The sequence below is a fragment of the Archangium violaceum genome, from assembly GCF_016859125.1.
In the GTDB taxonomy this organism is placed as follows: domain Bacteria; phylum Myxococcota; class Myxococcia; order Myxococcales; family Myxococcaceae; genus Archangium; species Archangium violaceum_A.
Genome location: NZ_CP069338.1, coordinates 9,389,180 through 9,504,522, shown reverse-complemented (window position 1 = coordinate 9,504,522; position 115,343 = coordinate 9,389,180). Strand labels below are relative to the sequence as shown.

The 115,343-nt window shown below is 67.5% G+C and carries 87 protein-coding genes, 3 pseudogenes and 1 riboswitch (2 of these 91 running past the window's edge); of the genes and pseudogenes, 46 read left to right on the top strand and 44 right to left on the bottom strand.

Features of this window, described 5'->3' with window-relative positions; all coding sequences use genetic code 11:
* On the bottom strand, positions 1-1,469 hold the 5' portion of the coding sequence (locus JQX13_RS40145; protein WP_203404693.1) for a thiol-activated cytolysin family protein. Its footprint begins 103 nt before the window's first position; the window shows 1,469 of its 1,572 coding nt (coding positions 1-1,469); the start codon lies at positions 1,467-1,469; its stop codon lies off the left edge, out of view.
* Between the two features lie 170 nt (positions 1,470-1,639).
* On the opposite strand from JQX13_RS40145, the gene JQX13_RS40140 reads away from it, so the two are divergent.
* A complete protein-coding gene (locus tag JQX13_RS40140) occupies positions 1,640-3,451 on the top strand; it encodes a vWA domain-containing protein (protein ID WP_203404692.1) in 1,812 nt (603 codons plus the stop codon).
* Between the two features lie 60 nt (positions 3,452-3,511).
* Here the strand turns inward: JQX13_RS40140 and JQX13_RS54785 are convergent.
* Positions 3,512-3,610 (bottom strand): annotated as a pseudogene (locus tag JQX13_RS54785) (DUF5953 family protein); the annotation flags it as partial.
* Between the two features lie 270 nt (positions 3,611-3,880).
* Between JQX13_RS54785 and JQX13_RS40135 the strand changes: the two are divergent.
* Complete coding sequence (locus JQX13_RS40135; RefSeq protein WP_203404691.1) at positions 3,881-6,247, top strand: DUF7594 domain-containing protein; 2,367 nt, start codon at positions 3,881-3,883, stop codon at positions 6,245-6,247.
* A 492-nt stretch (positions 6,248-6,739) separates the two neighbouring features.
* On the opposite strand, the gene JQX13_RS40130 is transcribed toward JQX13_RS40135, so the two are convergent.
* Both JQX13_RS40130 and JQX13_RS56605 read right to left on the bottom strand, forming a co-directional pair.
* Positions 6,740-7,321, bottom strand: coding sequence for an IS110 family transposase (locus tag JQX13_RS40130; RefSeq protein WP_203404690.1), 582 nt, complete (start codon positions 7,319-7,321; stop codon positions 6,740-6,742).
* A gap of 77 nt (positions 7,322-7,398) precedes the next feature.
* Positions 7,399-7,770 (bottom strand): annotated as a pseudogene (locus tag JQX13_RS56605) (IS110 family transposase); the annotation flags it as partial.
* 560 nt (positions 7,771-8,330) lie between these two features.
* On the opposite strand from JQX13_RS56605, the gene JQX13_RS40125 reads away from it, so the two are divergent.
* Entirely contained in the window at positions 8,331-10,064 is a 1,734-nt protein-coding gene (locus JQX13_RS40125; protein ID WP_239014139.1) for a carbohydrate-binding module family 20 domain-containing protein, read from the top strand.
* Between the two features lie 465 nt (positions 10,065-10,529).
* A complete protein-coding gene (locus JQX13_RS40120; RefSeq protein ID WP_203404689.1) occupies positions 10,530-11,954 on the top strand; it encodes a hypothetical protein in 1,425 nt (474 codons plus the stop codon).
* Here JQX13_RS40120 and JQX13_RS40115 read toward each other — a convergent pair.
* Positions 11,951-13,312: a hypothetical protein gene (locus JQX13_RS40115; protein ID WP_203404688.1), complete on the bottom strand. Its 1,362-nt coding sequence runs from the start codon at positions 13,310-13,312 to the stop codon at positions 11,951-11,953. The two genes, JQX13_RS40120 and JQX13_RS40115, sit on opposite strands and share 4 nt — an antisense overlap.
* Before the next feature lie 879 nt (positions 13,313-14,191).
* On the opposite strand from JQX13_RS40115, the gene JQX13_RS40110 reads away from it, so the two are divergent.
* Entirely contained in the window at positions 14,192-15,907 is a 1,716-nt protein-coding gene (locus JQX13_RS40110) for a sel1 repeat family protein (RefSeq protein ID WP_203404687.1), read from the top strand.
* 9 nt (positions 15,908-15,916) lie between these two features.
* On the opposite strand, the gene JQX13_RS40105 is transcribed toward JQX13_RS40110, so the two are convergent.
* Complete coding sequence (locus JQX13_RS40105; protein ID WP_203404686.1) at positions 15,917-17,254, bottom strand: dicarboxylate/amino acid:cation symporter; 1,338 nt, start codon at positions 17,252-17,254, stop codon at positions 15,917-15,919.
* A 64-nt stretch (positions 17,255-17,318) separates the two neighbouring features.
* Positions 17,319-17,786 (bottom strand): redox-sensitive transcriptional activator SoxR, encoded by a 468-nt coding sequence (gene soxR / locus JQX13_RS40100; RefSeq protein ID WP_203404685.1) that lies wholly within the window; start codon positions 17,784-17,786, stop codon positions 17,319-17,321.
* 171 nt (positions 17,787-17,957) lie between these two features.
* Here soxR and JQX13_RS54780 point away from each other — a divergent pair, with 171 nt between their 5' ends.
* Complete coding sequence (locus tag JQX13_RS54780; RefSeq protein ID WP_239014138.1) at positions 17,958-18,110, top strand: hypothetical protein; 153 nt, start codon at positions 17,958-17,960, stop codon at positions 18,108-18,110.
* 37 nt (positions 18,111-18,147) lie between these two features.
* Here the strand turns inward: JQX13_RS54780 and JQX13_RS40090 are convergent, their stop codons facing one another.
* A complete protein-coding gene (locus tag JQX13_RS40090) occupies positions 18,148-18,876 on the bottom strand; it encodes an SDR family oxidoreductase (protein WP_203404684.1) in 729 nt (242 codons plus the stop codon).
* Between the two features lie 145 nt (positions 18,877-19,021).
* On the opposite strand from JQX13_RS40090, the gene JQX13_RS40085 reads away from it, so the two are divergent.
* Together JQX13_RS40085 and JQX13_RS40080 are read left to right on the top strand one after the other, a co-directional pair.
* A complete protein-coding gene (locus JQX13_RS40085) occupies positions 19,022-19,978 on the top strand; it encodes a LysR family transcriptional regulator (protein ID WP_203404683.1) in 957 nt (318 codons plus the stop codon).
* A gap of 22 nt (positions 19,979-20,000) precedes the next feature.
* A complete protein-coding gene (locus JQX13_RS40080; protein ID WP_203404682.1) occupies positions 20,001-20,654 on the top strand; it encodes an HAD family hydrolase in 654 nt (217 codons plus the stop codon).
* Positions 20,655-20,688: 34 nt separating this feature from the next.
* Here the strand turns inward: JQX13_RS40080 and JQX13_RS40075 are convergent, their stop codons facing one another.
* The 4 genes from JQX13_RS40075 to JQX13_RS40060 all read right to left on the bottom strand — a co-directional run bounded on the left by JQX13_RS40075 (position 20,689) and on the right by JQX13_RS40060 (position 25,839).
* The gene (locus JQX13_RS40075; protein ID WP_203404681.1) at positions 20,689-22,029 is read right to left on the bottom strand and encodes a CHASE3 domain-containing protein; all 1,341 of its coding nucleotides are present in this window, start codon (positions 22,027-22,029) and stop codon (positions 20,689-20,691) included.
* Between the two features lie 191 nt (positions 22,030-22,220).
* Positions 22,221-23,033: an SDR family NAD(P)-dependent oxidoreductase gene (locus tag JQX13_RS40070; RefSeq protein ID WP_203404680.1), complete on the bottom strand. Its 813-nt coding sequence runs from the start codon at positions 23,031-23,033 to the stop codon at positions 22,221-22,223.
* Between the two features lie 60 nt (positions 23,034-23,093).
* A complete protein-coding gene (locus JQX13_RS40065) occupies positions 23,094-24,737 on the bottom strand; it encodes an SMP-30/gluconolactonase/LRE family protein (protein WP_203404679.1) in 1,644 nt (547 codons plus the stop codon).
* A 142-nt stretch (positions 24,738-24,879) separates the two neighbouring features.
* Positions 24,880-25,839, bottom strand: a complete 960-nt coding sequence (locus JQX13_RS40060) for a helix-turn-helix transcriptional regulator (RefSeq protein WP_203404678.1) — start codon at positions 25,837-25,839, stop codon at positions 24,880-24,882.
* 114 nt (positions 25,840-25,953) lie between these two features.
* Here JQX13_RS40060 and JQX13_RS40055 point away from each other — a divergent pair, with 114 nt between their 5' ends.
* Positions 25,954-26,394, top strand: a complete 441-nt coding sequence (locus JQX13_RS40055) for a GFA family protein (RefSeq protein WP_203404677.1) — start codon at positions 25,954-25,956, stop codon at positions 26,392-26,394.
* A 153-nt stretch (positions 26,395-26,547) separates the two neighbouring features.
* Here the strand turns inward: JQX13_RS40055 and ilvC are convergent, their stop codons facing one another.
* From ilvC to JQX13_RS40005, 10 genes are all read right to left on the bottom strand, one after another.
* Complete coding sequence (gene ilvC / locus JQX13_RS40050) at positions 26,548-27,573, bottom strand: ketol-acid reductoisomerase (protein ID WP_203404676.1); 1,026 nt, start codon at positions 27,571-27,573, stop codon at positions 26,548-26,550.
* Between the two features lie 30 nt (positions 27,574-27,603).
* The gene (gene ilvD / locus JQX13_RS40045) at positions 27,604-29,343 is read right to left on the bottom strand and encodes a dihydroxy-acid dehydratase (RefSeq protein ID WP_203404675.1); all 1,740 of its coding nucleotides are present in this window, start codon (positions 29,341-29,343) and stop codon (positions 27,604-27,606) included.
* A gap of 37 nt (positions 29,344-29,380) precedes the next feature.
* Positions 29,381-30,451, bottom strand: a complete 1,071-nt coding sequence (gene leuB / locus JQX13_RS40040) for a 3-isopropylmalate dehydrogenase (protein ID WP_203404674.1) — start codon at positions 30,449-30,451, stop codon at positions 29,381-29,383.
* The gene (gene leuD / locus JQX13_RS40035) at positions 30,448-31,023 is read right to left on the bottom strand and encodes a 3-isopropylmalate dehydratase small subunit (protein WP_203404673.1); all 576 of its coding nucleotides are present in this window, start codon (positions 31,021-31,023) and stop codon (positions 30,448-30,450) included. The genes leuB and leuD overlap by 4 nt, the downstream gene beginning before the upstream one ends.
* A 5-nt stretch (positions 31,024-31,028) precedes the next feature.
* Positions 31,029-32,459: a 3-isopropylmalate dehydratase large subunit gene (gene leuC, locus JQX13_RS40030; RefSeq protein ID WP_203404672.1), complete on the bottom strand. Its 1,431-nt coding sequence runs from the start codon at positions 32,457-32,459 to the stop codon at positions 31,029-31,031.
* Between the two features lies 1 nt (position 32,460).
* The gene (locus JQX13_RS40025) at positions 32,461-34,041 is read right to left on the bottom strand and encodes a 2-isopropylmalate synthase (protein WP_203404671.1); all 1,581 of its coding nucleotides are present in this window, start codon (positions 34,039-34,041) and stop codon (positions 32,461-32,463) included.
* Positions 34,042-34,072: 31 nt separating this feature from the next.
* Positions 34,073-34,993, bottom strand: coding sequence for a branched-chain amino acid transaminase (locus JQX13_RS40020; protein ID WP_203404670.1), 921 nt, complete (start codon positions 34,991-34,993; stop codon positions 34,073-34,075).
* Between the two features lie 88 nt (positions 34,994-35,081).
* Entirely contained in the window at positions 35,082-35,621 is a 540-nt protein-coding gene (gene ilvN, locus JQX13_RS40015; RefSeq protein ID WP_203404669.1) for an acetolactate synthase small subunit, read from the bottom strand.
* A 12-nt stretch (positions 35,622-35,633) separates the two neighbouring features.
* Positions 35,634-37,460, bottom strand: coding sequence for a biosynthetic-type acetolactate synthase large subunit (gene ilvB / locus JQX13_RS40010; protein WP_203404668.1), 1,827 nt, complete (start codon positions 37,458-37,460; stop codon positions 35,634-35,636).
* 413 nt (positions 37,461-37,873) lie between these two features.
* Positions 37,874-38,791 carry a LysR family transcriptional regulator gene (locus JQX13_RS40005; protein ID WP_203404667.1) on the bottom strand — a complete coding sequence of 306 codons (918 nt, stop codon included), beginning with the start codon at positions 38,789-38,791 and terminating at the stop codon, positions 37,874-37,876.
* A gap of 108 nt (positions 38,792-38,899) precedes the next feature.
* On the opposite strand from JQX13_RS40005, the gene JQX13_RS40000 reads away from it, so the two are divergent.
* From JQX13_RS40000 to JQX13_RS39985, 4 genes are all read left to right on the top strand, one after another.
* Positions 38,900-39,592 (top strand): type 1 glutamine amidotransferase domain-containing protein, encoded by a 693-nt coding sequence (locus JQX13_RS40000; protein ID WP_203404666.1) that lies wholly within the window; start codon positions 38,900-38,902, stop codon positions 39,590-39,592.
* 200 nt (positions 39,593-39,792) lie between these two features.
* Positions 39,793-41,115: a right-handed parallel beta-helix repeat-containing protein gene (locus tag JQX13_RS39995; protein WP_203404665.1), complete on the top strand. Its 1,323-nt coding sequence runs from the start codon at positions 39,793-39,795 to the stop codon at positions 41,113-41,115.
* 109 nt (positions 41,116-41,224) lie between these two features.
* Entirely contained in the window at positions 41,225-42,592 is a 1,368-nt protein-coding gene (locus JQX13_RS39990) for a class II 3-deoxy-7-phosphoheptulonate synthase (protein WP_203404664.1), read from the top strand.
* A gap of 468 nt (positions 42,593-43,060) precedes the next feature.
* Positions 43,061-45,445, top strand: a complete 2,385-nt coding sequence (locus tag JQX13_RS39985; protein ID WP_203404663.1) for a glycosyl hydrolase family 18 protein — start codon at positions 43,061-43,063, stop codon at positions 45,443-45,445.
* A gap of 115 nt (positions 45,446-45,560) precedes the next feature.
* On the opposite strand, the gene JQX13_RS39980 is transcribed toward JQX13_RS39985, so the two are convergent.
* The 3 genes from JQX13_RS39980 to JQX13_RS39970 all read right to left on the bottom strand — a co-directional run bounded on the left by JQX13_RS39980 (position 45,561) and on the right by JQX13_RS39970 (position 54,845).
* Entirely contained in the window at positions 45,561-51,908 is a 6,348-nt protein-coding gene (locus JQX13_RS39980; RefSeq protein ID WP_203404662.1) for an FG-GAP-like repeat-containing protein, read from the bottom strand.
* A gap of 104 nt (positions 51,909-52,012) precedes the next feature.
* On the bottom strand, positions 52,013-52,618 hold the full coding sequence (locus JQX13_RS39975; protein ID WP_203404661.1) for a Vps62-related protein: 606 nt from the start codon (positions 52,616-52,618) through the stop codon (positions 52,013-52,015).
* A 190-nt stretch (positions 52,619-52,808) separates the two neighbouring features.
* Entirely contained in the window at positions 52,809-54,845 is a 2,037-nt protein-coding gene (locus JQX13_RS39970; protein WP_203404660.1) for a hypothetical protein, read from the bottom strand.
* An 88-nt stretch (positions 54,846-54,933) separates the two neighbouring features.
* Between JQX13_RS39970 and JQX13_RS54775 the strand changes: the two are divergent.
* Positions 54,934-55,044, top strand: a pseudogene (locus JQX13_RS54775) (LysR family transcriptional regulator); the annotation flags it as partial.
* Here JQX13_RS54775 and JQX13_RS39965 read toward each other — a convergent pair.
* Entirely contained in the window at positions 54,995-55,867 is an 873-nt protein-coding gene (locus tag JQX13_RS39965) for a helix-turn-helix domain-containing protein (RefSeq protein WP_203404659.1), read from the bottom strand. The pseudogene JQX13_RS54775 and the gene JQX13_RS39965 sit on opposite strands and share 50 nt — an antisense overlap.
* Positions 55,868-56,029: 162 nt before the next feature.
* Between JQX13_RS39965 and JQX13_RS39960 the strand changes: the two genes are divergently transcribed.
* Positions 56,030-56,986, top strand: coding sequence for an alpha/beta hydrolase family protein (locus JQX13_RS39960; RefSeq protein WP_203404658.1), 957 nt, complete (start codon positions 56,030-56,032; stop codon positions 56,984-56,986).
* A gap of 196 nt (positions 56,987-57,182) precedes the next feature.
* Here JQX13_RS39960 and JQX13_RS39955 read toward each other — a convergent pair whose 3' ends face one another.
* Positions 57,183-57,812: a TetR/AcrR family transcriptional regulator gene (locus JQX13_RS39955; RefSeq protein ID WP_203404657.1), complete on the bottom strand. Its 630-nt coding sequence runs from the start codon at positions 57,810-57,812 to the stop codon at positions 57,183-57,185.
* 159 nt (positions 57,813-57,971) lie between these two features.
* On the opposite strand from JQX13_RS39955, the gene JQX13_RS39950 reads away from it, so the two are divergent.
* Positions 57,972-58,457, top strand: coding sequence for a VOC family protein (locus JQX13_RS39950; protein ID WP_203404656.1), 486 nt, complete (start codon positions 57,972-57,974; stop codon positions 58,455-58,457).
* 35 nt (positions 58,458-58,492) lie between these two features.
* Here JQX13_RS39950 and JQX13_RS39945 read toward each other — a convergent pair whose 3' ends face one another.
* On the bottom strand, positions 58,493-61,768 hold the full coding sequence (locus tag JQX13_RS39945) for a GH92 family glycosyl hydrolase (RefSeq protein WP_239014137.1): 3,276 nt from the start codon (positions 61,766-61,768) through the stop codon (positions 58,493-58,495).
* Between the two features lie 363 nt (positions 61,769-62,131).
* Between JQX13_RS39945 and JQX13_RS39940 the strand changes: the two genes are divergently transcribed.
* The gene (locus JQX13_RS39940) at positions 62,132-62,389 is read left to right on the top strand and encodes a peptide-methionine (S)-S-oxide reductase MsrA (RefSeq protein ID WP_239014136.1); all 258 of its coding nucleotides are present in this window, start codon (positions 62,132-62,134) and stop codon (positions 62,387-62,389) included.
* Positions 62,390-62,556: 167 nt separating this feature from the next.
* Here JQX13_RS39940 and JQX13_RS39935 read toward each other — a convergent pair whose 3' ends face one another.
* Together JQX13_RS39935 and map are read right to left on the bottom strand one after the other, a co-directional pair.
* Positions 62,557-63,510, bottom strand: a complete 954-nt coding sequence (locus tag JQX13_RS39935; protein WP_203404654.1) for a hypothetical protein — start codon at positions 63,508-63,510, stop codon at positions 62,557-62,559.
* Between the two features lie 402 nt (positions 63,511-63,912).
* Complete coding sequence (gene map, locus JQX13_RS39930) at positions 63,913-64,668, bottom strand: type I methionyl aminopeptidase (RefSeq protein ID WP_203404653.1); 756 nt, start codon at positions 64,666-64,668, stop codon at positions 63,913-63,915.
* Positions 64,669-64,797: 129 nt separating this feature from the next.
* Here map and JQX13_RS39925 point away from each other — a divergent pair, with 129 nt between their 5' ends.
* The gene (locus JQX13_RS39925; RefSeq protein WP_203404652.1) at positions 64,798-65,076 is read left to right on the top strand and encodes a LysR family transcriptional regulator; all 279 of its coding nucleotides are present in this window, start codon (positions 64,798-64,800) and stop codon (positions 65,074-65,076) included.
* 290 nt (positions 65,077-65,366) lie between these two features.
* Here the strand turns inward: JQX13_RS39925 and JQX13_RS39920 are convergent, their stop codons facing one another.
* Positions 65,367-66,479 carry a LysM peptidoglycan-binding domain-containing protein gene (locus JQX13_RS39920; RefSeq protein WP_239014135.1) on the bottom strand — a complete coding sequence of 371 codons (1,113 nt, stop codon included), beginning with the start codon at positions 66,477-66,479 and terminating at the stop codon, positions 65,367-65,369.
* Between the two features lie 178 nt (positions 66,480-66,657).
* Here JQX13_RS39920 and JQX13_RS39915 point away from each other — a divergent pair, with 178 nt between their 5' ends.
* From JQX13_RS39915 to JQX13_RS39900, 4 genes are read left to right on the top strand one after another with little or no spacing between them, the layout of a single operon-like run.
* A complete protein-coding gene (locus tag JQX13_RS39915; RefSeq protein ID WP_239014134.1) occupies positions 66,658-67,278 on the top strand; it encodes an RNA polymerase sigma factor in 621 nt (206 codons plus the stop codon).
* Entirely contained in the window at positions 67,278-68,051 is a 774-nt protein-coding gene (locus tag JQX13_RS39910; RefSeq protein ID WP_203404650.1) for a hypothetical protein, read from the top strand. Before JQX13_RS39915 ends, JQX13_RS39910 begins: the two co-directional genes overlap by 1 nt.
* On the top strand, positions 68,048-69,595 hold the full coding sequence (locus tag JQX13_RS39905; protein ID WP_203404649.1) for a caspase family protein: 1,548 nt from the start codon (positions 68,048-68,050) through the stop codon (positions 69,593-69,595). The genes JQX13_RS39910 and JQX13_RS39905 overlap by 4 nt, the downstream gene beginning before the upstream one ends.
* A 36-nt stretch (positions 69,596-69,631) precedes the next feature.
* Positions 69,632-70,978, top strand: coding sequence for a hypothetical protein (locus JQX13_RS39900; RefSeq protein WP_203404648.1), 1,347 nt, complete (start codon positions 69,632-69,634; stop codon positions 70,976-70,978).
* Here JQX13_RS39900 and JQX13_RS39895 read toward each other — a convergent pair.
* Positions 70,932-71,717 (bottom strand): hypothetical protein, encoded by a 786-nt coding sequence (locus JQX13_RS39895; protein WP_203404647.1) that lies wholly within the window; start codon positions 71,715-71,717, stop codon positions 70,932-70,934. The genes JQX13_RS39900 and JQX13_RS39895 overlap by 47 nt on opposite strands.
* Before the next feature lie 372 nt (positions 71,718-72,089).
* Between JQX13_RS39895 and JQX13_RS39890 the strand changes: the two genes are divergently transcribed.
* The 3 genes from JQX13_RS39890 to JQX13_RS39880 all read left to right on the top strand — a co-directional run bounded on the left by JQX13_RS39890 (position 72,090) and on the right by JQX13_RS39880 (position 76,757).
* Positions 72,090-73,481 carry a hypothetical protein gene (locus tag JQX13_RS39890; protein ID WP_203404646.1) on the top strand — a complete coding sequence of 464 codons (1,392 nt, stop codon included), beginning with the start codon at positions 72,090-72,092 and terminating at the stop codon, positions 73,479-73,481.
* A 234-nt stretch (positions 73,482-73,715) separates the two neighbouring features.
* Positions 73,716-75,170: an NAD(P)/FAD-dependent oxidoreductase gene (locus JQX13_RS39885; protein WP_239014133.1), complete on the top strand. Its 1,455-nt coding sequence runs from the start codon at positions 73,716-73,718 to the stop codon at positions 75,168-75,170.
* Positions 75,171-75,182: 12 nt separating this feature from the next.
* Positions 75,183-76,757 carry an FAD-dependent oxidoreductase gene (locus tag JQX13_RS39880; RefSeq protein WP_203404645.1) on the top strand — a complete coding sequence of 525 codons (1,575 nt, stop codon included), beginning with the start codon at positions 75,183-75,185 and terminating at the stop codon, positions 76,755-76,757.
* Here JQX13_RS39880 and JQX13_RS39875 read toward each other — a convergent pair.
* From JQX13_RS39875 to JQX13_RS39860, 4 genes are read right to left on the bottom strand one after another with little or no spacing between them, the layout of a single operon-like run.
* Positions 76,714-77,385, bottom strand: coding sequence for a hypothetical protein (locus JQX13_RS39875; protein ID WP_203404644.1), 672 nt, complete (start codon positions 77,383-77,385; stop codon positions 76,714-76,716). The two genes, JQX13_RS39880 and JQX13_RS39875, sit on opposite strands and share 44 nt — an antisense overlap.
* A complete protein-coding gene (locus JQX13_RS39870; protein WP_203404643.1) occupies positions 77,379-78,443 on the bottom strand; it encodes a pilus assembly protein in 1,065 nt (354 codons plus the stop codon). The genes JQX13_RS39875 and JQX13_RS39870 overlap by 7 nt, the downstream gene beginning before the upstream one ends.
* Positions 78,443-79,924: a pilus assembly protein TadG-related protein gene (locus JQX13_RS39865; RefSeq protein ID WP_239014132.1), complete on the bottom strand. Its 1,482-nt coding sequence runs from the start codon at positions 79,922-79,924 to the stop codon at positions 78,443-78,445. Before JQX13_RS39865 ends, JQX13_RS39870 begins: the two co-directional genes overlap by 1 nt.
* Positions 79,925-79,929: 5 nt before the next feature.
* On the bottom strand, positions 79,930-80,685 hold the full coding sequence (locus JQX13_RS39860) for a TadE/TadG family type IV pilus assembly protein (RefSeq protein WP_203404641.1): 756 nt from the start codon (positions 80,683-80,685) through the stop codon (positions 79,930-79,932).
* A gap of 454 nt (positions 80,686-81,139) precedes the next feature.
* On the opposite strand from JQX13_RS39860, the gene JQX13_RS39855 reads away from it, so the two are divergent.
* From JQX13_RS39855 to JQX13_RS39835, 6 genes are all read left to right on the top strand, one after another.
* Positions 81,140-82,510: a DnaA N-terminal domain-containing protein gene (locus JQX13_RS39855; protein WP_203404640.1), complete on the top strand. Its 1,371-nt coding sequence runs from the start codon at positions 81,140-81,142 to the stop codon at positions 82,508-82,510.
* Between the two features lie 164 nt (positions 82,511-82,674).
* Positions 82,675-82,745, top strand: a riboswitch (S-adenosyl-L-homocysteine riboswitch).
* 72 nt (positions 82,746-82,817) lie between these two features.
* Positions 82,818-84,236: an adenosylhomocysteinase gene (ahcY, locus tag JQX13_RS39850; RefSeq protein WP_203404639.1), complete on the top strand. Its 1,419-nt coding sequence runs from the start codon at positions 82,818-82,820 to the stop codon at positions 84,234-84,236.
* A gap of 197 nt (positions 84,237-84,433) precedes the next feature.
* Positions 84,434-85,807, top strand: coding sequence for a cytochrome P450 (locus tag JQX13_RS39845; RefSeq protein WP_203404638.1), 1,374 nt, complete (start codon positions 84,434-84,436; stop codon positions 85,805-85,807).
* A 25-nt stretch (positions 85,808-85,832) separates the two neighbouring features.
* Complete coding sequence (locus JQX13_RS39840) at positions 85,833-90,803, top strand: hypothetical protein (protein WP_203404637.1); 4,971 nt, start codon at positions 85,833-85,835, stop codon at positions 90,801-90,803.
* A 309-nt stretch (positions 90,804-91,112) separates the two neighbouring features.
* A complete protein-coding gene (locus tag JQX13_RS55690) occupies positions 91,113-91,241 on the top strand; it encodes a hypothetical protein (protein WP_275424907.1) in 129 nt (42 codons plus the stop codon).
* A 477-nt stretch (positions 91,242-91,718) separates the two neighbouring features.
* Positions 91,719-92,249, top strand: a complete 531-nt coding sequence (locus JQX13_RS39835) for a hypothetical protein (protein ID WP_203404636.1) — start codon at positions 91,719-91,721, stop codon at positions 92,247-92,249.
* A 79-nt stretch (positions 92,250-92,328) separates the two neighbouring features.
* Here the strand turns inward: JQX13_RS39835 and JQX13_RS39830 are convergent, their stop codons facing one another.
* Complete coding sequence (locus tag JQX13_RS39830; protein ID WP_203404635.1) at positions 92,329-93,630, bottom strand: hypothetical protein; 1,302 nt, start codon at positions 93,628-93,630, stop codon at positions 92,329-92,331.
* A gap of 26 nt (positions 93,631-93,656) precedes the next feature.
* On the opposite strand from JQX13_RS39830, the gene JQX13_RS39825 reads away from it, so the two are divergent.
* Both JQX13_RS39825 and JQX13_RS56600 read left to right on the top strand, forming a co-directional pair.
* Positions 93,657-94,055, top strand: a complete 399-nt coding sequence (locus tag JQX13_RS39825) for a hypothetical protein (protein WP_203404634.1) — start codon at positions 93,657-93,659, stop codon at positions 94,053-94,055.
* Positions 94,046-94,327, top strand: coding sequence for a DUF2381 family protein (locus JQX13_RS56600; protein ID WP_203404633.1), 282 nt, complete (start codon positions 94,046-94,048; stop codon positions 94,325-94,327). Before JQX13_RS39825 ends, JQX13_RS56600 begins: the two co-directional genes overlap by 10 nt.
* A 42-nt stretch (positions 94,328-94,369) precedes the next feature.
* Here the strand turns inward: JQX13_RS56600 and JQX13_RS39815 are convergent, their stop codons facing one another.
* From JQX13_RS39815 to ltrA, 3 genes are all read right to left on the bottom strand, one after another.
* Positions 94,370-94,774, bottom strand: coding sequence for a hypothetical protein (locus tag JQX13_RS39815; RefSeq protein ID WP_203404632.1), 405 nt, complete (start codon positions 94,772-94,774; stop codon positions 94,370-94,372).
* 13 nt (positions 94,775-94,787) lie between these two features.
* Positions 94,788-95,273, bottom strand: coding sequence for a hypothetical protein (locus tag JQX13_RS39810; RefSeq protein ID WP_203404631.1), 486 nt, complete (start codon positions 95,271-95,273; stop codon positions 94,788-94,790).
* 1,106 nt (positions 95,274-96,379) lie between these two features.
* Positions 96,380-97,675 carry a group II intron reverse transcriptase/maturase gene (gene ltrA / locus JQX13_RS39805; protein WP_203404630.1) on the bottom strand — a complete coding sequence of 432 codons (1,296 nt, stop codon included), beginning with the start codon at positions 97,673-97,675 and terminating at the stop codon, positions 96,380-96,382.
* Between the two features lie 155 nt (positions 97,676-97,830).
* Here ltrA and JQX13_RS39800 point away from each other — a divergent pair.
* From JQX13_RS39800 to JQX13_RS39790, 3 genes are all read left to right on the top strand, one after another.
* Positions 97,831-99,002 (top strand): IS3 family transposase gene (locus tag JQX13_RS39800; RefSeq protein WP_203403970.1). Its coding sequence is split into 2 segments (ribosomal slippage): positions 97,831-98,086 and positions 98,086-99,002, totalling 1,173 coding nucleotides; the frame shifts between segments, so codons are not numbered across the junction.
* Between the two features lie 242 nt (positions 99,003-99,244).
* Positions 99,245-99,769, top strand: a complete 525-nt coding sequence (locus JQX13_RS39795) for a superoxide dismutase family protein (protein ID WP_203404629.1) — start codon at positions 99,245-99,247, stop codon at positions 99,767-99,769.
* 114 nt (positions 99,770-99,883) lie between these two features.
* Positions 99,884-101,368: a glycosyl hydrolase family 18 protein gene (locus JQX13_RS39790; protein WP_239014131.1), complete on the top strand. Its 1,485-nt coding sequence runs from the start codon at positions 99,884-99,886 to the stop codon at positions 101,366-101,368.
* A gap of 137 nt (positions 101,369-101,505) precedes the next feature.
* On the opposite strand, the gene JQX13_RS39785 is transcribed toward JQX13_RS39790, so the two are convergent.
* The 3 genes from JQX13_RS39785 to JQX13_RS39775 form a co-directional block, all read right to left on the bottom strand.
* Positions 101,506-102,483, bottom strand: coding sequence for a sensor histidine kinase (locus JQX13_RS39785; RefSeq protein WP_203404627.1), 978 nt, complete (start codon positions 102,481-102,483; stop codon positions 101,506-101,508).
* Between the two features lie 202 nt (positions 102,484-102,685).
* Positions 102,686-104,098: an alanine/glycine:cation symporter family protein gene (locus JQX13_RS39780; RefSeq protein WP_239014130.1), complete on the bottom strand. Its 1,413-nt coding sequence runs from the start codon at positions 104,096-104,098 to the stop codon at positions 102,686-102,688.
* 18 nt (positions 104,099-104,116) lie between these two features.
* On the bottom strand, positions 104,117-104,446 hold the full coding sequence (locus JQX13_RS39775; protein WP_203404626.1) for a hypothetical protein: 330 nt from the start codon (positions 104,444-104,446) through the stop codon (positions 104,117-104,119).
* A gap of 477 nt (positions 104,447-104,923) precedes the next feature.
* Here JQX13_RS39775 and JQX13_RS39770 point away from each other — a divergent pair, with 477 nt between their 5' ends.
* The 9 genes from JQX13_RS39770 (at position 104,924) to JQX13_RS39730 (ending at position 114,695) form a co-directional block, all read left to right on the top strand.
* Positions 104,924-105,496 (top strand): tRNA-uridine aminocarboxypropyltransferase, encoded by a 573-nt coding sequence (locus JQX13_RS39770; protein ID WP_203404625.1) that lies wholly within the window; start codon positions 104,924-104,926, stop codon positions 105,494-105,496.
* 46 nt (positions 105,497-105,542) lie between these two features.
* Positions 105,543-106,184 (top strand): substrate-binding domain-containing protein, encoded by a 642-nt coding sequence (locus JQX13_RS39765; protein WP_239014129.1) that lies wholly within the window; start codon positions 105,543-105,545, stop codon positions 106,182-106,184.
* A gap of 144 nt (positions 106,185-106,328) precedes the next feature.
* Positions 106,329-108,170: a serine/threonine-protein kinase gene (locus JQX13_RS39760; protein ID WP_203404624.1), complete on the top strand. Its 1,842-nt coding sequence runs from the start codon at positions 106,329-106,331 to the stop codon at positions 108,168-108,170.
* The gene (locus tag JQX13_RS39755; RefSeq protein ID WP_203404623.1) at positions 108,167-108,961 is read left to right on the top strand and encodes a hypothetical protein; all 795 of its coding nucleotides are present in this window, start codon (positions 108,167-108,169) and stop codon (positions 108,959-108,961) included. Before JQX13_RS39760 ends, JQX13_RS39755 begins: the two co-directional genes overlap by 4 nt.
* A gap of 131 nt (positions 108,962-109,092) precedes the next feature.
* Complete coding sequence (gene mxcK, locus JQX13_RS39750; RefSeq protein ID WP_203404622.1) at positions 109,093-110,316, top strand: myxochelin export MFS transporter MxcK; 1,224 nt, start codon at positions 109,093-109,095, stop codon at positions 110,314-110,316.
* A gap of 38 nt (positions 110,317-110,354) precedes the next feature.
* Positions 110,355-111,641 carry a myxochelin B biosynthesis transaminase MxcL gene (gene mxcL / locus JQX13_RS39745; protein WP_203404621.1) on the top strand — a complete coding sequence of 429 codons (1,287 nt, stop codon included), beginning with the start codon at positions 110,355-110,357 and terminating at the stop codon, positions 111,639-111,641.
* Between the two features lie 101 nt (positions 111,642-111,742).
* The gene (locus tag JQX13_RS39740; RefSeq protein WP_203404620.1) at positions 111,743-112,861 is read left to right on the top strand and encodes an ABC transporter substrate-binding protein; all 1,119 of its coding nucleotides are present in this window, start codon (positions 111,743-111,745) and stop codon (positions 112,859-112,861) included.
* On the top strand, positions 112,858-113,913 hold the full coding sequence (locus JQX13_RS39735; RefSeq protein ID WP_203404619.1) for a FecCD family ABC transporter permease: 1,056 nt from the start codon (positions 112,858-112,860) through the stop codon (positions 113,911-113,913). The genes JQX13_RS39740 and JQX13_RS39735 overlap by 4 nt, the downstream gene beginning before the upstream one ends.
* Positions 113,910-114,695, top strand: a complete 786-nt coding sequence (locus tag JQX13_RS39730) for an ABC transporter ATP-binding protein (RefSeq protein WP_203404618.1) — start codon at positions 113,910-113,912, stop codon at positions 114,693-114,695. The genes JQX13_RS39735 and JQX13_RS39730 overlap by 4 nt, the downstream gene beginning before the upstream one ends.
* Before the next feature lie 207 nt (positions 114,696-114,902).
* On the opposite strand, the gene JQX13_RS39725 is transcribed toward JQX13_RS39730, so the two are convergent.
* Positions 114,903-115,112 (bottom strand): hypothetical protein, encoded by a 210-nt coding sequence (locus JQX13_RS39725; RefSeq protein WP_203404617.1) that lies wholly within the window; start codon positions 115,110-115,112, stop codon positions 114,903-114,905.
* Between the two features lie 45 nt (positions 115,113-115,157).
* On the opposite strand from JQX13_RS39725, the gene JQX13_RS39720 reads away from it, so the two are divergent.
* Positions 115,158-115,343 carry the 5' end (the start) of a hypothetical protein gene (locus tag JQX13_RS39720; protein ID WP_203404616.1) on the top strand. It continues 1,044 nt past the right edge of the window, so only the first 186 of its 1,230 coding nucleotides appear in the window; its start codon is at positions 115,158-115,160; its stop codon lies beyond the right edge, outside the window.

The window sequence follows — 115,343 nt, the reverse complement described above, 5'->3', positions numbered from 1 at the left end:
AAGATGTGCGTGATGCCGGGGGTGACCTTCTTGGTGTTCTCCCAGACATCCGCTCGCACCCGCAGGGAGTTGCCCTCCTGCTGGAGCAGGGTGACCATCCGCGACACGTTCAGGGCGATGCTCTCCTTGTCACCACGCTTCACGTTGCGCCCGGACGCCACGAGCGAGTCGCCCACGTAGACGTCGTAGTTCATCTCGCCCTTCCCGATCGTCTCTCCGTTCGCGTAGATGTACAGCTCGCCCAGCGCCACGGACATGGTGGACGTCTTCCCGACGCAGGACGGCACCGTGTAGCTGGTCGTCGAGGCCACCACGAGCGGCTGGTAGTTGCTCAGGTAGCGCACCGTATAGGACAGCGGAACACCCGGAGAGCTCGGCGAGAAGTTGGCCCCATCCTGGAAGTACTTCTGGAGCGAGGTGATCTTGTCCAGACCGGTGCCGATGACCTCCACCGCGCTGCCGGCGGGCCCGCCCAGCGCCAGGAGCGTCATCTTCGTGTTCTGGAGGGTCTTCTGCTGCTCGTAGTCCAGGTTGATGGAGCCGCCCACCTTGCCCTTCGTGAAGACGACGTCGAGCGTCGAGGACACCTTGGAGCTGTCCTCCGAGGACTCGAACTTGATGAGCAGCCGGCGGCCATACGTGACGGAGCTGAGGTAGCCGGGCGGATTGCCGTCGTAGATGAACGGCCTCAGCTCATCGACCGTCACGGACGGCGCGAAGAAGGCCGAGGGCTCCGCGGGCGCCCCGAAGGAGACGGTGTAATAGGACTGGGTGAAGTCCACCAGGATGGTCGTCTTGCTCTGCGTCCACTGCTGGCCGAAGGTGGTGTTGAGCGAGTTGCCCGCGAACTGCACCGCGATGCCCGCCTTGACCGAGCCCTCGTTGAGCGAGTGCGCCTGGTGCATCGTGTAGGCGATCTTGGCCGCGTAGTTGACGCTCTCCGCCGTCAGGATGTTCTGGATCGCGTCATGGGTGCTCGCCAGGCTCGGAGACGCCAGGGTCCGGCTGTACACGTACTCGGTCGGCGTGGAACCGTCGATCCGCGCGTTGGTCAGGGTGATCGTCCCCGGAGCACGCGGCGCCCCGATGGGCGACAGGAGCCCGAGCGACAGCGACTGCCCCTGCACGAGCGCACCCGGCCAGAGCACATCCGCGTTCGGATCGAAGGAGACCAGCTTGTCGAAATGGCTCGTCTCCGAGACCTGGGTGTACGTGCAGACGTTGATCGTCGCGTCACGCACCTCCTCCTGGGTGGAGGTGCTCTCGCTATGGCTCGGCGTCGGGAGGATGAGCGGCGACAGCCGGGTGAGGTAATCGAAGATCGCCTGGTTCTGGATCAGCTCCTGATTCACGCTCACCGTCTCGCCCACGGGGGCGGCCGGGGACGTCCCCTCGGGCTCTCCTCCACAGGCGTTCAGACCCGCGACGGACAGGCCCGTCAGCATCAACACGCTTCGAAGTTTGTTCATGGTGCTTGAATTTTAACGGTTTCAAGCAAAACAAGTCAAAGCAGCAATATCGCATAATCAGAAAATCCTGTTCCGCTTGCTCGTTGGATGAGAGCGAGGAGGAGGCGGGGTAGACCGAACGCGCGGCTGGTTCGTTTCGAACGTCACCTTCACCACCTTTCGGAGCGCACATGCCGACGTCCAAGCTGAACCGTCTGACCCGCTGGGGAAGCGCCGCCCTTGCCCTGGGCCTCGTCCCCGGGTGCAGCAGCACGCCATCCAGACTCTCTGGAGAGAGCACGGAGTCCCTCGCGCAGGTCCAGCCGGGTGAGCTCAAGGAGGAGGCGGGACCCGCCCAGGCCCCGGTGGATGACGTAGTGGACGCGGAGGCCGAGGGCGCCCCGATGGCAGATGCCCCCGCCCCCAGAATGCCGGGGCTGAAGCCGGTATCCGCCTCCGCGGGGATGGTCCTGGGTGGGGCTCCCGTGGCGCACAGGGGTGGCGCGGAGATGAAGCGCGCCGAGGTGCTGCGTGGCAGGGTGGCCTCCGCCCCGGCCACACCGCCGCCACCGCCTCCGCCCGCGAAGATGCTTCCACCAGGCTCGCGCATGCAGCCCCCGGAGCCCGTGTCCCAGGGCAACAGCTTCACCGAGCACGCGCCCAACGCGTTCACCGAGACCGCCACGGATCGCTTCTCCACCTTCGCGGTGGACGTGGACACGGCGTCGTACGCGGTGTCTCGCCGCTACCTCACCCAGGGAGCCCTGCCGCCGCACGCGGCCGTCCGGGTCGAGGAGTTCGTCAACTACTTCAAGTACCGCTACACCCCGCCCGAGAAGGGGGCCTTCACCGTGCACCTCGAGGGCGCGCCCTCGCCGTTCAACGCGAACCGTCACTTCGTGCGCGTGGGCGTGCAGGGGAAGGTCGTCTCGCGCTCGCAGCGCAAGCCCGCGCACCTGGTCTTCCTGGTGGACACCAGCGGCTCCATGAACCAGCAGGACAAGCTGCCGCTGGCCAAGGAGGCGATGAAGCTCGCGGTGAAGAACCTCAACGAGAACGACACGGTGGCGATCGTCACCTACGCGGGCAGCACCCGGGACGTGCTCTCCCCCACTCCGGCCACCGGCCTGGAGCGCATCTACAAGGCCATCGACGGCCTGGAGTCCGGCGGCGGCACGGCCATGGGCTCGGGCATGGAGATGGCGTACAAGCACGCGGTGAAGAAGGCCTCGGGCAAGGTGGTGTCGCGCGTGGTGGTGCTCACGGATGGTGACGCCAACATCGGCCCCAACGTCTCCGCGGACACCATGCTCAACAGCATCCAGGGCTACGTGAAGGAAGGCGTCACCCTGTCCGCCATTGGCTTCGGCATGGGCAACTACCGGGACGATCTGATGGAGAAGCTGGCCGACAAGGGCAACGGCAACTGCTTCTACATCGACAGCTACAAGGAGGCGAAGAAGGTCTTCGAGTCGCAGCTCACCGGCACGCTGGAGGTCATCGCCAAGGATGTGAAGCTCCAGGTGGAGTTCGACCCGAAGGTGGTGCGCCGCTACCGGCTGGTGGGCTACGAGAACCGGGACATCGCCGACAAGGACTTCCGCGACGACAAGGTGGACGCGGGAGAGATTGGCGCGGGCCACAGCGTCACCGCGGTGTACGAGGTGGAGCTGACGGGCGAGAAGGCGGCGTTGGGCACGGTGCGCATCCGCGCCAAGGCGCCCAACGGCACCGAGGCCGCCGAGCAGGCCTTCCCCTTCGAGCAGCGGATGATGCGCGCCACGCTGGACGCGGCCTCGCCGGACTTCCGCTTCGCGCTGGCGGTGGCGGCCACGGCAGACGTGCTGCGCGGCAGCCCGAGCGCCCAGGGGTGGAACCTGGCCACGGCGCAGAAGCTCGCCGTGGGCGCCACGGAGGGCCTGTCGGATCGCGAGGAGTTCACGAAGCTGGTGGCCCGGGCGCGCGGCCTGCTGGGCAACGCCGTGGCTCGCGACGGCCGCTGAAGCGCGAGCCTCCTGTGGCGATCGACATCCACGAAGGGGAGAAGGTCGACGCGGGCGCGTTCAATGCGAAGGGGTGGAGCGCCCACCGATCTCCGGGAAGCGCTCGTAGGCCCGTTTGAGCGCGTCCAGGTGGGCGGGGTTGTCCAGGTCGAGAGGTGCACAGTTCCAGCGCCGCGTCCCGGATACGCGCGCGAGCGGTCAGATCGTCACGCGGTGCCCCCATGACACCCGCGTCCGCTGGGCGTCCCCGCGCGAGTGCCAGTCCTGGCACGTTCCTCCCCGACGCGAGTGTCGTCACGTGGCCCGGAGTCGCGCAAGCCCTGGAGATGACAGGGAATCCGCCACCCTCCGCGTCCTGGCGCGGGGGTTGCTCAAGGTACGCACGTCGCGCCGGAAAGGACCGGCGCGCGTGACCCCGAGTGTTACTGCATGCATCGCGTACCCCCGTGGAAGCAGTCCCTCCGTTCCCTTCTCATCGCGCCTCTCATGGCGGGGCTCGTCCCTGGCTGTGATGCCGGCGAAGCGCCGCCGGAGCCGGCCTCACCGGAGCCTCCGGCGCGTGCCCGGACCGCTCCACTCACCCCAGCCCCCACACCCAAGCAGGTCATCCTGGAGCCCGAGGCGGACACGTACGTCTGGTCCGGCAACCCGGCCACGAACTTCGGTACGGCCGGGAACCTGGTCGTCGACCCCGGCAAGGGCGAGGCCTACCTGCGCTTCAACCTGGACGGCATCCCGGCCGGAGCCCAGATCGCCTCGGTCCGGCTGGAGACGCTGGCCTACGACGGCTATGCCTACTACGGCAACGGCAGCGTCCGGACGCACCTGGTGCCCGACGACACCTGGAGCGAGACGGCCATGACGTGGAACACCCGGCCCGCGGTGGCCGACGACATCCTGGGCTCCTGGTGGCTCTGGTACAACAACATCACCCCCAAGCCCCTGCAGCAGGGCGTCAACTTCGACCCGAAGCTGACCGCCCCCGTGCAGCAGGCCCTGGACTCGGATCAGCGCATCTCCTTCCGGCTGAGCTCCCCGGGCTACCGGACGCTGTACCGCTCCCGTGAGCACGCCGTCGCCAGTGAGCGGCCCAGGCTCGTCGTCACCTACTTCGAGCCCGGGGATCTGCCGGTGACCTCCGGCCTCCAGGTGGCGGCCCTCGTCCCCATGGCGGACGCGCAGGTCCTGGCGAGCAACCCCACCGGGAACTCCGGCGGGAGCCCGAGCCTGACCGTCGACCGCGCCGACGCGGAGACCTTCCTTCGCTTCGGCCTGGGCAGCGTCCCGATCGACGCGCAGGTGGTCGCCGTCTCCCTGGTGGCGACGTCCAACAACGGCTACATCGACGACGGCGCGGACGGCAACGTCTACACGCGGCTGGTCTCCGACGACTCCTGGAGTGAGGCCGGCATCACCTGGAACAACAAGCCTGCCGCCTCCAGCGAGGACCTCGGCTCCTGGCTGTTGTGGAACCGCGATGGCCAGTACACGACGCAGGTGGGCATCAACTCGAGCCCGAAGCTGGTGGAGCCCGTGCTGCAGGCGCTGGACTCGGACGGAGTGCTCTCCCTGCGGTTGGATTCGCCCGGGTCCCGGACGCTGTACCACTCGAGTGAGTATACGGAAACGGTGGCCCGCTGGCCCCAGTTGCTCGTCTCCTACTTCGTGCCGCCCCCGTGCCCCGCGTCCACCGCCTCCACACCCAAGCAGGTGGTCCTGGAGCCCGAGGCGGACACGTACGTCTGGTCCGATAACGCGGCCACGAACTTCGGTACGGCCGGGAACCTGGTCGTCGACCCCGGCAAGGGCGAGGCCTACCTGCGCTTCAACCTGGACGGCATCCCGGCCGGAGCCCACATCGCCTCGGTCCGGCTGGAGGCGCTGGCCTACGACGGCTATGCCTACTACGGCAACGGCAGCGTCCAGACGCACCTGGTGCCCGACGACACCTGGAGCGAGACGGCCATGACGTGGAACACCCGGCCCGCGGTGGCCGGCGACATCCTGGGCTCCTGGTGGCTCTGGTACAACAACATCACCCCCAAGCCCCTGCAGCAGGGCGTCAACTTCGACCCGAAGCTGACCGCCCCCGTGCAGCAGGCCCTGGACTCGGATCAGCGCATCTCCTTCCGGCTGAGCTCCCCGGGCTACCGGACGCTGTACCGCTCCCGTGAGCACGCCGTCGCCAGTGAGCGGCCCAGGCTCGTCGTCACCTACTTCGAGCCCGGAGATCCGCAGGTGACCTCCGATCTCCAGGTGGCGGAGTTCTTCCCGTCGGCGGATGGGTACGGGCAGTGGAGCAACCCCAAAGCGAGCTTCGGCACGTCCACGAGTCTGCTCGTCGACCGGGCCGACGCGGAGGCCTACCTGCGCTTCAATCTCGGCAACAGCATCCCCCCCACCGCCCAGGTGGCCTCCGTCGTCCTGGTGACCACGTCCACGGGGGGCGACGTCACGCCCGGCGCGGACGCCAACGTCTACACGCGACTCGTCCCCAACAACACCTGGAGCGAGACCGGCCTCTCCTGGAACACCCGGCCCTCCAGCTTCAGCTGCGACCTGGGCTCCTGGCAGTTCCCAAGCCGGCCCGTGCCGTACCTCACGCAGGCGCTCGTCAACGCGAGCCCGAAGCTGGTGGCGCCCGTGCAGCAGGCGCTGGCCTCGGACGGGGTGATCTCCTTCAAGCTCGACTCCCCGGGAAGCCGCTCCGTCTACGACTCGCGCGAGTACCCGGAGTCCCCGGCCCGCCTGCCGCGACTGCTCGTCTACTACTCCTTCCCCACGGCCACGCCTTGAGGTGAGGACAGTCGGCTGCCACGGGCCACCCGCTGGCAGCCGGCCTGACGGACGAGCACATCAACGCCTCACATTCTCCCTTCTGTGAAGCGGCCCCCCGAATCAGGCACCTCGCCCTGTTTCACTTTCAACAACAGCCATCCCTACCCAAATACTTTCCTTCAGCCCCTCGTCGCCGCGGCCGCGCCCGCCTCGCCCTTGGCCCCACGCGTGGGGGCGGGCGCGGGTGCGGCGACGGCCTCGAAGGACTGTGCGCCTCCTGTACGCCTTCTGGCTTGCTGCTCTCTCTCCTCGAGGTCCCTTCATCCTTCTGTTCGCGCTCAACCAGGGGCGGGCTGTGCCGCCGGCGCATGGGGAGATTCGACAGCGGGGGCGCCTTCTATACTTCGGCCCTGTGCTGCTTTGGCCAAGGCGGAATACGCGCTCACCCGCCCGTCGAAACCTGTTGGAGAAGCCGCTCACCTTCAGGCGGCAGGCCGTTGCTCCCTCAGCTCAGGCTGCCTCCATCTCCTCCTCCTGTGCTTGGGGTGGCCGGTATTGCGTCCCATCGCGCATCATGGCGAAGAGGATTCCGGCCAGCCTGCGTGCCAGTGCCACCACCGCAATCTTCTTGCCTCGCCGGGCGGCAATCTTCTCGGCCCACTCTCGCAGGTGTTCCGTTTCTGGCCTCTTCACCCGTAGCAGGGAGAGGGCCGCTTGTATCAGCAGCCAGCGCACCCGGCTGTTTCCTGTCTTCGTTATCGGGCCTCGGTGTTGCTTCTCTCCCGAGCTCTTCTCGCCCGGCACCAACCCCAGGTACGCCTCCACCTGGTGCGGCCCGCTGAAACGCTCGGGCTCATCCACCGCGGACACGAAGGCACACGCCGTCACCGGCCCCACCTGGGGCACCGTGCACAGGCGCGCCACCTGCTCGTCCTTGTGGGCCACTCGCTCGAGCACCCCATTCATGAAGGCAATCTGCTCGTTGAGGTGCTGCATGAGATTGAGCAGCGGCGCCACCTGCGCCATGAGCCTGCCCGGCAGAGGCAGGGCCGCCACCCGCTTGACGAAGGACTCCGCCTCCCCATCCGCCACCCTTCGTACCGCACCAGGGCGCTCACCAGGGAAATGTAGCGGGTACGCGTGCGCACCAGCGCCTCACGCACCGCCAGCTGCGCCTTCAGGTGCCTCCTGCCGTCCGAAATGCGGTGCGCCGGCCGGTATGCCCCCAACCTGCACGCCTCCGCCAGGCTGCGCGCATCCCTCTTGTCTGTCTTCACCCGACGGCTGCGCGTGGCGTACATGGGTGCGAAATTCGGGTCTGCCACCACCACCTCGTGACCCCTCTCCTCCAAGTACCGCGCCACCCATTCGCTCTCGGTGGAGGCCTCCAATAGCACCCGGGCCTTCGGGCGCTTGCTCAGTAGCTCCCCCAACCGCTCCCGTTGCGTCCTCACCCGCTGCTCCAGCACCACCTCGCCACTCTCGCCCAGAATGCACACCTGGCTGTCCCGCTTGTGCACGTCGATGCCAATGTACTCCATCGCCCATTCCCCCCACTTCGGCGGTCACCTCTGCTCCGCCGCAATGTAGGGCTCGGTGCGCCTCCTCGCCCCCTTGGCCGCCCGGCCGCTTCATCTCCTCTATACTCCAGCCTTCCGGAGCCCGAGCGCGCTCCGGAAGGCCTGGGGTGGCCCTCGTTCTGGGGCCAGGCGCGCACCTGCCATGGGCAATCCCAGGTGCTCCAAAATCGCTTGCCGAACGGACCTGCCTGGACTCGCCCGGACAGATGGGCGCCTCGTTTTCAGAGGGAAAACGGGGGTGTGCCTCTGGTCCCGAGCGAGGGCGGATCCACCCCTGGCGGCTTCGATTCCCGCCGCCTCCACTAGAAGCAACCCGCCGCTACCGCGCGTGCTGAGACGGCGCTCCATGCCCGCCGCACCCACCCGTTCATCCTCCGACATCGTCGTCGATTGACACTGGAAGTCCCGGAAAACCTACTTTGCCCGACCTCTCTTCCTGTGTATCTGAGCCGGCAGTGACATCAGGGCCGGGACTCCCCCTGCCCCCCCCGACTGACGAAGAGGTGGAGTGCATGCGCGCCGTGACGACGAGACGTGGAGTGGTCCTCAAGACGCTGGGCTGTGCCCTGGCCCTGGGCCTGGCGGCGCCGGCCGAGGCGGGTGTCTTCGTGCACCTGTTCGAGTGGCGCTGGCCCGACGTGGCCCGTGAGTGCGAGACGTTCCTCGGACCCAAGGGCTACACCGCGGTGCAGGTGTCCCCGCCCAACGAGCACATCACCGGCAGCCAGTGGTGGACCCGTTATCAGCCCGTCAGCTACAAGCTCGAGTCGCGCGGCGGCACGCGGGCCCAGTTCATCGACATGGTGCAGCGCTGCAACGCCGCCGGGGTGGCCATCTACGCCGACCTCGTCATCAACCACACGGCGTCCTTCAACAGCGGCGTGGGCACCGGCGGCACCTCGTGGACGCCCCGCAACCACCCGATGTACTCGCCCGCCGATTACCACTCGCCCATCTGCTCCATCACCAACTACCAGGACGCCTGGAACGTGCAGAACTGCGATCTGAACGGCCTGCCGGACCTGAACACGGGTTCGAGCTACGTGCAGCAGACGATCGCCAACTACATCAATGATCTCACGTCCATTGGCGTGAAGGGCTACCGGGTGGACGCCGCCAAGCACATGACCCCCGGCGACGTGTCCGGCATCCGCGGCCGCATGACGGGCTCGCCCTACGTCTTCCAGGAGGTCATCGACCCGGGGGGCGAGGCGGTCAAGTCCAGCCAGTACTTCGGCACCGGCGCGGTGACCGAGTTCAAGTACAGCACCAACATCGGCAACCAGTTCAAGAACGGCCAGCTCAAGAACCTGACCAACTTCGGCGAGAGCTGGGGCTTCATGTCCAGCAACTACGCCGTGGTGTTCACCGACAACCACGACAACCAGCGCGGCCACGGCGCGGGCGGCCCCAACATCCTCACCTACAAGGACGGCGCGCTCTACACCCTGGCCAACGTCTTCATGCTGGGCTGGCCGTATGGATACCCGAAGGTGATGTCCAGCTACGCCTTCACCGACCCGGACGCGGGCCCTCCGGGCTCGGCCGTGCACAATGGCACCAGCGTCAACTGCTTCGGGAGCGCGTGGCAGTGCGAGCACCGCTGGAGGGAGATCGCCAACATGGTGCGCTTCCGCGCGGTGACCGAGGGCGCCGGCGTGTCCAAGTGGTGGGACAACGGCAACAACCAGGTGGCCTTCGCCCGCACGGGCAAGGGCTTCGTGGTCATCAACCGCGAGGGCTCCACGCTCTCGCGCACCTTCTCCACCAACCTGCCCGCGGGAACCTACTGCAACATCATCGCCGGGGACGCAACCAACGGCACCTGCTCGGGCGACAGCATCACCGTGGACGCCAGCGGCAACGCCACCTTTTCCGTGCCCGCCATGGCGGCGGCCGCCATCCACGTGGGCGCGCTGGGCTCGGGCGGCACGACGCCTCCGCCCACCACGGGCAACGTCACGGTGAACTTCACCTGCACCAATGGCACGACGTACATGGGCCAGAGCGCCTACGTCGTGGGCAATCACGCCAGCCTGGGCAACTGGGCGCCCGCGAGCGCCGTGAAGCTCAACCCCACGAGCTACCCCACCTGGACGGGTTCCCTCTCCCTGCCGGCCAACACCTCCCTCGAGTGGAAGTGCCTCAAGCGAGAGGAGAACAACCCCGCTAATGGCGTGGTGTGGCAGCCGGGCTCCAACGTGAAGTACACCACGCCCGCCTCGGGCACGGGCTCCACCTCGGGCGCCTTCTAGCCGCGCGGGCCGCCCGCGCTTCTGGCCAATCTGCAACCCCAGCAGGGCCAGGTGCGCGGAGGACAGGGGGTTGCGCAGCTCGAGTCGATGGCGGCCGCCGAGGCGCGGCTCGCCATGTCTGTCTTTCAAAGGAGACAATTCCCAAAGAGTCGGCGCCAGCGAATGGCTGGCGGCTGTGCTGGATCAGCCTCTGCGCCTGGTTCGCCTTGGACAGAATGGCCTGACCCACGAAGCCCTGACGCCCCTGCGTGTCCTTTCCCTGGCTTCAGTCTCAGAGAACAAGAAGAACAACGGCCATCTGGCACGGAGCGTGTCATGAGAATGTCACCCTCCTCTCAAGACCTCCTCGAATCCTCAATCAATGCTAATCAGCTCAAACGTGCAAAAGCGGTTGATCCGGATTTCGCCTCTCGTTAGATTGAATTCAATCCAAGGAACAATCCCTCCACCTGGAGAAGAATGCCCATGAATATTCAACTCAAAGGATTGTGCCGCCTGTCGGTACTCCTGGGTATGACGGCGTCCGTCTTCCCCGCCACGAATGCCCTGGCCGCTGGAGTCACCGACTACAACCTCACCGGGTTCGCCGCTGGCAACACCGGTGGAGGCGTGATCAGCGAGTCGGACACCGCCCGCTACAGGAAGGTCTACACCGCGACGGAGCTCGCCCAGGCCTTGAAGAAGGGCTCCGGCGTCAAGGTCGTGGAGATCATGAATGATCTGAACCTGGGCTGGAACGAGCTCCCCGCCGCGGCCAAGGTCTCTCCCTTCTCCGCCCACAACGCGGCGCTGACCCATCCCGTGCTCAAGACGACGGGCGTCAGCAAGCTCAATGTGGATGGATTCAACGGGTTGACCATCTTCTCCGCCAACGGCGCCAAACTCAAGCATGTCGCCATCACGATCAAGCGCAGCTCGAACGTGATCATCCGGAACCTGGAGTTCGATGAGCTGTGGGAGTGGGACGAGAAGACCAAGGGAGACTACGACTCCAACGATTGGGATTACCTGACGTTGGAGCAGGACAACAAGGTCTGGATCGACCACTGCACGTTCAACAAGGCCTACGATGGCCTCGTCGACTCGAAGAAGGGCACCTCGGGTGTGACCATTTCCTGGTCCATGTTCAAGGGTGATGACGGCAGCGCGAACAGCTGGGTGACCCAGCAGATCGACGCGCTCGAGGCGAACAAGTCCGCCTACCCGATGTACAACCACCTTCGCAGCAGCGCGGTGGGCCTGAGCAGGAGCGACATCATCGAGATCGCCGGTTCGCAGAAGAAGGGCCACCTGGTCGGCTCGACCGAGTTCGCCTCGGACAATCCGAACCTCTCCATCACCCTGCACCACAACTATTACAAGAACATCCAGGACCGGATGCCCCGCCTGAGGGGCGGCAACGCGCACGCCTACAACATCGTCATGGATAGCGCGGGGGCCTGGGCGGCCAAGAAGAAGCTCACCTCGGCCATGGCCTCGGCCATCTCGTCCAAGGGCTATCACTTCTCCGTGACGAGCAACGGCGCCATCTCCACGGAAAGCGGCGCCCTCCTGCTCGAGAAGTCCCACATCATCGATGTCCAGAACCCGGTCCGCAACAACCAGACGGATCCCTCGGATGCGAGCTACACGGGGAAGATCCGCGCCGTCGACACCATCGACTCCCTGAATGGAGTGTCCTTCCGGGGAGACAGTGACACCTCCGGCAGCCCGCTCAGTCCAGAACCCGCCGACGTGAAGGCCTTCTCCTGGAACGGCTTCTCCACCCTGCCCTATGGCTATACGCCGGATGATCCGTCCATCCTCATGAGCCGGCTGACGGCCGCCGATGGAGCCGGCGCGGGGAAGCTGACCTGGGCGAAGAGCAACTGGCTGAAGACCAGCTACTAGCACCAAACGCCCGATGGTACCGGTGAGGGAGCAGATGGCGGTGCCGAGCTCTGGGAGCGAGGGGGCGCGAGGGAGTAGAGGACGAGGCGGTCGTCCATCCAGGGGAGCCGCAGCTTCTTGGCGTTGAGCTGCTCGACCTGCTGCTGCCACCAGGAGCGAAACCACCGGGGGTGGAGGACGACGAACAGGGCCCGGTCGGTGAGGTAGAGGTCGGCCGGGAAGTTGAACCACCAGCGCCGCAGCGTCCGCGGATGGGCCCACTTGAACCTCGCGGGCAGCGAGGTGGAAAAGGCCGTGAGGGCGTTGACCGCCAGCCCGGCCAGCCAGGCGTAGAGCGTTATGGCGTTCTTGCGAAAGCCGGGCCTGTCCGGGTTGCGACTCTTCTTGTTGTAGCCGGAGGGCACGGTGTCGACGAAGGCATCGTGCAGCAGGATTCTATACGCCTGCTCGTGGTGTTGGCGGGCGCGAAACTCCTGCAGGAGGGTGAGGGCCTCGGTGGCGTTGTCGCGGAACACGAAGAGCGCATGCCACCGGTCCTTGCCCCGTCGTTTCTCCTCGCGCACGACGAGGGTACGTACCTCTCTGACGGGCGCGCCCTTTTCTGCCCTGAGGGGCGTGGTTGTCTGGGCGACGTGGATGCGTTTGGCGGGTGCGCCCTTGTAGCGGCCGGGCTCGTCATGGGCCGTGAAGAGCTCTTCGGGCAGTGCCTTCCAGCGCTCCAGGTACGCCTTGCGCCTGGGCGCGCGCACCAGGAGCACCTGGTTGGGGTCGTGGTCGGCCACCTCGAGCAACTCGCGATGACTCTGTGCCGCCCCTGCATCGAGGACGGCGCGCAGCAAGCAACTGGTGCGGCAGCGAGCGCGCACCGCGCCCAGCATTTTCGAGGCAACAGGGGCGAGCCGGCCGTTGCCCGGGGTGACGATGAGGTTGAGCAAGGTACGCGTGGCGGTGTCGAAGGAGAAGAAGAGCTTCTCGGCGCGCATCTTCTTGTTGCGAATGGTGTGGAAGCCCTTGGGGATGAGGAACTTGCGAGTGAAGCGGGCCACGACGTGCTCGTCGATGGAAACCGCGAGGTGCTGGGTGGCACTCACCACCGGCTGCGTGAGCCGGTGGAACTTGTTGACGGCGCGCGTGGAGACGGCACGCACCAGCCCGCCCAGTGTGCGGCGCGAAAGACAGCGGTGCCCTCCGGTGAGCAAGGCGAAGCCCACGTCGGTGAGCGTGTCGAAGTGGAAGATGCGCTGGACGCCCAGCAGGGCCTTGAAGAAGAGCGAGAGGACGAGGCGGCCTCCCTGGTGCGCGCCCACCGTGCCAAAACAGGAGGCCGCCACGCGGTAGAGCCGCACCGCTTCCTCCATCAGTGCGAACGCGCCTCCATGGGCCGTGCGGCCGACAAAAGGGGGGAGCCCGTGACGGACTCCTCACGCAGGCAGCCCAGGCCATAGCGCTCCAGGAAGCGGCGCAGGGTGTGCCTCTCCAGGTGACGTCGAAGCTCTTGTGGATGAAGCCCAGAAGCTCCGCCACCGAGCACTGCTTGTGCTCGGAGAGGAACTTCGCCACCAGTCCCACGTGCTCCGGGCGGAGCTTGGGTGGAGGATGGCCCCGCTTGGCCTCTTGCATCCGCTGCCAGAATTCACGCGGCGGGTACTGGCGTGCCTTGCGCACGGCCCGGTCGCTCGTGCCCACCACCGCGCCGATGACCGCCGAACTCAACCCCATCCCACAGTGCGCCAGCAGGTAGGCCACCATGCGTCGCAGTGTCGGCAGTCCTCCCACGAAACCCAGGAATGTCAGCGCGGCCACCACCACCGCGCGCTGGCCCGAGTCGAGCGAGGCCAGGTCGATGCCACTGGAGGCCGACCACGCTGAAAGACACTGTTGACGTTCCGCTTCACCGAGGACCGCTGGGCTCTGCATGGGCGCACCCTCACCTTTGGCTCCACCTCCTCGGTCAACACGCGGACATGACTTCTCGAACCAGGCGATTGGGCAGCCGTCTTCCTATCTGCTCCGGTAGGGGGTTGCTGCATGACCTCCCAGGTCAAAGCCCCAGCCGCAATCTCCCCGTGCTTGCCTGGTGGCGGGGCCGCAGCCCAGCGCAGGCGCGCCTCCCCCGCCATCTCCGTCAGCGGAACTCTGCGGGGCACCCGTTCCGGCCTTACTGCGCGTTTGGTGCTAGCTCCAGGCTCACGTGGGAGCGGGCGGTTGAGTGGCGCGGACGTCCGGAGTCTAATGGTGTGATGTTCGCCCATTTCGCATCCAACGGACGCGTCACCCGGTGGATTCACCCACTCGTGTGGATCCTCTTGTTGTTGACCGGCGTGGCGTGTGAGGAGACCGGCCCCAAGCTCGAAGCGAAGGCGCAGCGGGCCGAAGCCGAGAACCGGCACGAGGACGCGCTGAAGTTCCACAAGCGCGCCTGTGAGAAGAACGTCTTCACCAGTTGCCTGCGCCAGGGCAACCTCCTGGCCAAGGGCCTGGGGGCGCCCAAGAACGAGGCCGAGGCGTTGAAGGCATGGCTACGCGCGTGCGACGCCCAGCTTCCGGAGGGCTGCTCGGAAGCCGCGGGCGTCCTCGCCCGAACACCCGCCAACGAGGGGCGCGCACAGGAGCTCGACAAGAAGGCGTGTACGTTGGGTCGCAAGGCCTCGTGCATCGAGTGGTCCCGGCGCGTGATCGATGCCTTGCGCGACAAGATCTCCGATGCGCCCATGGAGCAGAAGGAAGAGTACGGCCGCGCCTTCGCGCGCCTGCGGGAGGCGTGCAGAGCCGGAGAGCGACTCGCGTGCGAGCTCGCCTGCTCGAGGACGAACGGCATTGACGAGGACTCTTGCGGTGCGGCCTGCGACAAGGGAGCACCCGCGGCGTGTCACACCGTCGCGCAGGTGCGTCTGAAGGACGAGAAGCGTGACTTGAAGGCAGTCCAGGCGCTCGAGACGAAGGCTTGTGAAGGCGGCGAGCCCACGGCATGCCTGTCACTCGCGCGCGGAGCGAAGCGTGGTTGGTTCAAGGGCGCGCAGCCCGTGGCGGTGCTCGTCAAGCGCGCCTGCGAGCTCGGAGACTGTTCCGCCGCATGCGAGCTGGGAGACGCCTCGGCGTGTCAATCGGAGGCGCAGCGGCTCGCCTCGAAGGGCGATCGCGAGGCCTCCGAGGCGTACGCGGCCACCGCCTGCCGCCGGGGCCTGGCCGCCGCCTGCAAGGCCCAGAACCCGAGCGCACCGGCTCCGGAAGGCGCGGAAGCGAGTGACGAGCCCTTCGAGCTGATGCGAGCGGTGTGCGGCGTGGAGCCCCTCCGCGGTCGCTCCGAGGGCTCGGACAAGGAGTCGATCGTCTGCCCACGTTGCCCCCTCGCCTTCACCGCGAGCGACTCACGCAATCCCACCTTCGACGCGGTAGCCCTGGGCTCGTTCGTCGAGCCCGGCCGGAAGGAGGCCCTCGTCGTGCTGGAAGGGTGCGAGGGGTACGAGTTCTCCGGCATCACAAGCGGCACGTTCGGCCGGCGGATGCTCCTGGCGAACGTGGACGGCCATTGGAAACAGCTCCGCTACTACCCCACCAACACGCCCTCCCTGGGAGAGGCCACCCTGAGGCTGCGCACCAACGACGGCAGGGACGTCTTCTTGAGCCATGAGGTTTCGAGCTGCCGCATGGGCGCGTGCTCGGAGGTCTGGAAGCTGGTGCGCCTGACGAAGAAGAACCTCGAGCAGCGCGTGGTCCTCTCCTCCGAGTACGACGACTCGAAGTGGTCCTGGAGCGAGCCCCGGTTGGACGAGGACGGGACGGTCCGCCTCATGCTCTTCCCCAAGGAGGATGAAGGTGAGTACATCGTCGAGTGGAAGTGGGACGGCGACGACCTGACGCTTCAACGGGACGACGTCTCCTCATTGGAGGAGAGCGGCGTGGAGGCGAAGACGTCGGAGGGGAGCTGGCGAGCGGCGCGCTCCTTCGACTAGCCCGGGTGGCTACTCGCCCGGGGCCGTGCTCGGGGCGTATTCGGGCGCGGGACGACGGGTGGGGTCGAGCATCACCTCGTCGAAGATCTTGCGATCCAACCCGCCTTCCCACCGCGACACCACGACGGTGGCCACGGCGTTGCCGATGAAGTTGGTCAACGCCCGGCACTCGGACATGAAGCGATCGACGCCGAGGATGAGGGCCATGCCGGCGATGGGCACGGAGGGCACCACCGACAGGGTGGCCGCCAGGGTGATGAAGCCCGAGCCCGTCACTCCCGCGGCTCCCTTGGAGCTCACCATGGCCACCAGCAGCAGCAACACCTGCTGGCTGAGGCTCAAATGGGTGTTGGTCGCCTGGGCGATGAAGAGCGCCGCCAGCGTCATGTAGATGTTGGTGCCATCGAGGTTGAAGGAGTAGCCGGTGGGCACCACCAGGCCGACGATCTGCTTGGGACAGCCCGCCCGCTCCATCTTCTCCATCAGGCTGGGCAGGGCGGCCTCGGACGAGCTGGTGCCGAGCACGAGCAGCAACTCCGCCTTGAGGTAGCGGATGAGCCGCAGGATGGAGAAGCCGTTGTAGCGGGCCACCAGCCCCAGCACCACGAGCACGAAGACGGCCGAGGTCAGATAGAAGGTGAGCACGAGCGCCGCCAGGTTCACCACCGAGCCAATCCCGTACTTGCCAATGGTGAAGGCGAACGCGCCGAAGGCGCCGATGGGCGCGGCCTTCATGAGGATGCCCACCAGCCGGAAGAAGGCATGGCTCAGTGAGTGGAGCAGCTCGATCACCGGCCGGGCCTTCTCCCCCACCGAGGCCAGGGCGATGCCGAACAGCACGGAGACGAACAGCACCTGGAGGATGTCCCCCTCGGAGAAGGCGCTCACCACCGTCGTGGGGATGATGTTGAGCAGGAACTTCACCAGCGACTGGTCATGCGCCTTGGCGGCATAGGTGCCCACCTCGCCCGCCGAGGAGAGGGTGCTCGGCTCGATGTTCATCCCCTCCCCCGGCCGCACCACGTTGGCGATGATCATGCCCACCACCAGGGCCAGCGAGGAGAAGGTGAGGAAGTAGGCGAAGGCCTTGGCGGCCACGCGTCCCACCTTGTTCAGGTCCGTGGAGCCCGCGATGCCCGTCACCACCGTGAGGAAGATGACGGGGGAGATCACCATCTTCACGAGCTTGATGAAGCCGTCGCCCAGGGGCTTCAGGGACGCGCCGAGCTCCGGGTAGAAGTGGCCGAGCAGCGCACCCAGGGCGATTGCCGCGAGCACCTGGACGTAGAGATGCCGGTGAAGACCGCGGGAGGCGGGCTCCGCCTTGGAGAGATCCTGGAGGGCCATGGAGGTCGTTGTCCTTGGAGGGTGCGGGTGCCCGAGCCTATCGCGGTCCGGGCGCTCGACCACCTCAAGATGGGTCCGGGTCGAGCAGCCTCGGACCCGGCCCCTCGTCGGAGAGCTCGTCCCAGGGGTTGCGCAGCGGGCAGGCGTTCAGTGAGAGACAGCCGCAGCCGATGCAGCCATCCAGCTGGTCGCGCAGCCGTGTCAGCCGCTGGATGCGGCCGTCCAGCTCGGCCCTCCACGAAGCGGACAGCCTGGCCCAGTCCTCGGCCGTGGGCGTACGCCCATCCGGCAACGAACTCAGGGCCTCACGGATGGTCGCCAGGGGAATGCCCGCGCGCTGCGCGACCTTGATGATCGCCACCCGGCGCAGCACGTCCCGCGCGTAACGGCGGTGATTGCCGGAGTTGCGCCAGCCGCTGATGAGGCCCTGTGCCTCGTAGAAGTGGAGGGTGGAGACGGCCACCCCGCTGCGCGCCGCCACCTCGCCCACGCTGAGCTCCTTCGTGAAACGCTTCGGATCGATTCGTGCCACGCGCTCCCACCTCTTGACCTCAAGTAATGTTGAGGTCTTAGAGATAGAGGCATGAACTTTCAAGAGCGGACGCCTTCATTGTCGTCACGCCCGAGTACAACCACGGCTACCCCGCGTCGCTCAAGTTCCTCATCGTTCGCGGAGCTGCACGCGGTCACCATTCGGGACTGTGTGAGCTTCAGCAATGCCTGGCAGCAGTTCGACGAGACCGGCGAGTTGCGCCAGCCCGAGCCCGCCCGGAAGACCATGGACCAGATGCTCTCGCGACTCGGTTGGTGGGCCAGGGCTCTGCACGGCGCACGGGAGGCCACCCCCTACAGGTAGGCGGCCGGGCATGGACGCACGGGACGGGCCACGCCTCTCAGGTGATGCCGCCGTTGGCACCGATGACCTGACCCGTGACCCAGCCCGCGTCGTCCGAGACGAGAAACGCCACGACGTCCGCGATCTCCTCCGGCCGTCCGATGCGTCCCAACGGAGTGACCCCGGGCGCAGCCTCGCGGCGGGTGGGCCCCAGCATCTCGGTGTCCGTGGGGCCCGGCGCCACCGCGTTCACCGTGATTCTCCGAGACCCCAGCTCCTTGGCGAGCGTCTTGACGAACTGCTCCACCACCGCCTTTCCGGCCTGGTAGAGGCCGAGACCCGGCCGCCCCTGGAGTGTCAGACAGGTCGAGAACCCGATGACCCGGCCGCCATCCGGCACCCGTCTGGCGGCCTCGATGAAGGTGAGAAAAGAGCCGCGTGCATTGACCGCGAAGCCGACGTCGAAGTCGGCCTCGGTCATCTCGGCGAAGGGCCTGGCGAAGAGGGTGCCGGCATTGGCCACGACGATGCTCGGACGACCGAAACGGCGCTCGGTCTCATCGAAGAGCCGCTTCACGTCCTCGTGGCGGGAGACATCGGCCTGGATGGCGGTGGCCTTGCCTCCCGCCGCGGCAATCGAGGCAACGACAGCCTCGGCCTTGTCCTGGCTGCCCGCGTAGTTGACCGCGACGGATGCGCCGTCACGCGCCAGACGTTCCGCGATGGCTCGGCCGATGCCCCGTGATGCGCCCGTCACCAGTGCGACACGCCCCGAAAGTCGATTCATCTCTCGTCTCCATCCGTGAGGAGTGACCGCCGATTCCGGCGCGTCACCCCGTGGTGATGGACAACAGATGCACTTCATCGAGGCGGTTGATAATCACCCCGGATGGCGAAGGACCTTCAAGTTCCATGAAAAGATGAGAGGAACCATGGATCGATTCCAGAGCATGGCGGTGTTCACCCGGGTGGTCGCGAGCGGCAGCCTCTCGAAAGCTGGCCGTGAGCTCGGGATGTCCCCGGCGGGGGTGAGCCATCACCTCCGCGCGCTGGAGGACTGGCTGGGCGCACGGCTGCTCAACCGCACGACGCGGCGGCTCTCCTTGACGGAGGTCGGCACGGGCTTCCACGCGCGTTGCGTCCGGATCCTCGAGGAGGTGGAGGAGGCACGCTCCGCCGTTGACGCGTTGCAGGCCACGCCGCGAGGGCTCCTCCGGGTCAATGCACCCATCACGTTCGGCATGAGGCACCTCTCACCGGCGATCGCCGACTATCTGGCGGCCCATCCGGAGATGGCCATCGACATCGCCCTCAGTGACCGCAGGGTCGACCTCCTCGAGGAGGGCATCGATGTCGCCATCCGCATCGGCGTGCTCGCCGACTCGAGCCTCGTCGCGCGACGCCTCGCGCCGAGCCGTTCCGTGCTCTGTGCCGCCCCCGCCTATGTCGAGCGTTTCGGCTCACCGTCGTCGCCGGCCGACCTCGTCCACCACCAGTGCCTCGAGTACACCTACCGATCGACCCCCGGGGAGTGGCGGTTCGTCGGGCCGGAAGGAAAAGAGGAGTCCGTGAGCATCCGTGGGCGGCTGACGGCGACCAACGGCGAGCTGCTGCGAATCGCCGCGCTCCGAGGACTGGGGCTCACCCTCGCGCCAACCTTCATCGTGGGAGAGGATCTCGCCGCCGGCCGTCTGGTATGCCTCATGCCCGGCTACGAGCCGGCGGAGGTCGCCATCCACGCGGTGTATCCTCAGGGCCGTCATCTCTCGGCCAAGGTCCGCAGCTTCGTCGACTTCCTCGCGGCCCGATTCGGGAAGGAGCCTGAGTGGGACCGGCCGCCGCGTAGGACTTCCTCGAGCAGGAGCGGAGGAGGCAGGCGTGGCGCCTGAGAACAAGGGTAGAAGGATCCCCATGCTCACCATCTTCGATTGTGACGGCGTACTGATCGATTCGGAGCTCCTGGCGGCCGGCGTACACGCCGAGCTGCTGACCGGACTGGGTTTCGTGATCTCCCAGGAGGAGGTCATCACCCGCTTCACCGGGCTGACCGATGCGCAGCTCAGGAGCGTGGTCACCCAGCAGCTCGGGCGCCCTCTGCCTGAGGACTACCGTGAGCGTTCGAACCTCGCAATCGACCGCAGACTGGAGAGCGTGAAGCCCATCGCGGGCGTGCACGCGCTGCTCGATCGGCTCACGGGCCCACGCTGCGTGTGCTCGAACTCGAGCACCCGGCGGCTGAAGATCAGCATGAACGCCGCGGGCCTTTGGGAGCGCTTCCATCCTCACATCTTCTCGGCCCCCGAGGTGGGACGCTCGAAGCCCGCACCCGACGTCTTCCTGCACGCGGCCCGGGTGTTCGGGGTCGATCCACGAGACACGCTCGTCATCGAGGATTCGTCGCATGGTATCGAGGGGGCAGTCGCAGCCGGAATGAGGGTGATCGGTTTCACGGGAGGCGGGCATAGCTGGCCCGGTCATGCCGAGACCCTGGCGAACGCGGGGGCCATGAAGGTGGTGTCTCGGCTCGAGGACGTAGGGGCGGCCATCGAGGAGCTCTCCTCCTGAGATGCTGGCGCCTGCCCATGGCCCCGACAACGGTTCAAGCCCGAGGAAGCCGGACGAGGAAGGTCGTCCCTTCATCCCTGGAGGACTCCACATCGACGAGGCCGCCGTGTGCCATGACGACGTGCCTCACGATGAAGAGCCCCAGCCCAATGCTTCGGCTGCTCCTGTCCTTGGAGAAAGGCCCTCGCTGCATGGGTTCGAAGAGCCGTGAACGCTGCTCGGGCGGGATGGGCTCGCCCGCGTTGTGGATGGAGAGCACCGGGTCCCCGCCCCCGCCTCGGACCTCCACCTGCACCGGCGTATCCGGGGGACTATAGGCCAGTGCATTACACAGGAGATTGGTGCGCACCTGGGCGAGCCGATCTCCATCCCAGCGCGTGAACCCGGTCACATCCCGGCTGAGGCTCAACACGGAGCCCACCTGGCCGCGTGCGTCGCGCTCGGGAACGAAACGCGTCTGAATACAACGTTCTCCTCCCGAAGCGTGGATGGGGATGAGCATCTCCACGTCCTCGCCCGCGAACGCTCTGTCGAGTGTCGCCTCACAGCGTGCCAACACCTCGGAAGGAATTCCCAGCTCACGAGGGGTTCGACCCAGCAGATCGTCGGGCCCACGGCCCATCGCATGGCAGGCGGCTGGGTTGGCGTAGACGATCCGGCGCCGCGGGTCGATGCGTGAGACGAGATCCGGGATGTTCTCGGTGAGGCGACGAAAGCTCGCCTCACTCTCACGCAGCGCCGCCTCCGTCAGGACCTGCCGGCGGTAGCCCGCCCAGGCGGCACCACCGACGAGGGCCAGCGAGACGCACGTCGAGAGGATGAAGAGCCGCAGCTGGTGCCCGCGATGTTGAGCCTGTGCCGCCAGCCCTCCCAGAAGACGCTGCTCCTCCTGGTTCACCTCCTGAAGAACGTCGCGAACCTCGTCCATGGTTCTCCTGCCCAGGTCCGTGCGAACGACGATCTGGGCGGCCTCCAGGCCCACCTGCTGCCGGAGCTGGATGGTGCGAGCGAGCTCCTCCATCTTCGTTTCGACCAGGGGCTCCAGCCTCTCGACCCTCCGTTGTTGGACAGGGCTGTAGGCGGCAAGCTGCCGCACTTCCGCGAGGGCTGCCCGGTACCTCCCCAGGGCCTGCCGGTAGGGAGTGAGATATGACTCATTGCCCGTGACGAGGAAGCCGCGCTGGCCTGTTTCGGCATCCACGAGGACGCTCCGGAGGCGCTCCGTCGCGAGTTGAATCTCGTGGGTGTGCTTCACCCAGGCTTCCGCCTCGATGAGACTCTGCCAGGAGCGGTTGGATGCCCAGAGGAGGAGCGCGAGGAGCATGCTGGCGACAAGGGCCAATCCGGCCGGCTGAAGCGGCAGCTTCCGTCTCATCAACAACCCCCAAGGGCATCGGCGCCCCACTGGCAACACCACCCCGGAGAACGCCTATTCTGGGGGACGGGGTGGTGTCGTCATGGCTGCCCGTTGCATGCGGCGCTCGACCGCACGGATGCTCGAAGGAGAGGCCACTCTCGAGCTCGGGAAGCGACTCGACGAGCGTTGAACCCCCGCGCTGGCGGTTCCTACTTCGGCAACAAGGCGCTCATCTGATTGTAGATGAACCGCGCCGCGCGCTGGGGATTCAGTCTGTAGACGGCATCCATGAACCTGGCGTCGGCTCCCACCAGGACGCGGTAGCGGTTGTTCTCGATGCCGTCGATGATGATCCGCGCGGCCTTGTCAGGCGCGAGCATCTTGTGCGAGCTCTCCTTGAGATCGCCCATGGCTTGCAGGCTGTCCATCACCCCCGAGTTCACCGCGATGTTCGTGCCAATCGCGCCCGGGAAGACGACCGTGACCCTCACGTTCGTCCCCAGGAGCTCGGAGTTCAGACCTTCCGTCAGGAGCTTCACGCCCGCCTTGGCGGCCCCGTAGATGGTCTGTCCCGGCACGGGCAGGAATCCACCCATGCTGGAGATGTTCGTGATGTGCGCTTCGGGGCGTGCGAGCAGGTGCGGCAGGAACGCCTTGGTCATGTAGAGCGTTCCGAACAGGTTGACGTTCATCACCCGATCGATCGCCGCATAGTCGAGGTCCTTCAATCTGACGAAGGGTTGAATGACGCCAGCGTTGTTGATGATGCCGTCAACGGTCCCGAAGCGGGAGATGACCTGACCGGGAAGCGCTTCCACCGCCGCCCGGTCCGTGACGTTCGCGACGTAGGTCGCCAGCTTGGCTCGATGGATCCCCGCCAGCGAGAGGGTCTCCTCGAGGGCGGACGCGTTGATGTCCACGGCGGCGACGCTCGCGCCCTTCGACAGAAGAGCCAGGACGAGCTCCCTTCCCATGCCATTTCCGCCACCGGTGACGACGACAACCTTGTTCTGGACCTTCATTGCCGTGCTCTCCTCCGTTCCTACACACCACAGCCATGAGCTCCGCGACCGAGGAAGTTCTCAGGGCACCGGCACGAACCGGTAGAGAGCGCTCTCGATATCGGATGACAGGTAGATGGTCCCCGAGCCGCCCACGGCGACCCCCGTGGGGATGTAGCCCGGCGGCAGGCCCTCGCTCTCGGGAAGACCGATGCGCAGACCGCTCGCGATCACGGTGGAGCGTCCCGTGGCCGGATCGATGCGCACCAGCCGCTTGCGGCCCACCTCGGCGACGATCAATCCGCCATCGGGATGCCGGGCGATGCCCTCCGGTGCCTTCAGGCCCTTGGCCACCGTGCGCCGGGCCCCATCCGACAGGCGCACCCGGGTCACCCGCCCCGAGCGCACCTCGGTCACGTACACCCCCGGCTCCTTCGCCTCCGTGTCGGCCACGAGTCCCACCGGCCCCGCCAGGCCCTCCGTCAGCACCGTGGTCCCCGCGGGCTCGGCGTCGTCCACACGGACGAGCCTGCCCGTGGTGGCCTCGGCGACGAGCAGCGTGCCATCTGGGAGCTCGAGCGCGCCCTGGACGCCATTCGTGTTGGGAAGGGTCCGCAGGATTTCTCCGGAGGCCCGATCCAGGACCTGCACGCTGCCCAGGTAGGCACTGCTCAGCACCACGTGCTTCGCGCCCAGGCTCACATTCATCGGGAAGGTCATCCGGGTGGAGAGCACTCGGGTCGTCTGGGTGATCTTCCCATCACGCCCGCCCACGCGGCGAAGAGCGTACACATCCGCCACGTACAGGCTCTCGTCCGGATCATCCGGCGCGACGGCGAGGCCCGAGGGCACGCTCAAGCGCGCCTCGACGACGGGACGGATGGAGCCATCCGCGGGATTGACCACGCGGATGTCGTTGTCCACCATGTTGGACACGTACACCTGGTCATCGGGGCCGATCGCCAGGTTGTCGAGCCCGGTGGGCAGCTTCGCGACGACCTCCTTCGCTCCCGTGGCCACCCGGACGCGGACCAGCTCGCCACGCGCCGCGTCGACCACGTAGAGGTTCTCGCGGCTCGAGTCGAAGTTGACGGCGGTCGGCATCGCGAAGCCCTCCGCCACGACCTCGATGGCCCCCGTGTCCACGTCCACACGGGCGATCTGCCCCTTCATCAGGAGCGGACCGTACAACCGGTCGTCCGTGCCGAACTCGAAGCCGTTGAGGAAGCCGAGCCCGGAGAGGATCTTGCGAGGAGGCTTGATCCCGCGCGGATCCACTTCCGACAGCGCATCATCGCCCCGGCCGAGCTGGGTCACGTAGAGCCTGCCGTCGCGGCGGAAGGCCAGCGAGTTGAGGCCCGGCAGCTCCTTGGCGAGGACGCGCGTCTTTCCATCCGGGGTGCGCCGCATCAACCGGCCGGAGAAATAGCCGGTCCAGTAGACGGAGCCGTCGGGCCCCAGGGTCACATCATCCGCGCCGCCCCGCGGAGGCCCCACCAGGGTGGACACCGCTCCACTGGCCAGGTCGATGGAGTGGACCGACTGGCCGAGCAGATTGCTGGCCAGCAGGTGCCCCTTGCCATCGACGGCCATTCCATGGACGCCCTGGAAGGGAGAGCCGGCCACCACCACCTCCTGGCGGTAGACCGGTGGAGGAGCGGCCAGGGCCTGACAGCTCATCATCAACATCCAGGTGACCAGGGACTTGTAGGGGAATCGGTGCATGGGGTCTCCGGCTGGGGATCAGGCGCTCACGCCCTGCCGGTTGCGCGGGGTGCCGTGAATGGGATCCATGTCGAGCCTGATTGTTTTTGACTGATATTTTTATCAATCAAAAACCCTTGGAGCAAGCACCGAGTGGCCCCCCCTACCGTTGAGCGGCCCGGGCGAGACGCTCGGACAGGCGGCGAAGGTGTTCGATGAGCTCCTTCGGTTCGTGCACCTCGAAATCGAACCCCAGCCATCCGAGGTAGAACGCGAGCGCCTCGAGGCTGTCGGCGCCGGCGTGGACCAGGCAGCGCTCCGCATCCAGCTCCTCGATGCGCCCAGCCACTCCGGACAACCGCTCGGAGACGACGCGCGAGGGGGCATGCACCGTCACGAGCGCGCGGAACTTGTACGCGTCCGTCGAGACCGCTTGCGAGACGTAGGCGGCCACGTCCTCGGAAGGCAGCGGGCGGGCCTTGAAGGAACGCCCGGTTCTCGGCCCCGGACCGATGCGATCGACGCGAAAGGTCCGCCACCCTTCCCTGTCGAGATCGTAGGCGAGGAGATACCAACGGTAGCTGGTGTGCACGAGGCGGTAGGGCTCGACATGACGCTCGCTCGCCGTGCCCTCGCGGCTGCTGTAGTCGAACCGAAGCAGCTCGGAGTCGCGGCACGCATGGGCGATCACCGCCAGCGCCTCCGCGTCGACCCTGGGCCCCGCCGCATCGCCGAGCCGCACGCTCACGGCCTGGAGCGCGGCCACCCTCCGCCGAAGCCTCTTCGGCAACACCTGCTCCAGCTTTCCGAGCGCCCTCACCGCGGCCTCCTCCAGCCCCTTCACCGGCCCGGTCGCCGCCACGCGAAGCCCCACCGCGACGGCGACCGCCTCATCGTCCTCGAGCGGCAGCGGGGGCAGCTCCTTCCCGGCGCCCAGCTGGTATCCGCCGCCGACACCCGCGGTCGCATGCACCGGGTACCCGAGGCTCCGGAGCCGATCCACGTCCCGGCGGACGCTGCGCTCGGTCACCCCGAGCTCGCGCGCCAGGTCCCCTCCCGCCCAGAAGCGACGGGACTGCAACAACGACAGGACCTGTAGCAGCCGGGCGGACGTCTGGACCATGGGAAGGCTCCTCTCATCGCGGACCGAATCTGTCCGCGATCCTTCCTACATTCTCTTCATCCCAAGGGCGAGGCCCCTGAAGGCGTCCCGCCCCCAGCCCTGGAGCATCCAGCCATGAGCAACCTCCGGACATACAAAGGCAGCTGTCAGTGTGGCGCCGTGCGCTTCGAAGTCGACTTCGACCCGAGCAATGGGACGACCCGGTGCAATTGCACCATCTGCACCAAGACGGCCTGGTGGGGCGTCAACGTGAAGCCGGACGCCTTCCGCCTCCTCTCCGGTGGAGAGGTCCTGGGCGACTACTCGCGGCATGAGACCATGCATGCCAGGTTCTGCAAGGTGTGCGGAATCCGCATGTTCGGACACGGGGACATCCCGGAGCTGGGCGGGGCGTTCTACAGCGTGAACCTGAACTGCCTCGATGACGCCGACCTCTCCGGCATCCAGATCAAGTACCTCGACGGACTCCACGACACCTGGGAGCAGCTCGCCGTCGCACCGTATGTGGATCCGTTCTCCGCCGGGAAGCGCGCGGATAGCCCAGCGCGCGCCTGACCACTCGACTCCAGCAAGGAGCCCTACGTCTTCGCCCTCGACGCGAGCGGCCGGGTGAGCGCCGTCGTGCATGGCACCGCCGATTCTCCCCAGGCCGCGCGCATCGGGTCTTCCCTGATGCGTGACTCCATGCTGACCCGAATGATCTCGCGCTCAGCGCGCGGTGGGATCGCTCGAGTCCTTCTTCGACTCACGAATCCAGGACATCATCTCGCGAAGACGCCGGCCCACATCCTCGATGGGATGCTCGCGGCCCTGCTCGCGCAGCTTGTCGAACACCGGGCGGCCGGCCTGGTTCTCGAGGATCCACTCGCGCGCGAAGACACCGGTCTGGATCTCCTTGAGGACCTTCCGCATCTCCGCGCGCACCGATTCGTTGATGAGGCGCGGTCCGCGCGTGTAGTCACCGTACTCGGCGGTGTCGCTGATGGAGTGGCGCATCCAGCCCATGCCGCCCTCGTACATGAGGTCCACGATGAGCTTGAGCTCATGCAGGCACTCGAAGTAGGCGCTCTCGGGCTGGTAGCCCGCTTCCACCAGCGTGTCGAAGCCGGCCTGGACGAGAGCGGTGACACCTCCACAGAGCACCGCCTGCTCACCGAAGAGATCCGTCTCGGTCTCCTCCTTGAACGTGGTTTCCAGCAAGCCGGCACGCGTCGTGCCGATGGCGCGCGCATAGGACATGCCGAGCGCCTTGGCCTTGCCAGTGGCGTCCTGGTGCACCGCGATGAGCGCGGGAGTTCCCTTGCCCTCCTGATAGAGGCGGCGCACCAGGTGCCCGGGTGACTTCGGGGCGATGAGCAGCACGTCCACGTCCGCCGGCGGGCGGATCTGCCCGTAGTGGATGTTGAAGCCGTGGGCGAAGAACAGGGCCTTGCCCCGGGTGAGGTGGGGCGCGATGTCCGCGTCGTAGATCTGCTTCTGGGTCTGATCCGGAGCGAGGATCATGATGAGGTCGGCCCACTGGGCCGCCTCGGCGACGGACGACACCTCGAGACCCGCCGCTTCCGCCTTGGCGCGCGAGCGGCTGGCCGCATGCAACCCCACCCGCACCTTCACGCCGGATTCCTTGAGGTTGAGGGCGTGCGCATGTCCCTGGCTCCCGTAGCCGATGATCGCGACCTTGCGGGCGTGAATGGGCTCGAGGGAGGCGTCCTTGTCGTAATAGATGGTGGTCATTGTTCGTTCCTTGAGGCGGTGGGGGTGGGACTAGGGAACTGCGGCCACCTGCCGCCGCTCGGCGGAGGGAGCCTTGGGTGAAGCCTGGGGTTGAGGGGGCCGTGTGATCGCGCCCTCGGAGGCCGAGGACACCAGCGCGGCGTACTTCGCGAAGACACCCGAGGTGTAGCGGGGCGGAGGCGGTTGGAATCCCCGCAGGCGCTCGGCGATCTGCTCCGCGGAGAGCTCCACGGACAGCTGCCGGGCCTCCACGTCGATGGTGATGATGTCACCCGTGCGAACCGCCGCGATCGGGCCGCCCACGGCCGCCTCGGGGGCCACATGGCCCACCATCAGGCCACGGGTGGCGCCGCTGAAGCGCCCGTCGGTGAGGAGTGCCACGGAGTCACCCAGCCCCTGCCCCACGAGCGCCGCGGTCACCCCCAGCATCTCGCGCATGCCCGGGCCGCCGCGCGGTCCCTCGTAGCGGATGACCACCACGGAACCGGGCTGGATGCGGCGCTCCTTCACCGCCGCGAAGGCATCCTCCTCGCGGTCGAACACCCACGCGGGCCCGCGGTGATGGCCGCGCTCGTGCCCCGACATCTTCACCACGCACCCTTCCGGGGCGAGGTTGCCATGCAGGATGACCAGCCCACCCGTGGAGCGGATGGGCTCGCTCAGGGGCCGGATGACCTGCTGTCCCGCCTGCTCGGTGGCGCTGGCCGAGGACTCGGCCCAGGTGCGTCCCTCGATGGTACGGGCGCTCCCGTCCATGAAGCCGCCCGCCATCAATCTCCGGACGAGCAGGGGCACCCCCCCGGCACGGTCCATGTCCACCGCGGCGAAACGGCCACCCGGTTTGAGGTCCGCGAGGAGTGGGGTGCGCCGGCTCACCTCGTCGAAGTCCTTCAGGGCGAGCGGCACGCCCATCTCCCCCGCCAGCGCGAGCAGGTGCAGCACGGCGTTGGTCGAGCCACCGGTGGCCGCCACGGCCGCGATGGCGTTGTCGAACGAGGCGCGCGTCACGACGTCCCGAGGGCACGTCCCTCGCTGGAGCACGTCCATGATGAGTCGGCCCGCGGCGACGCTCGCCGCGTCCTTGCGCGCATCCTCCGCGGGAATGGTGGCGTAGCCCACCGGAGCGAGCCCGAGCATCTCGATGGCCAGGGCCATGGTGTTGGCGGTGTACTGACCGCCACAGGCCCCTGCTCCCGGGCAGGCAACGTTCTCGATCTCCGCGAGCGCCTCGAGGGACATCTTCCCGGCGGCCACGGCGCCCACGGCCTCGAACATGTCCTGCACGGTGACGTCCTTGCCCTTGTAGCAGCCGGGGGCGATGGAGCCACCGTAGAGGATCAGCGAGGGGAGGTTCAGCCGGAGCACCGCCATGGCCGCGGCGGGAATGGTCTTGTCACAGCCCACCAGCGTCACCACCGCGTCGAACATGTGGCCGCGGCACATCAGCTCGATGGAGTCCGCGATCACCTCGCGGCTGACCAGCGAGGCCCGCATGCCCTCGGTGCCCATGGTCACCCCATCACTCACGGAGATGGTGTTGAACTCCATGGGTGTTCCACCCGCGGCCCGGATGCCCTCCTTCACCTTCTCCGCCAGGCGGCGCAGGTGGAAGTTGCAGGGCATCGTCTCGGTCCAGGTGTTGGCCACGCCGATGAGGGGCTTGGAGAGATCCTCGTCGGTGAAGCCAATGGCCTTCAGCATGGCGCGGGCGGGCGCGCGTTCGAAGCCTTCGGTGATGGCGCGACTGTTGCGGCGTGTGTCTTGGGACATGGGGGTTCCTGGAATGCCGTGAAGGAGAAGGGAGGAATTAGCGCGCGTGCCCGCCGAGCCGGTCGAGCACGGCCCGGCCAGCCTCCTGGGTTCCCGCGGGCCGGGTGCCCGGGGGAATGAGGTCGGCGGTGAGGACGCCGGCATCGAGCGAGGAGGCCACCGCGCGTTCCACCGCACGAGCCTCCTGCTCGAGCCCGAGCGAGTGGCGCAACAGCAACGCCACGCTCAGCAGCGTCCCGTAGGGGTTGGCCACTCCGCGGCCGGCGATGTCCGGGGCGGAGCCGTGAATGGGCTCATAGAGCCCGCGCCGGTTCGCCCCCAGCGAGGCCGAGGGCAACATGCCGATGGAGCCCGAGAGCATGGCCGCCTCGTCCGTGAGGATGTCGCCGAACATGTTCTCCGTGACGATGACGTCGAAGTCGGCGGGCCGTTTGATCAGGTGCATGGCGCAGGCGTCCACCAGCATGTGCTTCAGCTCGATGTCTGGGAACTCCTCGCGGATGACCCGCTCGGTGACCGCGCGCCACAGCCGCGAGGTCTCCAGCACGTTGGCCTTGTCCACCGAGGTGAGCCTCTTGCAGCGGGCCCGCGCGAGGGAGGCGGCGGCGCGAACCACCCGCACCACCTCATCCACCGTGTAGACACAGGCATCGAAGGCCCGGTCCTCCTCGCGACGCTTCTCACCGAAGTAGATGCCACCGGTGAGCTCGCGCACCACCAGCAGGTCCACTCCGCGCAGCACCTCGGGCTTGAGCGTGGAGGTGTCGTGGAGCGAGGGAAAGGGCGCCACGGGCCGTAGGTTGGCATAGAGGCCCAGCTCCTTGCGCAACGCGAGCAGCCCCTGCTCCGGACGCACCTTCGCGGGCGGATCCCACTTCGGTCCTCCCACGGCGCCCAGCAGCACCGCATCCGCCCGCTGGCAGAGGGCGAGCGTCTCTGGAGGCAGCGGCGCGCCGGTGAGGTCGATGGCCACGCCTCCCATGGGCGCCTCCACCAGTTCGAAGGAGTGGCCGAAGCGCTCCGCCACCGCCTTCAGCAGGAGCGTCCCCTGCTCCACCACCTCGGGTCCGATGCCGTCTCCCGGAAGAACCGCGATGAGCGCTTTCATGTGCGGGCCTCCTCGAAGCGGGTGATGGCCTCTTCCTGGCCGAGCAGGAACCCCAGCTCGTCCACTCCGTTCATCAGGCAGTAGCGGGCGAACGGATCCAGCGGGAACGTCGCCTCCGTTCCATCCGCGAGCCGCACCGTGCGGTGCTCCAGATCGATGCTCACCTCCGCGCCCGGCTCGTCCAGGAGGCGGCGGTGGAACCCGGCGTCCACCCGCACCGGCAGCAGACCGTTCTTGACCGCGTTGTTGGAGAAGATGTCCGCGATGGAGGAGCTGATGACCGCGCGGAAGCCCCAATCCACCAGGGCCCACGGGGCGTGCTCGCGCGAGGAGCCGCAGCCGAAGTTGTCACCCGCGACCAGCACCCGGGCGCCCTGGGCCTCTGGCTGCTCGAGGATGAAATCCGGCCGGGGGCTGCCGTCCGGCTGGTAACGCCAGTCCGCGAAGAGCCAGCGGCCCAGGCCGGCGCGGTGGGTGATCTTCAGGAAGCGGGCGGGGATGATTTGATCCGTGTCGATGTTCTGCCGCGCCAGGACGACGGTGCGCGAGCGCAGCGTGCGGAACGGTTCCATGGGACTCACCTCAAGAGCTCGCGGGGATCGGTGACCTTGCCGGTGACGGCGGCGGCGGCGGCGGTAAGCGGACTGGCCAGGAAGGTCCGGCTTCCCTTGCCCTGCCGCCCCTCGAAGTTGCGATTGCTGGTGCTCACCACGTACTGACCGGGCTTCGCCTGGTCCCCGTTCATGGCGATGCACATCGAACAGCCGGGCTCCCGCCATTCCGCGCCTGCTTCGCGGAAGATGTCGTGCAGCCCCTCGGATTCCGCCGCCCGCTTGACCTCCTGGGAGCCCGGCACCACGAGCGTACGCACGCGGGAGTCCACCTTGCGCCCACGCAGGACATGGGCCGCGGCGCGCAGGTCCGACAGCCGCGAGTTGGTGCAGCTGCCGATGAACACCACGTCGATGGGCTGGCCGATCAGGCGTTGTCCCGGCGTCAGCCCCATGTAGCGCAGCGCACGCTCCAGCGAGTCGCGGGCGCTCGCATCCGTCAGCTGGTGCGGGGCGGGCACGGTGCCGGTGACGGGAATCCCCATGCCGGGGTGGGTCCCGTACGTGAGCATCGGTTCGAGCGCGTCGGCATCCAGCGTCACCGCCGCGTCATAGGTGGCGCCCGGATCCGTCGGCAGCGTGCGCCAGTGCGCCACCGCCCTGTCCCAGGCCTCTCCCCGGGGAGCGCGCGGGCGGCGGGCGAGGTACTCGAAGGTGGTGTCGTCCGGAGCGATGAGACCCGCGCGCGCGCCGGCTTCGATGGACATGTTGCACACCGTCATCCGCTCCTCCATGGAGAGGCCGCGGATGGCGCTTCCGGTGTACTCGAGCACGTGCCCCGTGCCACCGCCCACCCCTACCCTGGCGATGATGCCCAGGATGATGTCCTTGGCGCTCACGCCAGGGCGGAGGCGGCCCTCCACGCGAACCTCCATCGTCTTCGGCCGGCGCTGCAGCAGGCACTGCGTGGCCAGCACATGCCCCACCTCGCTGGTGCCGATGCCGAAGGCCAGCGCACCGAAGGCACCGTGGGTGCTGGTGTGGCTGTCACCGCACACGATGGTGGAGCCAGGCACCGTCAGACCGAGCTCGGGCCCGATGACGTGGACGATGCCCTGCCGCTCGGTGCCCAGCGCGTGCAGCTCCACGCCGAACTCGCGACAGTTGTCCTCCAGCTGCGAGAGCTGCGCCGCCGCCTCCGCGTCCGCCACGGGGAAACGCCCTTGCGCATCCCGCGGGAGGGTCGGGGTGGAGTGGTCCATGGTGGCGACGGTCCGCTCGGGCCGCCGCACACGCAGGCCCCGCTCGCGCAGCAGGCTGAAGGCCTGGGGTGAGGTCACCTCGTGCACCAGGTGGAGATCCACGTAGAGGACCGCGGGGATCTCGGCCGTCTCCGGCCGGACGAGGTGGGACTCCCAGATCTTCTGGAACAGGTTTCGGGGTCCAGGAGGGTTCATGTCACGCGCTCACTTCCATGGAGGGGACGTCGTGGCTGGAAACGGGGATGGGGCTCGTGGTGTTGGCCGCCCGGTTGAGGGCTTCGAGCAGGGCACGGGCGCTCGCGACGATGATGTCGGTGCTCACGGCCCGGCCGCGGAACCGGCGGGTGCCTGATTCCACCTCCAGGTCGACATGCCCCTGGGCATCCTCGCCGTCGGTGACGCTCGTCACCTGGTAGCGACACAGGCGGACCTGCTGGCCGGTGATGCGCTCGACGGCCTTGAAGACGGCGTCCACGGGCCCATCGCCGCACGCGGCATCGCGGACCCGGCGCCCATCGGAGTGCTCGAGGCAGACGGTGGCCGAGGGGACGGTCCCCACACCGGAGACACAGCTGAGCGTCTCCAGCTTCCAGGCCGGCTGCTCCCGAGGGCCGATGAATCCCTGGATGAGGGCCTCCAGGTCCGCGTCGAAGACCTCCTTCTTGTGATCCGCCAGCCGCTTGAACTCCTCGAACAGCTTGTCGATCTGCGGACCGTCCAGCTGGTAGCCGAGCTCCTTCACCCGCTGGCGCAGCACGTGGCGGCCGCTGTGCTTGCCCAGCACCAGGCTGTTGCCGGTGAATCCCACGTCCTCGGCACGCATGATCTCGTAGGTGCCCCGGTGCATCAGCACTCCGTGCTGATGGATGCCCGCCTCGTGGGCGAAGGCGTTCTGCCCCACCACGGCCTTGTTGCGCTGGACCTGCAGCCCCGTGACGTTGGAGAGCAGCCGGCTGGTGGGATACAGACGCTCGGTGCGGATGCCGGTCCGCACGCCGAAGAAGTCGTGGCGCGTGCGCAGGGCCATCACCACCTCCTCCAGTGCGCAGTTGCCCGCCCGCTCGCCGATGCCATTGATGGTGCACTCCACCTGCCGCGCGCCTTCCACCACCGCGGCCAGACTGTTGGCCACCGCCAGCCCGAGGTCGTTGTGGCAGTGGACACTCAGCACGACGCGCTCGATGCCGCGCACGTGGCGCCGCAGGTACGCGATGAGGGAGGAGTACTGGGCCGGCATCGCGTAACCCACCGTGTCCGGGATGTTGACCGTGGTGGCGCCGGCCTCGATGACGCGCTCCACCACCTCGGCGAGGAACTCGGGCTCGGTGCGCACCGCGTCCTCGGCGGAGAACTGCACGTCCTCGAAGCGCTCGCGCGCATAGCGCACGGCCTCCACGGCGCGCCGGAGGACCTCCTCCTGGCTCATCTTCAACTTGAACTCGCGGTGGAGCGGACTGGTGGCGAGGAACACGTGGAGGCGCCGGCGCTCGGCCGTGCGAAGGGCCTCCCACGTCCGGTCGATGTCCTCCCTGTTGGCACGGGCCAGGGCGCACAGCGTGGGGCCCTCGACCCGCCCGGCCACGGTGGCGACGGCCTCGAAGTCCCCTTGCGAAGCGACCGGAAATCCAAGCTCGAGGATGTCCACGCCAAGGTCTCGAAGCGCGAGTGCCACCTGGAGCTTCTGCGCCACGTTCATGCTGGCGCCGGGCGACTGCTCGCCGTCGCGCAGGGTGGTGTCGAAGATGATGACGCGATCCTTCGTGCTCTCCGTACTCATCCGTTCGCCTCTTCTCCTGTGCTGTGAACCGCTACCTGTTGGGTACGTAGGTCAACCACTCCGCGGCGCGTGGCAGCTCGCCACGGACGGCCGCGTGATAGGCCTGTTGAATCTTCTGGGTGATGGGGCCGGTGCGGCCGTTTCCGATGGTGCGGAAGTCGATCTCCCGCAGGCCGATGACCTCGGCGGCCGTTCCGGTGACGAAGACCTCGTCGGCCGTGTAGAGCTGGTCGCGCGAGATGGGCTGGGCGCTGACCTCCAGGCCCATCTCGCGGGCCAGGATCATCACCGTGTCCCGGGTGATGCCCTCGAGGATCTGCCCCTCGGGCGGCGTCATCACCCGGTTGCCCCGGACGATGAAGATGTTCTCACCGGTGCACTCGGCCACCAGGCCCTGCGTGTCCAGCATGATCGCCTCGTCGAACCCCAGGCGGACCGACTCCGTCTTGGCGAGCACCGAGTTGGGATAGTTCCCCGCGACCTTCGACTTGGTCATCACCACGTTGGGATGGTGACGGGTGAACGAGGAGACGTTGGCGCGCACTCCCTTTTCAGCGGCCTGCGCGCCGAGATAGGCGTTCCAGGACCACACGGCGATGCCCACGTGCGCCTGGCCGCTGTCGATGTTGAGGTTCCACCCTCCGCCACCGAGGTAGATGAGCGGGCGGATGTAGCATTCCTCATGGCCATTGGCCCAGACCGTCTCCAGGCAGGCCTCGATGAGCTGCCCCACGCTGAAGGGCAGCTCACGCCAGCCGAGGATCGTCGCGGACCTGTGGAGCCGCTCGATGTGCTCGCGAAGACGGAAGATCGCGGGCCCCTTCGCCGTCCGGTAGCAGCGGATGCCCTCGAACACCGCCATGCCGTAGTGCGTGGCGGGCGTGAGGAAGTTCATCTGCGCCTCGGCGGCGGCCACCAGCTTCCCGTTCATCCAGATGTGCTTACAGTCCATGCGTGCTGCCTCTTTGGGTAATACGAGGGTTTCTTCCTCACGCCTCGGGAGCGGAGGGAGTTGCTGCATTGCCAATGACAGGGTTCGCCTACGCCGCTTGCTCCGGGGGCGCCGCATCCAACACGTCGGCGAGGGGGGACCGGGCTCCCCTCTCCATCGCGACGGCACCGGTGCGTACCAGCTCGATGATTCCGGAGGGACGAAGCACCTCGATGAGCCCGTCGATCTTGTCCGGCGTTCCGGTGAGCTCCACCACCAGCGCCGAGGGCGTCACGTCGATGGCACGAGCGCGGAACACGTCGCAGACCTGCAGGATCTGCGGGCGGGTCTCCTCGGTGGCTTTCACCTTGATGAGGGCCAGCTCGCGAACCAGCGGGCCCTGGTGCGTGACGTCCTCCACGTAGAGGACGTTGATGAGCTTGTAGAGATTGGCTTCCAGCAGACGCGCCTCTCGGTCATCCACCACCACCACCAGGGTGATGCGTGAGATGGAGGGACGCTCGGTGCGCGCCACCGTGAGCGAGTCGATGTTGTAGGCGCGGCGCCGGAAGAGCGAGATGACACGGTTGAGGACGCCGGGGCGATCCTCGACGTGAACGATGAAGGTCCGTTGAAGGGATGTGCTCATGGCGTTGGCTCCTCAGACGGCCCCACTGCTCCAGGGAGAGGTCGCGCAGACCTCGCTCTCATCCTGCGGACGGCGGATCATCTCGTCGAGGTTCGCACCCGCTGGAACCATGGGGTAGACGATGTCCTCCTGCTCCACCCTGAAGTCAATGACGGCGGTGCAGGGACTGGCCCGCGCCTGTGCCACTGCATCCGGAATCTCCTCTCGCCGGGTGACGCGCAGGCCGGTCAATCCGTGCGCTTCGACGAGCTTCACGAAGTCCGGGTTCCTCAGGGGGGTGGCGGTGTAGCGGTTCTCATAGAAGAACTGTTGCAACTGCCGCACCATGCCGAGATAGCCATTGTTGATGATGGCCACGTGGAGCTTGATGCCTTCCTGGGCACAGGTCGACAGCTCGGCCGCCGACATCTGGAAACCGCCGTCGCCCACCACCACCCAGACCTCCTCGCCCGGCTGGGCGAGGCGTGCGCCCATCGCGGCCGGCAGGGCGAAGCCCATGGTCCCCAGCCCACCGGAGGTGATGAGTTGCCGCGGGCGCTCATGCCGGTAGTACTGGGCCTCCCACATCTGATGCTGACCCACGTCGGTGACCATGAGGGCCTTGCCCCGGGTCAGCCACCACAAGTCATGGATGACGTGAGCCGCGTGGAGCCTCCCGTTGTGCGGCATGTATTGGATGTCTCGCGCCGCCGAGTTGCTCTTGAGGGCATTGATGTGCTGCACCCAGGGGGTGCACGTGCGCCGCGCGACGCGGGGAATCAGCTCCGTGAGCGTCCGGCGCAGCTCCCCCGCCAGCGCGACGTCCACCTGGACGTTCTTGTTGAGCTCGGAGGGGTCGATCTCGACGTGGATCTTCCGCGCCTTGCGCGCATACGTCTTCAGGTTGCCGGTCACCCGGTCGTCGAAGCGCATGCCCAGGGCAATCAGGAGATCGGACTCCTGGATGGCGGTGTTGACCCACGCCTCCCCGTGCATGCCCATCATCCCGAGGCTGAGCGGGTGCGTCGCCGGAAAGCCGCCCAGGCCGAGCAGCGTGCTGGCCACCGGAATGCCCGTCTTCTCCACCAGCTCCATCAGCTGCGGGGAGGCCTCGGCCTTGATGATGCCGTGACCGGCGAGGATGAGCGGCCGCTCCGCCGCAGCGATGAGCTCGGCGGCGCGCGTCAGGTCCTCCGCGGATGGGTGGTGCGCGGGACGGTAGCCGGGCAGCCGCACGGCCGGGGGCCGGGGCTCGATGGCGGCGGTGGCCTGCTGCGCATCCTTGGTGATGTCCACGAGCACGGGCCCGGGACGGCCCGAGCGCGCGATGAAGAAGGCTTCCCGGAGGGTGGGTGCGATGTCCTCCGCCCGGGTCACCAGGTAGTTGTGTTTGGTGATGGGGAGGGTGACGCCCGTGATGTCGAGCTCCTGGAAGGCGTCACTGCCCAGCAGCGAGGCGGGGACCTGGCCGGTGATACAGACGAGGGGGGAGGAATCCAGCATCGCGGTGGCGATTCCCGTCACCAGGTTGGTGGCCCCTGGACCGGAGGTGGCCAGACACACACCGACCCTTCCCGAGGCGCGCGCATAACCATCCGCCATGTGTGCCGCCCCCTGCTCATGGCGCACGAGGACGTGGCGGATCGGCCGCTGATGCAAGGCATTGTAGATGGGCATGATGGCCCCGCCCGGGTAGCCAAAGACGACCTCGACTCCCTCGCTGGCGAGGACCTCCCAGACGATTTCGGCTCCGGTTCGTTTCGTCGTACTCCTGGCGTGTTCCGGGGCGGAGCCGCTCGAGGAATCGCCGTGCCCCGTGGGCACCTGCTCTATCTTGGGGCTTGTGCCAGCTTTCGTCATTGCGCCTCCACTGCGAACCACGAGGGGTTGAGGACGCCGAAAAACGAAAAGCCCCGCCTCCGTTTTCGGGGGCAGGGCTTCTCGCTCAGGCCTGGATTCTCTCCAGTGTCAGAACGGTGGCCCGGCCCCCGGCGCAAGAAGCACCGCGAGGAGCACTACGGCTACCAGGACGACTACGAGCACCACCACGAGCGAACGCACGCCACGGTTCGTCGCCGGGCGAAGGGTCAGCTCGAGGGTGGAGAGGGTGTTCGTCATGGTCCGTTCAGTCAGAGGCTCGCGAGTATGCACCCAAACGGCCCCCAAAGGCAAATCAGAAGAGCGTCAGTCCACTTTCCATCACATCCAATACCGTCAGATGATTCTTTGATTTCTCAATCAGAAGACCCGGCCGGCACCCGCGCCGCCACGGTTCAGGCGCCAGGAGTCCCTTCCAGGAGCCAATCTCGCACTGTGAGAAAGCGCGCCGTGGGAGCCGCGGCCCGGCGCCAGGCAACCCAGAGGATCCCTCGAGGACGCCGGATGGAGCGCCGGCCGGACTCCGGCGTGAGCACCACCACCCTTCCCGCGCGGACCGCCGGCTCCACCAGATAGTCGGGCAGCACCGCGATGCCGCTGCCCGCCTCGGCGAGCGCCAACATCTCATCCAGGTTGGCGATGCGGCACACCACCCGCGTGGGCAGCGGCTCGCGGGAACCGAAGGCCGCGCGCCACCATGGGCCGAGCATCGCCAGATCGGCATCGAACGCGATGAAGCGATGGGCCCCGAAGTCGCTCACCGTCCGGGGTGTGCCCCACCGCCGCACGTAGCCCGGCGAGGCCACGGCCACGAACTCCTCCTGGCCCACCCGCCGCACCTCCAACCCCGGGGCCTCCGGCAACACGCCGAGGAGGGCCACGTCCAGCTCGCCCGCGAGGAGCCGGCGCACGAGCAGGCTCGGTACGTCGAAGCGCACGTTCAAGCGCAGCTCGGGATGGCGCTCCAGCAACTCCGGCAGGCGCGGACGCAACCAGTACCGGTAGAAGGGCCAAGGCCCACCCAACGACACTTCTCCCCGCACCGCCCTGTGGGCCTCGGACGCCTCCTCGAGCGCGGCGTCCAGGGCGGGCAGGTGCTCTCCAAGACGCTCGACGAGCGCGGTCCCCGCGGCCGTGAGCCGGGCCCGCCGCCCTACCCGCTCGAACAGCGCCACGCCCACGCGCGCCTCCAGGGCCTTGAGTTGCTGTCCCACGGCGGAGGGAGTGATGCCCAGGCGCGCGGCCGCGGCGGCATGGGTGCCCGCCCGGCTCACCTCCCAGAGCGTCCACAACGCTTCATGATTGCCAAGCATGGCTTCACATTATGCGAAGAGCCTCTCGATTTTCTTCAGCCAGGCGCGGCGGTACTTGTCCGCTCCGTTGGCCCCCGTACCGGGTGGCCCGATGAAGGAGCACGCACCATGAAGGCACTGACCGCCGTGAAGATCCTGCTGATCGTCACCAGTCACACGCAGTTGGGAAACACGAAGGAGACCACCGGCTTCTGGCTCGAGGAGATGGCGGCCCCCTACGCCGAGTTCACGAAGGCGGGCGCGCAGGTGGACATCGCCTCGCCCCTGGGCGGAATGGCCCCGGCGGACCCCAAGAGCGAGAAGGAGGCCTCCGAGGCCACCCGCGCCTTCCTCGCGGACGAGACGGCGAAGAAGAAGCTCGCGAACACCCTCGTCCTCGAGAAGGTGAAGGACACCTATGACGCCTACTTCGTGGTGGGCGGCCACGGCGTGATGTGGGACCTGGCGACGCACGCGCCGTTGCACTCGCTGCTCACGACGGCGTATGCCCGGGGCGCGGTGGTCTCGGCCGTCTGCCACGGGCCGGCGGCCCTCGTGGGCGTGAAGGGACCGGATGGCAAACCCATCGTGGAGGGCAAGCGCGTGGCGGCCTTCACCAACGAGGAGGAGAAGGCGGTGAGGCTGGACACGGTGGTGCCCTTCCCCCTGGAGACCCGGCTGCGGGAGCAGGGCGCCCGCTTCGAGTCCGGCCCCATGTGGGGCAGCTTCGCGGTGCGTGACGGGCGGCTCGTCACCGGACAGAACCCGGCCTCGTCCGTAGCCGCCGCGCGCGAGGTCCTCGCCGCACTGCGCGAGAAATAGTCACCCGGGGCGCAGGGGCGCGTACGGGGCAAGCTGGTCGCTCAACTCTTCATCCCTCATCCAGCATTGGGTAGAGCGCCCAGCAGTTCGAAGGATGATTCGCCCGCCGCGTGGATGCGGAGCACTCGGAGTCCGTGCGCATCCATCCCGTCGTTCATCTGTGTTCGTCGAGCGGTCCGGGCGCTGTAGCGTGCGCACTGATGAAACTCTCACCTCGCGGATACATCGTCCTCGCCAGCTCGCTCCTCCTCGCCGCCTGCGCATCCGATCCCGACCCCGGTCAAGGATCCGAGCCGTCCGCTCCGCCGCTGCCGACTTCGCCGAATGTACCGGCGAAGGAGTGCACCATCGAGCTGACGAGGTGGAACATCTGGAACGACGGGACACACCCGGACGAGACGACCGATGGCATCAACGCCGCCCTCCAGGCGCTCGTCGACGAGGGCTGCGGCCGCGTGAAACTCCCGACCGGCCATTACTCCATCGGGAAGAAGCTCTCGGATTCCTACACGGGAGGGATCGTCCTCCCGAGCCGGATGATCCTGGTGATGGACGACGACACGGTGCTCCAACTCCGTCCGACCGACACCTGGGCCTACTGCGTGATCGACATCTCTCACGCGCATGATGTGGGCGTCTCAGGCGGGTCGATCATCGGCGACCGCGACGTCCATGACTTCAAGGTGAATGGAGAGGAGGGCCACTGCATCTGCATCGAGGACGAGAGCGAGCGCGTCGCCATCGACCGCGTCCGCCTGAGCAAGGCGATTGGCGACGGCGTCCTGATCGTCGCGCAGGGCGAGGAGGGCTCCTCCTGCAAGGACGTTTCCATCACCCACAGCGAGATCTTCGACAACCGTCGTCAGGGCATTTCGATCGTCGGTGGTATGCGCGTCCTGATCGAGAACAACGAGATCCACCACATCAACGGGACGGCGCCGCAGTTCGGGATCGACATCGAGAGCCTGAAGTACAAGAGCCAGGACATCACGATCCGCGGCAACCAGTTCCACCACAACCGAGGGGGTGACTTCGTCAACACCGACGGTCGCGGCGTCCTCCTGGAGCGCAACACCATGCGGGACGGAGACGGAAACCGCTACATCGACGGCCCCATCATCTATTGGAGCAACACCGATCAGATCATCCGTGGGAACCACATCACCATGGCGCTGGGCTCCGCGAACGGGAAGATGGGGATCCTCGAGTACTCCCACAAGGCGCCGCGCACGAATCCAACGCGGAACCTGGTCGAGGAGAACACGCTCGAGGGCTGCTCGATCGACCTGATGTACGACTCGCTCGTCACGGTCCGTCGGAACAGCGTGCGCAACGCCTCCATCATCCTCTACCATGTGGACGGCGTGGAGCTCGTGGGGAACATCATCGAGAAGGAGGGACGCTCCTACTCATACATGATCCACCAGAGTACGGGGACGGCGTCCGAGAACATCCTGAACGGCACGCCCTACGAGATCGCGATGACGCCCGACGCACCGTTCTCGAACTGGGACGGACAGTAGCCCAAGCATCAAGTATTCCTGCTCGGACCCGGTTCCGAGCAGGCTTCCGACGGGATGCATCGATACCCGTGCACGGGTCATGCCCCGGGTGTGATATTCCTACCCCTGTATGAGCACCTGGTCCCCCACTTCCTGGAAGACGAAGCCCATCACCCAAGACGTCCGCTACGAGGATCCGAAGGAGGTCGAGGACGTCGTCGCGGCGCTCGGCCGCCTGCCTCCACTGGTCACCTCCTGGGAGGTGGAGCGGCTGCGCGAGCTGCTGGCGGAGGCCCAGCAGGGCCGCCGCTTCCTGCTGCAGGGCGGAGACTGCGCCGAGTCGCTCTCCGACTGCCGTTCGGACATCATCACCAACCGGCAGAAGATCATCCTGCAGATGTCGCTGGTGCTCATCCATGGGGGGCACCGGCCCGTCATCCGGGTGGGACGCATCGCCGGCCAGTACGCCAAGCCGCGCTCCAAGCCCACCGAGGTGCGCGGGGGCGTGGAGCTACCCAGCTACTTCGGGGACCTGGTCAACCGGCCGGAGTTCACCCCCGAGGCGCGGCGGGCGGACCCGAAGTTGCTGCTGGCCTGCTACCACCACGCGGCGATGACGCTCAACTTCGTGCGCTCGCTGAGCGACGGTGGCTTCGCGGACGTGCACCACCCCGAGTACTGGGACCTGAGCTTCTTCCGGCAGGCCGCCGTGCCGGGCGAGATGCGCGAGGAGTACGAGCAGACCACCCGCAAGCTCAGCGAGGCCCTGCGCTTCATGGAGGCCCTGGGCGAGCGCACCGTGGCGGACCTCACCCGCGTGGACTTCTACACCAGCCACGAGGGCCTCAACCTCCACTACGAGTCGGCCCAGACACGCCAGGTCCCGTGGAAGAAGGGCTGGTACGATCTGACGACGCACCTGCCGTGGATTGGCGAGCGCACCCGGGCCCTGGACGGGGCACACGTGGAGTTCTTCCGCGGCATCCGCAACCCGGTGGGGGTGAAGCTGGGCCCCAGCGTGTCTCCCGAGGACGCCGTCCGCCTGACCGAGCAGCTCAACCCGGACAATGAGCCGGGCAAGCTCGTCCTCATCACCCGCATGGGCGCCCAGAAGGTGGCGGACGCGCTCCCCCCGGTGGTGGAGGCCATGAGGCGGGCGGGCCGGCTCGTGCTGTGGGTGTGCGATCCGATGCACGGCAACACCGTGAGCACCTCCTCCGGCATCAAGACGCGCAACTTCCAGGACGTCCTGCGCGAGGTGGAGCAGAGCTTCGACGTGCACGAGAAGCTCGGCTCCTACCTGGGTGGGGTGCACTTCGAGCTCACGGGTGAGGACGTCACCGAGTGCGTGGGCGGTGCTGTTGGCATCACCGAGCAGGATCTGGAGCGCAACTACGCCACCCTCTGCGATCCGCGACTCAACTACCGTCAGGCGCTGGAGATGAGCTTCCACATCGCCCGGCGCATGAGCCGCCTGCCCCGCGTACACCAGCCCTGAGCCGGGGGAGCGCGGACCCCGGATGCAAGCCAGCTCGATCCCCAGTCGAGCTGGCGTCCCATCATTGGGGTTGCAGCCACAGCGGTTATGAGCGGCTCATCTGGGATCCGGCGGCTCGCAAGTTCGTCTCCATCTGCAAGACCGACAACAGCAACCGGATCGCGTTCGCCCCCACCTACAGGGCAATCGCTATCAGGACTTCGTGGCCTTCCCGGACGGCAGCGTAGCCTTCGCCGCACCGGGCAGCAGCGCGACGAAGATCAAGATCCTCCGCATCCTCCCCTGCGCGGGGTGAGACGGGGCCGGGTGACGCGTCCGCCCGCGCGATGACCCGAAAAATGGGCCTCCGGTCTCCATAACGCCTGCATGAACCTGGCGGCGCGGCTCGATGAACCCTGCCCGACCAGGCATCCAGGGGGCGTGGAGAAGGCCTCTCGCCTCCTCCTTCTCGTGCATTTTGGAGGCGTTATGCGACGTGGTGCATTGGGTCTGTCCGCCACGGTGGCGGCCATCCTGTTCCTGGGAACTGCTTGCGGTGAGCATGACGCCACCCCGCTGGCGGAGAACAAGAGCTCGCTGCTGGCGGCCTGCTCCGAGTGGACCGAAGGCGCGAGCTACACGGCCGGCCAGGTGGTGACCTACCAGGGAGCGACGTACACCGCACGGGTGGCCCACACCGCCCAGCCCGGGACCAACTGGAACCCCAGGGACACGGCCTCGCTCTGGCAGCCAGGAGGGAGCTGCGATGGCGGTGGAGGAGGCTCCGACGGAGGCGTGGGTGGCGGCACGGACGCTGGCACCGACACGGCCGCGCCCTGGGCCGCCAACACGCGGTACTCGGTGGGCGACGTCGTTTCCTACAATGGCGTGAAGTACCAGTGCATCTTCTCCCACACCTCCGCGGCGGGCTGGGAGCCGCCCAACGCCTCCACACTGTGGAAGGTGGCGCCGACCGACACGGGCGGCGGTGGCGGCCCCACGACGCCGTTCTGCGCACCCGCGTGGGTGGCCACCCGGATTTATGCGAAGGGGAAGATCGTCGGATACAACGGCAGGGCCTATCGCGCCCTCGCCGACGTGCATGGAATCAGGCCCGACGACACCATCTACAACATGTGGGAGCTCGTCGGCGTTCCGGATGACAACCTGTGCCCGGTGGCCATCCCCAACAACATCGACTACGGCCAGCCGTCGGTGGTGACGGGCAACCCGCGCGCGGGCAGCACCCTGCCTTCTGGGCCCATCAGCGCGGCCCATCCGGTCTCCGGCACCGGCACCGGCGGCACTCGCGGCGGGATCGACCCCTCGACGGACCCGGGTGGCAATCACCCCGGCTTCGACGCGGACACGGGTGGGCGCGTCTCCAAGCTTCCTCCCGGGACGCTGCCACTCCAGCACAACGTGTATCAGCTGAGCGCCGGACAGGAGATCGTCGAGTACCTCGGGGACTGGGCCATCTATGGCCGTCGCTTCGACTTCAACAAGCTGCCGGTGAAGAACGTGCACCGGCTCGTCTACGGGTTCGCTGGCATCTGCTACCCGGCCGCGAAGAACACGCAGGACCCGGGCTTCCCCACCACCGCGCCCGCGGCGGTCAATCGAACGTGCAAGCAGAGCAACCTGCCGGACGGCGCGATGGCCGTCGCGGACTTCGAGGCGGCCTTCGTCCGCATCCAGCCGGGCCAGAGCGGAGGCAAGGTGACGGGCACGGAGCCCATGTATGATCTGGACCCGAAGGACGTGGCGGGCGTGTTCGGTGTCCTCTACAAGCTGCGTCAGGAGAATCCGCACCTGAAGCTGGACCTGTCGGTCGGCGGGTGGACCCTGAGCGAGGGCTTCCCGTGGATGGCGCATGATCCGACGCGGCGCAAGGCGTTCGTGGACTCGGTGGTCCGCTTCCTGGAGCAGTTCGACTTCGATGGCATCGACATCGACTGGGAGTACCCGGGCACCGACGGCGCGGTGCCCGGTATGTCCCGCCCGGACGACCCGCAGAACTACCTGCAGTTGCTGAAGGAGCTACGCGCCGGCATGGACTGGCTGGGCAAGAAGACCGGCAAGCAGTACCGCCTCTCCAGCGCCATCTCGGCGGTCCCGAGCAAGCTGAAGCTCATCAACTGGGCGGAGACGAGCAAGTACCTCGACCGCCTGTACCTGATGACGTACGACTTCTCCGGTTCCTGGGAGCGCGCGTTCACCCACCACACGCCGCTCTTCACCAATCCCAACTACAAGGATGCCCAGGGGAACATCGCGCCCTTCTCCGTGGACGCGGCGGTCCGGACGCTGAGGGAAGAGGGAGCGCCGGCGAACAAGATCATGATTGGCATCGCCAACTACCACCGCGCCAAGGCCATCAACGTCGGTGACATCACCGAGTACACCAACGGCCTGAAGGGGAGCTCCACCTTCGGCAACCTGAGCGCCACCGGCGTCGGGCTCGTGCTGGGCATCGCCGGTGTCGGCTCGTGGGAGGCCGGCGTGGTGGAGGGCTATGATCTGTACCAGAACTTCCTCGACAAGGACCTGAAGCCCAAGAACGGCTACCGCCTCTACACGGACAAGGCCTCCAACGCGGACTACCTGGTCAACCCGATCGGCTCGTTCATCACCATCGAGACGCCTCGCACCGTGGCGCTGAAGGCCTCCTACGCGAAGGCGAACGGCCTGGCCGGGGTGTTCGGTTGGCAGATGGAGCAGGACAACGGCTACAACCTCAACGCGCTCAACCACGTGCTCGGCAACGCGCTGGTGAGCAACCAGTCGGACGCGAGGCCGCAGGACCAGATCGCGGTCTGCGGTGAGAACGTCTCCGCCGCGGAGTGCGCGCAGCTCAACCAGAACATCAAGTAGTCACCGCGCTTGCGGCGCGGATGAGGGGCACACCCACCCGGGTGTGCCCCTGGCGCTCCGGCCCACTGTGCGAGTCATCTCCCCGAGATATCCGCCCAGAGGGTGCGGACGTTGCTCAATATCCGTTCGCTTCGAGGGCCGCATCGACGATGAGCGAGCCTTCGCCGAGCCCGAAGAGGATGATGCGGCTCTTGATCGTCGACTGGACCGAGATATTCAGCGTGTAGACCGACGCCATGTCACCGAGAAGGGGCGTCGCTTCGCTCTTCCCCACCCCCGTCATCTCGACTGGCTGGGTCGTGAGCTCCTCTGGCCCGTAGGTCTTCTTGAGCATCACCGAGTCGGCGATGCCCTGGAACGCCCCCGCGAGGGCTCCGAAGCCAAAGCCGGTGAGGAACGCCCGCCCCAGTCCATCCGAGAGCGAGACATTGGCCTCTCCGAGGACCTTCTTCTCGGCCACATTCGACATGAACTGCGTGAACATGTCCCCAACCCCCGTGGTGACAGACCCGAACGCCGCCCACAGGGTCGCGCGCGCGGTGTACTGGAGCGTCTTCTCGAGAGCCTCTTCCGACAGCAACTGGATGCCCCGTGAAGTCGCCCACTGAAGACCTCTCTGCACCAGCGCGTTCGCGGCGAAGTCGATGGCGGGGCTGAACGCCGTGGCCAGGCCGCCCGTGATGGCGCCGACCGCGAAGCCGACGCCGGCATTGACGCCGTAGCCCTTCCAGAAGGCAGAGCCATGAACGTCTTTGTGCGTGTAGGAGTAGATGCCCGCATTGAGCCCCGCGCCGACAAGCCCTGTCCCGATGATGGCCCCGGCAGCGACGACCCACGGTGTCGCCGCCCCGCCGGTGAGCACGATGGCCGCCGCGCCGACGAAGAAGAGCAGGACGGCGAGCGCGAAACCGGCGCCCCAGGCCGCGTGTCCCGTCGGATCCACGAGGTTGATGGGGTTGTTCAGCTCGAACGCGAAGCGGTTGAAGGCATCCGGGTGGAGGAGGTAGTCCGAACCGGGTTGCGAGTCGGGCGTCAGGAACCGGCCGATGGCCGGATCGTAGTAGCGCGCACCGAAGTAGTAGAGGCCGAGCTCGGTGTCGAAGGGGCGCTGCTCGTACTCGGGAGCGAAGCCGGTGCCACTCACGATCCGCCGCTCACCGTAGCCGCCGTAGGCGATCTGCGTGACGACCGTGGCCTCCGCACCGAAGGCGTGCGTATTGCTCCCCTTGAAGTCGCGCCGGAAGTAGACGACGCCACTGCTCGTGATCGCAGCGGCTGTGCCCCGGTCGTCCAGGAGGTATTTCGTGACGGTGTCGCGGCCCCCGTTGGGCCGGTAGACCTGATAGGCGGGGTCGATGAACAGGGTGACGTTGCCGTCCGCATCGACCTGGCGGAGGAGCCGGCCCACGTGGTCGGACAACATCTCGCGCAGCGTGCTTCCGTCGGCCGCCGTCACCTTTCGCAGGCAGGAGAGGCCGTCGTATTCGAAGCCCAGCGTCACGCCGTACGACGTGCGGGACCGCGTACGCCCACAGGCGTCAGGCGTCGCCGAATAGACCTGCTCGCCATGACGAATGCCTCTCGACACGAAGTGCGCCGTCGAGGTGTAGATGACCTCGTCCTTCGTGGTGAGATTGCCGGAGTCGTCATACGCGTAGGAGCCGCCGGTGAAGCCAGGGACCGACGCGCTCGTGAGGCGGCGGTTGAGATAGGTGAATGACTGCGATTGATTGCCATCGCTGTTGTCCGTCACCGAGAGCAACTGATTGAGCGGATCGTAGGTATAGGAGAGGTCGAGCACCCTGCCCGAGGCGGCATTGACGACCTCACCCACCACCTGGCCGAGCGGACTGAATGTGTAGTTCGTCACGACGCCGTTTCCGGGAAGGAGCCCCTGCCCGTAGACGGACGTGCCCGCCTTCTGCCAGGCGCTGTAGTCGTCGAGCGGGTAATCGGTGCGAGCCCCGTCGAGTGTCCCGGAGATGAACTGGCCGTAGGAGTAGGTGCGCTCCAGGGTCGTGGCGTCGGGATAGGTCTGACGGACCACGCGCTTCTGTGCATCGAAGACGCTGCTGATGGAAAAGGGGGAGGACTCTCCCTCGAGGGTCAGCACATTGGCGTTGAGGTTGCCGTACGGGTCGTACCCGAAGTCGTATTGCGACTCCACCGTACCGTCGGCCTGCGTCGCAACGACCTTCGCGAGCCGCCCGTTTCCGTTCGTCCCGGTGTCGTAGGTATAGGTGAAGGTCCTCGAGTCGCTGAGCGTCTTGGTGAGCAGGCGACCGAGGCCGTCATAGGTGTACGAGGTCGTCGCCCGGGCTGCATCGGTCTGGCCGGACTGCAGTCCCGTCGCCGCGTCATAGGTGAACGTCATCGCCTTGATGCTCGAATCCCCGGTCGTATTCTGGTCGGGATTGTCCATCCACTTGCGGCGGTCGAGCGAGTCGTAGGCGAGGGTGTTGCTGACACCGTTCGGGCTCGTCGGGGTGGGCGGATCCGTCACGGAGGTGAGCCGCGCCACCGCGTCATACGTGAACACCGTCGTCGCGTTCGCGCCGTCTGGATCCACGGTGACGGCGGTCACGGTGTCCTTGCCGTTGTAATAGTGGTGGGTATGTACCTCGACGTAGGGCGTGTCCGAGCCGGAGGCACTCGTGATGGTGACGGCACCACCACTTCCGTAGAACCACGTCGTGACCGAGGCCATCGTGCCATCGGGACCCGAGGGCACCGTGCGCTGGATGGGCCGGCCGAGGATGTCATAGGTGGTGAGGAGCGAATACGGGGCGCTGGAGACGACCGACGTCGAGGAGAAGAAGGGAAAGCTCTCCACTGACGGCTTGTCCTGGGAGTAGTCGGTCAGGACGATGGCATTGCCGGCCTGTTGCCCGGTCTGGCGCACCACCTCGCGTGAGCGCGCACGGCCGTCGACATAGCTCTGCTTCCAGACGAGCTCACGCGCGTCTGTCGTCGGGAAGGATTGGAGCGACTGCACCTCGGTGTAGATGCCACCCTGGCCATCATCGAGGTACCGCGTGAGCTGCGTCGTCACGACGGGGGCATTCTGGAACGTGGCGCGGAGGTCGGCCGTTCCCGTGACGAGCGATGTGACGCCATTCGCGTCGCCCTGTGTGCCCGAGGGGACCGGGCCCTGCCCCAGCTCCTTGCGCCCGAAGGCATCGAGCTTCGAGACGAAGATGACGCCGTTCGCGTCGCCGCTCGCGACCTGGACGCCGTAGCGAGGGTCGTAGCCACTCGTTGTGACCAGCGCCACACCCTGCTGGTTGGGCGGCGTGGTCGTACGCATCACATACGTGTGGTAGTCCGGGTCATAGTCGTACGTCGTGGCGAAGCCGCCGGGCTTCGTCTCGGTCTTCTTGTTGCCGAAGGCGTCGTAGCCGTAGCGGACCGTCAGAAAGGCATTGTTCGTGTCATCCCACTGGCCCTGCGTGAGCAGGTTGTACGTCGACGGCTCGTACGTGCACACCTGCAGGTGGTAGTCGCCCGGCAGGAATCGGGTGATGTCCGGGTCCTCGGCGTTGGCGCTCTCCTTCGCGTAGCGGAGGTAACCGAGCGCCCAGCCCGGACTGAGGAGGTCATTCTGGAACTGCCGGTGCTGGTACACCGCCTCCGAGGGATTGAGCGGCTGCCCGTCGGCGTCGACGTACCCCAGGGTCGCATCGAGCGTCTCGTTGCCGTAGTCGTCGTAATTGTACGTGTGGGCGAGCGCGTAGTCGAAGGTGCCGTAGCTCCACGTCTCCCACCGCACGGACGTCCGCAGCGTCTCATGGACGATGGGATGGGGCGACGTGGCGCCCGTGGCGCGGGTATACGCCGTGTACTCCTGCGCCGTGACGCTCATCAGCACCGTCTGATCCTTCGGAACACGTGGATCCGACGAGTAGGCGCCGTTGGCCTCGACACGCGAGGACGCCTTGGTACCCGTATAGGGGAAGTCCTGGTTGTAGGTGTCCACCGTGACGAGCCCGGTGTCCTGCGCCAGGTTCGTCACGGTCTTGAACCCCTGCCACCCGCGGCCCAGCAGGTTGAGCTGCGCGCCGGCGTACGTCACGGTATTCGTCGTGCTGTAGGCGAAGCGATTGGCGGACGACTCGTTGCGCTGGGTGTACCGAGATACGACGTAGGTCGCGCGGCCGATGACCGCCTGGACCGGGTACTGCGTCGGCGTCAAGGGATTGGGATAGCGCCCCCCCGCTCCCGCCGGGAAGGTGAGCGGGTCACCCGGGCCATAGACGCTGGAGTCAGAGAGCGGCGCGTAGCCGATCTCGACCACGCCGCCCAGTGAGTTCGTGAAGGCAGCCACGAGATCCACCGCACCGCCCGACGAGGTGTACGGAACGACGACGGGCTGCTGGTTCACGTCGGTGCCGACTCGCATCAGGTCGGCCTTGCCATCGCCGTTCACGTCGCACGGGTAGAACTTCGCGTTGACGACGGTGGTTCCGGCATCGCCAGCATCGAACGGCTCGAGCACACGGTAGGTACCCGACGGCGAGCCGCGGAAGGCGGTGAACATCAGGCGGTTGTCGCCGGAGATCCACTTGTTGACGATGGCGGTGATGCCGCTCCCGTCGAGGTCCATGGGAAAGAAGCCGTCCGGATCGATCGTCTCGTCCTGGAAGGCCGAGTCAGGCCCCTGGACGAACGCCCCCGCCGCATTGCACAGGAATGTCGTCAGGTGCAGCGTCGTCGAGGAGTTGCCTGTCTCCCGCCAGATCTGCAGCAGATCCAGGACACCATCACCGTTGATGTCGACCGGGAGGAAGGCGATCTGGCTGGTGAGATTGAGCGTGCCCAGGTTGCTCTTGACCGAGGACGTGAAGGAGACGTCATCGATGCCGCTGCTCTCTCCCAGGTACGCCGTCGCGACGAGGGTCTGGTCGGAGCCATCCTGCCAGACGCGCACGAGATCCAGCATCCCATCGCCGTTGACATCCATGGGCCAGAACGCAAGCACCCGGGCCGGGTTCGCCGGGTCGTCCGTCGGACTGACGATTCCCTCGGTGAACGTGGCGTCCGGTGCATCACCGAACTTCGAGAGGTACGCGCGGAAGTAGAGGAGCTCGCCCTGGTTCGGGTCGTAGTGCGCGTACGCCTCCACCAGGTCCGTGCGCCCATCTCCATTGACGTCCATGGGAAAGAACTGGATGTGTTTCGAGGTCCAGGAGTCGCCGGTCTCGAAGATACCGCCGTCGTCGAACGACGTTCCATTCGAGAGGAAGGCCGCGAGGCGAAGGTCGCTGTTCGGTCCGCTCGCGTAGACGATCAGGAGATCCGTGCGCCCATCGCCGTTGAGATCCACGGGGTGGATCTCGCGCGGATCGGGAAACGAGCCGAGGTTCGTGTCGGCGGCGCGAACATAGGTCGTTCCATCACTCCCCGGCGTGGCCAGATACGTCGTGGCGTGCAACGAGCCGTCCTTGTCGGTCCAGAGCTGCACGAGGTCGGTGCGCCCATCGCCGTTGACATCCATCGTGCGGATGTCGGACTGACCGAGATGCTGATCCAGCGTCGAGGAGGAGTTGATGTCGAAGCCCGGCGAGGCAACGTCCTGCCAGACGAGCGTCGTCGGCGGAAGCGACGGTGAGCCTTCCGACTTCGAGCCGGTGAGGGTGATCGACTCCAAGCAGCTGAGCCGCGTGGCGGAGCTGGTGCGATAGCCAAGCGTGAGGGTCCGGACCGTCTCGTCTTCGCCCACCGACGTCATGATGGACGTCAGGCGGTAGTAGAGATTGACCGGATATCCAGCCACGTAGTCCTCGATCGGATCGGGGCGCTGCTCGTAGGTGAAGTCGACGAAGCGGTTCGCCTGCGTGCCGTCGTCTCGAACCGTGTAGGCGATGCGCTGGATGAAATAGGAGCCCGAGTCGGCGTTCTGGCCGTCCGGAGAGAGCGTGTAGGTGAACTCGACGCGGTTGCCATCTCGGTCCGTCACGGAGGCGAGCACCCAGGCGCGGATGTGGGTGCTACCGGGAGCGAGGATGCGGCTGTTGGCCGTCGTGCCGTACGCGCGGAGCTCGCCCGACTTGCCGTAGACGGTGAAGCCCTCCTCCGGTGTCGCGCCCGCCAGCACGTAGTTCCAGCTCTGCATCTCGGTGTTGTAGACGGTGCCCGCGGAGCCGTAGTCGCCCTGCACGTTGATGAGGCGCTGGCCGTCCAGGGCGAAGCGGTCGTTCGGGCCGTAGGTGACGGCGCCGTTGAAGCCATCCACCGCGTAGGTGGCCTTGAGCCGCGTGATGGCCGAAAGGCCCGAGAGACTCCAGCCCACGCCCATGAGGCCATTGGGCTGGCGGTGGTTGTAGACGAGTGCGAGGCTCGGCTGGAAGTTGCCGATGCCTGGTGGCAGATCGATCGGGAGCTTGTAGGTGGCCTGACCGTTCGCATCGACCTCGAACGTTCCCTGAGCAAGGCCGGCGGCGGAGAGAGAGTCTTTGGCGGGCATCGTCACACTTCCGTTTGAGAAATGAGTCGCACGGGGACGGCGGCTTTGTGACGGCCGCCGTCCTGAGGTGAGAGGTGGAATGGAGGAAGGAACGGCGGAGCGGATCAGTCCGCGCCCTTGAGCCTGTAGACCGTGCCGGAGTACGCGTTGTAGTTCGCCTGCGCGACGAACACGTTCGGCACGTTGGAGACCGCCCAGATGGTGCAGTCGTCGTCGGCACCGGAGTCCTCATCGTTCCAGATCTGCGTCGTCGCTGACGACTGCTCGACCAGGTCACGACGGATGCAGCGGTAGTTCTGGATGTCGGGCCTGGTGTAACCGAGCTGGCCTACCATCCCGATCGGCACATAGCCGTCGTGGGGAACGGCCGCCCAGATGGACCAGTCGTAGTCGCCGCCACTACCCTCGTCCGTGTAGACGACGCTCCAGTCCTTCGGCGACTTGAGCAGCGGTGAGTTGGGATCATCGTTGATGGCCTTCACGATGAACGAGGCGCCGGTGGGGCTCCCGTAGTTCCCCTGGGCGTAATCGCCGATGATGAAGTAGCTCGAATCGTCGGGATTCGGGCGGAAGAGCGTGACGTCCAGGGTGGCGCCAGAACCGACATCGCTGCAGATCCAGTTGTAGGTGCCCGTGGTGCTGATGATGAGCGAGGGCTCCCCCTGCGTGGTCAGACGGATGATCTTGGGGGCATGACGCTTGTCCATCATGAGGTGCATCCTTTCGAAGCTTCGGGGTGACGCTGCCAGGGCAGCTGCCGAGGCCTCGAGCAACAGCCATGCCGAGGACGCACCGACGCGAAGGAGGCGAAAATCCGGGCTGAGGAGGTGGACGACACACCATCGGCACACGAGCCGACGCGTCGGCCGACGCGTCGGCTGAGGTCCGTGCGAAGAATGGCTACTCGCTCACCTCCACGGTGGCCCTGGCGCTCGCCGCGAGGCCGAAGTCCTCCTGATGGATCTGCAGGTCCACGGTGTGCAGCCCAGAGGCGTTCACCGGGATGGACTTCGTCATCGTGAAGGAGAAGGCGCCACCTGGAGGGAGGTTCACCCCCCAGTCGGACCAGGTCGTCTCCCAGGCCGCCGGCTGGGTGGACACGAAGTCGTACCAGACCCAATTGCACGACGCGGAGTCGTTGTTGGTCACGTTCACCGTCCAGGTGACCGCCGAGCCAGGGGCCGCCTTCACGGTGCTCGGCGAGAGCGTGAGCGTGGGTGCCGACGGGACGCAGCGCTCGACGATCCTCATCGTGCTCGTCCCCTGCACCGTGTAGCCGTCGCGGGTGACGGCCACGCCCGCGGTGTAGAGCCCTGGCTCCATGCGATAGGGCACATACGTCTGGAGGGTCACGTACGCCGTGCTCGACGCGGCGACCGTGAGCTGCGCGGGCAGCGGATCGGCGCCCCATCCCTCCGGGAGGATGGCGCCGAGCTGGAAGGTGCTCGGGCCACAACCCGCCGAGTCCTGATTGGTGAGGGCGATCTCGAACTCCGGCCGGCCACCGGGCCAGGCGGTGTCCGCGAAGGACGTCACCCGCACTCCGGGAGGCGCCCGCACACACGGTTTCTGCGCATACCGGACCTGCACCATGAGCCCCGCGGGCGTCGCGGATTGCACCGTCACGGAGAGGTTGCTGTACGGGTCGTCCCAGGTCCTTCCCGGCAGCAGGGCCGGGTCGCTCCAGGACGAGGTCTCCGGCGTGAAGTCGAGCAGGTGCGAGCCATCCCTCGTCGCCTCGTCCTCGTAGTGCACGAGGGCGCCGCCGAAGACCTGGTGACCCAGGGTCTCCTCATAGGGGCCCAGGGCCTGGCGATATTCCAGCCACAGCCAACCGCCGCTCGAGGAACCCCGGCGCACCTTGAGGGCCTTCAACCCGCCGGACGACACCACGGGCGCGAGCGTGAAGGTGCCACCCACGCCATCCACCTCGGCCACGGCGGCCGGCGCCAGCCAGCCGATGCGTGCCTTGTGCGGCGCCGCGTAGTGGCCCAGGTTCCAGGTGCCCATGGTGGAAAAGAGGTCCCCGTACTCGGTGACGACGCCCTGGGTGCCCAGGTACCCGAGCGGCTCGGCGCCGAAGTCGCGCGAGCCCGCGTGGTTCAGCGAGAGGTTATGCCCCGCCTCATGCGTCACCAACTCCACGGCCATGTCGTGCTGGCTCATGTACCCGGCGACGAGCCATGCGGTGGATGCCTGGACCGTGCCGTCCGGCGTCGACAGCGAGGCGCAGGACAGCGTGGCCAGGCCCGAGTAGGAGCAACCCTCCTGGGGCATGGGGTGGACGATGAAGACGCGGTCATACCGGGTGAAGTCCACGTCCGCGTCCGCCGCCCTCAGGGCCGCTTCACGCATGGCATGGGTGTCATTACAGGAATAGGCACGGTCCAGCGTGTACCAGCCCACCACGTCGCCCGTGGTGGTGGTGCGGCCCTCGGACACCTCGTGCCAATAGCCGGCCAGCGAACGGCGCGTGGAGGAAAAGAAGACCTCCCGCGTCCCTTCCACGGTGTTGGTCGGCCTGGGCCCCGGGAACGCCGCCAGGATGACCAGGCTGCGTTGCACTCCTGTGACGCCACAGGTCCCGGCGGCGGCTTGGAGGGCCGCCGCATGCGTGTCCACCTCGGCCTCCTCGGCGACGAGTCGGTCACCCACCCGCCGCCCGCGCAGCTTCAGCTTCAGGCCACTGCGGAGCCCCTCCGGTGCCCCCTGACTGAAGACCACCGGGCGACGCTGGTGCCCCTCGACGAGGAAATACTCCAGGCGCGACTCCCCGAGCGACGGAGAGTCCACCACGAGGACCTCCAGTTCTCCACCCCACTCCTCTCTCGAGACCGCCTCTTCCGCGCTCTCCTCCTCCTCCTGGGGAGAGGACACCTGCGTGCTACACGCCGCGAGCCACATCGCGGCAACCATGCTCCACGTACGACCGGACATTTCGCCTCCAGCGAACGGCGGCCTGGTGCGAAGACACCAGGAGACCGCCGCGCGCCTTCTGCCCGCGAGCGTGCACGGTTGCAACACGGTGCCCGGGTTCTTCCTCTACTTCCCGAGCCGCGCCCAGGTCTCCCCCTCCTTCCGGGCCTTCATGGACACCGCCCGGGAGGTGACGGCGAACCCGAGGAAGAACGCATGAAGGTGGGGCCGAGTCGCTCCGTGGTGTCGTGGAGATCGGCCTCCGCCTCGCCGGAGCCGAACCGAACGCCCCGATCGCCCGCACGCTTCACGAAGGCGCCCGGTGTGAGCCCGACGAGCTCCCGGAAGTCGGCAATGAGGTGCGCCTGGTCGTAATAGCCCGCGTCCGCGGCGATGCGTCCCCAGTCCTTCGAGGTCGCCGCCATCCCCACGGCACGCTGCAGGCGAACGGCCCGCGCGAAATCCTTCGGCCCGATGCCGACGCTCTCCGTGAAGGCGCGGCGAAGATGCCGCGCCGTGACGCCAAGCCGCTCCGCCACGCTCTCCACCCGAACCTCGTCTCCTTCGAACAAGCGCACCGCGCGGCGAGCGAGCCGTGCCGAGGCCGGGTCGAATGTCTGGTGGGCACGAAGGGCGATCGCGTGGGAGAGTCGGTCGAGCATCTCCGGCAGGCTTCGCGCCGCAAGGAGCTCGAGGCAGAGGTCGCCGCCCGAACGGCCCCAGATGTCTTCCAGCGGGACGATCCGGTCCGTCAGCGCGCTCGCGGCCACGCCCAGGAGCTGCGCCGACCAGCCTGGCTTGAACTGAAGCATGACCGCCCGCGCGACGCCGGTTGCGTTCTTGAACAGCGCCTGCGTTCGCGGGCCAGCGACGGCCACATCCCCTTTCCGACCCTCCTCGAACACTCGAAAGACAAGGATCGTTCTTCCGTCGGGCAGCCGTTCGTGACTTGCGCGTCCAGCGACTGGCACGAGACCGCGAACGTCCTCGACGAAGCGGGAAAGTGAGAACGTCAAGGCGGCAGAGTCCATCGTGCGCGGCACCCTCGTATCCTCGCGCGGCCACTGCGGCCGTTCAAGCCGGCGCGGAGGGAACGATGAAAATGTCCGGTCCTTCCAATTCACGGATCGCGCCGCGCAGCAAAGTTCGCGCTCTCGTCTCCGGGCGTTTTCACGGGGCCGAGCCCACGAAAGGAAATCAGAATCATGAGCGAACCGACTTCCGCGGCCAACACCCCCAGCGCACCCACACCGGTCCTCTCGGTCAGCCCAGTCGTGCTGCCAGCTCCCGGCCGCGCCGTCGATCTCCAGGTGCGAGTCTCCGCGCCCGTGACCGGAAGCGAACTGCCCATCATCCTGCTCTCGCACGGCCACGGCCGCTCCAACCACCTCTCCTCATTGAACGGCTACGCCCCACTCGCCAACTACTTCGCGGCACACGGCTTCGTCGTCATCCAGCCCACCCATCTCGACTCAAAGACGCTCACCCTCGACTCCAATGATCCCGATGCGCCTCTGTACTGGCGCGCGCGGGCCGAGGACATGAAGCGCATCCTCGACCAACTCGACGCGATCGAGCGCGCCGTCACTGAGCTCGCCGGGCGCTTGGACCGAAGCAAGGTGGCCGTCGTCGGGCACTCGATGGGCGGGCACACCGCGAGCCTGCTGCTTGGCGCGCGGCACACGGATCCCCACGACGGAACGGAAGTGAACCTCGCCGAACCCCGGATCAAGGCGGGCGTGCTGCTCGCCGCGCCCGGCAGAGGCGACGCCCTCAGCAAGTTCGCAGCCGAGAACTACTCCTTCTTCTCGACCATCGACTACTCCAGGATGACGACGCCCGCGCTCGTGGTCGCCGGCGACAAGGACGACTCTCCCCACCTGACGGTCGCAGGCGCCGACTGGCACGCCGATCCATACTTCCTCTCCCCAAGCCCCAAGTCCCTGCTCACCCTGTTCGACGCAGGGCACGGGCTGGGCGGAGTCTCGGGATATGACGTCGCCGAGACCACGGACGAGAACCCCGAGCGAGTGGCTGCCGTTCAGCTTCTCACCTGGGCCTACCTCCGCACCGCGCTCTACCCCGGAGACTCCGCCTGGCAGGAAGCGCAAAACGCGCTGACGGGCGTAGCCAGGCCGCTCGGACGGGTCGAGTCCAAATAAGCGAAGGAGGCCCATCCGTCGCGGACCTGCAGCACGAGCGGGTCAGCGCGTTTCTGGACATGTGGAGGCAGGCACCGGGTGCCCGGGTCGGCCGCCGTGAGCTCAAATGAGGATCAGGGCTGCCACCGCGCGGGTGCGTCGCACTCGGCGGGGGCGCATGCAGGAGTGTATTCCGGAGCGGAGCGTTCATGCCGCGTCAGCGCTCGCGCGTCACACGGAGACCCTCGCGAAGAAGCTGACACGTGGCGGCGATGACCCGCTGGCGGTCGGCTCCATCGGCGACGCTGTCCGCGCTTCCGTGAATGAGGTGGAACACGAGCGATGCCGTGGTCTCGACGTCCTCCACCGAGATTGCGCCGAGCGCGGCGCCCTGATGCAGCATGCCGGCGACGAGGACCTCGGCCGAGAGCCCCTCCGGGCTCGGACGCAGGGAGACCGGCCCGTGAAAGAGCGCGCGGTGGAGCGGCCCGAGCTCGACCTGGAAGTCGATGAAGGCGCCGACCTCCTTCTCCATCCAGGCCCACCAGTCGAGTCCGACGCGGAGCTCACCGAGGCGGGTGGCGGCCGCGGCGGCGTACTCCTGAACGACGCGCTCCCGCAGCGCGAGGAGCAGCGCGTCGACGGACTCGAAGTACAGGTAGAAGGTGCCCTTCGCGGCGCCGGCGGCGCGGGTGATGTCCTCGACGCGCAGCCCCACCTCTCCTCGCGTCTTGAGCAGCTCATACGCGGCATCGAGCAGCTCGCTCCGGCGCTCGGAGGAGGCGAGGCGACGTCGACGGGCTTTCCTTGGGGGCGGCACGCGCTCTCGCTTCGAGTCAGATCCCATGCCTGGCCTCAATCACACCGCGAATCACACCGCGATACACCCCTTCGAGCAAGGAAGGATCGCCGCGCGCTTCCGTCCTCCGGGCCCGCGTGCGAGCGATTGCCTACTGACTTCGAGTCATTTATAATGACCGCGAGTCAGTAAGCAGGAGGTCACGCCATGCGGTTTCTCGGCATGCGGCACATCGCGTTGAGGGTGAGGGACGTCGAGCGGTCGGCCCGGTTCTACGAGCGAGCGTTCGGGATGCGCCGCTTCGGACCGGCCAAGAGCGGCGGAACGTTCGTTCCGCTCGTGTCCCCGAATCTCGAGGATCAGATCTCGCTGAGCAGCGAGCCGGAGTCTGGAGAGACCGAGCGGACGCTGGGGCACCCGGGAGAACAGGGGGGCATCGACCATTTCGGGTTCATCGTCTCCCCGGGGACGCGGCTCGAGGCGGTGCAGGAGCACCTCGTGGCCTGCGGAGCGACGTTCCTGCGCCGCGTCGACATCGACCGGCGCGTCCCGACGCTCTTCTTCGCCGATCCCGACGGCTACGTCTTCCAGGTGAGCCGGTTTCCCCGATTCACGAGGCTGTTCATCGCGCTGTTGCCGCTGCTGAACGCGCTCCGCTCCCGCAGGCGACCGCAGATCGCGACCCGACACTGACGTACCTGACGGCACCCGGTGGGGTGCGTGGCTCTTCACTTGGATTCGCTGAGCGAGATCGCGTACACCTCGAACCGCGCGTCGTTCGGCAGGGTCAAGGAGTGCACCTGCTTCGCCGGGTCGAGTGCGAGTGACTGGCCGAACAATCGCACCGGTGGCCCGTCCACGCCGCTCCCGGCCTTGATCCGATGAGGCATGTCGAGCGGCACGGTGGTGCCCGACGGCGTGCTTCCCGCCCAGTCCCCCGCCGTGACCGGGATGTCCGTCTGGCTGCCATCCGAATACCGGACGGTGATCGTCGTCGTCACGGGACCGTTGTGCGACACGGATATCAGGTGAAGCGTCTTATAATTGCCCTCCGGAAGAAGGATTGCCTGACCGCGAGCCTCCACGAAGTTGTTCGCGCTCCCGCTCGGATCGGGCGCCGAATACGTCACACCCGACCAGGTGATGGGTCCGGCCACGGGGAGCAGGCTTCCGTCGTAACTCCAGCCCAGGCCGTCGAAGTTGCCCTCTCGCGATTGGGTGACCGTCGCGGTGCCGTCATGGTTGCGGTCGTGCGTCAGATCCACGGCGCATTGCTCGGGAATCTCGGGCAGGCAGGTTCCCGCCGGCCGGACCTCGATGGTCACGTTTCGGGTCAGGGTGTTCGCGCCATCCGCCGAGACGGAAACCTGGAGCGGATACACGCCCGACGAAGTGTTCGCGGGCACGGTGATGGCGAGTGGCCCCGTCCACTGCACGGGCAGACCCTGTGACGACAGCCGGAATGATGGCGCCGTGGCGGACCAGCCCGCGGGTACGGCCGGCGTCACGGAGATGTCCAACTCGAGAGGCGCCTGGCCGAGCACGTCCAGGGTCAGCTCGACCGTCTGGGCCGCGTTGCTCGCCGCGATGACAGCCGAGGAAGGCCGCACGGACGCGTCGACGTGACGGCGGGAGTCCCGCTCGGCCTGATTGACCGACGGTGGCCTCGCGTCGCTCGCGGTTCCCCAGCTCGAGGGCTCGCCGCCGAGCGTATGTGCCAGGGTGCCGCCCCGCACGAGCTCGTTCCAGTCCAGGTAGGTCCTTGGGACATCCCGTCCGTCGAGCGTCACGCGCTGGATGTACCGTTGGGTGTCGCTGGCGCCGGGCGCCGTGATGTTCAGCGTGCCGCCCTGGCGGGTGCCGAAGTGCCCGATGCGGACCACGGCGGACTCGAACTGGGGGCTGGACAGGGCGAGGAAGTTCGCGCCACTCATCGTCGGGTACAGCCCGAGCGAGGAGAACACGTACCACGCCGACATCGTGCCCAGGTCGTCGTTGCCGGTCATGCCGTCCGGCCCCGTGGTGAACAACGTCATCGCCGCGCGCACGACCGTGGCCGTCTTCGCGGGTGCTCCCGCCCACAGGTACATGTAGGGCGCGAGCAGATCGGGCTCGTTGTTCGGGTTGTACGTGGGCTTGCCGTAGTAGTCGTAGGGCTGGGTGATCCAGTCACCGCGGGCGGTTCCCGCGGGATCGGCGAGCAGCTTGTCGTAGGCGAAGAATGCATCCAACCGCTGCTCGGTCGCGCGCTCTCCGCCCATGAGCGCGATCAGCCCGGCGGGATCCTGTGGCACCAGCCACTGATATTGGTAGGCCCCTCCCTCGTGGAACTGGTGGGAGGCCGCCACCGGGTCGTACGGCGTCATCCACGTGCCGTCGGCCGTGCGCGGACGGAACTGGCCGATGGAGGAGTCCCACAGGTTGCGGTACCACTGCCCGCGCTCGGCGAACATCCGTGCATCGTCCTCGTGCCCGAGCCCCCGCGCCATCAACGCGAGCGCCGCGTCGGCCGCCGAGTATTCGAGCGTCGCCGACGCCGGGTGCACGCAGTCGTTGTCACCGCCCTTGTGCGCGCAGTCGACGCCCAGGCGCAGACCGGACGGGAGGTATCCGCGGGTGTTGTAGTACTCGACGCCCGAGCGACCGTTGTATGGCGAATCCGAGGGCGGAGTGCCGAGCGCGTTCTTGCGCAGCAGCGCGTAGGCCTCTTGTTCATGGCCCTCGAGGAGCCCCCGGGCCCAGGCCTCGACGAGGAACGGCGTGACCGGATCCCCGGTCATGATGTTGGTCTCGCTGTTGGCGAGCGCCCAGCGTGGCAGCCAGCCACCCTCCCGGCCAATGGCGATGATCGACAGCGCGACGTCCCGGGCGACCTGGGGTTGGAGCAGCTCCAGCAACTGGTTCTGGGGGCGGTACGTGTCCCACAACGAGAAGTTCTGGTACGGCGTGTAGCCGCTCGCGGCGTGCACCTGGTTGTCGAAACCGACGTACCGGCCGTCCACGTCGCCGGCCAGGTTCGGGTGCAAGTGCGCATGGTACAGCGCGCTGTAGAAGGCGACCTGCCGGTCGCGGGAACCTCCGCTGATCTTGATCGACCTGAGCGTGTCGACCCACGTGTCATGCAGCCGGGTCCGCGTGGCATCGAAGTCGAAGGAGTCGCCCGTCTCCTTCGCGAGATTCTGTCTGGCGCCGTCGAGCCCGGTATAGGACAGCCCGACCTTCACCGTGACGTCACGGTCCGTGGTCGTGTCGAACGTCACCCAGGCCCCGTTGCCCCCTGGACCGGCCGCGTCCCGCGAACCGGGTGTCGGGGTGGAGCCGCGCCAGGTGCCGTGGGACGCGAAGGGCCGATCGAACGTGGCCGTGAAGTACACCGTGTGTTGGTCACGCCCGGCGCAGAAGCCGCCGGCCTTGATCCGGCCCTCGAGGGTCCGGTCCCCGACGACGTGGATCTCCGAGTCCTGAACCGCCTGGTTGGCCTTCCCGGTGTTGAACAGGACATTCGCGGCGGCCGTGGCCGGGAAGGTGAATCGCTGCCAACCGGTCCGCTCGGTGGCCGTGAGCTCGGCCTTGATGCCGTAGCGGGAGAGGCCGACGCGGTAGTACCCGGGCGTGGCCTCCTCGTCGTCATGCGAGTACTGCGACTTGTAGCCATTGATGTCAACGGTGTCGACAGCGCCAGTCGTGGGCATGATTGGCAATTCACCCATGACGCCGCAGCCGACACCGGACAGGTGCGTCTGGCTGAACCCGTAGATGGAATCCTGCTGGTAGTCGTATCCACCCTGCCCGCCCGTGTCAGGGCTGACCTGCACCATCCCGAAGGGCGCACTCGCGCCGGGAAAGGTATTGCCGAAGTTCTGGGTGCCGATGAAGGGGTTGACGAATTGGGTGGGATCCACCTCGGTGGGCTCTCCCCCCCCCGGGACATCGGGCTCGTCGACCGGGGGGGGCACGGTGCTCTTGCAACCGGCGAGCAGTCCAACGACCGCCAGTCCTGCCATTCTTCTCTTGCTGAGCAACCACATGAGCGGAACTCCTCGTTGTGACGACGTTTTCGGGGAAACGAGGAGCCTTATATGTGAGTGGTCGGCGTCGGGCGCGCCGATACTGGGCAACTGCGGCCTGGCGCTCACAACACCACACCAGCCGCGGAGGCCCCGTCTACCCCGGGCAGGAGGTGCTGCTGCCCACCGCGCTGAAGCTCCAACCCGGCGAGGACGGCACTCTGCTCCGAGAGGAACTTCCCGGAGCGGGCGCGAGTGCTGGAGGAGATCTACCCTACGCTCCCGTACAGCATCAGAATCATTCAACGAGCTGCTGAAGTGATAAGCCCGCCCAGTTCAACAGCCACTCAGGAGTCCACCATGACCATGGCGGCTGATCCGTTGTTCCTGCTCCTGCCCCAGGCAACCTATGGCGACGTGAGCACGGGGAAGACGGGGCACGCGGAGGCCGTGCGCGTTGTCTTCGACCCGAAGGTGCTGACGTACGAGACGCTGCTGGAGAAGTGGTTCTTCCGCATGCACGATCCGACGACGCTCAATCGGCAGGGCAATGACGTGGGCACGCAGTACCGCTCCGCCATCTTCTACCTCTCGGAGGAGCAGCACCGGGTGGCGTGAGGCTCCCGGTGGGCTGCTCAAGGCCGCCTCGCGTGCGCCTGCCCCGGTGATGCAGCCAACACCGCGAGAAGGTCGGGTAGGGGACTCCTCCACGGGCTCGAATCCCGTCGGGGACCAGAATATCTCCACGCCGGAGGCTCACTCCGCCCCTCCTCGCGACCGATGGACTACGCGGCGGGCTGCTCCTTGTGAGAGCGCCAGATGAACGAGTAGACATCCATCAGGTCGCGAGGCAGGTGCCCCGCAGCGACCAGCCGCTCCGACGTCTTCCGCGCCACCTCCAGGCAGCGCTCGTAGGCGGTGCTGGTGACGGGCGCGTGCTTGTCAGCCGTGAGGTTCAAGAGGAGCGCCTGCTGCTCGAAGACGGTGGGCTTCACGAAGGTATGCTGCGCGGGGGCGTACAGCGCCTGCAGCAGCGTGGCCAGGGGCCAGGTGACCTTGCGGCCCTGGCCCGCCGCGTCCCAGATACGGACCGAGCTCGCGAACTTCTCGAAGCGCGGCCCGTGCGCGCCCTCGCCGTGCAGCAGCTCGCCCAGTGCCGCCACGAACGCGGCCCGGTCCTCCTCCTTCATGGAGGTGAAGGGGATGGGGCCCTCCAAGGGGAAGACGAGGTTGGTGAGGCCCAGCAGCTTCTTGGAGACCTCGAAGGTCTCCTCCGGCGTGGCGCTCGCCAGCCGCTCGGGCGAGAGCCGCTCCTGGGCGAGCTTGATGGCGGCGGTCTTGTACCCCTTCTTGCCCTTGGCCTCGGGCGCTCCTCGCTCCTCGGAAACGAACTTCTCCCCCGCGAAGCCGCCGGGGAAGAAGGTCTCGAACCAGCGCACCTGAGCCTCGAAGGATGGGAAGGCGGCGACGAGCGGGCGCGCCACCTTGGCCTTGGCGGGTTTCTTCGCCGCGCCGCCGTGCGGGTGCTTCCCACGCAGCCGGGCCTCCACCGTCCGGGCCTCGTCATCCCACAGCTCGACGGCCTGGAGCCCCTTCACCTGGGACTTGATGAAGACGCGCCGCCCCCCGTGCTCGAAGAAGAGGACGAGCTTGCCGTCCTTATCGTCCAACAGGGCCGCGCGACCCCAGGCGGGTTGGCTCTCCAGCGTGAAGAGGGTCGGGGTGGCAGTGGCGCGCATGTAGGTCTCCTGGGTTTCAGCCGTCCGCGTCCGCGACGGGCTCGTCGCGGTGGCGCTCTTCGGCAAGGCCCCACGGCTGAGGGGGCAGCCCAGGATACGCCAGGGACGGAAAACATGTTGGCCAACCACGGCAGGCGGTCGCCGTGCCTCAATACTCTCCCAGCGAGGAATCGAGCCACGCGGCCAGCACGGGCGCATGCGGCTCGAAGAGCAGCACTTTTCTCCTGACAGCCCCGTTCAACCGAACATGCCTCGCTCGGCATGGATGGCGGTGACGAGCCGATCCAGCTCCTCGGACGTGTTGAACAGGGCCGGCGTCACGCGTACGACCGGCCCCGAGGCGAGTCCGCGTTTCATGGCCGCGATCTCCCGCCCTGGCAGGCATATCCTCGGAGCCGCCGTTCAGCCCAGCGCGGTGAGCACCTCGCAGCCCTCCCGGGTGACGAGAACGGTGTGCTCGAACTGGGCGGAGAGGCTCCCGTCCGCCGTCACCACCGTCCACTTGTCCGGCAATATCCGGATGCCGGGGCGCCCGAGGTTCACCATGGGCTCGATGGTGAGGACCATGCCCGCGCGCAGGGTGATGCCCGTGCCCCGCCGCCCCACGTGGGACACATGGGGCTCCTGGTGCATGAAGCGTCCGATGCCGTGCCCTCCGAACTCCTCCACCACGCTGCACCCCTCGGCCCGCGCCAGCTCCTCGATGACCGCGCCGATGTCTCCCAGCTTCGCGCCGTGACGCACCACCGCCACGCCCGCGTCCCGGCACCGGCGTGCCACGTCCACCACGTGCCGCGCCTCCTGGGACACCTCGCCGATGAGGAACGTGGCCGACGTGTCCCCGTGGAACCCCTCCAGGCACGTGGTCACGTCCACGTTGATGATGTCTCCTGGCGCGAGCCGCTCGTCCGCGCGGGGGATGCCGTGGCAGACCACGTGGTTGCGGCTGGTGCACACCGCCGCGGGAAAGCCGTGGTAGCCCAGCTGGCTCGGCGTGCCCCCGCGCCTCGCCGTGTCCTCCCGCACCCACGCGTCGATGTCCGCCGTCGTGATTCCCGGTGCCAGCCGCGCCGCGACGTACGCCAGTGTCCCCGCCGCCGCCTGCCCCGCCAGACGCAGCCGCTCGACCTCGGTGCCCTTCAGCAGTGGAATTCCCATACACGGCAAGGTGGCACCCGTGCGTCCGGAGCGTCCAATGCTGTTTCGGTATGACGTCCGGCCTCCCGGTGAACACCGCCTGGGGGCGGCCCGTGCACGGGCGCCGGGGCGTGCGTTAATCTCCACGGCGTGAGTCTCACGCACATCCAGTCCTTCATCGCCGTGGCCGAGGAGCGCAACGTGGGGCGCGCCGCGCGCCGGCTCCACCTCACCCAGCCGCCCCTCAGCCGCCACATCCTCGCGCTCGAGGACGAGCTCGGCACCCGCCTGTTCGAGCGCACGCCGAGCGGCATGCGCCTGTTGCCGGCCGGCGAGGCCTTCCTCCAGCACGCGCGCCGCATCCTCGCCGAGGTGGACGCCGCGATGCACACCGTGCGGGATGTCGCGGCGCGCACACAGGAGTCCTGATCGGGGCCCCCCGTCCGTGCGCCCCCGGGCTACTTCTTCGAGCGCGACGAGGAGCTCCGGCTCCGCGAGCCGCTCGACTTGCGATTTGGTCCAAATCTGGTCCGACAAGAACCGATTTGGTCCCCTGAGGCGATCCACGCCTCCTCGTTAGGAGTGGGTTTGACTCAAGGCGGCGGGATCGAATCCGCCGCCGGAAGCCCGCCGCGGAAGCTCTGCTGGTTTCCGCTCTGGCTACGGCCCGCTCGCTCCAGACATGGCCCGTTCGCGTTGGCTCCTTCCGGAACAGGCGATCAGGCGCCCAGCACGCTCAGCGCACGCTGGTAGTAGGCGTCACGGCTCGCCTTGCCGTTGTAGCCGCCGTTCACCCGGTAGGTGATGGCGTCGAAGTTGCCCGCATCCGCATAGGCGTTGAGGTTGCGGCTGTTCCAGAACCACGCGGCGGTGCGGAAGCCCACGTCCGGATCAGCGGCGCGGTGGGGGTTGTTCTCCAGGTCGATGCCGAGCGCCTGGCCCGCCGCGCGGTAGTTGGAGCGACCCGTGAGCTGGATCGGCCCACGGCCCTTGAACCGCACGCCGTCACCCGGCTGGGTGTTGCCCAGGTCCCTGCGGCCCTCATAGGCCGCGCCGGAGGCAATCTCCTCGAAGTAGCGGAACTGCGCGCTCTCGTGCGCGAGCTGGGCGAGGAAGGCCGCCTGACGGCGGGGCGTGTTGATGTTCGCCTCCCTCATGGCGGAGTTGAGGTGCGGCAGGAGCTGCTGCGCCCGATCCACGGAGAGGTTGGGCATGATGGCCCGGAGTTGCTGGAGCGACACGCCGCCAGAGGTGCCCGGCTCGTTGCCCGGGCCAGTGACGGGGCCAGGACCGGACACGGGACCGCCACCGCCGCCTCCAGGAATGGTGAGGCGCTGACCCGCGAAGATGCGGTTGGGGTTGGAGATGCCGTTGGCGGACGCGAGCGCACTCACGGTGGTGCCGAAACGTCCGGCGATGCCACTGAGCGTGTCTCCCGACTGGACGGTGTAGCTGCGCGAGCCACCGCTGGCAGGAGGCGCGCTGGGCGCCTGCGCCGGAGCTCCGCCAGGAATGGTGAGGCGCTGGCCCGCGAAGATGCGGTTGGGGTTGGAGATGCCGTTGGCGGACGCGAGCGCACTCACGGTGGTCCCGAAACGCCCGGCGATGCCACTGAGCGTGTCCCCCGACTGGACGGTGTAGCCGCGCGAGCCACCGCTGGAGCTCGCGGGGGCCGCATCGAAGCCGTCGGGGATGACGAGCTGCTGGCCCGCGAGGATACGATCCGGGTTGGAGATGCGGTTGGCCTGCGCGAGGCGCTCCACGGAGGTGTTGAAACGGCGCGCGACGGCACCCAGGGTATCGCCACTGCGGATCGTATAGGACTGGCTCACGGGAACTCCGCTCGAAGGAGACATCCGGATTTTCGAATCGAGCACCGAGAAGTTGCTGAAAAAAATTCTCAGCCTTCGAGCAGACGGTTCAAGGACACCGCGCCAGGGGGAGGGCATGGTAGGACCCCCCCCCAAGAAATATTCGTCCAGCGGGCCGGCCGCGGACGTTCAGCAGCGGATGGCTTCCGCACACCGCGCGGTCGAGACCCCGCGCTTCTTCAAGATGGCTTCGTCGACCCCGGATACAGCCCCGCGAGAGGCCGGACCGTCGTGGCTGGACCGTTTCCATGCCGGAGACGCCGAGGTCCTGCAGGCGTGCTACCAGGAGCACTTCGAGGGGGTCCTGCGGCTGGTTTCGCGGCTCCTCCCCGCCGTGGATGCCGAGACGGTCATCCACGACCTCTTCCTGCGGCTGCTCTCGAGCGAAGAGGTGAGGCGCTCCTTCCAGGGAGGGTCCCTGCCCGCCTGGCTGAACACGCTCGCGCGCAACCAGGCCCTGGACGTGTTGCGCCGGCACCAGCGCGAGCAGGAGGCCCTGGCGCGCTTCGCCAGCGAGCAGGAGGACACGGCCACGGAGCCCCTGGAGCCCGCGCTCGACGCCGAGTCCCTGCTGGAACGCTTCCGCCGGGAGCGACTCCCACCCAAGTGGGCCCCCGTCTTCGAGGCCCGCTTCATCCGCCAGCTCAGCCAGAGAGAAGCGGCCGAGTCCCTGAACATGCACCGCACCACCCTGGCCTACCAGGAGCTGCGTGTGCGCCACCTGTTGAAGAAGTTCCTACTCTCCCCGGAGGTGCGCTGATGGGTGCGGCCTGCGACATGACCCCGCTGGTGGACCGTCACTTCGCGGCGAGCATCTCCCCCGAGGACGAGCGCCAGATGCGCGCACACGTCACCGGCTGCGCCACGTGCCGGGACCGCTATACACGCCTCGAGCTGCTAGCCCGTCTGGATCCTCGGGCCCCGAAGGCACGGGAGCGGCTGGCGCGCGGACTCGGGTTCTCCTCAAGCGCGGCGACAACCCCCTCCACCCCCTGGCTGCCCGCGCTCACCGTGCTGGCCGCCGCGTGTGTGGCACTCCTCCTGGTGCGAGTGCCGGGAGTACGGGAAGACGCGGCCTTCACGCCCCGGGGAGGAGAAGCCGTGGCGGAGCCCGCGCTCCTCGTGGTGTATGCCGTGGGGCGGGACGGGAGCGTGGCGCCGGTGGGTGACAGGGTACGGCCCGAGCAGGAGCTGGCGTTCGGCTATCGAAACCCCGAGGCGAAGCGCTTCCTGATGGTGTTCGGCGTGGACTCGGCCGGGCGCGTGCACTGGTACTTTCCGAGCTGGACGGTCCCGGAGGAAGATCCCACCGCGCTCCCCATCTCCCCTGGCGACGAGCTGCATGAGCTCCCGGAAGCCATCTCCCACCCCCTCGCGCCGGGCCACCTGTCCGTGCACGCCATCTTCCTCGACGTGCCGCTCACGGTCCGGCAGATGGAGGAGCGGCTCGGGGCCGCGGGGTCACGAGAGGTCACCACCGCGCTGCCCGAGGGGGCGCTGCACACCACACTCGAGCTTCAGGTAACCCCATGAGACCCCTGCTCTTCCTGTGTGCGCTCCTCACCGTCACGGCCGCCGCGGCCGGGGAGCCCGCACCTCGCGCGGAGGGCCCGCGAACGGCCGTGTTCGCCCTCATCATCGGCGTCAACCGGAGCCACGAGGCGAACCTGCCCACGCTGCGCTACGCGGACGACGACGCGGCGCGCTACCTCGACTTGTTCCGCCTGCTCGGTGCGCGCACGTACCTGCTGTCCCGCCTGGACGAGAACACGCGGCGGCTCCACCCGCAGGCGGCCGCCGAGGCGGTGGACCCCCATCGTGACGCGCTCACCCAGGCCGTCGGCGCGCTCGCGAAGGACATCGCCCTGGCGCGCGAGCGCGGCGTGGAGGCAGTGGCCTACGTCGTCTACGCGGGCCATGGCAACGTGCGCAATGGAGAGGGCTACCTCAGCCTGGAAGACGGGACGCTCACGGGCCACGCGCTGGCGCGGGAGGTGGTGGGACGGCTCGCCGCGGACCGGGTGCACCTCATCGTGGACGCCTGCCATTCCTATTTCCTCGCCTACAGCCGGGGGCCGGGTGGGCAGCGCCGTGCGCTCGCGAAGGGATTCAGTGAGACCCAGGGGCTCGCCCAGGACGACAACGTCGGGCTGCTGCTCTCCACCTCCTCGGCACGCGAGAGCCACGAGTGGGAGGCCTACCAGGCGGGAGTCTTCCATCACGAGGTGCGCTCGGGCCTGTTCGGAGCCGCGGATGCGGACGGCGATGGCCAGGTGAGCTACCGGGAGATCGCCGCCTTCGTGGAGCGCGCGAACTCGGCCATCCCCAACGAGCGCTTCCGGCCCCAGGTTCACGCGCGGCCCCCTCGTGGCTCCGAGTTGCTGGTGGACCTGCGCCCCGGTCTCCAGCGCCGCCTGGAGGTGGACGGAGCCTCCGGTGCGCACTACATCCTCGAGGACGTCAACGGGGTGCGGCTCGCGGAGTTCCACAACGCGCCCGGCCAGCCGCTGAACCTGCTGCGGCCCCCGCCGCGTGGGCCCACGTTCCTGCGGAAGATGGGCGAGGAAGAGCAGGAGTACCCGCTGCCGCCCATCCCGGACGTGGTGCGAGTGGCGGAGCTCGCCTCCGAGCCGGCGCGCGTGGCCTCGCGCGGCGCGGCGCACGCCTCCTTCGAGCACATCTTCACCCTCCCCTTCGATGAGCGAGTCGTGGCCGGGTACGTCTACCCCCAGCCCCTGGCGCCCGAGCTGGTGGGTTCGCGAGAGCTCTCGCCGCGCGCGAAGCTGGGATGGACGGGCCTGGCCGCCGGTGGCGCGGCGCTGGGCTCCAGCCTGGCCACGGTCCTGGTGGCCCGCCACACGCGGGAGGGCGTCACGGATGACATGCCGCAGCGAGAGGTGGCCCTGCGCAACGCGCGCATCCGCTCGCTCAACACCGCGGGAGCCGTGCTCGCCACGGCGGGCGGCGCGGTCGCGCTGGGTGGAGCCCTCCTGCTCCTCTGGCCCGAAACGGAGACGCTGCCTCAACTGGCGGTGGGGCCGGAGGGTGCGGTGCTCGGCATCGCGGGAGCATTTTGATTCGTCCAACCGAGGGCCCCCTCTCGTTGAGGGGATATGAAAAAACATCTCTCACTCTTCCGAGCATCACTGTTGGCCGTGCTCGTCACGACCTCCGCGTGTGTGACCCTCATCCTGGAGGACGACCGCCCCTGCCCCTGCGACGAGGGCTGGACCTGCTGCGAGGAGGCACAGGTCTGCGTCCCGAAGGGAATGATGGGGACGAAGTGCCTGGTGGTGAAGCCTCCGCCCGAGGAGCCCCCCGGGTTCTGCCAGGAGCCGGACTGCCAGGTGGATCAGCTCGTGTCCTTCGAACAGGGCGAGGGACCGCTCTACGCTGACTACTTCTCGTTCTTCCGAAGCGAGGAAGCGTTCCTGTGGGGCTCGACCGTCGTCCATCAAGAACCCAGGATCTGCATGCGGCCCTACTGCCAGTGGTCCATCCCCCTGTACAAGTGGACCGTTCCCCACGTCGAGGAAGAGCCGAGCTGGCTCGAACCCGTGGGACTGCGCGGGATGCAGAGCCTGGTCCTCATACCGGGGACGAAAGCAGATGCGCCCGGCACCTTGCGACTGCGGTGGTGTGACCCGGGGACCAACGGGTGCGGAAAGGCTCCGGATGCACTCGTGTTCCAGACCAGCGGGGGGTTCCCCCACGTCCTCCTCGTGGGAGATGACGTGCTCGTCGCCAGCGCCGGGACGATCGGGAATGCACCGGCCGGTTCCATCCTGCGGCAGGTGCCCGGCCGGAATGAGTTGGAGGTGCTGGTCGCCGGTGGAGAGGCGGCGCCGCACCGCTACCTGAAGGACGAAGAGGTGAAGGTCGGCGAGCATCTGGCCAGGGCCTCCACGAGCATGGGGGTGTCGAACGGGATGCTGTTCTGGCGCGCGGGACAGCGCATCTGGAGTTGCCCGCTGACGGGGTGCCCCACCACGGGACCGGTGGAGCAGGCCTACAACCGGGACGGCATCGACACGCTCCTCGTGCATGGGGACTTCCTGTACTGGACGTCACGCGGGCAGGCTCCCGGCCTGGAGGCCGAGCTCTTCTCCGTGTTCCGGCGCAGGTGGAACGATGTCGCCACCCCGATTGAGCTGCTGCTGTCGGAGGCACGCATCGGCAACGAGGTCTCCACCCGTATCGCGGTGGACGAGCACGGGCTCTACTTCCTGAAGGAGACGTTCACGCCGAACGAGCAGGGAGAGCAGATCTGGACGGGGGCGGAGCTGCGCGCCTGCCCGGAGATGAAGTGCGATACCGAGGAGCGCGTCCTGCTGCGAGGCGGCACCCGGGGCGATGCCCTCTACGGTCTGACCTCGGGCCCGGACGGGCTCTACCTCCACAACGGCAAGGGCATCATGCGGGTCCGCCCTCACACGTTCGGGGACAAGGCCTCGCAATAGACAGACATGGCTTCGGGGCGCCCCGTCGGAACGCAACGGGGAGCCCTGGAGGCCAGGGCCAGAAGCTCTCCCAGATGCCGTAGAACATGTCATTCGTGACGACGCAGCTGTGCGCGGGCACGTTCGGCCGGGTCGCGCTGTAGCAGTTCTCCGTGGTGTTCGAGGTCGTATGACCATGAGAGCCGGCATTCAGCCGGTCCGGACCCCAGTGCGTGGTGGCGGCGGTGTAGAACTCTTCGTCGGTATGGACGAGCCCCCGGTAGTTCCCTCCGCCAGCGGGGGTGGCGAGCCCGCCGGAGAGCGTGTAGCTGGGAAAGATCGTTTTGCCACGATGGTCGGTGGGTCCCGCCAACATCACCACGGTATCGACGGTGTGGTCCCGGGCGATGACGGCCGCATGGCCGGCGCCCTGCGAGTGCCCCGCGACGATGAGCTTTTCCCAGACGATGGAGCAGGGAGCCGTGGCGTTCCTGGTCCCGTTGCAGTTCGAGGGTGAGAGATAGGAACCCCATCCGCCCGAGGTGTCCTGGGTATCGCGCAGGAAGACCAACACCCGGATGAGGCGGGCCTCGATACCATCGTAGTAGTTCATTTTCCCCCTCAACGACTCGAGGGCGCCTTCCTGGAAGACACCGGTGATGAAGGTCCGGCGTGTCTGCACGAAGCAGTCCGCTCCCGCGCTGACTCCATCACAGCTCGTCCGGATGTTCGGCGTGGCACGGTGCGTGAGGCCAATCACGCGATACCCCTTGTTCACCGCGCTCGCGAAGAAGTGGGTCGATGGCGTGCTGTACGAGGGGTTGATGAAACCGGCAGCAGAGCCGTGGAGATGACGGCATGGGTCTCGACGCCGGTCTCGCCACCGCTGAAAGAATTCTCATCTTCCAAGGAGCCGCAACCCCAAACGGCCAGGAGTGAGAATAGAGGGAGGAAGAAAGAGCTTCGGTACGACACCTTCATGGGGAGCCTCGTGAAAGGGAGTTCCTGGCTATATTCGTCATTCATGGAATTCTGTTTCCCGATTGAATTACGGATTGTTTTCCCCGAATAGCTCCTTTATCAGTCCTGGCGGTTCCTCGTGAGCCTTTCCCCCCACCCCCAGGACCTCCTCATGCGCTCTGTAGCCCCCAATCGAATCACGACATGGAAGGCGTTCGCCTCGGCTATCGCCCTGACACTCTCCGCGGGAGGCTGCGGGCCCGAGTCGCACGAGGACTCCGCGCCGGACGAGACAGGCGTGGAGCAGATGGCCCTCAGCGTCACGGCCCGGCGCGCGGATGACTTCATCGACTCGGTCGGCGTCAACACCCATCTGGGTTACACGAACAGGGCGTACGGCGCCTACTCCACCATCATCAAGCCACGGCTGCAGGAACTGGGCATCCGGCACGTCCGGGATTCCGCCAAGACCGGAGCCAACGACACCCGCGACTCCCTCTACTACCAGCGCTGCCGCGATCTGGCGGCGATCGGCATCCGGTTCAACCTCATCACCGACATGCCGACGTCTCGAAACAGTGGCACCAACTACGCACTGCTGGACGACATCTACGGCTGGTGCGACAACGCGGTGGTCTCCTTCGAGGGCCACAACGAGCCGGAGCTGGATGAGGGCGTCAGCGATTGGGTGCCCGTCATCCGGACCGCGCAGCGCACGCTCTTCGAGACGGTGAAGGGCAACGCCACCATCAAGCACCTGCGCGTCATCGGACCCTCCATCCTCAAGGAGGCCGCGGCCAACTCGCTGGGCGACCTCAGCGCGTACATGGACCAGGGCAACCTCCACAACTATTACGGAGGCCGGAATCCGGAGAGCGCTGGCTGGGGCAACAATGGTTTCGGCAGCGTCACCTGGCAGTTCAAATACGTGGCCAGTCCGGTGAGCGGGACGAAGCCCGTCACCTCGACCGAGACGGGCTGGCACAACGCCCTGAACACCACCGACGAGCATAAGCCCACACCGGAGAAGATCGTCGGGCGCTACATGCCACGCCTGATGCTGTGGCACTTCCTCAAGGGAATGGGGCGCACCTATCCGTATGAGCTGATTGACGAGCTCCCCAACGCCGAGCTGAACCAGCACGAGTTCAACTTCGGCCTGCTGCGCAACGACGGAACGCCCAAGCCCGCCTTCACCGCGCTCAAGAACATGCTGGGGCTGCTGAAGGATCCGGGCGCCAGCTTCACGCCGGGTTCGCTGGACTACACCCTCACCGCCTCGAACATGGGCGACGTGCGGAACGTCCTGCTGCAGAAGCGGGATGGCACCTTCTACCTCGCGCTCTGGCTCGGCAAGCCCAGCTGGGATCCCAACGCGAAGACGGAGATTACGGTCCCCGGCCGGGCGGTGACGCTCACGCTGCCCACGACCATCAAGACCGCCACCGTGTACACGCTCAGCGACACGGGGGACATGACCTCCACGAAGAAGACGGTGGCCGGGAGCCTCGCGCTCACCCTGACGGACCGGGTGATGTTCCTGGCCATCAAGCCCGGCATCTAATTCCCTGCGGCCATATCCCCTCTCCCACCGGGAGAGGGAGCATCAATCTCCTTCGGTCTCTTCCCTGTAGGAGATTAACGAGGAGCTCAGAACCGGTCGCCCTCCTGTCTGGACCTCGGACAGCCAACATCCGGGCGCTCGGGTCCCTTCGTCTCGTTCGGGAATCGGACACCGCTCCGGTCCTGGTGCTGCGGTGACCTTCGCGGGCGCCTAGCGTGTCGCGAAGGAGGTTCCGTGCTGGGAATCGACGAGATCAAGGCCCGGGTGCGCGAGGCCGGGGGACCCGAGCTGCTCGAGCGATTGGAGCGGCTCGACGCGGAGCGCGTCCGCCCGCCGATCGAAGCACCTTCCGTGCGCGCCCCCGGAAGGGGCACCCGCCCGGACTTCGACGTGGTGCTCGCGGGCGGTGGGCTCTCCCTGATGTACGCGCCCATGCTGGCGGGGCTCGGATTGAAGGTTGGGGTGTTCGAGCGCTCCCGCGCGGCGGTGGCGCATCGGGAGTGGAACATCAGCGGCCCCGAGCTCGCGCCCTTGACGGTGAGTGGCCTCTTCCGCCCCGAGGAAGTGGAGTCGCTCATCGTCGCCCGCTACGAGGACGGCGTCTGCCGCTGGCATGGTGGCGGTGAGTATCCGGTTCGGGGCGTGCTCGACCACGCCATCGATGCCGGCCGGCTCCTCCGCGAAATCCGCCAACGGGCCGAGCAGCGCGGCGTCGCCTTCCATGACGGCCATGCCTTGGTGGGCGTGGGCGAGGGTCCCCAGACCGTGCGCCTGCTGTTCGAGCGGGCCGGAGGTCGACGGGCCGAGGTGACCGCCCGCGTGGTGCTCGACGCGCGGGGGAGCTCCAGTCCCCATGCAACCGCGGATCTCCTGTGTCCCACCGTCGGAGGGGTTCTCTCCGGGCTGAAGGAAGGCACCGCCCCCGATGAGATGAATCCCCGAAGGGGCGACATCCTGGTGACGACCGAGGGCGTCGAGGAAGGGCGCCAGCACATCTGGGAAGGGTTTCCCGGACGTCCGGGCGAGGCGACGGTCTACCTGTTCTATTACGCCCAGGCGCGCCGGATCCGCGAGCACGCGCTGCTCCGGCTCTACGGGCGCTTCTTCGAGCGCCTGGGACGGTACAAGCGGGGTGAGCCACGTCTGCTCCGGCCAACGTTCGGCTACATCCCGGGCTGGTCCCGGTTGGTGGCGCCCCCGCGAGCCCCGGGGCGCCGCGTGGTGTTGGTGGGCGATGCGGCCGCGCGGCACTCGCCGCTCACCTACTGCGGCTTCGGCGCGATGATGCGCTCCTTCCTCCCCGGGTCCAGGGCCATCGCCGCCGCGCTCTCGTATGGCCGCGTCCCTCCCGAGTCCATCGTCCATGACACGCCGCTGCACTCGGTGACCGGGGCGCTGGCGCTCTTCATGGCCCTGCCTTCCCCCGCGCCCGAGCGCCGCGACGAGGTGAACCAGCTCCTGGACACCGCCTTCGCCGCCCTCCATGGAATGGGCAACGACGCCTACGCGGCCCTGCTCAAGGATCAGATGCCCGGGACCGACTTCGTGCGCTTCCTCCAGCACATCGCGAGGAACCGGCCCCAGGTGTACAGGGACGCCCTCACGCTCGCGGGATTCGGGCCGCTCGCACTCGCCCGTTGGCTGGGCGGGCTCTCCCGCGTGTTGATCCCCCTGCCCGCCTCACCCTGACCGGAGCGACCCATGCGCCTTCCGCTCGCATTGCCAAAACTGCCCGCCGGGCGTTTCTCCCCCGAGCGGCTCGCCCCCTCTCCCCGAGCGAAGCGCCCGCGCGCGCCCGAGGGCCTCTCCGCCGCGGTGGTGGGCGGCGGACTGGCCGGCATGGCGGCCGCCACCGTCCTGGCCGAGCGCGGCGTTCGCGTCACCGTCATCGAGCGCGAGCCGTTCCTCGGTGGCCGGGTGGGAGCCTGGAGGGAGCGCCTGGCGGACGGAGAGCCCTTCGACATGGAGCGCGGTTTCCATGCCTTCTTCCGCCAGTACTACAACCTGCGCGCGCTGCTGCGCCGCGTGGATCCCCGACTGGAGCGTCTGCGCCGGCTGGAGGACTACCCCATCCACGGCCCTGGAGGGAGCGTGGAGTCGTTCTCACACCTCCCCGCGCTCCCGCCCTTCAATCTCATCAGCCTCGTTCGCCGCTCCCCGTCGCTGCGGCTGATGGAGCTGCGCCACCTCGACGTCCGCTCCGGCCTGGCGATGCTCGCGTTCGACATGGAGCGGACGTACGCCACGTTCGACCACCGCAACGCGCGCGAGTACCTGGACTCGCTCCGTTTCCCGCCCCATGCCCGGCGCATGCTGTTCAATGTCTTCTCCCACTCCTTCTTCAATCCGGAGGAGGACATGTCGGCGGCCGAGCTGCTGATGATGTTCCACTTCTATTTCATGGGGAATCCGGAGGGCCTCGTCTTCGACGTGCTCGACGAGTCGTTCGCCTCGGCGCTGTGGCACCCGCTGCGCCGCTACCTGGAGGAGAGACAGGTCCGGTTCCGGCTCGGCCAGTCGGTCACCGCGGTGAACCCTCGCGCGGACGGGGGCGTGCTCATCCAGGTGGACGGCGAGGAGCCCGTCGAGGCGGACGCGGTGGTGCTCGCCACCACGGTGCCAGCGCTCCAGCGGATCGTGACGGAGTCTCCGGAGCTGCTCGACACGGGGTGGCGCGAGAAGGTCCTGGGGCTCTCGTTGACCTCGCCGTTCGCGGTCTGGCGGCTGTGGCTCGATCGCCCGTCCGCGCCGGGCCGCCATCCCTTCGTGGGCACCACCGGGCTGGGAATCATCGACAACATCTCGCTCTATCACCTGTTCGAGGGCGAGAGCCGTCGGTGGGCGGCGCGGACGGGCGGCTCGGTGGTCGAGCTCCACGCCTATGGTCTACCGCTGGAGATCGACGAGGCGTCGGTGCGGCGCGAGCTCCTGGGAGGACTGCACGCGCTCTATCCGGAGCTTCGGGACGCGCGCACGCTCGAGGAGCGGTTCCTGCTCCGCCGGGATTGCCCCTCCTTCGCTCCGGGCTCCTTCCGGACGCGGCCCACGGTGGAGACGCCCTCGCCTCGGGTGGCGCTCGCCGGAGACTTCGTCCGCCTGCCCATCCCCACGGCCCTGATGGAGCGCGCCACCACCTCGGGCTTCATGGCGGCCAACCATCTCCTCGCGGGCTGGGACATCCAGGGAGAGGAGATCTGGTCCGTGCCCCGAGCTGGACTGCTCGCGGGGCTCGCTACCGCCCGGGCTCCAGGGGCTGGGGTTCTCCAGCCGTCTTGAGGAAGAGCACGGCGTCGACCCCTTCCCCCTTCGCGGAGAGGGACAGCCGGATCTCCTGCTCCCGGCTGCGGAAGACCCCGGGCGCTTCCTCCTTGTATCCAGCGCGGGCGAGCCGCACACGATACCAGTCCAGCACCTGCGCCTCCTTCGCCGCCACCCGGAAGGTGAGCGTCCGTGCTCCCTCGAAGTCCCCATGCAGGACGTTCACCGCTCCGGGGTACACGGGCATGAGGTTGGAAGGAGCGGCCGGCCGGGGCGCGTCCAGCTTCGCCTCGCCGAGCACCACCGACGTGAGCCCTCCGGGTTCGGGCTCGAGGATGACGGTGTAGGAGGTGAAGGTCCGCGTATCCAGCGCGGTGAGGTGGGGTTGGGCGATCAGCTGCTGCTGCTCGCGCTGGATGAAGAAGCCGGCCTCGTCGAAGGCAGTGGCGAAGTACTGGAGGAGGCGCTGCACGGTCTCCCGCGAGGTGTAGACCTGGAGGCGCACGGGCACGCCTCCCACGCTCATCTGGGCGGGCACCTCCACCGTGGACACCAGCCCCGGCACCTTCCAGTGGAAGGGATCCCTCGCCTCCGCGGTGGTGGGTGCGGCCATCAACAACTCGAGGACGAGCAGCCAGCTCAGCATTCCTTCAACCCCAGGAAACAGACGTTGGACTGACGGCGCAGGGCGGTCGGCTTGTGCTCTATACCGCCGGTATTTCGTGGCCGGTCCATCTCATCCAGGGACTCGCCCGGCGGCGTGCTCTGCTCGATGTAGTCGTCCTCCTCGCCGCGGTAGCTCATGAAGAAGCCGTTCTCGTCGATGGGGCTGAAGCCGACGAAGTAGTCGGCGAAGTCGGAGGAGGCGTGGCCGGCGGCGCGCCCGTTCTTGTCGAACACATTCCGGGCCGCCTCATAGAAGGCCCCGTTCCCACCGCAGGGCGCGTCCGGCTGCTCCGGCCGGAGGGGACAGTGCCCGCTCACCTCGCGATCGGCGAAGCCGTAGTCTCCGAGCAGGATGCCGTAGCTCCCCTGACACCTGCCCCCCACGGCCCGGCCCGCCGCGCACACCCGCATGTCGAGCCCCATGGAGTGCTTCTCCTCGAAGAAGCCCGTGCGTCCCTCGAGGAAGGTGGTGGGCAACGACGGCAGCCCCTCGATGTGGGCCTCCGCTTCACAGCGGATGCCCCCCAGGTTCTCGTAAACACCGTCGAGCACGCTGTCCTCCGCGTCCCCTATGTCCTGTCCGGGCGGGGCCTCGGGCCAGTCGCCCTGCCGTGGCGCCATGAGGATGGGGCGATGGCTCCGGGGAATGTCGAACTCCAGCTCGTCCTCGCGGTCGCACCGCACACGCATCTCATTCAGCCGGGTGAAGACCTGGGTGATCTGAGCGCGGGAGCCCGGCGTGGAGCTGCGTCCGTCGAAGTCGACGTAGCGCGCGTTGGCGTTGGCCATCACCGCGGGAGCGATGGCGGGGAAGGTGCTGAAGTCACCGACGGCGCCCCGCTGCTCGCGCATCCGATGCACCCGGAGCGCCGTGCTGTCCCAGAGCGGGGAGACGGCGGCCTCGTGCACCTTGAGCGACAGGTAGCCCACCTCGGCGAAGTGGATGCCGAACATGATCACGGTGACGAAGACGATCAGCCCCAGGGCCAGTTCCAACGAGGACTGGCCGCGTGGAGCGCGGCGACGCATGCCCCTCATCAGTGCACTCCCCTGTAGCCGGCCCGGATGAGCTGCCGGTAGGCCTCGGCCGCCGGTCCGCCCACGGTGTCCGGGATGTCGGTGCCCCCGCGCCTCAGGTCGCCCCCACTGTCGATGTCCGCGGCGACGAGCGTGGCGCGCCAGAAGGGATTCCAGAGGTTGGGCGGCTCGTTCCAGTGTCCGCGCCGGTGGTAGTAGGCCAGCCCGGTGGCGAGCGCGGACTGCACGCTGATGTCCGTGCCGTCCGCCAGGTGCAGGCCGTGGTTGTCGAAGGTGCTGTCGCGCCCGGGGGTAAAGCGGAAGCGGAAGAGGAGGTTCCACGGATCCGCTCGCAGCCCCCGCTCCTTGTAGTCCCGCTGGGCGAGCGCGAAGATCTTCGGCTGGGCCCAGATGTTGTCGTCCGAGTGATCGCTCGTGTTGTACGCCATGCCCCCGACGAAGGTGGTCGGGCAGTACTCGCGCGGCCAGCAGGGCAGGAGCGTGTGCCGGTACTGCTTCTCCATGCCCGGGTCCGCGTTTCCGAGCACCGGACTGCTGGGGGACCACCAGTGGTTGTCGGAGTCATCCTGCCGGTCGGTGGCCTTCACGCCCGCGAAGGCCGTCACGCGGAAGGGCGCGCAGCCGGGGAAGGTGACCTCCACCACGGCATGATCCTCCGCCCAGGTGAACCAGGTCTTGTCCGCCCGTCCCCCATGCCCCAGGGCCGCGCCCCAATAGGCGCTGCCTCCCCCGCGGATGACGCGCAGGCTGCCCCCCGCGGCCGAGATCGCTCCCAGGAGGCCCCCGGCCGCATTGATGGCCGGTATGCCCTGGCGGCGGGTGATGAACTCGTAGCCCCGGCTGGCCATGGCCATGTCCACGGCGTGGTCGAAGCCGCCGGTGGTGGCATACGACAGCTCACCCAGGGACACCGGGGTGGGCCCCGCACGCAGCTCATTCGGAAAGCGGCTGCCCTCGTTGGCCAGCTTCGCCAGCTGCTCGGCGAAGGACTTCTCCCCTCCCCCGACGCTCTCCTGGAGTTGCTGGAACATCATGCCCTGCAGGTACGCCAGATGGTGGGTGAGGATATGGATGTTGTAGGTCTGGACACCCGCCTCCGCGTCCAGCTCATGCCACTTTTGAGAGATCTCCTCGTTCTTGCTGTCCAGGGCCTCGAGCGCCTCGGCGGCGGCGGGACAGCCCGCGGCGGCCAGACGCGAGGCGTTGAGGTTGGCGCGCATCATGCTGGTCCAGCTGATGAGGCTCATCGTCCCGGTCGCGGCCACCAGGTGCGCGGTCTGGGCGCGGCGCATCAGGGCGATGCTGTTGAAGGTGCGCGCGGTGGCCACCGCTCCGCTGTAGGCGGCCAGGTCCGCCACGCTCTGGGTCTCCATCTTCTCGCGAATCTTCAGGGAGAACGAGAGCGTCAGGCAGACCATCACCGTGACCAGCAGCATCGTCAGGCACAGGAGCACCAGGGACTGGCCGCGAGGGGGGCGCATGGGGCTCATAGGCCCTCCGGAGTGAGGGGACAGTTCTGCGTCCGGAAGTACCGGGCCCGTGCCGACGTCATCATGCGCATCGAGTAACTGGCCTGGAGCGGGAAGACATAGTCATGACGCTCGGCGCGCGAGAGCAGCTCCTGGCGGATGGCCGCATCGAGCGAGGCGACCACCTGGCCGGTCCAACGCGCCGAGTGGGTCGGAATGAGCGGATCCGTGGAGGAGTATTCACGCAACCCCAGGTGGGCCAGGAACATCCGGCCCAACACCCAGTCCGCGAAGGGGATGCGCAGGGGAAACCAGAAGACGAGCCGCACCTCCAACCGCATCACATCCGCCACGCTGGCGTAGCGCGCCGGATCATCGAAGGACTCCTCCTCGTCCGCGCGGATCTCCCCGCGCAGCGGACGCTCCCGGGCAATCCACACGATGCTGCCGCTGTGCCCCGAGTCGTGCTCGGGCCGGTACTGGTTCTCCCGGTGGTTGCGGAAGGCCGTCCCGAGCGCCGCCGGCGAGTCGGTCCGCGCGAAGGTGGGCAGCAACACCGCGATGGCCGCGTGGGTCATGGCCTCGCAATCCCCGTGTTTGACACTGCCCGTGCGCACGGCCCGGAACGCCGCGTACTCGGTCAGAGCACGCGCCTGGAGCAACAGGAAGAGTTGGAGCGTCCCCAGGACCAGGAAGACCGCCAATGGAAGCGTGAGCGCTGCTTCCACCGCCGCCTGGCCAGACTGAAGCGCAGCTGGGAGATTCCGCGACATGGCGGAGGGCCCTTTTGCTCGGATTCGGTCCGGGAATCCAGAGAATGATGGAGATATGTCCAATATCTCTGTTTTCCTGGATTATAGGAGGATAACTGGGGGTGAGGAACACCGCCCCTGGGGAACCAGGATCACCCCGTAGCGCCCGCCGTGGCTGCTACATCCTTGTAGCAACACGTGGCTCCACCAACGAACGGGAGCCCCTGGGGGCAGGTGACCCGGGGGGTAGACGATCCGGGAGGGACGGCCCAGATCGCGGGAGTGGATCACCCCGAGGCCATTTCCCAGCGGCTCACCCTGCTGGCGGCGTGGCGACACGGACGGCACCGCTCCCCTCCTGGGGAGGGCGCCACGATGTACCCCACGCAGGGGGATGTGGATGTGGCCGCCGGCGCGAGCCGGATGCACACGGGGATCACGCGCGCCGCGCGCGGGTCCCTGGGGAGGCGGTGACGTGGCCGGGTTGGATTGGGTACAGGTGGACGTGGGCTTTCCCATGAGCCTCCCCGTGGTGTGCGCGGCACGCACACTGGGGATGGATCGGCGAGCCTTCCTGGGCGCCATGGTGGAGCTTCAGATCTGGGCGGTGCAGGCCCTGCCCACCGGACGCTTCGAACCCTTCCCCGCGTCCGGCGGACACGTCCCGGACATGTCCGCGGACGCGTCCGCGGACGAGGCGGTGTGGCGGGACGCGGTCGAGGGCGCGGTCCGGTGGACGGGCGAGCCCGGAGCCTTCTGGGACGCGCTGCTCCGCGCCGGACTCCTGGTGCGGGAAGGAGACGGCGTCCGCTTCACCCTCTGCGATCGCTACGTGCAAGTCCTCGAAAAGAAGAGGAAGGAGGCCGAGCGCAAGCGCCGGGAGCGTGCCGCCAAGGGTTCCGGCGTGTCCGCCGGACGTCCCGCGGACGAACCCGGGACGTCCCCCGCAAGAAAGAAGAGGGAGAAGGAGAGTGAGAAGAAGACTTCTTCTTCTGCTGCAGCAGAGGCCCTGGAAGCGGCAATGTCCGCCGGACGTCTCGCCCCCGTCGCCCCGCTGCCCCGCCCGGACGAGGACGCGTCCGCGGACGACATGCCCGTCCAGCTCGCCCTGCCCGGCACGCACATCGTGCCCGCGTCGCCTCCCCGCGAGGAATGGCGTCAGGCCGTGGCCACCGCCGTGCTGACGACCTCCGCGTCCGAGGACACGGAGTCCCAGGCGTCCCGGGCTCCGGAGAAGGCCTCGGACGGGGCCGCGGCCTTCTTCGAGACCTGTCAGGAGGAACGTTGCCGCGCGCTGCCCGGCATTCCCCCCGAGGAACAACCCAAGGGGTGGGCGATCTGGTATCGCGGCGCACTGAACAAGGTGGGCGGCGACGAGGGACGGCTCCTGGAGGCCTGGCGGGGCTACCTCCACTCCGATTGGGGGCGCTCCCGCGAGCCCCGCTGCACGGCGGAAGCCTTCTGTACCCCTCGGGTCTGGGGCCGCTACCTCCAGCCCGTCCCGCAGGAGAACCCGGCCAGGGCGCCGTCCGGTCCTCCGTCCGTGGACGTGAGCACCGAGGCCGGCCGCCTGTGGCAGGCGTGCCTCTCCTCACTCAACGACCATGGGAAGCGGTACGCCCTCACCTGGCTCGCCCAGGCCCGTCCCGTGGACGTGGAGGACGGATACCTGGTGCTCTCCGTGCCAGACCTCTACTTCCGCCAATGGGTGCAGGAGCACTATGGCCAGATGGTCGACCAGCTCGCCCGGGAGCTCGGCCTCGTGGGCGTGCGCTGGCTGCTGGCGTCGAACCTCAGCGGTGCTCCTCGAGGAGCTCGCGTCTCCGATCGGGGCGCTCGCGGATGAACTGGAGCGTCCGCTCCGCGGGAAAGGGCGGGGAAGGAAGCAGGCCCCCGTCCCCATCCACCGAGGTGGGGGACTCCTCCCTCCGGGCCCCCCACCCGCTCGCCCGGAGCCTCGGTGGGTTCACTTCTGTGGCGAAGCGCCACTGTCCTGATATAGGGTCCCCATACCCTGAGGAGCGCTGCAACGGGGGTCCTCCCCCGCCAGGCTCAGGTTCGTGCAACGGCGCTCGCTGACTCGTGGCTGGATGCCCGGGAGGCGAGCAAGAGCCGTCTGCCACATCCAGCCCCCTGCCAATCAGGAGCAATGCATGCGGGCTGTAACCGATCTGAGCAAGTTCACCGATTACAAGGTCGCGGACATCAAGCTGGCCGAGTGGGGTCGCAAGGAGATCGCGATCGCCGAGACCGAGATGCCGGGCCTCATGGCGATCCGCGAGGAGTTCGCCAAGACCCAGCCGCTGAAGGGCGCGCGCATCGCCGGCTCGCTCCACATGACCATCCAGACCGCGGTGCTGATCCAGACGCTGGAGGCCCTGGGCGCGGAGGTCCGCTGGGCGTCCTGCAACATCTTCTCGACCCAGGATCACGCCGCGGCCGCGATCGCCGCGGGCGGCACGCCGGTGTTCGCCTACAAGGGCGAGTCGCTCGAGGAGTACTGGGAGTACACCCACCGGATCTTCGACTGGGCCGACGGCGGCACGCCCAACATGATCCTGGATGACGGTGGCGACGCCACGCTGCTCATCCACCTGGGCACGCGCGCCGAGAAGGATCCCTCCGTGCTGGCCAACCCCGGCAGCGAGGAGGAGACGGTGCTCTTCGCCGCGATCAAGAAGCAGCTGGCGGCGAAGCCGGGCTGGTACTCGAAGAACCTCCAGAGCATCCAGGGCGTGACCGAGGAGACCACCACGGGCGTGCACCGCCTCTACCAGATGGCCAAGGAGGGGAAGCTGGCGTTCCCGGCCATCAACGTCAACGACTCGGTGACCAAGTCCAAGTTCGACAACATCTACGGTTGCCGCGAGTCCCTGGTGGACGGCATCAAGCGCGCCACGGACGTGATGATCGCGGGCAAGGTGGCCGTGGTCGCCGGCTACGGCGAGGTGGGTAAGGGCTCGGCGCAGGCGCTGCGCGGACTTCAGGCCCAGGTGTGGGTCACCGAGATCGATCCCATCTGCGCGCTGCAGGCGGCGATGGAGGGTTACCGGGTCGTGACCATGGAGTACGCGGCGGACAAGGCCGACATCTTCGTGACCGCGACGGGCAACTACCAGGTCATCACCCACGAGCACATGAAGCGGATGAAGAACAACGCGATCGTGTGCAACATCGGCCACTTCGACAACGAGATCGATGTGGCGAGCCTGAAGCAGTACAAGTGGGAGAACATCAAGCCGCAGGTCGACCACATCATCTTCCCGGACAACAAGCGCATCATCCTGTTGGCCCAGGGGCGTCTGGTGAACCTGGGCTGCGGCACGGGCCACCCCAGCTACGTGATGAGCTCGTCCTTCGCCAACCAGGTGCTGGCGCAGGTGGAGATCTTCACCAACCCGGGCAAGTACAAGCCGGGCGTGTACATGCTGCCGCGGCACCTGGATGAGAAGGTGGCGCGCCTGCAGCTCACCAAGCTGGGCGCGATGCTCACCGAGCTCACGCCGGATCAGGCGAAGTACATCGGCGTGCCCAAGGAAGGGCCGTACAAGAGCGACCACTACCGCTACTAAGCGGTAGCGCTCCGAGGCGGAGGGCTCGACTCCCGCCGCCCCCACACATTCAGAAGCCCAGCAATCTCAATGGGTTGCTGGGCTTTTTTTGTCCTCGGGTTCTTTCGCCCCGTCCGTGGGCGTCTCATAATGCCCGAATCACACGGGAGCCTCGGACCGGCGCCGCCTCCTGCCAGGCTCCCCGAAGACATCTCTCCATGCCCACACCTCTCCCTCCCGGCCCCCGCTTACCGGGCCCGGTCCAGACCGCGCTCTACCTCTCTCAGCCGTTGCACTACCTGCGGCAGTGGCACCAGCAGTACGGCGAGGCGTTCACCCTGCGCATGGCGGGCGCGGGGAACATGGTCTTCATCAGCTCGCCCCAGGACATCAAGCGCGTCTTCAACGCCCCCATGGAAGTGGTTCACGCCGGAGAGAGCAACTCGCTGCTGCGGCCCTTCCTGGGCCCCCACTCCGTCGTCATCCTCGATGAGTGGGATCACGTCCGTCAGCGCCGACTGCTGCTGCCGCCCTTCCAGGGCGAGCGGATGCAGGCCTATGCCGAGGTAATGCGCGAGGTGACCCATGCCTCGCTGGAGCGCTGGCCGATGGCACGGCCCTTCCCGCTGCTCGACGTCATGACGGAGCTCACCCTCGAGTTGATGCTGCGCAACGTCTTCGGGCTGGAGACGCCTGAGGAGATCGCCGCGTTCTCCCGGGACTTCTCCTCGCTGGTGGACAGCACCAACTCGCCGCTGCGGATGCTGCCCTCGCTGATCGGGATGGATCTCTTCACGCTGCTGCCCTGGGCGCGCGCCTCGCGGCTGAAGAGACGGGTGGACGCGGCCATCTACGCGCTCGTGGCGAGGCGCCGTGCGGAGCCTCGGAGGCCGGAACGGACGGACGTGCTCGGCCTGCTGCTGGAGAGCACCCACGAGGACGGCAAGCCCATGAGCGACCAGGAATTGCGAGACGCGCTCCTGACGCTCATCGTCGCGGGCTACGAAACCACCGCCATCGGCCTGTCGTTCACGGTGGAGCGGCTGCTGGCCGAGCCCAGGACCCTGACCCGGATGCACGAGGAGCTGGAGCGGGTGGTGGGCGACGACGAGCTGGGGCCGGAGCACATCGGACAGCTCGAGTACCTCGATGCGACCATCAAGGAGGCGCTGCGGGTCCGTCCGCTGGTGCCGCTCATCTCCCGCCAGCTCAAGGGGCCCCTGGAGTTGACGCACTACACGCTGCCGGCGGGAGTGACGGTCCTCCCCGCCATCGTGCTCACCCACTTCCGCGAGGATCTCTACCCGGAGCCCGAGCACTTCAAGCCCGAGCGCTTCCTCGAGCAGAAGCCGGATCCCTACGCGTGGCTGCCCTTCGGAGGCGGCGCCCGCAGGTGTCTGGGAATGGCTTTCGCGATGTACGAGATGAAGGTGGTGCTCGCGACACTGCTCTGGAGGGCGAAGCTCCGGCTGGCCTCATCGGAGCCGGTGCCGATGATCAATCGCCACATCATGCTCGCGCCAGGTGGCGGTGTGCCCGTGGTGCTGGACGAGGTGCGGGCCCGGCGAGAGGGACCCCGGCGGACGGGCTGAGAGGACATCAGAGATGGGGGCCCCGATGATCTGCCTGGTCTGTGCCGAGCTACGTGAGGAGGAGACTGCCGGCACCTGTCCGGACTGCGGCGCCAGGCTCGAGCCCGCGACGCGGGCCCACCTGGACAGGCTCGTCCAGGAGAAGCTGAAGCGGCGGATCGCCGACTGGCAGGCCACGAGGCTGCTGGACCCGTCCACCGCGTCCCAGCTCACCGAGTCCCTCTCCGATGCCGCCACCGCGAGCGCCGCCGTCGCGGTGCCGCTGCTCGAGGACGCGAGCACGCTGGAGCAGAAGGCCAACGCGCTCGCCGGGAAGCTCGAGGCGCTCGAGGACTGGCGCCCCACGTGGGGACAGGCGTTCTTCCAGGCCCTGGAGAACGCGGCTCGTGAGGAGCGAGAGCGCGAGGCCGCGCCCCAGTCCCACCTCGAGGAGGAAGGCATCGGCCTGGCGTCGGACTCGGGGCAGGCGCTCTTCCACCGCGTGGAGGCGAGCGCGCTCGGGGGCGGGCTGGATGCCATGGTGGCGCTCGATGACTCCGCGAGCGGCGCGGCGCCCAGGCTGTACGAGTACGTGTGGTGGTTCCTCGGCGCGGTGCTGGTGCTCGGCGGCTCCCTCATGGGCGTGCGCGAGGCCTGGCGCGCGCTCGGGGGCGTGCCGCGGCAGCTGCTCGTCACGGGCGCTCTCTTCGCCTACCACGCGGCCTTCATCGGGCTCGGAGTGCTCCTCGCCAGGCGCTCGGCCTCGGCGGGACGGGTGCTCGCGAGCATCGGCATCGCGCTGTTGCCCGTCGTCTTCGTCGCGCTCTCCTCCCTGGTGGGACTGGCCCCGGCGTTGGGTGGGCCCGCCTCGGCCGGAGTCGCCGCACTGGCCCTGCTCACCCTGAGGCCCACGGGCCGCCTGCTGTATGGCGCCTCCACGGTGTCGCTCGGGGTGGCGCTGCTCCCCTCGCTGCTGGCCGGACTGCCCTTGATGGGGCTAGAGGAGGCGCCCTGGTCGCGCACCCTCTGTGCCTTCGCCGGTGTGGCGGCCTTCGGGGCCTCGGCGTGGCGCGCCCGCCGGGAGGAGGCCCGGGCCGGGCTCTCCGTCCTCACCACGAGCCTCTATGGCGCGGCCGCCCTGGCCGTCTTCGCCGTCGCGAGTGCACCGTCCGGCTTCGCGGCCCTCTCCCCGGGGAGCCCGCTCTTCGCCGGGATGATGCTCTGGGCGATGGCACTCGCCGCGGTGGCCGCGGGTGTGGCGAGCCAGCCCTCGGCGCGCGAGGCCCATCCCCAGGCTGCGCCCGTGGTGGAGACACTCGCGCACGCGGTGCTGGCCAGTGGAGCGCTCGCCGCGGCGCTCGCGGCCTTCTCCGTACAGCCTGGGTGGGAGCCCGGGGTGGACCTCGCCTCGGCACTCACGCCGGTGGCGGGGGCGCTGGTCTTCTTCGTGCTCGAGCCCCGGCGCCGCGCGCTTGTCCATCCGGCCGTGTTGGCCCTCGCCCTGGCCGGTGTCCTGGTGGCACGGCTGGTAAGCCCCACCGAGCCGGGTGGGTGGATGGTGGGACTCGCCGCCGTGGGAGCGGGGCTGATGGCCGTGGCCCGTCTGAACCCCTGGCGCGCCCTTGGCTTGTGGCTGCTGGCCTGGGGCGTGGTGCTCTCGCTGGCCTCGCTCCCGCTGACCGCGTACGCGTCCACGTCTTCGGGCTCGGACACGGGGTGGCCGGCGGTCGCCGCGGGCGCGCTGGTGGCCGTGGCCGCGCACCTCACGGGCGGGTACCGCTGGCGGGCCCTGCATTACCTGGGGGGAATCGCCGTCGTCTTCGGGACCTTCGGCGTCATCGACGCCACGGGCGTGGAGGCGAGGGACTGGGCGCTGCTGTCCGTGCTCACCCTGGCGGCGGCGCTCTACGGCGCGGCGGGGCTCCTCCAGGACGCGTGGATGCGCCGGAAGGGAAGGAGCGACGAACTGCTGCCCCTGGACGACCTTTCGCTCGGCGTGGCCGCGCTGTCGATCCTGCTCGCCCTCCCCCGAGTGTACCCGCGCTTCCACGGGCCGCCCTTCTTGCCGAGACGCTTCGCCAATCTCGACGAGCTCTCCCTGACGCTCATGATTGGCTGCGCGCCGACCCTCCTCGCCTCGGTGCTCCTGCTGCTGCGCGTGAGACGGGAGCGCAGCCGGCTCGTCAGCACCCTGGCGGCATGGGGACTCGCACACTCGGCCTTGCAGTTCTTCCTGCAGCGCGACACTCCGCCGCAGGGAGAGCGCGCCCTGCTCTTCGCGAGCCTGACGCTCGGCCTCTGCGCCATCGCGGCACTGCGGGGACGCGAGGGCGAGGCACCCACTCCGGCCCCGAGAGGCCGGCGACTGCTCGGGTGGCTCCGGTTGCCCTTCCCCGAGTCGGGACGCCCGCTCTACACCGATGGCTTCGCCGCCGTATCGGCCGTGGGGGTCGCGTTCACCGTCCTCGCCCTCCTGGGCTGGATGCAGCGCCCGGACGAGGCCCAGCGCTCCCTGGCCGTGCTCGCGGGTGCCCTGCTCACGGGAAGCGCGGTGCTCGCCTTCCTCTCGCGCGGCTTCGTCACGTGGCGCCTGCGCGGCTCGGTGGGAGTGCTCGCCGCCGCGGGACTCTTCGTCGCCCTCACGGCGATGCTCAACCGCGCGGGACGCCCGCTCCCGCCCGACATGAGCGCCCTGCGCCTCCCGCTCATCGGCGTGGGCCTCTGGCTGCTGGCGCTCGCCACCCGGCGCTTCGGTCCATGGCTCGCATGCCGTTTGGAGAACGAGCTCCACGGCCGCCTCTACCACCTCGTCCCTCACGCCGGTGTGGCCGCGCTGGCCGTGGTGCTCTCGGTGAGCGCGTGGAGCACCGGTGGTCCCCGCCTCTCCCGCGCGCTGACGGTGGTGCCTCCGCTGCTGCTCCTGGGGGCCGCGCTCCTGGTGCTGCTGCTCGCCTTCTCCTTCCGGGCTCCGGTGCTCACCCATCTGGGGTTGCTCCTGGGGCTCCCGGGGGCCGCGCTGTGGGCCGTCCATCGCACCGTGCTCGGACATGCGCTGGTGGCGGCGAGTCCTCCGGGTGGGCAGTGGGTGCGCGCCGAATTCCTGGAGGCCGCCCGGAGCGGCCACTGGCTCGCGTCCGGGTCGTGGCTGGGCCCCGGGGAGACGGTCCCCCAGTTGTGGTACCGGGCCTTCGCGGGAGTCGCCGCCGCGGGGCTCGCGTATGCCTGCGCGGGGCTGGCGCCAGGAACCCACTTCTTCGGCCCGGGACTCCGCCAGGTGTTGCACCGTTGGTCGGGCATCGCCGCGGGGCTCGTCTTCGCGGCGGCGTTCTTCCAGCCCGGGCTGGAGGCCGCCGTGCTCACCCTCGGCGCCGGGCTGCTGCTGCTCGCGGTCCGGGCACGGCCGCAGGGGCATCTGGTGCCGGGCCTTGGCCTCCTCCTGGTCATCCACGCCCTGGCCCATCGTGAGCCCACCGTCGGCGCCTGGCCGGGCCCCCTGCTCGCCCTCGTGGGGCTGGGCGTGGTGGCGCTGAGCCCGTGGGTGGCCCGCTGGCGGGGGCACGACGAGGGCCGGGCTCGCGCTCGTGCTCAGCTCGGAGCCCTGTTCTACGCCCTGAACGCGGGGGTGTACGCGCTGGCCAGCGGTGGCTCGACCCAACCAGAGGTATCCGTTCCCGGACTGCTGCTCTCGAGCGTCTACGGCCTCGCCAGGGACTGGATGCGCTCCCCTGCCCTCCCCCTCACCACGGCGCTCATCGCCGCCACGCTGTTCATCGGCGCATCCCAGTGGAAGGGCGCGCTGGCACGGATGGGAGCGGGATGGGCCACGGTGCTGGCGGGGCTCTCCGCGCTGACGGGCCTCTCGGTTGCGCTCGTGGTGGGCGCGACGGAGCCAGGATACACGGCCCTCCTCGCGTGGCACGGCCCGGCCCTGGCGCTCTGCGCGGCGGGAGTGGCGGCGCTCGCGCATGCGGCCAACCGCCGGCTCCGTGAGGGACGCGAGGACCTCGCGCGGGGGCTCGCCTGGGGCAGGGACTGGTGGCTCATCGCCACGGGGGGGCTGCTCGCGCTGGTGGCGGCCTGGATGAGCACGCCGGACGAATGGGCGCTCCCGCTGGCGGGCTCGGCCATCGCCCTGGCGGTGGCGGTGTCGCTGCACTGCGCGTGGCGGGAGATGACTGGCCGGCACGTGTACTTCGTGCAGGTGGCGGTGGTGGGCGTGTACGCGCTCGTGAGGGCCCTCTACGCCAGGGAACTGCGCCCCGAGCACGATGCCCTCTTCGCCCTGGCGCTTGGCTTCGTGCTGGTGGGCGTGACGGTGCTGGCGCGGCGGGCGGGAGTTCCGCCGGTGGAGCGGGCGACCCGCCGATTCGCGGCGTTGCTGCCCGTGGGCATGGCGCTGGTGCTGCCCGCCGAGGCCACGCAGGAGGCCGCGCTGCTGGCGGGTGGCTCGGGCCTCCTGTACGCGGCCCTGGGCGCGGTGGAGCGCAGCCGGCTGTTCGGCTCGCTCGCGGCCACCGCCTGCAACGCGGCGCTGCTCATCGGCGCGCTTTCCCTGGACATGGAAGGCATTGAAATCTACCTGGCGCCGCTCGGGCTGCTGCTGTTGATGTTGGGCCAGCTCTTCACGCGCAGCCTGCCGCGAGCGGCGAGGAACGCGGTGCGCATCCTGGGCGGCCTGCTGCTGTACGTGCCCGCGGCGGCGAAGCTGACACTGCAGATCGGCCAGGCGGAGAATGGCACCTATGCCTTCGTGTTCGGCGCGGCGTGCCTGCTGGGCGTGGCGGCCGGCATGGTGCTGCACATCCGCGCCTACCTGGCCCTGGGGACGCTGTTCCTCACGCTGGACGTGGTGGCCACGCTCGTCCACGCGGGGTTGAGGGATCATCGCATCGGCTTCGGGGTGATGACACTCACCGGCCTCACCATCGTGGGTGGCCGGGTGCTCGCCACCCTTCGCCGCCAGGAGCTGGACCGGTGGCTCCGGGGCGTGCGCGTCGCGCTCAGGGGCTGGGACTAGATAAGAAGGACCGAAAGCGGCGGCTTCGATTCCCGCCGCCTCCAATCAAGGCTGCCCGCCGCCTTGAGTCGAACCCACTCCTAAAAAGGAGGCACGGCTCGCCAGGCCCAGGGGAAGGCAGCAGGGGCGTGGGCGTCTTTGGCACCGTGACTGCTCAAGGCTCAACACCACGCGTGCTGGGGTGGTCCCTGCGCTGCAGCCAGCTGAGCAGGCCGCGTGGGCAGTGACAGGTGCTCCAGAATGGGGCGCACTGCGTTGGGTGCCGTCAGGTACGCCAACACTCGGCGCCTGCCTCCACACCAGGCACAGGTGAAGACATCCAATGCGAACGTTCTGCGCAGCAGCTTCGCCCAGTCCACTCGCGGCATCCGCTTCTTCTTCGGCTCCTTCCTGACCGCTGCCTGGGGTGCCACGCTCGCCCCCTCCTCACCTGCTTGAGGGAACGGAAGGCACTCCGCAGAAGCTGTGCTTCGCCTCCTACGACTGGTTAGCAGGCTCGACAGAAATGGAGAGCTGGAGGCCCGATCCAGTTTGACTTTTCCTAACATACACCTTGGCATCAAGCGCAAGCCCTGTACGTCCATTCCCAGAGCTGGACGCGCGACGCGCTAGTTCGTTGAACCAATCATTTCACTGTTCTCGGCGTAGAGATTTGCTTTCATTGGATCCCATTTGCATCGTGAAGGGTTATGCCCTGACGGCATAGCACAACTCTCCATCTATTGCCCAGCCCCATGCACTCCTCATGAGATCAGCCCACGAAACCATGTTCAGCTCACGCCCACCTATTCGACGGAGAGGGGGCTTGGGGCGCCCACTGATTGAGCCACCTCTAGAATCCGCACGCACTTAGGGGGTGTCGGCGCTCGCGACAAGCCGCTGCCGACACAACCCAAAGCGAAGGAGGCAAGCAACGTGAACAGTGCATTGACGAAGATCGCGACTGCTCAGGCGGCGGTCGGCGGGCGCTATCCGCGGTTCGGCAGCTACCTGCTCGAAGTGGAGGTCATCAGCACGAAGTCGGGCTTCAAGGGTGACAGCGCGATCGCCGAGCTGACGGTGCGCGAGTCGGCCCCGCTGCCGGGCGGCGAAGCCCCCAGCCGTGTCGGCGAGACCGTCGACTACGTCGAGAACCTCACCGATCAGAAGAAGGGCGGCGGGGGACGCTTCAAGGCGTTCCTGATGTCGCTCGTCGGGGCGGATGAATACGAATTCGCCAACCCGGCCGCGCTCGCGAAGTTCACCGACGAGCGGCAGGCGGGCACGAAGCTGCTGATTCGGTGCGAGTGCTACCCGAAGCAGCTTCCCGCGACCAACGGGCTTCCCGGCAAGGTGATCAGCGGCTACCGCTGGCAGCACGTCGAGATGACCGACGAGCAGCTCGCGCACGCCGAGCAGGGTCGCAAGGCGGCGAAGCTGCCCCCGCTGGCCGAAGCGCTCAAGTAGCCGCGGCACCGTCCGACGGAGGGAACCGTCGGCGAGTGGCTCACGAAACGAGCCGTTTCGTAATGAGCGCCCCATCAATCTACACTGCAACTTGCGGCACCAAAGCTTCGCGAGCCGATTGGCTTAACTGAGAGAGTAGTTCCCACAAATCCGATTGCCGATCATTCGGCAAGATTGGATGCACAACCCAAGTATGCCTTAGCCTCAAGTCATCCCATTTTCGACTCACCAGCAGCGCTGCGCCCAAGCTACTGGAGGCGAAAAGCTCTTTTTTGAAGCGCTCAAGCTGATCACGCCTTATGCGATCAAACTCGGACGCAATCCATGTTTGCACAAGCAGAAGCCTACCCCATTCGGGCCCGCGTTTCGTTTGCGCGGTCTTCTTTTTGAGCTTCTTTGCAAGCTGCTTCAAAGGCTCTTCAAGATCTTGCATGATTGACCGCTCTTGGCTCTCCTTGTCAGAAAGCCATATGCCGACATGGCTTTGAGTAGCCGACCGATGTCCTGAAGCCTGAACTCCCGCGATACTTTTGGGCGCCCACGAAAGCCCCATAAGCATATAGGGACTCTCGTTTGGCCTTGGGAAGCTGGGATGTAGACTGATGACAGGTTTCTTCCCAGGAGCTGTGGGAACGGTGAGCACAACGGAAATCAACGCCGAGGGTGTCTGACGCAGTAGGGCCTTCGGCAGAGAGAGGGAGGATTTCGTGTATCGCTCCAGTTCTGCCCCCAACTCCTGAACACACCGCACGTTCTCTTTGCGATCACGGACATCTATTGGCCGTAACAACTGAATGGCTATCGAAACCGAAATAGACAAGTCCTCAACGGCATCTAGTGACTGCTTGAGAAGGCGCTCAAGCTGCTCTTTTGGGCTGCCCGTTACTTGCTCCCTGGGAACAAAGCACTCCACAAGATAGCCTACTCCTTTATAAGCAAACTCGATGTCGCCATGCCGACCCGCTGCAACAGGCGGCTCAAAATCTACACGTTCAGCGCCGACACTGTGCAGCCGATATGCATATGCCAACTGCAATCGCGTTGACGCGTAGTCTCCTCTAAGGCACCCGGCAACTTTAGAGAAACTCTGCGAACGAGCCGCAAATTTCAAGTACTCAGCCAACTCAACAAGCTCTGCGACCTGGGGCTCCCAGACGGCTTGCAGGCAATTGCCAATCGGGTGCGCTCGAAACGGGACCACGGTTCCCAAATCTTTCCTGAGACCCTCCGCTTGAAGCCAACTCTCGCCCAAAACGGTATTGATGATGCCGATTGCCTCATTGATCAAATAGGCATCCAGCTTCATCTTTGGTGCCAGAAGAGTGGCCCTTGCGCGCCACAGAAAGAATGGGTCATCCCCATTGTTGTTGGTCGTGTCCATGGAAGAGGCACACTACCAGAGGTCCGATGTCGGGCAAATTCTACCGTGACGGGGAGTGGCTCGCGACACGAGCCGGTTCCCCACCAGACAGTAAGGCGCGCGGCTTGAGTATTTGGTCGTTTGATACTGAAACCCATCGCAAGCGCCCGGGCCTGATTGCGCCCCCTCTTGTGTGCGGCAGCATTGCGACGCGCGAACCCGGAAGCGAGAGACTGCTCGACAAGGCGCAGGCCCGGCACTTTTTCAGCAACACGATCGCCGACCCCGACGTGCATATTGTCGGCGCAAATCTCGCCTTCGACCTGGGGGTGATGGCGGCAGATAACCTGCGTCTGATTGAGCCCATTCGTGAGGCACGCGACAACTGTCTTGACCCTCACCGGAGGACGCCCGAAGCTACAGCCACCCGGGAAGCTTGGCGGTAAGGCTTGAACTCGCAAACGCTGGCGCCGAGCCCTGGACGGTGGCGGGGGCGGTGTTGAAGGACTCGACGGGCGCGGAGGTGGAGCTTTCCGTGTGGCAAGAGTCGGCTATTGCTCCCGGTGCCCTTGGCTTTGTCGTGGTGGGGGCCGAGAGGGAACCGGGGAAACTCGGCTGCCCCTGCTCCCTCAAGTTGTGGGAAGCGCAAGGGCCCCGTACCGTCATCCTTGGGAACGTGACGTTCCCGGCTGTCAAAGGAAGCCCGGCGCGCGAGTAATGGCGCCAGGGCTGCGCCGTGCTTTGGTCTGGGTAGGGCTCCCTACTTTTTCCCGGGGTCGTTGGGTTTCTTCTTCGCTAGCTCGTCCGGCAATGGCGTCTGGAGGAATCTAAAACCTTGCCCGCCGCGCTGAGGGATGACTTGGAAGCCCTGACCAGCGATTCGGACAAGCTCGCCGTCCCGGGGCGTGGCGCTGGCAAGCCATGCGTCCGCTTCTTCTCTCGTTGCGAACGTGTGGGAAACGGTCACGTACTCAGCGGCGGGCGTGTAGAACTTACGGAAGAACTCGCGGTAATCGCCTAGCTTCTGGTTTTCGCGGACGTAAAGCAGCGCCACGGCGGCGACCCGGATTGCCTCGTCTTCTGGTGTGCCCTCCGGGTACTTCTCATTTACGGTGCGCAGCGTGTTTAGAATAGAGTCAACGTCAAAGTTGGGATTGTATTTCATCGGCATATCTAGCTCAGGAGGCAGCAGCGGCAACAGGAACCAAAACCAGCCAGCCCAGGGGGTTTACCGCCAGGGCGAAGGTGACTCCCGCGACAACGACAATCGCACCGACAGTCATTTCGCCCTTATGTCCATTGATCCATTCAATCGCGCGATCCATGCTGGAGAAATTCAACTTCTTTTCCTTTTCTCTCAGTGCTTTTTCCTGTTCCTTGTCGCATTCCGCGAACTGCTCTCGACAGGTCTTTATGCACCTTTCGTGATACCAACCGCTTTGCTCCTCGCTGTGCGGCCACGGATAGCGGTTGTCCCAGCAACGTTGCATGCACTCCACGTGCTCTTGTTGGCAATCATGGCCACCAGAGCCGCCAGTAGCGAGCGCGGCGCCCAACCTCTCCGCGCTTTTGGCGACAACGTAGATTCTGGATTCCGGGCGCTGCGCGTGAGCACATCCAACACACGCCATGGCGACGGCCGTTATCAAGACAATCAACTTCATCTGGTGTCCTCCTGATTCGTCCCTACGGTCTCGCGTGGCTGCTCCGGTCCGGCGGTCTGAGCTTGTGCCTCCCACATGGGGTGAAGAGTTTTGAAGATTGCCCGTGCCCTTCCCGGCTTGCGGATTTCGCCCGCAGACTCGGTTTCACGCCGAGTGTACCGAAGGAGCGCCGCACACCACGCACCGCCCCCTTTGCCTGTCGGGTGGGGCACACTCCAGCGGCAACCGATGCTCGGGTCTGGGGGGCAGCGACGCGGGACCCAGCGCGCGCGAACTCCTCGGATGGGCAGCAGACGCTCGGGCGTGACGCAAGCCCCGGAGGATGATCGGGCGCTGTATTCTCTACAGCCTCCCGCCGGGAAGGTTCGGCAGTGAACCCTCCCAGCTTGCTCCCCTGCTCTCTGGGAGCGAGGGACGGTTTCCGTGCAAAGCTTCTAGGTTGAACCGTGCCTATATGCCTGCCCTGAATGGGGAGCACCCGAGATAAACACCCCGGCACGGCGTACACGGTGGAGATCAGCCCGGCAGCCTGGAGGCAGCTAGCAACGCTTCCGACTGACGACTCTGGGCGTATCCGCGCGAAGCTGGACACCCTCGCCAACGAACTAACCGCCGCGCAGCCGCCACTCTGGCCGACGTCACAGCAGGAAGCGCCGAGCATGGACGCTAGGGCCTCCGTGGTTGAGGGCTTCGCCGTGCTCTACGGCGTAGATGCCGAACATAGACGGCTCACCGTCCTGGAAGTCACAAAGCGTCTTCCGCAAGAGGACCCGATGGAGGCCACCAGGGTGGCCCCGCAGCCACAGCGGGCACCTCGGGCCGGTGGAGGCCACCAGGGCACGGCATTAGTAGGCTATGGCATGGGCGCCAGAAGCCAGAATGAGGCACGGAATGCTCGCCGCTCCCGCCCGGTGAGGGGCCCAAGGGGAGTAGAGGGGGGCGGGAGGCGCGGTGCTGCTCGGGTTCGTCGGCGCCAACTGCGAGGGTCCGCTTCCGCTCGCCCTCTCGCCGAGTCTCACCCGCAGCCCGTTTCCTCCTCGCCTCTCATCGAACCGGACGTGCGATTTTCCCGCATCCGGCTCTCGGACAGATTTCACGTGGGGCATTCAGCGTAAGAGGCTTTGCAGTTCCAGCACTCCGAGATCGCGGTGCACCTCGGCGTACGTGAAACGAGCCGTTGACGACGGCAACTTGTGGCGCCTCCTCAGGAGATTCCTCACCCTCTGCGCGACGTGGATGTCCATCACGCGAAAGCTGGGGCGGGGCGTACCATAGGCGAAGTAGCCCGCCCACCCGTGGAGGAACCGGTTGAGCTCATCCCGTATCTCCTCCCAGCGCTCGGTTCTGCCGCGCCAGAGAAGCTGGCTGAGCCGCTTCCGGGCTGCGCTCATTGCCTTCTTCGAGGGCCGGGCCCCCAGGTACCGGTTGCCGGTCTTCTTATGCACCATCGGACCAAACTCGTACCCCAGGAACCGGAAGTGTTCCTTCCGCGCGTCGCGAATGCTCGTCTTCTCCTCATTCAACTTCAGCTTCATCCCCTCCAACCATCCCCTTACCTGCGCCAGGGCCTGCGCCGCGCCTCTGCTACTCAGCACGACGAAGTCATCCGCGTAGTTGACAAGCACCGCTCCGCTCCGCTTCATCAGGTCGCTCCTCGCAAAGGCCTTCAGCAGCCGGTTGATGTAGATGTTCGCCAGCAGCGGCGAAATCACACCTCCCTGCGGCGTCCCCTGCTTGGACCTCTTGCCTCCGCTGTACCTCGGCCGCCCCAGCTCGTCTCTCTCTTCGACTGGCACTTTCAGCCACATCTTCACCAGATGCAGCACCGCCTTATCCGACACCCTCCTCGCCACGCACTTCATCAACTCGGCGTGGGGAATCGTGTCGAAGTACTTCGAGAGATCCGCATCGACGACCTCGGTCCTCCCTCTGCCCAGCTCCTGATGGACCTTCCGCACCGCCTGCACGCCGCTGCGCTCGGGGCGATACCCGTACGCCGCATCATCCAGGTCAGCTTCGAAGATAGGCTCCAGGATGAGTTTGGCTGCCGTCTGAGTGACTCTATCCTTGATGGTCGGAATCCCCAGCGGCCTCTCTCCTCCTCCTGGCTTTGGAATCAGCACCCTGCGCACTGGCTGAGGCCGATACCGCTTCTCCTGCAACTCGCGTTGCAGCTCTTTGAGCCACCGTTCCTCTCCGTACTCCGCCACCTGCTCGAAGGTCTGCCCATCGACTCCGGCTGCGCCTCGGTTCGCCTTGGCTCGCTTCAGCGCCTCCACCAGGACATCCCAGCGATAGAGCTTGTCGTACAGTTGGTAGAACCGGAACGTCGGCTCCGCTTTGGCCTTCACGTAGAGCTTCTCTTGGAACTCTTCAAGCTTCGTAGGGGTTTTCAGGCTCACGCCAATCTCCCGCTCGTCCATTCCTCGAGCAGCACTCTGAACCAGGGCCCCTTCCCTCCACGGTCGTTACCCGCTTCCCAGGTACTACGAGCCCCTGAGCCTGCCCCGGTTTTGTGGACACACCTCATAAGTCGGCTACACAGGAGGTAGTGTTCATGGAGCGAAGGAAGAGGCGGAGTTTCACCCCGGAGTTCAGGGCCGAGGCGGTCCGACTGGTGCGCGAGGGCAGCAAGAGCCTGCCCCAGGTGGCCAAGGACTTGGACCTGACCGAGTCAGCCCTGCGCAACTGGGTGCGCGAGGCCGACGGAGGCGATGGCAAGGAGTCGGCAGGTGCACTCTCCACGGCCGAGCGGGAGGAGTTGGTGCGGCTGCGCAAGGAGGTGCGTCATCTGGAGATGGAGCGCGACTTCCTAAAAAAAGCGGCGGCCTTCTTCGCGAAGGAGACCTCGAGGTGAAGTTCGAGTTCATCGACGCGGAGAAGGCCCACTTCCCTGTGGACTTCATGTGCGAGCAGCTGGGTGTGTCGCGCTCGGGCTACTACGCCTGGAAGGAGCGCCCGGAGTCCGCGCGGGACAAGGCGGACCGGGCCCTGGCCGAGGAGGTGACGCGGATACATCGCGACAGCCGCGGCACGTACGGCAGTCCTCGCGTCCACGCGGAGCTGCGTGCCCGGGGGCAGCGCGTGAGTCGAAAGCGTGTGGCCCGGCTCATGAACGAGCACGACATCGCTGCTCGCAAGAGACGGCGCTTCGTGCGCACGACGGACTCCCGCCACAACCAGCCCGTTGCCCCCAACATCCTCGAGCGCAACTTCTCCCCCGGCCAGCCCAATAGCACCTGGGCCACGGACATTACCTACGTGGGGACGGGGCAGGGCTGGCTCTACCTGGCCGTCGTCATGGACCTCTTCTCTCGCAAGGTGGTGGGCTGGTCCATGAGCGAGAACATCGACCGGCACCTGGTGCTCAACGCCCTGGACATGGCCCTCGAGGGACGCCAGCCACCGCAGGGGTTGTTGCACCACTCGGACCGGGGCAGCCAGTACGCCAGCACCGACTACCAGCAGGCACTGGCTGCTCGGGGCATCCAATGCAGCATGTCGCGCAAGGGCAACTGCTGGGACAACGCCGTGGTGGAGAGCTTCTTCAGCAGCTTGAAGCAGGAGCTCGTCTACACCACCGCCTTCGCCACGCACGAGCAGGCCCGGCTGGCCCTCTTCGAATACATCGAGGTCTTCTACAACCGCCAGCGGCGGCACTCCTCGCTGGGCTACGTCAGTCCAGTGGATTTTGAGCTTGCGCCCTTACCGCAGAAGTTGGCATCTTAACCCTACTGTCCACGTAACCGGGGCAAGCCCAATGTCTAGCTCACCCGAGGTGGCGTACTTGTTCCCTTGGGTTGACATGGGAACACAACCGATCCCGCCATCGGAAGTAATGGTTTGGCGTGAGGCTGGTTGGCTGTATGGCGCATTCCGCCAACCGCCACGCCTTCGCACGGAGGGACTCCGCGTCACGCGCGTGGCTTTTCCGGCCCCGCTGATTCAGCGGAGCCAGTACAGGAGCCATCATGAAGAAGTGGGTCGACGTCGGCGTTCGTGAAACCGTCCTCTCGGTGGCGCTCGCTCTCGCCGCATGCGGCGGTGGGGCTGAGGCCACCACCTCCCTGGAGAGCCGCAGCGGCAGCACCACCACCGGCACCGCGACCTTCCGTGAGGACGGTGACCAGGTGACGTTGACGCTGGAGGTCTCCGGCGCCACCCCAGGCAAGCACGGCGCCCACATCCACCAGATTGGGGATTGCAGCGCTCCCGACGCCAGCAGCGCGGGCGGCCACTGGAACCCCACGTCCCATCCCCATGGACCGCCCGATGCCGAGCACCACCTGGGTGATCTCGGAAACATCGAGATCGGCCAGGACGGCAAGGGCACACTGAAGCTCTCCAAGACGGAGTGGAAGATCGGCGATGGCTCCGCCAATGACGTCGTGGGCAAGGCCCTCGTCATCCACTCGGGTGAGGACGATCTCGTCACGGATCCCGCGGGCAACTCGGGGAGCCGCGTGGCTTGCGGCGTCATCGCCAAGAAGGAGTAGTCACCCGCCCGGCCAAAATGCGCCCCTGTCGATTCTCGTGACCCGAAAATCACGGCGGGAGTCCCTATTGTCCAAATGACCCCCCTCCCCCTTCGTCCGCTCGAAACCAGCTCCATGCTCCAGCACAAACGTTCAGGGCTCCTCCTTCGCACCGCGTGCGCGATTCTGTTCCTCGCGAGCGGGTGCACCCCGGCGGCCGATTCGCCTGACAGGCAAGACGACGCCACGGGGACCTCCTCGGCTTCGTTGACCTTCTCCGGCGTGAGCTTCAAGACGGTGCTCGGCAACCGGTACGTGGGCGCGCAGAACAATGGCGGTGGCGCGGTCATCGCGACGGCGACCAGCGCGCAAGCGTGGGAGAAGTTCACCCTCGATGACATCAACGGCGGCTCCCTCGAGAGTGGGGACTCGGTCTTCATCATCGCGGGCACCGGGCAGTATTTCCAGGCCGCGAACGGTGGCGGCTCCTCGCTGAACGCCGCCAGCTCGAATCGCCTCGGCTGGGAGACGTTCCGCATCGTCAAGCAGAACGGGAGCGGCGTGATCGCCAATAGCGACGTCGTCGGTCTGCAGACGGTGACCACGGGCCATTGGGTATCAGCGGAGAACGGCGGCGGCGGCACGGTGTTCGCGTATGGCGCCGCGCTCGGCCCCTGGGAGCAATTGACGATCTCCGGCCTGCCCTCGAGCCAGCCTCCGCCGCAGACGGCGAAGCGCGTCGTGGGCTATCTGCCGAACTGGTACGGCTCCTACGCGAGCTGGGTCGGCCGGGTGGACTTCGACAAGCTCACGCATGTGAACCTCGCCTTCGCCCTGGGCGACGCGAACGGGCACCTTGAGCTGGCGCCGAGCAGCGACCTCGCGACCTTCGTGAACGCCGCGCACGCCCGGGGCGTGAAGGTGTTCCCCTCGCTCTGCGGTGGCGGAGGCGACGGTCGGATCACGCCCTTCTACCAGCCCGACAAGGTCGATGCCTTCGTGGACCACATCATCGACTTCGTGGTCTCGAACAACATGGATGGCATCGACGTGGACGTGGAGGCGCCGGATCGCATGGGTGCCGCGTACGACACGTTCATCGCGAAGTTGATCGCGAAGGCACGTCCGCGCGGCCTTCCCGTGACGGCCGCCGTCTCTCAGTGGATGCAGTACGGCATGTCGGACACGACGCTGCGTTCCTTCGATTTCATCACCATCATGTCCTACGACAACGCGGGCACGTGGACGGGCCCGGGCGAGCACTCGAGTCTTGCGCAGGCGGAGACCGCGCTCGCCTTCTACAAGAACAAGGGCGTGTCGCCGGACAAGATCGTGCTCGGAGTGCCCTTCTACGGGTACTGCTGGGGCAACTGTGGTGGAGGAAAGAGCAGCGCCTACGTGCTCTACAAGGACGTCCTGGCGAAATACCCGAACGCCTGGAGCTCGGATTGGCTCAACGTCGACGGGGCCCAGTATTCGTATAACGGGCTCGCGACGATGCGCGCGAAGACGGCCCTGGCGAAGCAGCACGGAGGCATCATGATCTGGGAGCTGGCCGGAGACTTGAGCACGTCGAGCGAGCAGTCCCTGCTTCGGGCCATCAACGGCTCGCTGCAGTAGGACGTCACCTGATGGGGCTCACGGGCCGCGGTACGCGTCCTGGGCGAGGCACCGCCGCCCGTGAGCACCTCAGAGGACATATGGGGCCTGGACGAGGAGCGAGTCCCCATCCGCCGTCATCTGATGACGGGTTACCGCTAGCTCGGATGTCGAGGCAGGCGCACGGTGAAGGTGGTGCCCTCCTCTGGCGTGGAGCGCACGTGGATGTTCCCACCATGGGCGAGCACGATCTGCCGGGTGATGAAGAGCCCCAGGCCGAGGCTGCCCTGACTCGCACCGGCCTCGGGCCCCCGCCGGTAGGGCTCGAAGAGGTTCGACAGCACCTCGGGTGGAATGGCGTGCCCCACGTACTCGTTGTGCACCTCGAGCAGGACGTGCGAGCCCTCGCCCCGGGTGAACACCCGCACGGGTGAGTCCGCCGGACTGTGCTGGAGCGCATTGCCCACCAGATTGGTCACCACCTGGGCCAACCGGTCCCCATCCCACTCGCCCTGCCCCTCTCCGCTGGCGTGGAACGCGATGTGTCTGTCGGGATGGGCCAGCCGCACCTCCTTCACCACCCGTAGGACATGCGCGTGGAAGTCCAGGGGCTCGCGCTGTACGGGGATGCCCTTCATGCGCGCCTGATTGAAGTCCAGCAGGTCTCGAATCATCCGGCTGGCCCGGTCCGCCGCCGCGAGGATGCGATTGACGGCAGTGGTGGCGCGCTTGTCCACGTCCCCGCGCTTGAGCAGGCTCGTGGCCGACAGGCTGATGACATTGAGGGGGGTACGCAGGTCGCGGCTGACGATGGCCACCACGTCCTCCCTCACCCGGATGGCTTCCTGCGCCTCCTGGTACAGCCGCGCGTTGTCCAGCGCCAGCGCCGCTCTATCGGCTACGCCCCGGGCCACCTCCAGGTCCGTCGTGGCGCACGTGTTTCGGGTCTGGCTCCAGGCGAAGGACCGGAGGTAGTCACCAATGTGGTCCTCCAGCACGCTTCGGGCCCGGGGCTCCGGAGCCAGACCCTCGCGCAGCCGGTCCACCCAATGGCGGACGATGTCGTCCCGCCGGGCATCCATCACGTCCGACAGCGAGGCAGGCGGGGACTCTTGCCCATACGTCTCGAGGTTCACGGCGGCTCCCTCCCCAGCAAATGGAGACAACGGCTCCATCCGATGGAGATAACAGCGCATGGGAAGAGGAGTACCCCCTGTGCGCCAGCGGTCGGATAGGGGAGAGCCTTCCCGCTCGTAGGAGCCTCCCTCGTGGGCAGGTCCCACGCGCCTATCTGGGTATCTGGAGCTCCGCCGTGCTTTCGACTGCCTCTTTTCCCGGCTAGGACGCGGACCCGTGATGCTTGCGTGCCAGGTACTCGCGCGTCTCGGCCGCGATGACGCCGCTGAGCAGCAGCAGCCCAACGAGGTTGGGCAGCGCCATCAACCCGTTCATCACGTCCGAGAGCGTCCAGACGAAGTCCAGGCTGTAGAGCGCCCCGAAGAACGAGGCCACCACGAAGATCAGGCGGTAGGGCAGCACCGAGCGCGCCCCGAGGATGTACTCGATGCTCTTCTCGCCGTAATAGCTCCAGCCAAGGATGGTCGAGAAGGCGAACATCGTCAGGCTGAGGGCGACGATCCACCCGCCCCAGTTGCCCGGCAGTCCGTCACGAAAGGCCATCTGCGTCAGCGCCGCGCCATTGGCGCCCGAGGTCCACGCCCCCGTCGAGAGGATGGCCACCGCGGTGAAGGTGCAGACGACGAGGGTATCGATGAACGTCTGGGTCATGGACACCAGGGCCTGGACGACGGGCTGGCGCGTCTGGGCCGCCGCCGCCGCGATGCCCGCCGAGCCAAGCCCCGACTCGTTGGAGAAGATGCCCCGGGCCACGCCATAGCGGATTCCCGCCACGAGCGACGCTCCCGTGAAGCCGCCCACCGCGGCCGTCCCGCTGAACGCCTCGGAGAAGATGAGGCCGAAGACCGCGGGCACGCGCTCCAGGTGCAGCACGATGACCACGCCCGAGCCGAGCATGTACGCGCCGATCATCACCGGCACGAAGAGCTCGGTGAAGCGGCCAATGGACTTGATGCCCCCCAGGATGACGGCGCCCGCGAGCAGCGCGATGGCCAGGCCGCTCACCCACTGGGGCACGCCGAACGAGGTGTGCAGGGCAGACGCCACGGAGTTGGACTGCACCATGTTGCCAATGCCAAAAGCGGCGATGGCCGCGAAGAAGGCGAAGAGCCAGCCGAGCACCCGTCCGAGCCGGGAGGGAATCCCGCGGCTGAGGTAGTACATGGGGCCACCCGCCTGCTCGCCCCGCGCGTCGGTGATGCGGTAGCGCACCGAGAGCAGCGCCTCGGCGTACTTCGTCGCCATGCCGACGAGGCCCGTCATCCACATCCAGAAGACGGCCCCCGGCCCGCCGAGCGCGATGGCGGTGGCCACGCCGACGATGTTGCCGGTGCCCACCGTCGCGGCCAGCGCCGTCATCAGCGCCTGGAAGTGAGAGATGTCACCCTGGGCCCCCGGCTCGCGGCGCACCACGAAGGCGAGCCACAGGGAGTGACCCAGCTCCCGGAACTGCACGCCTCGCAGCCGCACCGTGAGGAAGAGGCCCGTGCTGAGCAGCAATGGGATGAGAAGGTACGGCCCCCAGATGAAGTCCGAAGCTGCTTTGGCGAATGCGAGGACCTGCTCCAAGACGATGCCTCCCGTGCGATGGCGGCCGAGGATGACACGGGCCACCGCCGGAGCAACCCTTCTTCAGTCCCGTGTCGCCTGCCCGGCCTTCATCTCGCGCGCGTGCTTCAGGTCCTCCAGGAAGAAGGCCTCCATCCGCCGCGCGGCCTCGTCGTCCTGGAGCACCAGCGAGCCTTCCTCGAGCATGTTGTCCCCGGGCGCGAGCACCCGCACGTCCACTCCCGCGCGCGCCCGCTCCACCAGCAGCGCCGTCAACGCCTCGTTCGGTGTGAAGTACGCCTGGGCAATCCACAGCCGCTTGCCAGTTCTCCGCGAAGGCCTGTTGGAGCTGCGCCACCACCGGGCCCTCCACCCGCGCGTTCGTGTCGCGCCACTCCTTCTCGTTGCGCGCATCCCCGAGCCACTCGTCCTGGATGGCCACCCCACCGGTGATGCCCACCCGGCCGTCCACCACGACGACCTTGCGGTGGTTGCGCGCGAGGTTCTCGTCCGCGGGCAACGGGCGGAACAGGTGCGCCTTGCACCCGGCCGCTTCCAGCCTCGGCTTCACTTCCTTCTCGAAAGGGGCGCTGCCCCATGCGCACGCCCACCGTCTGGTAGAGCGCCGTGGCGAACCCCGCTCCCGCGAATCCACCTCCCCCCGCGGGTGGAAGGGTTTCGAGGCCTCCTTCGAGGTGAGCGCGGAGCACCCCGACAGCACGGTGGCCGCCGCTACCGACCCTCCCCGCCCCTATTTCACGCAACGGAACGTCGCCCGGGCATGAGGAAGGCCCGCCTCCCGAGGCAGCGGCGAGGCGGGCGCCGAAGAAGGAGCGGACGCCATGAACGAACGCTTCTCTTCCCGTGGCACCCGGAACAGGATGCCGGAGGATGTCTCCCCGAGTCCCACCCCGGCCCCGCTGTGACCGCTGCAACCTCCCGCGGCACCTGTGCCTGTGTGCCGAGCTCCCCCGGGTGGAGACGCGCACCCGGTTCCTCCTCCTCCAGCACGTGGTGGAGATCCCGAAGAAGAGCAACACCGGGCGGGTGGCCGCGCTGGCCCTCGCGAACTCCAGGCTGCTCACCTATGGCGCACCGGCCGAGCCCCTCGACACCGCCCTGCTCTCCGAGCCCGGCACCTGGCTGCTCTACCCCGATGGCCCCACCGCGCCGCCGGACGCCCCCGCGCCCAGGCAACTGGTGGTGCTGGACGCGAGCTGGTCGCAGGCCCGGCGGATGACCCAGCGGCTCCCCTCGCTCCGGACGCTCCCCCGGCTGGTGCTGCCTCCACCCACGCCCGGGATGCTCCGGCTCCGCGAGCCCACGCACCCCTCTGGAATGTCCACCCTGGATGCGATCGCCCGCGCGGTGGCGATGCTCGAGGGACCAGAGGCGGCTGAGCCGCTGGAGCGGCTGGCCGCGCTTCGGGTGCAACGGATCGCCGACTGCGGGACGCTGATGTAGTCCCGGCGGCCATCCACGGGGCTCAACGCACCCGCAGGCGCAGCAGTTGGATGGGCCGGACGGTACGCGCCACTCCGCCTTCGCCAGCCACGTCCTGGCGCCCATCTTCGCCCGGCTCCAACTCCAGCATCCGAAGTTGGAGGTGGAGCTCGTCACGGAGACGCGGCTGTTGAACCTCGAGCGCCGGGAAGCCGACCTCGTCTTCCGCTTCCGCCGCTTCGAGGAAGCGCACGTCGTGCAGAAGAAGATCACGCACATCGCCTACGAGGCCTATGCCTCCCGGGACTACCTGGAGCGGCGAGGGCGCCCGGACTCCTCCACGGGCGGTGCGGGCCATGGGCTCATCACCATGGACGCGGCGTTCAACCACCTGGCGGACGTGGGCTGGCTCACGGGACGGCTGCCCGAGGCGCGAATCACCGGGCGCAGCAACAGCCGCGACGTACAGGCGAGGATGTGCGCCGCGGGAGGGGGACTCGCGGTGCTGCCCCGTCAGCTGGGAGAAGCCATGCCCGGCCTGGTGCGGGTGGACCTCGGCGAGCCGCCTCCCGGCCGGGACATCTGGGTGGGCTATCACCGGGACTTCCAACGCCATCCCCGGCTGCGCGTCCTCCTGGCGGCCACCGAGTCCGCCCTCGCGTCCACCCCGGGTGCGGGGCCCCGAGGAGCCACCGCGCGGCGCCCCTGACCGGGCGGAGGACGACTCCTCCACCCGCGAGCAGGCGAGCTGAAAACCCGAGGGAGAGGCGGTTCACTCCGCGCCACTCCCGGTCGCGGGGGTCCGCAGGGGTTCCCATGTGTGGTACGACAGCCTCTGCCGGTCGATACCCACATGAGCCCGCCTGCCTCTCGTTCCTGTCCGAGCTGCGGCAACTCCCTGCCTCCGGGGGCGGTGGCGTGCCCTCTGCACGGCCCCCTCTTGGAGTTACCGGAGGACGCGCTGCCCACGGCGGAGGATGACGCGCTCGTGGGTCAGCGGCTCGGCGAGTACCGGGTGCTCCGGTGCATCGGCCGCGGGGGCATGGGCGTCGTCTACGAGGCCGAGCACGTGACCATCGGCCGCAGGGTGGCTCTCAAGCTGCTGCGTGAGGATCACGCCCGGAGCCCCCACGCGAGGAATCTGCTGGCCGAGGCCCGGGCCGCGGGCTCCATCCAACACCGCGGCATCATCGACGTCTTCGGCATCGGCCAGGAGCCGGGCATCGGCCAGTACCTCGTCATGGAGTACCTCGAAGGCGAGCCGCTCAGCCACGTCATCGCGCGGTGCGCCCCCCTGCCGCCCGCCCGGGTCGTGGAGTTGCTCGGCGAGGTGCTCGATGCGCTCTCGGCCGCCCATGCCCGGGGCGTCATCCACCGCGATCTCAAGCCGAGCAACATCTTCGTCGTGCGGGAGGTGGACGGCACGGAGCTCGTCAAGGTGCTCGACTTCGGGCTCGCCAAGCACAGCACCCAGCCCGATGGCACCGCGTCCCAGACACGCTCGGATCTGATCGTCGGCACGCCCCACTACATGGCTCCGGAGCAGGCCCTGAGCGAAGCGGTGAGCCCCCGGACCGACTTGTACGCGGTGGGCGTCATCGCCTTCGAGATGTTGACCGGGCGGAGGCCCTTCCCGGGTCGTTCCTCCATGGAGATCGTGGCCCATCACCTGAAGAGCCCGGCGATCAGACCTTCTTCCTACGTGGTGTTGCCTCACCGGCTCGATGATCTCGTCCTCCAGTTGCTCGCCAAGGAGCCCTGGCAACGTCCGGGCTCGGCCAGCGAGGTGGCCCGGGAGATGAGGGCCCTGCTCCAGGAGCAGGAGGGGCCCGGGAGCACCAGCGGCAAGCCTTCGCCCTCCCTCGACGAGGTGAAGCCCGCCCCCGCCCTCGCCTTCCTGGAGGACGCGACCCTCCAGGGGCCGTCCGCTGACTCCGGGTCCCCCTCCGGTGAGCACCAGAAGCCCCCCGTGACGCCAACGCCCATGCAGTCCCTGGCGACACCAACGCCCATGCAGTCCCTGGCGACGCCAACGCCCCTGGTGCGGGAGCACCAGCCCCCGCCCGCGCGAGGTGCGCGTTGGAGTCAGGGCCTGATGGCGGGCGGCCTGCTGGTCCTCTCGCTCGGGGGAGTCTCGCTTCTGGGCCGCGGACCTTCCTCCGTGGCGCCGGTGGCACAGGTGCCGGCCGTGGCCGGAGAGCGCCCCGCTCCCGCTCCGGCGGACCCACTGCCCGCCGCCGTCACGCCCGAGCCCGAGCCCCGGTCCACCCCGGAAGCGTCCTCGCCGCGCCCGGAGGCGTCCGCCCCGGCGAAGTCCCCTCCCCTCGTGGCGAGGAAGACGCCCCGCCAGACTCCCGCGCGCGTCGTGACGGGCTCCACCGGGGAGTCACCCGCCCCACGGCCCGCCGTTCCGCCCGCCAGGGACCAGGCCACCCGGGAGCCCCCGGTGACGAGCACCACGGGAACGCTCTACCTCACCGTCAAGGGCGCCTGGGCCCATGTCTGGGTGGATGGAGAGATGCTCGGGCGGGTGCCACCCCTGCACCGTTACGTGTTGACCGCGGGCGAGCATGAGCTCGAGCTGCGCAATCCCGGCATCAAGCCCCACCGGCAGAAGATCGTCATCTCCCCGAGCGAAACCCTGACCTACACCACCCAACTCGAACCCCTCGAAATGGCCTCCCCCCTGCCATGAGCCCGCGCGTCCTCGCCGTCGTGGTGCTGTTGTTCCTGCCCCGGGCCGTACGCGCCGAGACGCCGTCGTGCAGCGGCCTCTATGAAAACGGACAGTACGAGGCGGCGGTCCGGGCCTGTGAGCGGGTGCTGGCGGGGCCGGAGCGTCCCGCCGAGGAGCGGGGGCTGGCGCGCATGTACCTGGCCGCCTCCCTGCATGTGCTCGGATATGCGGACCGGGTCCAGCAGCAGCTCGAGGCGCTCGCGCGTGAGCACCCCGGGATGAGGGTGGATCCCGTCCGCTTCCCCCCCGAGTTGGTCGCCCTCGCGGAGGGCATCCGTGAGCGGGTGGAAGCCGAGAAGCTGTACGCGGCGGAGCAGGCGGCGCTTCGCGAACGCCAGGCATTGGAGCGGGCGCGCGGGGCGATCGTCCTGCGGATGGAGGCCCTGGCGCTCGTCGAGCCCCTGAATCGCGTGTGGAGACCGGGCGCGGGGCTCTCCTTCTACCGGGGCCTGTGGGAGGGCGGAGCCCACGTGTGGCTCGGAGGCCCTCCGGCCTTTCATCTCCAGGGAGGGCTCGTGCCGGGCCGGGGCGGCCTGCGGCCCTTCATGGGCGTACGCGCCACCCTCAACCCCAGCGCGGGAGGCTATGGCGCCGGCGCGGTGGTGGGCGGCAGGCTCTCGCTACCGGCCGGCTTCGTCGCGCTGGTGGACGTGGGAGCGGACTACTTCCTCATTGGCGACGAGGCCTACCAGCGCTTCGCGTTGACGATCCATGCGGGGCTCGGCTTCGACGTGCGCCTGACGCACTAACCCAGCAGGCCAGCGGAGAAGTCGGGACTTGCCGAACACCCTCCGCGTCGTCTACAGTGCGCCGGTTTCGTGATTTTGATTCTCATTCTCATTATCACGAATTGAAAAACGTCGTGTTCCCGGAGCGTGTCGTGAGCGATTCCACCTCGCCGAAATCCGAGCAGCGGGTGCTCTGGCTGTTGGCGGCCGTGCAGTTCACCCACCTGCTGGACTTCATGATCGTCATGCCGCTGGGGCCGGAGTTCATGCGGCGCCTGGGCATCTCGGCCGCGCAGTTCGGGGCGTTGGTGTCCGCGTACACGCTGGCCTCCGCGGGCATGGGGTTGCTGGGCGGGCTGTGGCTGGATCGGTTCGATCGCAAGCGCACGCTGCTCGGGCTCTACGCGGGGTTCATCGTGTCCACGCTGCTGTGCGGCGTCGCGGACGGCCACCTCGGGTTGTTCGTGGCGCGCTCCGTGGCGGGGGCATGCGCGGGGCTGATGAGCGCGGGGGTGCAGGCCATCATCGGGGACGTCATCCCCGCGGAGCGCCGGGGCCGGGCCATTGGCACGGTGATGTCGTCGTATGGCCTGGTCGCGGTGGCGGGCGTGCCCCTGGGGCTGTGGCTGGCGAGTCAGTGGGGGTGGCGTTCGCCGTTCTGGGTCATCGGCGCGCTCGGGAGCGTGTTGTGGCTCGCGCTGCTGTCCACCCTGCCCCCGGTCCCTCCCCACCCGTCGAGAGGCCCTGAAGCGAGGGGCGGTTCCGCGCCCGTGCCGGGGTGGACGCCCGCCCTGGCGCTCGGGTGGGTGTTGACCTTCTGCGTGGTGTTCTCCGGCTTCCTGCTGATTCCCTATCTGAGCCCCTTCATGGTGGGCAACCTCGGGTTGCGGCTGTCGGACCTGTCCTGGGTATATCTGGCGGGCGGTGCCGCCACGTTGTTGAGCTCGCGGTGGATGGGACGGCTGGCCGATCGGTTCGGTCCGGCCCGCGTCCTGGGCGCGCTGCTGGTGGGCACCCTGGGGCCGCACCTGCTGTTCACGCACCTGACCGCGGCACCGCTGCCGGCCGTGGCGGGGGTGTTCGTGCTGTTCATGGTGCTGACGTCCGGGCGGGCCATCCCCACCCTGGCGCTGGTCGCCTCCCGGGTGCCTCCCGCGCTGCGCGGCCGCTACATGGCGATCAACATGGCGGCGAGCGATGGCGCCTCCGGGCTCGGCGCATGGGTTGGGGGCCTGTTGCTGACGGTGACGCCGGACGGCTCGCTGGTGGGGTTCAGCCGGGTGGGCTGGATCGCCGCCGGGGTGACGGGCTGCGCGCTCGGCATGCTCTGGCTGTTCGACCGGCGCGCCTCCGCTCCGAGCGCGGTGCCGGCCTGAGTTCTTCCAACGCAGTTCCCTTTCACACGAGGAATCCCATGGACGTACACACGAACAGGCATCCGTCATTGCCCCGGCCCATCGAGGGCAAGATGGAGCTCACGAACTCCAACCGCCTGCTGGCCGAGGCGAAGCGGCTGGTGCCCGGTCTCACCCAGACGATGATGAAGAAGCCGGAGATGTTCGCGCCGGGCTCCTTCCCGGTCTACCTCGCCCGTGGGCAGGGCGCGTTGGTGGAGGACGTGGATGGTCAGCAGTACATCGACTACATCTGCGGACTGGGCGCGAGCTCGCTCGGCCACAACCACCCGGCCGTCGTGGACACCATCCGCAAGCACCTGGAGGAAGGGCTGCTGCACTCGCTGCCCACGGCCTGGGAGGTCAGCGCCGCGAAGACGTTGGTGGAGATGATCCCCGGCGCGGAGATGGCGCGCTTCTTCAAGACGGGAGCGGATGCCACCTCGGCGGCGGTGCGCCTGGCGCGCCACGTCACGGGCAAGGAGCACATCATCACGGTGGGCTACAACGGGTGGCACGACCACTTCATGTATGACACGCCGGGAGTGCCCGCGGTGCTGTCCCAGTACACGCGGCGCATGCCGCTCTTCGAGGAGCCGGACGAGGCGGCGCTGCTGACCGCCATCGAGGAGACGGGGCAGAAGCTCGCGGCGGTGCTGCTGTCGGTGCCCTTCAACCGCTGCCTCACCCGCGAGTTCATGCACAAGCTGCGCGCCACGTGCACGGCGCACGGCGTGCTGCTCATCCAGGACGAGGTCATCACCGGCTTCCGGCTGGCTCCGGGCGGTGCCCAGCAGTACTTCGACGTGCGGGCCGACTTCGTCTGTCTGTCCAAGGCGATCGCCGCGGGCATGCCGCTGTCGGCGGTGGCGGGGCCGGAGAAGTTCCTGAGCAAGCTGGCGGATCTGCAGGTGTCCACCACGTTCGGCGGCGAGCTGCTGTCGCTGGCGGTGTGCGAGGCCGTGCTGAAGGTGACCCGCGAGCCGGGCTTCACCGAGCACCTGGCGAACCTGGGCCGGCGGCTGGCCACGGGCATCAACGCCCGGGCCGAGCGCGTGGGCTCGCCGCTGCGCATCCTGGGCTATGACGCCATCCCCCTGTTCCGCTTCTCCAAGAACCCGGTGGAGAACGCGAAGCTCACCCAGCCCTTCCAGGCGGCCATGGCGCGCCGTGGCATCCTGCTGCGCCGCGACCTCAACTTCATCTGCGCGGCGCACACCGTCGAACAGATTGACTACACCATCGACATGGCCGAAGAAGCGATGCGCGAGTGCCTCCAGCAGGCCCCCGCCACCAGCGCCGCCTGAGCCGGACGTCCTCGGGCCCCCGTGCTCCCCCTCCGCCGCCCAGGGGGGGAGCCGCCTCACGGAAGGAACCGTCGTCTCGTTGTCCCTCTCTTGGAGCCGTCATGCCGCGTCTGCTTCTGCTCGCACTTCTCCTGGTGCTGACCCCCTTCTCGGCGCATGCCGCCGACACCCTCACGGTGACGGACCTCGCTGGCCGGACCGTCAAGGTGCCCACGAAGGTCGAGCGGGTGATTCTCGGCGAAGGCCGTTACGTGCCGGTGCTGGCGATCTTCGATCGCGAGGATCCCCTCAAGCGGGTCGTGGGGCAGTTCGGCGAGTTCCAGCGCCTGGATCCGGCGGGGTACGAGCAGTACCTCTCGCGCTTCCCGAAGCTGGCCAAGGTGCCGTTGATCGGCAATGCGTCGGCGGACACGTTCAGCCTCGAGAAGGCGATCTCGCTGTCGCCGCAGGTCGCGATCTTCGGTCTCGAGGGACATGGCCCGTCTCCCTCTCAGAAAGATGTCATCTCCCGGCTGGAGGCCGCCGGAATCGCCGTCATCTTCATCGACTTCCGTCAGGATCCGCTCGTCAACACGCCGCGCAGCATCGAGCTGCTGGGCAAGGTGCTGGGCCAGCAGAAGGTCGCGGCCGATTTCGTGGGCTTCTACAACGAGCAGATGAAGCGGGTCAGCGATCGCATCGCGAAGGCCCGGAAGAAGCCGTCGGTCTTCATCGACAACCGCGTCGGGCTGTCGGAGGAGTGCTGCAGCACGATGGTCAACGGCATGATGGGCCGCTTCGTCGAATGGGCTGGCGGAACCAACCTCGCGCGTGACGTGGTGCCGGGCGTCCACGGAACGGTCAGCCTGGAATACCTGCTGACCCACCAGCCCGATGTCTACGTGGGCACCGCCATTGGCACGGCGGTGACCGCCACGAAGGGCGGCCATCAGATCGCGCTGGGTGCTCGCGTCACGCCGGATGTCGCGCGTGCCTCCCTGAAGCGGGCGACCAGCCGTCCCGGCATCAGCGCGCTGAAGGCGGTCAAGGAAGGCCGTGCGTTTGGCGTGTGGCATCACTTCTACAACTCGCCCTTCAACGTCGCCGCCGTCCAGGCCTTCGCCAAATGGCTCCACCCGGACCTGTTCGCCGACGTCGATCCCGAGGCGACCCTGCGCACCCTCTACAGCCGTTTCCAGCCCATGGAGCTGGATGGCACCTACTGGATTGGATTGAAGTGATCGCCGCCGCGTCGGGTGATTCTCTTGCCGCGGGCTACCGCCGCTACCTGCTGGCGCGGCTGCTCGTCATTGCGGGCTTCGCCGCCGCGCTGGTGCTGTCCTTCCTGTTCGATGTCGCGACGGGTCCGTCGACCTTCCCCGTCGGCGACATCGTCACGGGTCTGCTCGAGCCTTCGGCGCTGGATGCTGGCAAGCAGGTCATCCTCTGGGACGTGCGCCTGCCGTATGCGGTGATGGCGGTGCTGGTGGGGGCGGCGTTGGGCCTCTCGGGCGCCGAGATGCAGACGGTGCTGAACAACCCGCTGGCCAGCCCCTTCACGCTGGGCATCTCGGGGGCCGCGACACTGGGGGCCTCGCTGGCGATCGTGTTCCAGTTCGATCTCCCCGGGGTGGATTCGAACTACGTGATTTCGGCCAGCGCCTTCGTGGGGGCGATCTGCGCCACCCTCCTCATCCAGACCTTGTCGCGGTTCTACGGCGCATCGCTCGACGTCGTGGTCCTGTTCGGGATCGCGCTCTACTTCGCCTTCCAATCCATGGTCTCGCTGGTGCATTTCATGGCGGATGCCAGCGCCTCGCAGGAGATCATCTTCTGGACCATGGGCAGCCTGTCGCGCGCCAATTGGGACAAGATCGGCATCGTCGCGGTGACGCTCGCCCTCTGCCTGCCGCTGTCGATGCGCCAGAGCTGGTCCCTGACCGCGCTTCGAGGGGGCGAGGACCACGCCCGCAGCCTCGGCATCTCCGTCGAGCGACTGCGGTTGCTCGTCCTCCTGCGGGTCAGCCTGCTCGCGGCCGTGGCGGTCTCGTTCGTGGGTGAGATCGCCTTCGTGGGCCTGGTCGGGCCGCACATCGCCCGCATGGCGCTGGGCGAGAACCACAAGGTGTTCCTGCCCGGCAGCACCCTGGCGGGGGCGCTCTCACTCTCGCTCGCATCCATCGTCAGCAAGTCCCTGGTGCCGGGTCTCATCCTCCCCGTGGGCATGGTCACCACGTTCGTGGGGATTCCTTTGTTCGTCGGGCTGATCCTCGCGCAGCGGAGGCGATCGTGAACGAGGGATTGAAGGTCACCCAGCTCTCCGCCGGCTACGGCAAGCGCCGGGTGCTGTCGGAGCTCAGCCTGCCGGTCATCGCGCCGGGCTCGATGGTCGCCGTGCTCGGCCCGAACGCGGTCGGGAAGTCGACGCTGCTCCAGACCCTCGCCGGACTGCACAAGGCGACGGGGAACGTCCTGCTCGACGGCGTGGAGCTGATGACGCAGAGCCCTGGCCAGCGGGTCCGTCTGGTGGGCTATCTGCCGCAGACCCTGCCGCAGCCGACGTCCCTGGTCGCCTACGAAGCCATGCTGAGCGCGGTGCGAGCGGTGCGCCCCGACCTTCCCACCCGGCGCGCCGAGTCCCTGGTATCGGAAACCTTCGACGCGTTGGACCTCTCCGCCCTGGCGTTGAGACGGCTGGCGGAGATGTCGGGTGGGCAGCGGCAGATGGTCGGATTGGCGCAGGTCCTCGTGCGCAAGCCGCGATTGCTCCTGCTCGATGAGCCGACCAGCGCGCTCGATCTGCGGTGGCAGTTGGGCGTCATCAAGACGGTGCGCACCATCGCCACCCGCGACAGGGCGATCTGCCTGATGGCGGTGCATGACATCAACCTGGCCATGCGCTTCTGTGACGTCGTCATCGTCCTGGGCAGGGCGGGCCTGCTGGCGGCGGGCCCTCCGGCCGAAGTCATGACGGCCGACATCCTTCGCGAGGCGTATGGTGTCGAAGGGCGCGTGGAACGCTGTTCGAAGGATATGCCGGTGGTGCTGATCGATCACGCTGTGGAAACGCGTTGATCGCGGCTAGGACAGTAGTGAGGTCCATAGCGAGGCCGCATCGAATCCAGCGTTGCGAGTCCTTCGACACCAGTCCAGAGACTCATCGAGGGGACCTTTCTCAGGAAAATCTGGGCAGCGGGGAGACGTCCGGCTCGACCCAGTCCCGGCACGCCTCCTCCGACTCCAGCGTCCCCTTCCGGTAGTGCCGCTCCAGCAGCTTTCCGTTCAGCAGCTCCGGGTGGGCCTCCAGGAAGGTGCCGTCGCGTAGCGGCGGATCGTCTCCTGGATGCGCGCGTATCCCTCCTCGCTTCCGTGCCGGCGCAGGTACAGCCATCCCAGCCGCACGTGCTCCCGGTGTCCGAAGCTTTCACCCGGCCACATCGACGCCTCCACTGCTCCGAGGAACTCGTCGTCACTCGCTGTCCGGGGATCCATTCGCTCATCTTACGGGTTGGAACACGCTGTTGTTATATCCCGCTCATGCGACTTGCCGACATCCCTCGCTGGCTCCTCGCCGCGCTCCTCCTCGGGTCCTCCCTCGCGAGAGCCGCGCCCTCCTTCCGCGAGCAGCTCGAGGCGTACGCTCGTCACCGCTCCCTCTCCGTGGATTGGATCTCCAGCGCCCGGCTCGACGAGGACCCCGCGCCTGAGCACCTCGCCCGCCTG

What these genes read in the sequence shown, in the direction of transcription:
- JQX13_RS40140 (WP_203404692.1), top strand. Translation starts at nt 1,640, where the DNA reads ATGCCGACGTCCAAGCTGAACCGTCTGACCCGCTGGGGAAGCGCCGCC.
- JQX13_RS40135 (WP_203404691.1), top strand. Translation starts at nt 3,881, where the DNA reads ATGCATCGCGTACCCCCGTGGAAGCAGTCCCTCCGTTCCCTTCTCATC.
- JQX13_RS40120 (WP_203404689.1), top strand. Translation starts at nt 10,530, where the DNA reads ATGAATATTCAACTCAAAGGATTGTGCCGCCTGTCGGTACTCCTGGGT.
- JQX13_RS40115 (WP_203404688.1), bottom strand. Translation starts at nt 13,312, where the DNA reads ATGGAGGAAGCGGTGCGGCTCTACCGCGTGGCGGCCTCCTGTTTTGGC.
- JQX13_RS40105 (WP_203404686.1), bottom strand. Translation starts at nt 17,254, where the DNA reads ATGGCCCTCCAGGATCTCTCCAAGGCGGAGCCCGCCTCCCGCGGTCTT.
- JQX13_RS40090 (WP_203404684.1), bottom strand. Translation starts at nt 18,876, where the DNA reads ATGAATCGACTTTCGGGGCGTGTCGCACTGGTGACGGGCGCATCACGG.
- JQX13_RS40085 (WP_203404683.1), top strand. Translation starts at nt 19,022, where the DNA reads ATGGATCGATTCCAGAGCATGGCGGTGTTCACCCGGGTGGTCGCGAGC.
- JQX13_RS40080 (WP_203404682.1), top strand. Translation starts at nt 20,001, where the DNA reads ATGCTCACCATCTTCGATTGTGACGGCGTACTGATCGATTCGGAGCTC.
- JQX13_RS40075 (WP_203404681.1), bottom strand. Translation starts at nt 22,029, where the DNA reads ATGAGACGGAAGCTGCCGCTTCAGCCGGCCGGATTGGCCCTTGTCGCC.
- JQX13_RS40070 (WP_203404680.1), bottom strand. Translation starts at nt 23,033, where the DNA reads ATGAAGGTCCAGAACAAGGTTGTCGTCGTCACCGGTGGCGGAAATGGC.
- JQX13_RS40065 (WP_203404679.1), bottom strand. Translation starts at nt 24,737, where the DNA reads ATGCACCGATTCCCCTACAAGTCCCTGGTCACCTGGATGTTGATGATG.
- JQX13_RS40060 (WP_203404678.1), bottom strand. Translation starts at nt 25,839, where the DNA reads ATGGTCCAGACGTCCGCCCGGCTGCTACAGGTCCTGTCGTTGTTGCAG.
- JQX13_RS40055 (WP_203404677.1), top strand. Translation starts at nt 25,954, where the DNA reads ATGAGCAACCTCCGGACATACAAAGGCAGCTGTCAGTGTGGCGCCGTG.
- ilvC (WP_203404676.1), bottom strand. Translation starts at nt 27,573, where the DNA reads ATGACCACCATCTATTACGACAAGGACGCCTCCCTCGAGCCCATTCAC.
- ilvD (WP_203404675.1), bottom strand. Translation starts at nt 29,343, where the DNA reads ATGTCCCAAGACACACGCCGCAACAGTCGCGCCATCACCGAAGGCTTC.
- leuB (WP_203404674.1), bottom strand. Translation starts at nt 30,451, where the DNA reads ATGAAAGCGCTCATCGCGGTTCTTCCGGGAGACGGCATCGGACCCGAG.
- leuD (WP_203404673.1), bottom strand. Translation starts at nt 31,023, where the DNA reads ATGGAACCGTTCCGCACGCTGCGCTCGCGCACCGTCGTCCTGGCGCGG.
- leuC (WP_203404672.1), bottom strand. Translation starts at nt 32,459, where the DNA reads ATGAACCCTCCTGGACCCCGAAACCTGTTCCAGAAGATCTGGGAGTCC.
- JQX13_RS40025 (WP_203404671.1), bottom strand. Translation starts at nt 34,041, where the DNA reads ATGAGTACGGAGAGCACGAAGGATCGCGTCATCATCTTCGACACCACC.
- JQX13_RS40020 (WP_203404670.1), bottom strand. Translation starts at nt 34,993, where the DNA reads ATGGACTGTAAGCACATCTGGATGAACGGGAAGCTGGTGGCCGCCGCC.
- ilvN (WP_203404669.1), bottom strand. Translation starts at nt 35,621, where the DNA reads ATGAGCACATCCCTTCAACGGACCTTCATCGTTCACGTCGAGGATCGC.
- ilvB (WP_203404668.1), bottom strand. Translation starts at nt 37,460, where the DNA reads ATGACGAAAGCTGGCACAAGCCCCAAGATAGAGCAGGTGCCCACGGGG.
- JQX13_RS40005 (WP_203404667.1), bottom strand. Translation starts at nt 38,791, where the DNA reads ATGCTTGGCAATCATGAAGCGTTGTGGACGCTCTGGGAGGTGAGCCGG.
- JQX13_RS40000 (WP_203404666.1), top strand. Translation starts at nt 38,900, where the DNA reads ATGAAGGCACTGACCGCCGTGAAGATCCTGCTGATCGTCACCAGTCAC.
- JQX13_RS39995 (WP_203404665.1), top strand. Translation starts at nt 39,793, where the DNA reads ATGAAACTCTCACCTCGCGGATACATCGTCCTCGCCAGCTCGCTCCTC.
- JQX13_RS39990 (WP_203404664.1), top strand. Translation starts at nt 41,225, where the DNA reads ATGAGCACCTGGTCCCCCACTTCCTGGAAGACGAAGCCCATCACCCAA.
- JQX13_RS39985 (WP_203404663.1), top strand. Translation starts at nt 43,061, where the DNA reads ATGCGACGTGGTGCATTGGGTCTGTCCGCCACGGTGGCGGCCATCCTG.
- JQX13_RS39980 (WP_203404662.1), bottom strand. Translation starts at nt 51,908, where the DNA reads ATGCCCGCCAAAGACTCTCTCTCCGCCGCCGGCCTTGCTCAGGGAACG.
- JQX13_RS39975 (WP_203404661.1), bottom strand. Translation starts at nt 52,618, where the DNA reads ATGATGGACAAGCGTCATGCCCCCAAGATCATCCGTCTGACCACGCAG.
- JQX13_RS39970 (WP_203404660.1), bottom strand. Translation starts at nt 54,845, where the DNA reads ATGTCCGGTCGTACGTGGAGCATGGTTGCCGCGATGTGGCTCGCGGCG.
- JQX13_RS39960 (WP_203404658.1), top strand. Translation starts at nt 56,030, where the DNA reads ATGAGCGAACCGACTTCCGCGGCCAACACCCCCAGCGCACCCACACCG.
- JQX13_RS39955 (WP_203404657.1), bottom strand. Translation starts at nt 57,812, where the DNA reads ATGGGATCTGACTCGAAGCGAGAGCGCGTGCCGCCCCCAAGGAAAGCC.
- JQX13_RS39950 (WP_203404656.1), top strand. Translation starts at nt 57,972, where the DNA reads ATGCGGTTTCTCGGCATGCGGCACATCGCGTTGAGGGTGAGGGACGTC.
- JQX13_RS39945 (WP_239014137.1), bottom strand. Translation starts at nt 61,768, where the DNA reads ATGGCAGGACTGGCGGTCGTTGGACTGCTCGCCGGTTGCAAGAGCACC.
- JQX13_RS39940 (WP_239014136.1), top strand. Translation starts at nt 62,132, where the DNA reads ATGACCATGGCGGCTGATCCGTTGTTCCTGCTCCTGCCCCAGGCAACC.
- JQX13_RS39935 (WP_203404654.1), bottom strand. Translation starts at nt 63,510, where the DNA reads ATGCGCGCCACTGCCACCCCGACCCTCTTCACGCTGGAGAGCCAACCC.
- map (WP_203404653.1), bottom strand. Translation starts at nt 64,668, where the DNA reads ATGGGAATTCCACTGCTGAAGGGCACCGAGGTCGAGCGGCTGCGTCTG.
- JQX13_RS39915 (WP_239014134.1), top strand. Translation starts at nt 66,658, where the DNA reads ATGGCTTCCGCACACCGCGCGGTCGAGACCCCGCGCTTCTTCAAGATG.
- JQX13_RS39910 (WP_203404650.1), top strand. Translation starts at nt 67,278, where the DNA reads ATGGGTGCGGCCTGCGACATGACCCCGCTGGTGGACCGTCACTTCGCG.
- JQX13_RS39905 (WP_203404649.1), top strand. Translation starts at nt 68,048, where the DNA reads ATGAGACCCCTGCTCTTCCTGTGTGCGCTCCTCACCGTCACGGCCGCC.
- JQX13_RS39900 (WP_203404648.1), top strand. Translation starts at nt 69,632, where the DNA reads ATGAAAAAACATCTCTCACTCTTCCGAGCATCACTGTTGGCCGTGCTC.
- JQX13_RS39890 (WP_203404646.1), top strand. Translation starts at nt 72,090, where the DNA reads ATGCGCTCTGTAGCCCCCAATCGAATCACGACATGGAAGGCGTTCGCC.
- JQX13_RS39880 (WP_203404645.1), top strand. Translation starts at nt 75,183, where the DNA reads ATGCGCCTTCCGCTCGCATTGCCAAAACTGCCCGCCGGGCGTTTCTCC.
- JQX13_RS39875 (WP_203404644.1), bottom strand. Translation starts at nt 77,385, where the DNA reads ATGCTGAGCTGGCTGCTCGTCCTCGAGTTGTTGATGGCCGCACCCACC.
- JQX13_RS39870 (WP_203404643.1), bottom strand. Translation starts at nt 78,443, where the DNA reads ATGAGGGGCATGCGTCGCCGCGCTCCACGCGGCCAGTCCTCGTTGGAA.
- JQX13_RS39865 (WP_239014132.1), bottom strand. Translation starts at nt 79,924, where the DNA reads ATGCGCCCCCCTCGCGGCCAGTCCCTGGTGCTCCTGTGCCTGACGATG.
- JQX13_RS39860 (WP_203404641.1), bottom strand. Translation starts at nt 80,685, where the DNA reads ATGTCGCGGAATCTCCCAGCTGCGCTTCAGTCTGGCCAGGCGGCGGTG.
- ahcY (WP_203404639.1), top strand. Translation starts at nt 82,818, where the DNA reads ATGCGGGCTGTAACCGATCTGAGCAAGTTCACCGATTACAAGGTCGCG.
- JQX13_RS39845 (WP_203404638.1), top strand. Translation starts at nt 84,434, where the DNA reads ATGCCCACACCTCTCCCTCCCGGCCCCCGCTTACCGGGCCCGGTCCAG.
- JQX13_RS39840 (WP_203404637.1), top strand. Translation starts at nt 85,833, where the DNA reads ATGATCTGCCTGGTCTGTGCCGAGCTACGTGAGGAGGAGACTGCCGGC.
- JQX13_RS39830 (WP_203404635.1), bottom strand. Translation starts at nt 93,630, where the DNA reads ATGGACACGACCAACAACAATGGGGATGACCCATTCTTTCTGTGGCGC.
- JQX13_RS39825 (WP_203404634.1), top strand. Translation starts at nt 93,657, where the DNA reads ATGTCGGGCAAATTCTACCGTGACGGGGAGTGGCTCGCGACACGAGCC.
- JQX13_RS39815 (WP_203404632.1), bottom strand. Translation starts at nt 94,774, where the DNA reads ATGAAATACAATCCCAACTTTGACGTTGACTCTATTCTAAACACGCTG.
- JQX13_RS39810 (WP_203404631.1), bottom strand. Translation starts at nt 95,273, where the DNA reads ATGAAGTTGATTGTCTTGATAACGGCCGTCGCCATGGCGTGTGTTGGA.
- JQX13_RS39795 (WP_203404629.1), top strand. Translation starts at nt 99,245, where the DNA reads ATGAAGAAGTGGGTCGACGTCGGCGTTCGTGAAACCGTCCTCTCGGTG.
- JQX13_RS39790 (WP_239014131.1), top strand. Translation starts at nt 99,884, where the DNA reads ATGCTCCAGCACAAACGTTCAGGGCTCCTCCTTCGCACCGCGTGCGCG.
- JQX13_RS39775 (WP_203404626.1), bottom strand. Translation starts at nt 104,446, where the DNA reads ATGCGCGCAACGAGAAGGAGTGGCGCGACACGAACGCGCGGGTGGAGG.
- JQX13_RS39770 (WP_203404625.1), top strand. Translation starts at nt 104,924, where the DNA reads ATGTCTCCCCGAGTCCCACCCCGGCCCCGCTGTGACCGCTGCAACCTC.
- JQX13_RS39760 (WP_203404624.1), top strand. Translation starts at nt 106,329, where the DNA reads ATGAGCCCGCCTGCCTCTCGTTCCTGTCCGAGCTGCGGCAACTCCCTG.
- JQX13_RS39755 (WP_203404623.1), top strand. Translation starts at nt 108,167, where the DNA reads ATGAGCCCGCGCGTCCTCGCCGTCGTGGTGCTGTTGTTCCTGCCCCGG.
- mxcL (WP_203404621.1), top strand. Translation starts at nt 110,355, where the DNA reads ATGGACGTACACACGAACAGGCATCCGTCATTGCCCCGGCCCATCGAG.
- JQX13_RS39740 (WP_203404620.1), top strand. Translation starts at nt 111,743, where the DNA reads ATGCCGCGTCTGCTTCTGCTCGCACTTCTCCTGGTGCTGACCCCCTTC.
- JQX13_RS39725 (WP_203404617.1), bottom strand. Translation starts at nt 115,112, where the DNA reads ATGGATCCCCGGACAGCGAGTGACGACGAGTTCCTCGGAGCAGTGGAG.